The organism is Streptomyces sp. NPDC001137 (genome assembly GCF_040298885.1).
Classification (GTDB): Bacteria; Actinomycetota; Actinomycetes; order Streptomycetales; family Streptomycetaceae; genus Streptomyces.
The window spans coordinates 1-114265 of record NZ_JBEPBA010000020.1; the positions used below are offsets into that span (position 1 = coordinate 1).

Annotated in this window: 100 protein-coding genes (1 of these 100 cut by a window edge); 44 read left to right on the plus strand and 56 right to left on the minus strand. The window is 70.7% G+C overall.

Annotated features, from left to right (window positions below; translation table 11 throughout):
* Window positions 1-1248: 1248 nt before the first annotated feature.
* Complete coding sequence (locus ABT254_RS32145) at window positions 1249-1602, minus strand: hypothetical protein (protein ID WP_351477770.1); 354 nt, start codon at window positions 1600-1602, stop codon at window positions 1249-1251.
* 62 nt (window positions 1603-1664) lie between these two features.
* Window positions 1665-2126 (minus strand): ATP-binding protein, encoded by a 462-nt coding sequence (locus ABT254_RS32150; protein WP_351477773.1) that lies wholly within the window; start codon window positions 2124-2126, stop codon window positions 1665-1667.
* 202 nt (window positions 2127-2328) lie between these two features.
* Between ABT254_RS32150 and ABT254_RS32155 the strand changes: the two genes are divergently transcribed.
* From ABT254_RS32155 to ABT254_RS32170, 4 genes are all read left to right on the plus strand, one after another.
* Complete coding sequence (locus ABT254_RS32155) at window positions 2329-3171, plus strand: helix-turn-helix domain-containing protein (protein ID WP_351477775.1); 843 nt, start codon at window positions 2329-2331, stop codon at window positions 3169-3171.
* Between the two features lie 3 nt (window positions 3172-3174).
* Window positions 3175-3354 carry a DUF397 domain-containing protein gene (locus tag ABT254_RS32160; protein WP_351477777.1) on the plus strand — a complete coding sequence of 60 codons (180 nt, stop codon included), beginning with the start codon at window positions 3175-3177 and terminating at the stop codon, window positions 3352-3354.
* Window positions 3355-3510: 156 nt separating this feature from the next.
* A complete protein-coding gene (locus ABT254_RS32165) occupies window positions 3511-6432 on the plus strand; it encodes a M36 family metallopeptidase (protein WP_351477779.1) in 2922 nt (973 codons plus the stop codon).
* A 190-nt stretch (window positions 6433-6622) separates the two neighbouring features.
* Complete coding sequence (locus ABT254_RS32170) at window positions 6623-7429, plus strand: slipin family protein (RefSeq protein WP_351477781.1); 807 nt, start codon at window positions 6623-6625, stop codon at window positions 7427-7429.
* A 66-nt stretch (window positions 7430-7495) separates the two neighbouring features.
* Here the strand turns inward: ABT254_RS32170 and ABT254_RS32175 are convergent, their stop codons facing one another.
* The 4 genes from ABT254_RS32175 to ABT254_RS32190 are packed head-to-tail and all read right to left on the minus strand — an operon-like array spanning window position 7496 to window position 13389.
* Entirely contained in the window at window positions 7496-8842 is a 1347-nt protein-coding gene (locus ABT254_RS32175; RefSeq protein ID WP_351477784.1) for a DUF4407 domain-containing protein, read from the minus strand.
* Window positions 8832-10349 (minus strand): hypothetical protein, encoded by a 1518-nt coding sequence (locus tag ABT254_RS32180; protein WP_351477786.1) that lies wholly within the window; start codon window positions 10347-10349, stop codon window positions 8832-8834. Before ABT254_RS32180 ends, ABT254_RS32175 begins: the two co-directional genes overlap by 11 nt.
* Before the next feature lie 5 nt (window positions 10350-10354).
* Entirely contained in the window at window positions 10355-12574 is a 2220-nt protein-coding gene (locus tag ABT254_RS32185) for an nSTAND3 domain-containing NTPase (RefSeq protein WP_351477789.1), read from the minus strand.
* A 20-nt stretch (window positions 12575-12594) separates the two neighbouring features.
* On the minus strand, window positions 12595-13389 hold the full coding sequence (locus ABT254_RS32190) for a hypothetical protein (RefSeq protein ID WP_351477791.1): 795 nt from the start codon (window positions 13387-13389) through the stop codon (window positions 12595-12597).
* A gap of 285 nt (window positions 13390-13674) precedes the next feature.
* Between ABT254_RS32190 and ABT254_RS32195 the strand changes: the two genes are divergently transcribed.
* Window positions 13675-14199 (plus strand): Pycsar system effector family protein, encoded by a 525-nt coding sequence (locus ABT254_RS32195; protein ID WP_351477794.1) that lies wholly within the window; start codon window positions 13675-13677, stop codon window positions 14197-14199.
* 25 nt (window positions 14200-14224) lie between these two features.
* Here the strand turns inward: ABT254_RS32195 and ABT254_RS32200 are convergent, their stop codons facing one another.
* Together ABT254_RS32200 and ABT254_RS32205 are read right to left on the minus strand one after the other, a co-directional pair.
* Window positions 14225-14932: a Crp/Fnr family transcriptional regulator gene (locus ABT254_RS32200; protein ID WP_351477797.1), complete on the minus strand. Its 708-nt coding sequence runs from the start codon at window positions 14930-14932 to the stop codon at window positions 14225-14227.
* Between the two features lie 61 nt (window positions 14933-14993).
* Window positions 14994-16202, minus strand: a complete 1209-nt coding sequence (locus tag ABT254_RS32205) for an MFS transporter (protein ID WP_351477800.1) — start codon at window positions 16200-16202, stop codon at window positions 14994-14996.
* A gap of 73 nt (window positions 16203-16275) precedes the next feature.
* Between ABT254_RS32205 and ABT254_RS32210 the strand changes: the two genes are divergently transcribed.
* The 3 genes from ABT254_RS32210 (at window position 16276) to ABT254_RS32220 (ending at window position 18740) form a co-directional block, all read left to right on the plus strand.
* Window positions 16276-17271, plus strand: a complete 996-nt coding sequence (locus tag ABT254_RS32210) for an ArsR/SmtB family transcription factor (RefSeq protein WP_351477803.1) — start codon at window positions 16276-16278, stop codon at window positions 17269-17271.
* A 9-nt stretch (window positions 17272-17280) separates the two neighbouring features.
* Window positions 17281-17790 (plus strand): glutathione peroxidase, encoded by a 510-nt coding sequence (locus ABT254_RS32215; RefSeq protein ID WP_351477806.1) that lies wholly within the window; start codon window positions 17281-17283, stop codon window positions 17788-17790.
* A gap of 101 nt (window positions 17791-17891) precedes the next feature.
* Entirely contained in the window at window positions 17892-18740 is an 849-nt protein-coding gene (locus ABT254_RS32220; RefSeq protein ID WP_351477809.1) for a MerR family transcriptional regulator, read from the plus strand.
* A gap of 124 nt (window positions 18741-18864) precedes the next feature.
* Here the strand turns inward: ABT254_RS32220 and ABT254_RS32225 are convergent, their stop codons facing one another.
* Window positions 18865-20760 carry a DUF8823 domain-containing protein gene (locus ABT254_RS32225; protein ID WP_351477812.1) on the minus strand — a complete coding sequence of 632 codons (1896 nt, stop codon included), beginning with the start codon at window positions 20758-20760 and terminating at the stop codon, window positions 18865-18867.
* A 201-nt stretch (window positions 20761-20961) separates the two neighbouring features.
* Complete coding sequence (locus ABT254_RS32230) at window positions 20962-23940, minus strand: D-alanyl-D-alanine carboxypeptidase (RefSeq protein ID WP_351477815.1); 2979 nt, start codon at window positions 23938-23940, stop codon at window positions 20962-20964.
* Between the two features lie 221 nt (window positions 23941-24161).
* On the opposite strand from ABT254_RS32230, the gene ABT254_RS32235 reads away from it, so the two are divergent.
* The 3 genes from ABT254_RS32235 to ABT254_RS32245 all read left to right on the plus strand — a co-directional run bounded on the left by ABT254_RS32235 (window position 24162) and on the right by ABT254_RS32245 (window position 26552).
* Window positions 24162-24920, plus strand: a complete 759-nt coding sequence (locus tag ABT254_RS32235) for a GOLPH3/VPS74 family protein (RefSeq protein ID WP_099929556.1) — start codon at window positions 24162-24164, stop codon at window positions 24918-24920.
* Between the two features lie 368 nt (window positions 24921-25288).
* A complete protein-coding gene (locus ABT254_RS32240; RefSeq protein ID WP_030940853.1) occupies window positions 25289-26146 on the plus strand; it encodes a helix-turn-helix domain-containing protein in 858 nt (285 codons plus the stop codon).
* Between the two features lie 214 nt (window positions 26147-26360).
* Window positions 26361-26552 carry a DUF397 domain-containing protein gene (locus ABT254_RS32245; RefSeq protein WP_078912651.1) on the plus strand — a complete coding sequence of 64 codons (192 nt, stop codon included), beginning with the start codon at window positions 26361-26363 and terminating at the stop codon, window positions 26550-26552.
* 116 nt (window positions 26553-26668) lie between these two features.
* Here ABT254_RS32245 and ABT254_RS32250 read toward each other — a convergent pair whose 3' ends face one another.
* The gene (locus ABT254_RS32250) at window positions 26669-27508 is read right to left on the minus strand and encodes a hypothetical protein (RefSeq protein WP_351477820.1); all 840 of its coding nucleotides are present in this window, start codon (window positions 27506-27508) and stop codon (window positions 26669-26671) included.
* A gap of 79 nt (window positions 27509-27587) precedes the next feature.
* Here ABT254_RS32250 and ABT254_RS32255 point away from each other — a divergent pair, with 79 nt between their 5' ends.
* Both ABT254_RS32255 and ABT254_RS32260 read left to right on the plus strand, forming a co-directional pair.
* The gene (locus ABT254_RS32255) at window positions 27588-28373 is read left to right on the plus strand and encodes an SDR family oxidoreductase (RefSeq protein WP_351477823.1); all 786 of its coding nucleotides are present in this window, start codon (window positions 27588-27590) and stop codon (window positions 28371-28373) included.
* Between the two features lie 149 nt (window positions 28374-28522).
* Window positions 28523-30097 (plus strand): sodium:solute symporter family protein, encoded by a 1575-nt coding sequence (locus tag ABT254_RS32260; protein WP_351477826.1) that lies wholly within the window; start codon window positions 28523-28525, stop codon window positions 30095-30097.
* 58 nt (window positions 30098-30155) lie between these two features.
* Here ABT254_RS32260 and ABT254_RS32265 read toward each other — a convergent pair whose 3' ends face one another.
* Entirely contained in the window at window positions 30156-31271 is a 1116-nt protein-coding gene (locus ABT254_RS32265; RefSeq protein ID WP_351477829.1) for an ADP-ribosylglycohydrolase family protein, read from the minus strand.
* 206 nt (window positions 31272-31477) lie between these two features.
* Here ABT254_RS32265 and ABT254_RS32270 point away from each other — a divergent pair, with 206 nt between their 5' ends.
* On the plus strand, window positions 31478-31984 hold the full coding sequence (locus ABT254_RS32270; RefSeq protein WP_351477832.1) for a DUF2165 domain-containing protein: 507 nt from the start codon (window positions 31478-31480) through the stop codon (window positions 31982-31984).
* A 15-nt stretch (window positions 31985-31999) separates the two neighbouring features.
* Here the strand turns inward: ABT254_RS32270 and ABT254_RS32275 are convergent, their stop codons facing one another.
* Genes ABT254_RS32275 through ABT254_RS32285 form a run of 3 tightly spaced genes read right to left on the minus strand, consistent with a single transcriptional unit; the run spans window position 32000 to window position 36090 of the window.
* The gene (locus ABT254_RS32275; RefSeq protein ID WP_351477835.1) at window positions 32000-32566 is read right to left on the minus strand and encodes a hypothetical protein; all 567 of its coding nucleotides are present in this window, start codon (window positions 32564-32566) and stop codon (window positions 32000-32002) included.
* A 54-nt stretch (window positions 32567-32620) separates the two neighbouring features.
* Complete coding sequence (locus tag ABT254_RS32280; RefSeq protein ID WP_351477838.1) at window positions 32621-35203, minus strand: bifunctional FO biosynthesis protein CofGH; 2583 nt, start codon at window positions 35201-35203, stop codon at window positions 32621-32623.
* A gap of 38 nt (window positions 35204-35241) precedes the next feature.
* On the minus strand, window positions 35242-36090 hold the full coding sequence (locus tag ABT254_RS32285; RefSeq protein ID WP_351477841.1) for an LLM class F420-dependent oxidoreductase: 849 nt from the start codon (window positions 36088-36090) through the stop codon (window positions 35242-35244).
* 186 nt (window positions 36091-36276) lie between these two features.
* On the opposite strand from ABT254_RS32285, the gene ABT254_RS32290 reads away from it, so the two are divergent.
* Entirely contained in the window at window positions 36277-37659 is a 1383-nt protein-coding gene (locus ABT254_RS32290) for a CehA/McbA family metallohydrolase (RefSeq protein WP_351478226.1), read from the plus strand.
* A 71-nt stretch (window positions 37660-37730) separates the two neighbouring features.
* Here the strand turns inward: ABT254_RS32290 and ABT254_RS32295 are convergent, their stop codons facing one another.
* The 7 genes from ABT254_RS32295 to ABT254_RS32325 form a co-directional block, all read right to left on the minus strand.
* Complete coding sequence (locus ABT254_RS32295) at window positions 37731-38345, minus strand: hypothetical protein (RefSeq protein ID WP_351477844.1); 615 nt, start codon at window positions 38343-38345, stop codon at window positions 37731-37733.
* Window positions 38342-38929 (minus strand): RNA polymerase sigma factor, encoded by a 588-nt coding sequence (locus ABT254_RS32300; protein WP_351477847.1) that lies wholly within the window; start codon window positions 38927-38929, stop codon window positions 38342-38344. The genes ABT254_RS32295 and ABT254_RS32300 overlap by 4 nt, the downstream gene beginning before the upstream one ends.
* Before the next feature lie 255 nt (window positions 38930-39184).
* Window positions 39185-39700, minus strand: coding sequence for a hypothetical protein (locus tag ABT254_RS32305; RefSeq protein ID WP_351477850.1), 516 nt, complete (start codon window positions 39698-39700; stop codon window positions 39185-39187).
* 14 nt (window positions 39701-39714) lie between these two features.
* Window positions 39715-40401 carry a peptidase inhibitor family I36 protein gene (locus ABT254_RS32310; RefSeq protein ID WP_351477853.1) on the minus strand — a complete coding sequence of 229 codons (687 nt, stop codon included), beginning with the start codon at window positions 40399-40401 and terminating at the stop codon, window positions 39715-39717.
* 193 nt (window positions 40402-40594) lie between these two features.
* A complete protein-coding gene (locus ABT254_RS32315; RefSeq protein ID WP_351477856.1) occupies window positions 40595-41323 on the minus strand; it encodes a hypothetical protein in 729 nt (242 codons plus the stop codon).
* A gap of 21 nt (window positions 41324-41344) precedes the next feature.
* The gene (locus tag ABT254_RS32320) at window positions 41345-41692 is read right to left on the minus strand and encodes a hypothetical protein (protein WP_351477859.1); all 348 of its coding nucleotides are present in this window, start codon (window positions 41690-41692) and stop codon (window positions 41345-41347) included.
* Window positions 41692-43947 carry a glycoside hydrolase domain-containing protein gene (locus ABT254_RS32325; protein ID WP_351478229.1) on the minus strand — a complete coding sequence of 752 codons (2256 nt, stop codon included), beginning with the start codon at window positions 43945-43947 and terminating at the stop codon, window positions 41692-41694. The genes ABT254_RS32320 and ABT254_RS32325 overlap by 1 nt, the downstream gene beginning before the upstream one ends.
* Window positions 43948-44425: 478 nt before the next feature.
* Here ABT254_RS32325 and ABT254_RS32330 point away from each other — a divergent pair, with 478 nt between their 5' ends.
* Complete coding sequence (locus ABT254_RS32330) at window positions 44426-44824, plus strand: nitroreductase/quinone reductase family protein (RefSeq protein ID WP_351477862.1); 399 nt, start codon at window positions 44426-44428, stop codon at window positions 44822-44824.
* A gap of 301 nt (window positions 44825-45125) precedes the next feature.
* Here the strand turns inward: ABT254_RS32330 and ABT254_RS32335 are convergent, their stop codons facing one another.
* The 6 genes from ABT254_RS32335 to ABT254_RS32360 all read right to left on the minus strand — a co-directional run bounded on the left by ABT254_RS32335 (window position 45126) and on the right by ABT254_RS32360 (window position 52560).
* Window positions 45126-46586, minus strand: a complete 1461-nt coding sequence (locus tag ABT254_RS32335) for an aldehyde dehydrogenase family protein (RefSeq protein WP_351477865.1) — start codon at window positions 46584-46586, stop codon at window positions 45126-45128.
* Window positions 46583-48313, minus strand: coding sequence for an N-acyl-D-amino-acid deacylase family protein (locus ABT254_RS32340; protein ID WP_351477868.1), 1731 nt, complete (start codon window positions 48311-48313; stop codon window positions 46583-46585). Before ABT254_RS32340 ends, ABT254_RS32335 begins: the two co-directional genes overlap by 4 nt.
* Window positions 48314-48409: 96 nt before the next feature.
* Window positions 48410-49528, minus strand: coding sequence for an LLM class flavin-dependent oxidoreductase (locus ABT254_RS32345; RefSeq protein ID WP_351477871.1), 1119 nt, complete (start codon window positions 49526-49528; stop codon window positions 48410-48412).
* A 97-nt stretch (window positions 49529-49625) separates the two neighbouring features.
* Window positions 49626-50396 (minus strand): SDR family NAD(P)-dependent oxidoreductase, encoded by a 771-nt coding sequence (locus ABT254_RS32350; protein WP_351477874.1) that lies wholly within the window; start codon window positions 50394-50396, stop codon window positions 49626-49628.
* A gap of 11 nt (window positions 50397-50407) precedes the next feature.
* The gene (locus ABT254_RS32355; protein WP_351478232.1) at window positions 50408-51310 is read right to left on the minus strand and encodes an LLM class F420-dependent oxidoreductase; all 903 of its coding nucleotides are present in this window, start codon (window positions 51308-51310) and stop codon (window positions 50408-50410) included.
* 17 nt (window positions 51311-51327) lie between these two features.
* Window positions 51328-52560 carry an amidohydrolase family protein gene (locus ABT254_RS32360; protein ID WP_351477877.1) on the minus strand — a complete coding sequence of 411 codons (1233 nt, stop codon included), beginning with the start codon at window positions 52558-52560 and terminating at the stop codon, window positions 51328-51330.
* 195 nt (window positions 52561-52755) lie between these two features.
* Between ABT254_RS32360 and afsR the strand changes: the two genes are divergently transcribed.
* Window positions 52756-55707: an SARP-family global regulator AfsR gene (afsR, locus tag ABT254_RS32365; RefSeq protein WP_351477880.1), complete on the plus strand. Its 2952-nt coding sequence runs from the start codon at window positions 52756-52758 to the stop codon at window positions 55705-55707.
* Window positions 55708-55932: 225 nt separating this feature from the next.
* Complete coding sequence (locus ABT254_RS32370; RefSeq protein ID WP_351477883.1) at window positions 55933-56115, plus strand: hypothetical protein; 183 nt, start codon at window positions 55933-55935, stop codon at window positions 56113-56115.
* Between the two features lie 73 nt (window positions 56116-56188).
* Here ABT254_RS32370 and ABT254_RS32375 read toward each other — a convergent pair whose 3' ends face one another.
* Window positions 56189-57751, minus strand: a complete 1563-nt coding sequence (locus ABT254_RS32375; RefSeq protein ID WP_351477886.1) for a FadD3 family acyl-CoA ligase — start codon at window positions 57749-57751, stop codon at window positions 56189-56191.
* A gap of 92 nt (window positions 57752-57843) precedes the next feature.
* Between ABT254_RS32375 and ABT254_RS32380 the strand changes: the two genes are divergently transcribed.
* The 3 genes from ABT254_RS32380 to ABT254_RS32390 are packed head-to-tail and all read left to right on the plus strand — an operon-like array spanning window position 57844 to window position 60178.
* On the plus strand, window positions 57844-58992 hold the full coding sequence (locus ABT254_RS32380; RefSeq protein ID WP_351477889.1) for a lipid-transfer protein: 1149 nt from the start codon (window positions 57844-57846) through the stop codon (window positions 58990-58992).
* Between the two features lie 2 nt (window positions 58993-58994).
* Window positions 58995-59411: a Zn-ribbon domain-containing OB-fold protein gene (locus ABT254_RS32385; protein ID WP_351477892.1), complete on the plus strand. Its 417-nt coding sequence runs from the start codon at window positions 58995-58997 to the stop codon at window positions 59409-59411.
* Window positions 59408-60178, plus strand: coding sequence for an enoyl-CoA hydratase/isomerase family protein (locus tag ABT254_RS32390; protein WP_351477895.1), 771 nt, complete (start codon window positions 59408-59410; stop codon window positions 60176-60178). Before ABT254_RS32385 ends, ABT254_RS32390 begins: the two co-directional genes overlap by 4 nt.
* Before the next feature lie 328 nt (window positions 60179-60506).
* Here the strand turns inward: ABT254_RS32390 and afsK are convergent, their stop codons facing one another.
* Window positions 60507-62855 (minus strand): protein serine/threonine kinase AfsK, encoded by a 2349-nt coding sequence (gene afsK, locus ABT254_RS32395; RefSeq protein ID WP_351477898.1) that lies wholly within the window; start codon window positions 62853-62855, stop codon window positions 60507-60509.
* A gap of 210 nt (window positions 62856-63065) precedes the next feature.
* Complete coding sequence (kbpA, locus tag ABT254_RS32400) at window positions 63066-63812, minus strand: AfsK-binding protein KbpA (RefSeq protein ID WP_351477901.1); 747 nt, start codon at window positions 63810-63812, stop codon at window positions 63066-63068.
* A gap of 135 nt (window positions 63813-63947) precedes the next feature.
* On the opposite strand from kbpA, the gene ABT254_RS32405 reads away from it, so the two are divergent.
* Window positions 63948-64583, plus strand: a complete 636-nt coding sequence (locus ABT254_RS32405) for a TetR family transcriptional regulator (protein ID WP_123970478.1) — start codon at window positions 63948-63950, stop codon at window positions 64581-64583.
* A 75-nt stretch (window positions 64584-64658) separates the two neighbouring features.
* Here the strand turns inward: ABT254_RS32405 and ABT254_RS32410 are convergent, their stop codons facing one another.
* Window positions 64659-65111 carry an Lrp/AsnC family transcriptional regulator gene (locus tag ABT254_RS32410; protein ID WP_266956483.1) on the minus strand — a complete coding sequence of 151 codons (453 nt, stop codon included), beginning with the start codon at window positions 65109-65111 and terminating at the stop codon, window positions 64659-64661.
* A gap of 82 nt (window positions 65112-65193) precedes the next feature.
* Between ABT254_RS32410 and ABT254_RS32415 the strand changes: the two genes are divergently transcribed.
* Window positions 65194-65805, plus strand: coding sequence for a LysE family translocator (locus ABT254_RS32415; protein ID WP_351477905.1), 612 nt, complete (start codon window positions 65194-65196; stop codon window positions 65803-65805).
* A gap of 67 nt (window positions 65806-65872) precedes the next feature.
* The gene (locus tag ABT254_RS32420) at window positions 65873-66142 is read left to right on the plus strand and encodes a hypothetical protein (RefSeq protein ID WP_351477907.1); all 270 of its coding nucleotides are present in this window, start codon (window positions 65873-65875) and stop codon (window positions 66140-66142) included.
* A 6-nt stretch (window positions 66143-66148) separates the two neighbouring features.
* Here ABT254_RS32420 and ABT254_RS32425 read toward each other — a convergent pair whose 3' ends face one another.
* Window positions 66149-66613, minus strand: coding sequence for a nitroreductase family deazaflavin-dependent oxidoreductase (locus ABT254_RS32425; protein WP_351477910.1), 465 nt, complete (start codon window positions 66611-66613; stop codon window positions 66149-66151).
* Window positions 66610-67854 carry an acyl-CoA dehydrogenase family protein gene (locus ABT254_RS32430; protein WP_351477913.1) on the minus strand — a complete coding sequence of 415 codons (1245 nt, stop codon included), beginning with the start codon at window positions 67852-67854 and terminating at the stop codon, window positions 66610-66612. The genes ABT254_RS32425 and ABT254_RS32430 overlap by 4 nt, the downstream gene beginning before the upstream one ends.
* An 88-nt stretch (window positions 67855-67942) precedes the next feature.
* Between ABT254_RS32430 and ABT254_RS32435 the strand changes: the two genes are divergently transcribed.
* Window positions 67943-69136: a thiolase C-terminal domain-containing protein gene (locus ABT254_RS32435; RefSeq protein WP_351477916.1), complete on the plus strand. Its 1194-nt coding sequence runs from the start codon at window positions 67943-67945 to the stop codon at window positions 69134-69136.
* 13 nt (window positions 69137-69149) lie between these two features.
* Here ABT254_RS32435 and ABT254_RS32440 read toward each other — a convergent pair whose 3' ends face one another.
* Window positions 69150-69497, minus strand: a complete 348-nt coding sequence (locus ABT254_RS32440; protein ID WP_351477919.1) for a DUF1330 domain-containing protein — start codon at window positions 69495-69497, stop codon at window positions 69150-69152.
* A gap of 252 nt (window positions 69498-69749) precedes the next feature.
* Here ABT254_RS32440 and ABT254_RS32445 point away from each other — a divergent pair, with 252 nt between their 5' ends.
* The 5 genes from ABT254_RS32445 to ABT254_RS32465 all read left to right on the plus strand — a co-directional run bounded on the left by ABT254_RS32445 (window position 69750) and on the right by ABT254_RS32465 (window position 76200).
* Entirely contained in the window at window positions 69750-70082 is a 333-nt protein-coding gene (locus tag ABT254_RS32445) for a WXG100 family type VII secretion target (protein WP_351477922.1), read from the plus strand.
* On the plus strand, window positions 70079-71212 hold the full coding sequence (locus ABT254_RS32450; RefSeq protein ID WP_351477925.1) for a WXG100 family type VII secretion target: 1134 nt from the start codon (window positions 70079-70081) through the stop codon (window positions 71210-71212). The genes ABT254_RS32445 and ABT254_RS32450 overlap by 4 nt, the downstream gene beginning before the upstream one ends.
* Window positions 71213-71656: 444 nt before the next feature.
* Window positions 71657-74848, plus strand: coding sequence for an FG-GAP-like repeat-containing protein (locus tag ABT254_RS32455; protein WP_351477928.1), 3192 nt, complete (start codon window positions 71657-71659; stop codon window positions 74846-74848).
* Window positions 74849-75044: 196 nt separating this feature from the next.
* Entirely contained in the window at window positions 75045-75377 is a 333-nt protein-coding gene (locus tag ABT254_RS32460) for a hypothetical protein (protein WP_351477931.1), read from the plus strand.
* Window positions 75378-75534: 157 nt separating this feature from the next.
* A complete protein-coding gene (locus ABT254_RS32465; protein WP_351477934.1) occupies window positions 75535-76200 on the plus strand; it encodes a pyridoxine/pyridoxamine 5'-phosphate oxidase in 666 nt (221 codons plus the stop codon).
* Between the two features lie 21 nt (window positions 76201-76221).
* Here the strand turns inward: ABT254_RS32465 and ABT254_RS32470 are convergent, their stop codons facing one another.
* From ABT254_RS32470 to ABT254_RS32490, 5 genes are all read right to left on the minus strand, one after another.
* A complete protein-coding gene (locus ABT254_RS32470; RefSeq protein WP_351477937.1) occupies window positions 76222-76536 on the minus strand; it encodes a PIN domain-containing protein in 315 nt (104 codons plus the stop codon).
* Window positions 76537-76655: 119 nt separating this feature from the next.
* On the minus strand, window positions 76656-77516 hold the full coding sequence (locus ABT254_RS32475; RefSeq protein WP_351477940.1) for a GNAT family N-acetyltransferase: 861 nt from the start codon (window positions 77514-77516) through the stop codon (window positions 76656-76658).
* Window positions 77517-77555: 39 nt separating this feature from the next.
* Complete coding sequence (locus ABT254_RS32480) at window positions 77556-78200, minus strand: GNAT family N-acetyltransferase (RefSeq protein WP_351477943.1); 645 nt, start codon at window positions 78198-78200, stop codon at window positions 77556-77558.
* Window positions 78201-78223: 23 nt separating this feature from the next.
* Window positions 78224-78664 (minus strand): Zn-ribbon domain-containing OB-fold protein, encoded by a 441-nt coding sequence (locus ABT254_RS32485; RefSeq protein WP_351477946.1) that lies wholly within the window; start codon window positions 78662-78664, stop codon window positions 78224-78226.
* Window positions 78664-79113: a DoxX family protein gene (locus tag ABT254_RS32490; protein ID WP_351477949.1), complete on the minus strand. Its 450-nt coding sequence runs from the start codon at window positions 79111-79113 to the stop codon at window positions 78664-78666. The genes ABT254_RS32485 and ABT254_RS32490 overlap by 1 nt, the downstream gene beginning before the upstream one ends.
* Window positions 79114-79315: 202 nt before the next feature.
* On the opposite strand from ABT254_RS32490, the gene ABT254_RS32495 reads away from it, so the two are divergent.
* The 5 genes from ABT254_RS32495 (at window position 79316) to ABT254_RS32515 (ending at window position 86005) form a co-directional block, all read left to right on the plus strand.
* Window positions 79316-80509 (plus strand): flavin-containing monooxygenase, encoded by a 1194-nt coding sequence (locus tag ABT254_RS32495; RefSeq protein ID WP_351477952.1) that lies wholly within the window; start codon window positions 79316-79318, stop codon window positions 80507-80509.
* A gap of 177 nt (window positions 80510-80686) precedes the next feature.
* On the plus strand, window positions 80687-82192 hold the full coding sequence (locus tag ABT254_RS32500) for a flavin monoamine oxidase family protein (RefSeq protein ID WP_351477955.1): 1506 nt from the start codon (window positions 80687-80689) through the stop codon (window positions 82190-82192).
* Between the two features lie 156 nt (window positions 82193-82348).
* Window positions 82349-84574: an acetate--CoA ligase family protein gene (locus ABT254_RS32505; RefSeq protein WP_351477958.1), complete on the plus strand. Its 2226-nt coding sequence runs from the start codon at window positions 82349-82351 to the stop codon at window positions 84572-84574.
* Complete coding sequence (locus ABT254_RS32510; protein ID WP_351477961.1) at window positions 84565-85356, plus strand: enoyl-CoA hydratase/isomerase family protein; 792 nt, start codon at window positions 84565-84567, stop codon at window positions 85354-85356. Before ABT254_RS32505 ends, ABT254_RS32510 begins: the two co-directional genes overlap by 10 nt.
* 40 nt (window positions 85357-85396) lie before the next feature.
* Window positions 85397-86005 carry a flavin reductase family protein gene (locus ABT254_RS32515; protein ID WP_351477964.1) on the plus strand — a complete coding sequence of 203 codons (609 nt, stop codon included), beginning with the start codon at window positions 85397-85399 and terminating at the stop codon, window positions 86003-86005.
* Window positions 86006-86058: 53 nt separating this feature from the next.
* On the opposite strand, the gene ABT254_RS32520 is transcribed toward ABT254_RS32515, so the two are convergent.
* On the minus strand, window positions 86059-87384 hold the full coding sequence (locus ABT254_RS32520) for an MFS transporter (protein ID WP_450748425.1): 1326 nt from the start codon (window positions 87382-87384) through the stop codon (window positions 86059-86061).
* A gap of 59 nt (window positions 87385-87443) precedes the next feature.
* Between ABT254_RS32520 and ABT254_RS32525 the strand changes: the two genes are divergently transcribed.
* A complete protein-coding gene (locus tag ABT254_RS32525; protein ID WP_351477970.1) occupies window positions 87444-88508 on the plus strand; it encodes a GlxA family transcriptional regulator in 1065 nt (354 codons plus the stop codon).
* Here ABT254_RS32525 and ABT254_RS32530 read toward each other — a convergent pair.
* The 3 genes from ABT254_RS32530 to ABT254_RS32540 all read right to left on the minus strand — a co-directional run bounded on the left by ABT254_RS32530 (window position 88505) and on the right by ABT254_RS32540 (window position 91726).
* The gene (locus tag ABT254_RS32530; protein WP_351477973.1) at window positions 88505-89554 is read right to left on the minus strand and encodes a Zn-dependent alcohol dehydrogenase; all 1050 of its coding nucleotides are present in this window, start codon (window positions 89552-89554) and stop codon (window positions 88505-88507) included. The two genes, ABT254_RS32525 and ABT254_RS32530, sit on opposite strands and share 4 nt — an antisense overlap.
* Complete coding sequence (locus ABT254_RS32535; RefSeq protein WP_351477976.1) at window positions 89554-90702, minus strand: acyl-CoA dehydrogenase family protein; 1149 nt, start codon at window positions 90700-90702, stop codon at window positions 89554-89556. Before ABT254_RS32535 ends, ABT254_RS32530 begins: the two co-directional genes overlap by 1 nt.
* Before the next feature lie 112 nt (window positions 90703-90814).
* Window positions 90815-91726: an SDR family NAD(P)-dependent oxidoreductase gene (locus ABT254_RS32540; RefSeq protein ID WP_351477979.1), complete on the minus strand. Its 912-nt coding sequence runs from the start codon at window positions 91724-91726 to the stop codon at window positions 90815-90817.
* A gap of 84 nt (window positions 91727-91810) precedes the next feature.
* On the opposite strand from ABT254_RS32540, the gene ABT254_RS32545 reads away from it, so the two are divergent.
* Window positions 91811-92737: a cyclase family protein gene (locus tag ABT254_RS32545; RefSeq protein WP_351477982.1), complete on the plus strand. Its 927-nt coding sequence runs from the start codon at window positions 91811-91813 to the stop codon at window positions 92735-92737.
* A 401-nt stretch (window positions 92738-93138) separates the two neighbouring features.
* Here the strand turns inward: ABT254_RS32545 and ABT254_RS32550 are convergent, their stop codons facing one another.
* The 4 genes from ABT254_RS32550 to ABT254_RS32565 form a co-directional block, all read right to left on the minus strand.
* Window positions 93139-93600 carry an ATP-binding protein gene (locus ABT254_RS32550; RefSeq protein ID WP_351477985.1) on the minus strand — a complete coding sequence of 154 codons (462 nt, stop codon included), beginning with the start codon at window positions 93598-93600 and terminating at the stop codon, window positions 93139-93141.
* A gap of 487 nt (window positions 93601-94087) precedes the next feature.
* The gene (locus tag ABT254_RS32555) at window positions 94088-95038 is read right to left on the minus strand and encodes an acyl-CoA dehydrogenase family protein (RefSeq protein ID WP_351477988.1); all 951 of its coding nucleotides are present in this window, start codon (window positions 95036-95038) and stop codon (window positions 94088-94090) included.
* Window positions 95039-95041: 3 nt separating this feature from the next.
* On the minus strand, window positions 95042-96175 hold the full coding sequence (locus ABT254_RS32560) for an acyl-CoA dehydrogenase family protein (protein WP_351477991.1): 1134 nt from the start codon (window positions 96173-96175) through the stop codon (window positions 95042-95044).
* Window positions 96175-97368: an amidohydrolase family protein gene (locus tag ABT254_RS32565; RefSeq protein ID WP_351477994.1), complete on the minus strand. Its 1194-nt coding sequence runs from the start codon at window positions 97366-97368 to the stop codon at window positions 96175-96177. Before ABT254_RS32565 ends, ABT254_RS32560 begins: the two co-directional genes overlap by 1 nt.
* Window positions 97369-97538: 170 nt before the next feature.
* Here ABT254_RS32565 and ABT254_RS32570 point away from each other — a divergent pair, with 170 nt between their 5' ends.
* Complete coding sequence (locus ABT254_RS32570; RefSeq protein WP_351477996.1) at window positions 97539-99056, plus strand: class I adenylate-forming enzyme family protein; 1518 nt, start codon at window positions 97539-97541, stop codon at window positions 99054-99056.
* Here ABT254_RS32570 and ABT254_RS32575 read toward each other — a convergent pair.
* Window positions 99035-99547: an EF-hand domain-containing protein gene (locus tag ABT254_RS32575; protein WP_351477999.1), complete on the minus strand. Its 513-nt coding sequence runs from the start codon at window positions 99545-99547 to the stop codon at window positions 99035-99037. The two genes, ABT254_RS32570 and ABT254_RS32575, sit on opposite strands and share 22 nt — an antisense overlap.
* Window positions 99548-99716: 169 nt before the next feature.
* Window positions 99717-100097, minus strand: coding sequence for an STAS domain-containing protein (locus ABT254_RS32580; protein ID WP_030940995.1), 381 nt, complete (start codon window positions 100095-100097; stop codon window positions 99717-99719).
* 305 nt (window positions 100098-100402) lie between these two features.
* On the opposite strand from ABT254_RS32580, the gene ABT254_RS32585 reads away from it, so the two are divergent.
* Both ABT254_RS32585 and ABT254_RS32590 read left to right on the plus strand, forming a co-directional pair.
* Window positions 100403-100975: a sigma-70 family RNA polymerase sigma factor gene (locus ABT254_RS32585; RefSeq protein WP_351478002.1), complete on the plus strand. Its 573-nt coding sequence runs from the start codon at window positions 100403-100405 to the stop codon at window positions 100973-100975.
* A complete protein-coding gene (locus tag ABT254_RS32590; protein ID WP_450748423.1) occupies window positions 100972-102465 on the plus strand; it encodes a zf-HC2 domain-containing protein in 1494 nt (497 codons plus the stop codon). Before ABT254_RS32585 ends, ABT254_RS32590 begins: the two co-directional genes overlap by 4 nt.
* Before the next feature lie 132 nt (window positions 102466-102597).
* On the opposite strand, the gene purU is transcribed toward ABT254_RS32590, so the two are convergent.
* Together purU and ABT254_RS32600 are read right to left on the minus strand one after the other, a co-directional pair.
* The gene (gene purU / locus ABT254_RS32595) at window positions 102598-103479 is read right to left on the minus strand and encodes a formyltetrahydrofolate deformylase (protein WP_351478005.1); all 882 of its coding nucleotides are present in this window, start codon (window positions 103477-103479) and stop codon (window positions 102598-102600) included.
* A gap of 46 nt (window positions 103480-103525) precedes the next feature.
* On the minus strand, window positions 103526-104026 hold the full coding sequence (locus tag ABT254_RS32600; protein WP_351478008.1) for an SCO4402 family protein: 501 nt from the start codon (window positions 104024-104026) through the stop codon (window positions 103526-103528).
* A 117-nt stretch (window positions 104027-104143) separates the two neighbouring features.
* On the opposite strand from ABT254_RS32600, the gene ABT254_RS32605 reads away from it, so the two are divergent.
* Window positions 104144-105451, plus strand: a complete 1308-nt coding sequence (locus ABT254_RS32605) for an ABC transporter substrate-binding protein (protein ID WP_351478011.1) — start codon at window positions 104144-104146, stop codon at window positions 105449-105451.
* Window positions 105452-105473: 22 nt separating this feature from the next.
* Here ABT254_RS32605 and ABT254_RS32610 read toward each other — a convergent pair whose 3' ends face one another.
* Window positions 105474-107108: a hypothetical protein gene (locus ABT254_RS32610; protein WP_351478013.1), complete on the minus strand. Its 1635-nt coding sequence runs from the start codon at window positions 107106-107108 to the stop codon at window positions 105474-105476.
* 190 nt (window positions 107109-107298) lie between these two features.
* Window positions 107299-108684 (minus strand): NsdA family TPR-like regulatory protein, encoded by a 1386-nt coding sequence (locus ABT254_RS32615; RefSeq protein WP_351478016.1) that lies wholly within the window; start codon window positions 108682-108684, stop codon window positions 107299-107301.
* 266 nt (window positions 108685-108950) lie between these two features.
* On the opposite strand from ABT254_RS32615, the gene ABT254_RS32620 reads away from it, so the two are divergent.
* The 3 genes from ABT254_RS32620 to ABT254_RS32630 all read left to right on the plus strand — a co-directional run bounded on the left by ABT254_RS32620 (window position 108951) and on the right by ABT254_RS32630 (window position 112051).
* Window positions 108951-109604, plus strand: a complete 654-nt coding sequence (locus tag ABT254_RS32620) for a bifunctional DNA primase/polymerase (RefSeq protein ID WP_351478019.1) — start codon at window positions 108951-108953, stop codon at window positions 109602-109604.
* Between the two features lie 81 nt (window positions 109605-109685).
* On the plus strand, window positions 109686-110459 hold the full coding sequence (locus ABT254_RS32625) for an ABC transporter ATP-binding protein (RefSeq protein ID WP_351478022.1): 774 nt from the start codon (window positions 109686-109688) through the stop codon (window positions 110457-110459).
* Window positions 110456-112051 (plus strand): transporter, encoded by a 1596-nt coding sequence (locus ABT254_RS32630; RefSeq protein WP_351478024.1) that lies wholly within the window; start codon window positions 110456-110458, stop codon window positions 112049-112051. The genes ABT254_RS32625 and ABT254_RS32630 overlap by 4 nt, the downstream gene beginning before the upstream one ends.
* 149 nt (window positions 112052-112200) lie before the next feature.
* Here ABT254_RS32630 and ABT254_RS32635 read toward each other — a convergent pair whose 3' ends face one another.
* Both ABT254_RS32635 and ABT254_RS32640 read right to left on the minus strand, forming a co-directional pair.
* Window positions 112201-113073 (minus strand): alpha/beta fold hydrolase, encoded by an 873-nt coding sequence (locus tag ABT254_RS32635; RefSeq protein WP_351478027.1) that lies wholly within the window; start codon window positions 113071-113073, stop codon window positions 112201-112203.
* A 587-nt stretch (window positions 113074-113660) separates the two neighbouring features.
* Window positions 113661-114265, minus strand: the 3' portion of a protein-coding gene (locus ABT254_RS32640) for an iron-dependent transcriptional repressor DtxR (RefSeq protein WP_030941023.1). Its footprint extends 88 nt past the window's final position; 605 of the gene's 693 nt are visible here — the last part of the coding sequence; the start codon falls outside the window, past its right edge — the gene reads right to left on this strand; the stop codon is at window positions 113661-113663.

Sequence of the window (114265 nt, forward strand, 5' to 3'; positions counted from 1 at the left end):
AACTCTTCCGGATAAGGCTTGGGCACAGCGACATCCTTCCCACCCGCCCCACAGGGCAAGCCAGTTCAGATGTCACCCGATCGTGCAGCAGACCCGAGCTCCATAAGTCTGACTTACAGCGCTCAGCCGATCCCAGTCCTTCTGGGACGGAGCTACTTTTTCGAGAGCTAGTGGCGTCAGGAAGATCAGTATCAGAAGACCGATGGCCACTATGCACCACAACAACCACTGTGCTCGTTGCGATTTCATACCCGCTCCCCCTACGTCTCTAATGCTCCGCATGCAGGATCGGTGAGCCTCACTTATCCAGCAAGGACGCATCACAACCGCCTCCCACCACTCACCCAGGTCCCATCCCGTCCGCCGTCGACCCACACACCGTGGAGCGGGCGTGGTTCATGGCGTCCAGGTGGAGCGCGCCACTGTACGAACGACCTGGACGCCATGGGCCGCGTCTGCTCGGCTCTGCCTGGGTCGACGGTGGACGGGATGGGAGCTCCCCACGCACGCCACTACGGACCCGCGGTCGGGAACGGCGCCCCCTCCATCCCGGTGCCGGCCGATCCCCCGCCGGAGGCATGTTCTTGATCGGGCCGCGCTATGCGGTGATCGACTCATGGCCACCGGCCCTATCCACATGTGGGCGCGCGTCGGCGTCGGCCGCGCCGAGCGGGCCGAAGGCAGGAGCACGGGCGCGGCCATAGCCGGGAAGCGCGCCCGGCGGAGCGGAGCGCAGCCGGGGCTTGAACCCGTAGAGAAAGTTGTAACGCAGTTGGACGCGTGGGACTTGTCCGATCCCGGTAGATGCTTGACAGTTCGGTCCCAGCTGATGTTTGACAGTGGCCATGATCGGCCCACCCTTGGAACTCAGTTCAGCGACCAAGCCGGACCTTCCCTGCACGTCATGCATGGCCTCCGACGGCCCCAGGGCAGCAACAAACCCTTGTTCACGGAAATGCCGCAGGCAGGGGACGCGGTCGATACGGCCTGGATCCGGCCGCGCCTCAGCCGAACCAGCTCACCTGCACGAGCACGATGCGTTCACCACGGACATCGGTCAGGTAGGTGAGCATGAGGAGGCCACGGCTCTCGGTCCGCACGCCGGGCCCCGGTCCTGTGTAGGCGGCTCCCTCCAGGAAGACCATCGACTCACGTACGGCGATCTCGTTGGCCAGCCGTTCGGTCTCGGCACGTGCCGCATCCGGGAGCCCGTCCAGCAGGCCGTCCTGGAACAGCTCCCAGCGCCAGTCAGCTACCGGCGACCTCGCGGTGTGCGGCTCGTACGATCTCTCCGGCCTCGCGGATGGCGCGTTCGCGTACGTCCGGGTTCGAGCTGTTGATGGCCTGCTCGGCGGCGTGCAGTCGACGGGCCGTCTCCGGGTGCCGCTCGATCTCCACCACGACGCCCCACTGCCGGTAGAACATGCGGATCGGTACGACGCTGTCCTCGTCCCCGGCGCGGACGAACGCCTTTTGCAGGTCCTCGAAGAACTCGGGCAGGCGGGAGGGGGCCACCGTCGCCACGGCCTGTCGCAGAGCCGGCAGTGTCAGCTCGGGCCTGGGAATGAGCGGGCCGTTTCCGTCCGCGTACGGCGTGGTCATGGGCTGCCCCTTCCGCTCGTCCAGCGCCCTTCCGGCACGGGCCCACGCTAGCGCCATTCCCCTCACTCCCGCGTGCGCGCGAGCGGATCGCCGCCGCAGAGGGTGAGGCCGAGGCCCCATTCCGCCCAGACCGTCTTGCCCACACCCACCCGTGGTGCGACACCCCAGCCGTCCGCCAGCGCTCCGACCAGCAACAGTCCTCGCCCGAACTGATCCTCGTCGGCTACCTCACGCCGACACGGCAGCCGTTCACCGCGAGGGTCGCTGACCTCGACGCGAAGCGTTGCGGTCGTAGTGGTGATCCGCAGCCGGATGAGCCGGTCACGCAGGCTGCCGTGCAGCAGGGCGTTGGTCATCAGCTCGCTGGCGACGAGGGCGACGTCTCCGGCGAGGTGCGTATGACCCCAGTCGGTGACGAGGCGTGCGGTGCGGCGGCGGGCGAGGGCGACGCTTCGAGGGACGGGGGTGTAGTCGAGCTGGTCTTCGTGGCGGAGGGGTTCGGGGATGGGGTTGGCGTCGGGCATGGACGCGCGCCTCCTTGTGGGGGTGGAAGCCGCCGAGTGAGCGGTTGAATACTGACCGTAGCGAGACGTTCGCCTCGGAGGCAATCAGCTCGGGGAAGTTCTTCCCCAAAGAGGGAAAGTTGTCGACGCGGTGACTAATCAGGGACAGACTGTGACCGTGAAGCGATCAACCCAACCTGCAGGCAACCGGGCGTCAACTGTCTTGGGACGCAGGCTCGGTGCCGAGCTGTTGCGTCTGCGCGACATGGCGGGGAAGACCCAGCAGCAGGCCGCCGAGTCCATCAACGCGACCGGTACAAAGATCGTGAAGATGGAACGCGGCTGGGTGCCGATGCGAGATCCGGACATCCGGGTGCTGTGCGAGTTCTACGGCTTGGAGGACCCCAGCACCCTGACACGGTTGCTGAACCTGGCCCGGCTGGACCGCGAGCGCCGCAAGGCGAAGGGGTGGTGGCAGGACTCACCCCACCCCGGCACGCTCTCCGAGTACATCGCGCTGGAGGATGCTGCCAGTCGCGTACGAACGTGGGAACTCTCGCTGATTCCCGGCCTGTTCCAGACTGCCGAGTACGCTCGTTCGCTTGCGGTGAGCGAAGGCGTGGGGGTGTGGGAGGACCCCGATGAGATCGAGCGCCTCGTCGAGATCCGTATGCGCCGCCAGGCACGCCTGTACGACGAGCACCCGCTTGAGGTGTACGCCATCGTCTGGGAAGCGGCACTGAGGCAGCTGATCGGCGGCCCCGGCACTATGCGCGCTCAGTTGGAGCACCTGCTGAAGGTGGCCGAACTCCCGAACGTCCGCCTCCAAGTGCTGCCGTTCCGTGCGGGCGGGCACCCCAGCATCACAGGCCCGTTCACCATCATCTCGTTCGCGGAGAGCGAGGCCGTGGACGTGGTCCATGCGGACACCATCATGTCTACTGTGTGGGCAGAGAACGAGGCCGAGAGCGCGGCGTACAGCGCCTTCTTCGACCGTACGGCTCGGCTCAGCCTCGCCCAGCAGGACTCGGCCCTGCTGATCGACACCATTCGCCAGGAGTTCTGACCCATGCCCAAGTTCGACTTCGTGAAGTCCAGCTACAGCAACACCGGCGGTCAATGCGTCGAAGTCGCCCGCAACATCCCCGCCGTCGTGGCCATACGCGACTCCAAGGACCCCGACGGCCCGATACTCCACCTGCCCCCCAAGGCATGGACGGACTTCACGGCGTCGTTGTCCGCCAACTGATCCGGACAGCCTTCGCTGTCTGACGTCTGTGTGACTTCTGTGACACCTGATCTTTGAGGTCTTCTGTCGTGCAGGTCGTCTTGAAAGGGTACGAGGCGTACAACTCGGCCGCCGACCACGGCCGTTGGATCCCTCACCCCCCACGAGGCGTTGAACATGACGAGAGCCTCCTCGCGCGCAAGACGCGCGACCATACTCACCGCGACGGCCGGCCTCACGCTGGCCGTCGCTTTTCTGCCCGGCGCGGCGAACGCCGTCCCGGGTGACCCGGCGGCCGACGGCCCGTCGCCCACGCCGTCCGCCACGCAGCCCGTACCGTCGCAGCAGACGCTGGTGCGCCGCGACGCCCGGCTCGCGAAGGCCGAAAAACGGCCGGGTGTACGTCAGTTGCGCGAACAGCTCGGGGTTCAGGGCGTGCTCGAGCTGGACCCGGCCACCGGCACGGCGCGGCAGGTGGCCAAGCTGGACGGGTATCTGACGCCCCGCAGCGACAAGGGCCCGCAGGACATCGTCCGGCAGTATCTGCGGGACCATCCCGATGTCTTCGGTCTCTCCGCCGGGCAGGTCCGTGACCTGACCCTGCGCAAGGAGTACACCGACGTCGCCGGGGTCCGTCATCTGTCGTTCGTCCAGTCGGTCGACGGCGTCCCGGTGTTCGGCAACGGCGTCAAGGCGAACGTCTCCCGGGACGGGCGGCTGATCAGTGTGCTCGGCTCCCCGGTGCCGAAACTGCCCGCCCAGCTGGCCCCCGGCCGTGTCACCTCGACGCAGGCGAGGCACACCGCGGTGCGTGACATCGCCGGAGCCGAGGCCGACAGCGCCGGCAAGCAGGACACCGCCAAGCAGGTCGTCTACACGGGGCCGAAAGGCACCGCCCGGCGCGCGTGGCAGACGGTCACCGTGCCCGACGGCCACGGCATGTGGCTGCACGTCGTCGACGCGGCGACCGGCAGGGTGCTGTACCGGCAGAACCTCTCCTCCGACCTGTCCGCGGCGGCCGGGACGGCACCCTCCTCCGGGCGGCCCCTGCCCCCCTCGCCGGCCAGGCTGCTGCGGGGCGGCAAGGTCCTCGTCTGGGACCGCTACCCCGGCGCCCCCGCAGGCGGCAAGCAGCACACCCGCCACCTCACGGCCCGGGGCTGGCTGCCCGTCGGCGCCAAGACCCTCGACGGCCGTATCGCGCACGTCTTCAGCGACGTCGACGACAACAACAAGGTCGACGCGGGCGAGGAGATCACCCCGGCGGCCGACGGGACGTTCTCCTTCCCGTTCAAGCCCGTCACCGGTCCCGGCTGCGACGTACCGCTGCCTTGCTCCTGGGACCAGAAGACGCCGTACTCCTGGAAGACCAACCGTGAGCAGAACGCCGCGCAGGTCTACTACTACCTCGGCACCTACCACGACCACCTGGAGGCCGGCCCGATCGGCTTCACCCGGGCCGCGGGCAACTTCGACGGCCGGGACGGGGATGCCGTGGACGCGCAGACCGACGACGGCGCCGCGGTCGACCACGGGCTGCCGGACGAGAACCACCTGAACAACGCCAACATGGGGACACCGCCGGACGGCCAGGCGCCCACGATGCAGATGTACCTGACCGGGTCCGGGCCCGGCTACACGGTGCTGCAGGGCAACTGGGGCGACGACGCCGCCACCGTCTACCACGAGTACACGCACGGTCTGTCCAACCGGCTCGTCGTCGGCGCCGACGGGGTCTCGGCCCTCACCGGCCAGCAGGGCGGGGCGATGGGCGAGGCGTGGAGCGACTGGTACGCGCTGGACTTCCTCAACGACCAGGGACTGCTCAAGGACAGCCGGCACAGGGACGGCGAGGTGGCCCTCGACCCGCCGCACTGGACCGACGAACTGCCTTCCCGCTCCCAGCCGTTGGACTGCCCGGTCGGCTCCACCTCCGCGAAGTGCCCCGGCACGTCGGCGGCGGGCAAGGGCGGGTACACCTACGGCGACTACGGCAAGATCTCGCGCCGCGGCCCCGAGGTGCACGCCGACGGCGAGATCTGGAGCGAGACGCTCTGGGACCTGCGCAACCGGCTCGGCAGCAGGCTCACCGAATCGCTGCTGACCCGCGCGATGGAGCTGTCGCCCGCCAACCCCACCTTCCTCGACCAGCGCAACGCCGTCCTGCAGGCCGACACCGTGGTCAACCGCGGCCGGGCCCACGACCGCATCTGGAAGGTGTTCGCGCACCGCGGCATGGGCTACTTCGCCGCCGCGCTCACCGCCGACGACACCAAGCCCGACGAGGACTTCTCGCTGCCGCCCGGCCCGCACACCCCGATGGCCACCCTCACCGGCAAGGTCACCGACGACGCGTCCGGCGCCCCCGTCGCCGGGGTCGGCGTCAGCATCAGCGGCCATGCCTCCGGCTTCCCCGGCGCCGACTTCTCCGCCGTGACCAGGTCGGACGGCACGTACACGATCCACAACGTCCCCAAGGGCACGTACCGGAAGGTGTACGCGAGCGGCAACGGCTACGAACCGCAGATCCGCACGGTCTCCGTCGGCTCCGGGAGCAGCGCCGACTGGGCACTGCGCCGCGACTGGGCCGCCGCTTCCGGCGGTGCCACGGTCACGGAGTTCACCGGGCCCGACAACACCGACTTCGGCTGCGGACCGAACGGCCTGATCGACATGTCGGGCACCGTCTGGGGCTCGGACGCCAAGGGCGGCAGCGACGGCACCGGGGTCGACCCGGTGCACAACACCGTCAAGCTGCCCTCGGCCGTCGACGTCACCGAACTGCGCATCGACCCGACGTCGGGCTGCGGGGACGATCTGACGGCGTCCCTCGGCGACTACCGGGTCGAGACCTCGACGGACGGCACCACCTGGGTCACCGCCGCCGAGGGCCACTTCAGGCCCGCCGACACCGGCCGGGAGAACGCCGTGTCCCTCAAGGCCGGCACCGGGCAGAACGTGCGGTACGTCCGCCTGACCATGCTCGGCAACCAGGCCGCCGACAACGGCGCCAAGTGCGCGACGGACCCGAGCCCCTCGGGTTGCAGCTACATGGACGTGACCGAGCTCCTGGTCCACGGCTCCGCGCACCGGAGCTGACAGGACTGACACTCTGACAACCGAGGGCGGCGCACCGGAGACGGGACGCCGCCCTCGGGCGTCAGGACCGAGTGCGGGATCGTTTTCTTGACGATCTCCTGACGCGAGCGGGCGCATCCGGCCGACCCCGTCCGGTGTCTACTTCCTTGTCTCAATCCTTACGGGGAATCCTTTCGAGGAATGGAGTGCGATGGAAGGCACTGTGGTCGCGGTCGTGCTGGTGGCCGTGGCGGTCCTGCTCGTGCTGCGCAGCGGTATGCGGGTGGTCAACCAGGTCGAGCGCGGGGTCGTGTTCCGGATGGGCAAGGCGCTGCCGTCGTACCGGCAGCCTGGTGTGACGTTCCTGATCCCGTTCGTCGACCGGATGCGGAAGGTGAACACGCAGGTGGTCACCATGCCGGTGCCGACCCAGGAGGGCATCACCAAGGACAACGTCTCGGTGAAGGTCGACGCGGTCGTCTACTTCCGGGTGACCGATCCGCTCCGGGCCGCCATCGAGGTCCAGGACTACGTCTTCGCCGTCGGCCAGGTCGCCCAGTCCAGCTTGCGTTCCATCATCGGCAAGAGCGACCTGGACGACCTGCTCTCCGACCGTGAGCGGCTGCACGAGGGGCTAGCCCTGATGATCGACAGCCCGGCCGCGGGCTGGGGCGTCCACATCGACCGCGTGGAGATCAAGGACGTACAGCTGCCGGAGTCGCTCAAGCGGTCCATGTCCCGCCAGGCCGAGGCCGAGCGCGAGCGGCGGGCCCGGGTCATCACCGCGGACGGCGAGTTCCAGGCCGCCCAGCAGCTCGCCAACGCCTCCCGCATCATGTCCGACACCCCCGAGGCGATGCAGCTGCGTCTCCTCCAGACGGTCGTGGAGGTCGCGGCCGAGAAGAACTCGACGCTGGTGATGCCGTTCCCGGTGGAGCTGCTCAGGTACTTCGACAAGGCGGCGCAGAACATGGCGCCCGCCAGTCCCGCTCCCGTGCCGGAGACCCGTCAGTCGTGACCTCGGCTCCGGCGGCGGTCCGCCCCTCCCCGGGCGGGACCGTCGCCGGTCCGTCGGCCGTCCCGCTCAGGCCTTCCTCGCCCGAAGGATCCGGCCCATCCGCTCCTCCAGCTCGGCCCGTTCCTCCGCGGCCCGCTCCGCCTGGGCCCGTTGGAAGTCGTGCTCCACGCGCCGCATACGGTCGGCCGTGTCCTGTGCCACGCCGTGGCGCTGCACCTCGTGCTCCATCCGTGCGCACTCCTGCTGCACCTGGAGTTCCTCGGTGTACGTCCGGCTGCTCGCCGTGAAGCGGGCGCCGAGCATGCGGTCGTACATCGTGGCGCCGCTCATCAGCTTGGCCAGCACGGGCATGGCGTCCAGGCAGATCAGCAGCAGATGCAGCACGAGGGTGATGAAGAGCGCGAAGCCGTCGGACTCCGCGACCTTCCTGAGCCCGTGGGCCCGGGTGAGGATGCCGTCTGCGTCCAGGTCTGCGGCCCGTGCCCGCGTCTTGGCGTCGATGGCCCGCTGCAGCAGCGGCTGGTAGGCGTCGGCGGCGGTGTCCTTCTTCGCGGCCAGGGTGCGGCTCTTGGCGACCAGCGCCGAGAGCTCCTTCTCGTAGGTGTCGACCTTGCTGGTCCTGCGGTACTCGCTGGAGTCCTTCCGGGCCCTGTCGCAGGTGATGGTGACGTCCCGCACCCCGTTCCGCCAGATCCAGTTGGCCTTGCCGCACAGGCGCTGCTCGGCGGACATCTTGTCGTCGAGCGTCTTGTTGATCGCGTCGACCTGGGTCTGCAGGGCCTTGGTGCGGGCGGTGTTGCTCTTGATCTGCTCGGCCAGCTCGGCCGGGGAGCCCGCCACCTTCAGCTGGTAGCTCAGGCATTCGGGGCGGTCCGCGGTGGTCGCGCCGTCGGTGGGGTTGCAGGAGACGAGCATGCCGCGGTAGTCGGCGGTCTGCTGCTCGTTGCCGACGGCTATCTCCTGGCGTATCTCCTTGTCGAAGATCTGGAAGAGGATCGGCTCGGCGATGAACAGGCCGAGGAGCACGGAGAGAATGAAGCGGAGGAGAAGTGACCACTTCTTGACCATCGTGCCGTGGGTGCTGGACACCAGCCAGCTGTCCATCGCGAGAACCACCCAGAACCAGACCGCGGCCACCCCGATCACGGCGGCGAGGGGCAGGTCGGAGCGGAAGCTGCTCAGCGCCAACGTCATCGAGAGGGCGCCCACCAGGGCCGTGTTGACGACCAGGGCGCCGTACCAGGTGTAGCGGGTGCGTTCCTCCGGCACCCAGGCCAGCAGCCCCTCGTCGATGCCGATCAGCCCGCGCAGCCGGACCGCCGGGCCGCCTGCCCGCGGCACCGGACGGGCCGCGCCCGGGTCGTCGCCGAAGGAGGCGCTGTCGGCGTGGCGCAGCGGTGTGTCAGTGGCCAAGGCTGCCCTCCGAGTCGGTGCCGCCGAGGTCGGGTTCGGCGTCGCCCTCTTGGGCGGCGCCGCCGTCCTGGCTCTTCTGGACGATGCTCATGCGCGGGGTGTTCGTCACCGCGCTCGGGGCGGTGCCGTCCGGCGCGGCGCCCCGCTCGAAGGAGAAGTCGCCCACCCGGTTGATCTGCGCGCCCGGGTCGCTGAGCTGCCCGTCGAACAGGCCCCGGTCGAAGGCCTGCTTGGTCAGCTCGGTCCAGGCGCCCAGCTGCTGCCTGGCCCAGGTGTGCTGGTCCTGCAGCAACTGCTTCTTGTCCTGCCGGTCCTCGTCGCGTTGGCGCACCTCTTCCGCGTGCTCCACGTCCCAGCGACGGGCCTCCTCCCTGGCCTTGGCCGTCTCGCGTTGGAGGTTGTCCGCGCGGGTCGACGCTTCCAGCTGGTTCTTCTGTTCGACCTTCCAGCGCTCCTCCTGCCGGTCCAGCTCGGCCCGCTTCTCCTGGAACTCGCGCTCCAGCCGGGCTCGTTCGACCTGCAGCTCGTCGTAACCCCGTACGCGCTTGGAGTACTCGTCGGCCGTGATGTCGCCGTGGTGGCGGGCGCTGAGGTCCGCGGCGAGCGGATTGGCGAGAAGCTTCATGTCCTCCTGGACCTGATCGCGGACGAAACGGTTGAACTCGGCCCGCTGCGTGAGGTCGTGCTTCTGCTGCTCGGCCCCCGCCTCGCGGTCGAACCCGCCGCGCAGGGTCTCGAAGTCCTGCCGGCCCAGCTCCTTGTCCACCGCCTCCTGCTGCCGGTTGCGCTCCCTGCGCTGCTCCCGCACGAAGCGGATCTGCTCCCGCTTCAGCTCCAGCTCGGCCTCCCGCTCGGCCCGGTCCAGGGCCAGCTGCTGCTCCCGCTCCTCCCGCCGCTGCTGCTGTTGCTGCTCCCACCGCTCCTTCTCCAACTGGGCGATGTGCTGGGCGAGTTCGGCAGGAGTGAGCACCTCGACCAGACCGTGCCGGGCGCGCAGGCCGGACAGTACCGTCGGGCGCATCTCGTGGTACGCGGTCAGCCGTGCGTCGATGCGTTCCCGCACGGCGGCGGAGTTCATGATCGGCTGGTCGCTGCCGTCCTCGGTGAGCCCCGGCACCTCCCGCAGATGGCTCAGCAGCAGCGCCTCCACGTCCGTGATGCCGTCGCGCACGACCGCCTTCGCGTCCGTGACGGTGCAGTAGAACGTCGCCCGTACGGTGAAGTCGCCCGCCTCGGCGGAGGGGATCCTCGTCTCCACGACGACCGGCACCTCGATCCGGCGGTCGACCACCGTGACGGAGCTGGCACCGATCACCACCGGGTCCTCGGCGTGCAGCTGCCCGTGGTCCTCGACGTACTCCGCGCCGACCCGGAAGACCCGTACGTGGTGCGGGGCGAGCCGGGGCAGTTCGCCCTCGTCCCGCATCACGCGCTTCTTGATCAGGCCGCCGCGCTTCTCGGGCCGCCCGTACTCCCGCTGCTCCACGAGCGGGTAATTGGCATTCATGCCTGTCAGTCCTCCGTGCTCAGTACAGCCTCGAGAAAGATGTCGATCAGAGGGGCCGCAGCCTTGTCGAAACGCCCCACGACCTGCCGCAAGGACGGCCCCAGCCGCGGGCGTTCGTCCGGCGGCAGTGCCGCGCCCAGGGAGCGGCCCAGCCGCTCGGCCGTCTGCTCCGGCTCGTCCGTCGCGGCGGACAGGTCGCGCAGGGTGAGGTGGAGACACAGCAGCACACGGCGCCGGTACGGCCGGTTCGCCAGCAGCCCCGCCCACAACTCGCCGATCGGGTCGGCCTGCCGTGGGTCGCGGGCCGGCAGCACGGCGCAGACCATCCGGCCCGTACGCGTGTGCCGCGCCACGACGGTCAGTGCGGCGTCGAGGGTGCGGTCCTTCTGATGTGCGGTGAGCTTTCCGCCCTTGTCCTTCAGCCGGTAGGCGAGCGGACGCAGCACGGCACCCGCGTCCTGCTCGCACTCCATGAGGACGACGACGAGACCGGCGAGGGCGACCATCGCCTCCCATGCCTGATCGTCGAACCGGCCGAGGGTGCGGTGCAGCAGCGCCTTGACCGCGTCCGTGGGGAAGCACACCCCGAGCGCCCCGCTGAACGCCGCGGTCGCCGTCGACGAGAGCTCCGGGTCGGGCGAGCGGACCCAGCCGCGGGCGACGGACAGCGCGGTCGCGGCAAGGCCCTCGTCCAGACACATGCAGTGCAGCACCAGGGTGGCCGTGGACTGACCGGCCGGGCCCGCCGCGCCGGCCGCCCAGGGGTGCAGATAGTTCTCCGCGACCTCGTCGAAGGCGGGCCGCGTGAGCAGGGCGAGGCCGGAGGCGACGGACAACTGGAGCCCCAGGCCGGGCTGGGTGGCCACGAGTTCGGTCAGCCAGTCCCGTACGCCGTCCCAGTACGCCGTCGAGCGCTTGCTCCACAGCTCCTCCAGCACCCACCGCCGGTACTGGGAGTGCGGGAAGACCAGGGCGGACCGGGTCAGCGCGCCGTCCTTGCGCTCCTCGACCGCGACCAGGCTGTTGCGGGACAGCGACAGCCTGCGGTCGGCGTCGCGCCGGGTGGCCTCGGCCGTCTCCTCGTCGTTGGCGAGCTCCGGGAAGGTGGCCGCCACATGCTCCTCCAGACGCTCCTGGCAGGTCTCGAAGTCGCGGTAGCCGAGGCCGGTGACGAAGGCCAGTGCGGTGACCTCGGTCCACTCCTGCGGCGAGCGCGTCTTGTCGAACCAGTCGCGCACGGGCTGGGCCGCGGCGGCGCCGTACTCCTGCCAGACCCCGGCGGGGTCCGCACCGTCCGCGATCCTGGCGGCCGCCGCGGCCACCTCCGCGATCCGGCATCCGGCCGGCATCAGGGAGGCGGCCTTCTCCACGGTGTCCTGCCCGCAGCCCGCCCGCACCAGCCGCAGCCGCAGGACTGCCGTGAGGTCCGGGGGCTGCCAGGGCATATGGCGTACGGATCCGGGGGCGTCGCCCTCGCCCTGGTACACGGTGGTGACCACGAGGTGCGCCCCCTGCTCGCGCACGGTGTCGCGCACCCGCCGCCAGTCGAAGTCCGCGGTCCCGCCGGCGGCTTCGTTCATACGGTCGATGAGCACATAGCCGACGCCCTTCTCGAACACCGGGCGCCCGCCCGCCAGGTCCTCCAGGCTGCGGCCGGGCGAGAGCACCACGTACTCCGTGCCCTCCGCGACCTTGGCGACGAGGGCCACCGCCGCGGACCGTTTGCCCGTGCCGGGCGGCCCGACGAGCACGACCACACCGTCCTGCTGGAGGGCGCGTACGGCTTCCTCGAAGCAGTCGGGTTCGACGTAGGGTGCCAGGATCGCGTCGGCCTCACCTGCGTCCAGACGGCCGACGGCGCGGCGCCGGGCATTGGCGGAATCCGCGGTGCCGATGCCGAAGATGGCGCCGGGGGCGTCGAGGGCGCCGTAAAAGTACTGGTTGACGTTGTTCTGTGCCTGGGCCGTCTCGTCGGCCCGCTTCGCCCGGTCGGGCCTGGCGGGTTGTTCGGCCTCGTCGGGCTGTTCCGTTGCCCGGGGTGTGTCGGCGTTGTCGGCCGGCCGGTCGCCGCGGGGCTTCGGGTCGTCCTCGGGGGGCTCCTGCGGGGCAGCCGCCTCAGGTGAGTCACCCGGGTCCCGGGGTGTGTCCTGGGCTTCCGATCCGCTGTCGGCGTCCGGCGGTTCCGGGGTGCCCTGGGGTCTCTTCGCGCGCTCTTCCTCGTCCATTCTCAGCCGTCACTCGGAGGTCACTTGGAGATGCCGAAGACGGCGCCCGGGGCATGGACGGTTCCGGGGAACACCTGAACTACCGTGTCGCCAGGAGCAGTTGGCGCACTCGGGGGGCGCGCGTCGGGCGCTTCACCACCCCCGCTTGCGCCGCCATCCGCCCCACCACCATCCGCGCCGCTCCCGGCCGCCGCGCCGTGGGACGGCGCCTCCGCCGCCCCGCCCAGGTCGAGCGCATGCACGTCGTACCCGGGCACCCGGATCCACGCCCGCCCCGCGTACTCCTTCTCCGCGATCCGCACCTCGCGGAACTCCTGCGCCCGGATCGTCGTGTACGCCTCGCGGATCACGTCGTTGAAGACCGTCGAGGAGACCGCGAGGGCCAGACAGGCATCGGGAGCGGCCGCCAGGGCCGACTTCAGGACCGCGCTGTCCAGCATGCGGCCGATCTCGACCGGGGCCCGGCCCTCGAAGCCGTTGGCGGCCGGAGACGCCGTGCCGAAGTGCACGGCTGCCCGCAGCCGCAGCCGGGCCTCGGGCAGCCGGCCGTGGTTGAAGGCGCGCAGGCCGGCGTCCAGGTGCCGCATGAAGGTGTCGACGAGGTCGGGCTCGGAGGCACCCTCGGGCAGCACGGCGAACACCGAGTCCCCGCCCACCTGCGTCTCCCACCGCTCCCGGGCCAGGCCGGCCGCGGCGGCCGACTCTCCCAGGAGCAGCTGGATGGCCTCCTGCAACTGGCGCTGCGTCAGCACGTCGACGCGGCCGTAACCCTTCGCATCGACCGCCAGCAGCAGTCTGCGACCGAACGTTCCCATAGTCGAACTCCCCGCTCCCTGAATGGAACACACCGGCGTCCGCTCCCCCCATCACGCGGACGCCGGTAGGCCAGTGGTACACGCCCGGGCCGCCGTGAACCCCGTCGAAGTACGGGTTGCGGAAAGGAGCAAGAAAATACCGGGATCGACCCAAGTCGTAGGCGTATTCGGCTAATTGGTGTGGATGGGGTTCTTGGGCCGATCCCGGATAAATGCAGGATTGGGTCGGCGGGACGGGTGTGTGCTGGAAGCGACGCATCGCCCGTCGACCGCAGGAGGAGCCGTATGCCGCCCAGTGCCGCCCAGCCGGACAGCCGTCCCGCGCAGTACATGTTCACCGCCCTGCAGACCACCCACCAGCACGCCGACACCAAGGCCGGGATCCTGGCCGCCGCGCAGGCCGCGCTGGTCGGCACGGCCGGCGTCTGGAGCGGGCGGGCCCTGCACGCCGCCGACCGCGGTGGTGCGGCCGGTGTGCTCGCCGGCACCCTGCTCGCCCTGTTCCTGTGCGGGCTGTTCGGTGGCGCCGGATTCCTGGCGGCCACACTGCGGCCCCGTGTGCTGCGACCGGACGGGACCAACCGCTACAGCTTCGTCCACCTCGCCTCCGGCCCCGACATCCTGTCGGCCGCCGGGGAGCCGGATGCCGCCGACGTCGCCCTGGAACGCCGCGAGTTGTCGCAGACGGTCCGGTTCCTGGCCCAGGTGGCCGTGCGCAAGTACCGCTGCCTGACCGCGGCCGTGGTGTGCACGGCCGTCATGGGTGTCAGCGCCGGACTGCTGGTGGTGCTGCGGCCGGTGCTGACCTGAGCCCCTGCACCGACGGCAGATGGACTCACACCTCGGGGCCCTCGGGCGCCAGGTCCGCCAGTCGCCGGAGCCGGGGCAGGTCACGGATCACCGTGGAGCCGTATCCGGTCTCCAGCAGGCCTTCCTGGCGCAACTCGCGCAGGCCCTTGTGGATCGTCGTCTCGGCGGCCCCGGTGAGCGCGGCGAGCTCCGGCTGAGTGAGTCGGCAGCCGAGGACTACGCCGCCCTCGACCGGGTGACCGTAGGACGTGGCGAGTTCCACCAGCAGCCGGGCGAGCCGCACCTTGGCCGGATATCCGCGGAAGTCCAGTCGCCGGCGGTTGGCCCAGCGCAGCCGCTGGGCGATGATCCCCGTCAGGATCAGGTGCACGTCCGGTCTCCGCGCCAACAGTGAGTGCACCTCGACGGGTTTCCATATCCGTGCGGTCACCAGGCCGCATGCCGTCACCGTGGCGGAGCGCGGTGCCCCGTCCAGCGCCGCCATCTCTCCGACGGTGTCGCCGCCCACGCGGACCGCGAGCAGGGACTCCTCACCGTTCTCCACCCGGGCGGTCACCTTGGCGAAGCCCGAGAGCAGCAACAGCACATGCCGGTCGGACCCGCCCTCCCGCAACAGCACGTCACCCGCTTCGAACCGCGTCTCCACCCCCAGCGCGAGCAACTCCTGCCGCGCCTGCGGGGACACCGCCCCCAGCAGACCGCGCGCGGGCCACTTCACGGAGTCGTACGACATGGGCGCTCTCCCCCGGACGTCTCGACGAACGCACCCCTGAATGCTGCCTGTTGCCGGGGCCTCAGGGACCGGAAACGGCCGTACGCCGTGCTGCCCGGGCACCGGCCGGCGACCCGGTGCGGCGACCCGCCCATGCCAGCGTCGACGTCACGACGGCCGACGCGGCCGCCATGGCCGTCATCGCGGCGGCGGGCGAGGTGAGCTGGGCCACCGAACCCGCCAGGGTCGCCGCGACCCCCTGCATGGTGAGCATTCCCGCCGAGTGCAAGCCCAGGGCGTGGCCGCTCAGTTCGTCCGGGGTGAGGGCCATCAGGCGTTCCTGCTGGACGAGACTCGCGCCGAAGCCGACGGAGGCGATCACGGCGAGCACCGCCGACCAGGGCAGCGCGGGGTGCAGGGCGAACAGCAGGTACGGCGTGGCCAGCAGGAGGAGCAGCGGGGTGGCCAGCCGGGGGCGCAGCGCGGTCGGTACGAGGCGGCCGACGGTCACGTCCCCGGCGAGCATGCCCAGCGCCCCGCAGGCGAACAGCGCGCCGGCCGCATGCGGGTCGTAGGAGACGTAGAGGGATTCGCAGCCCACGACCAGGCCGTTGGGGAGCCAGAGGCCGACGTAGGTGAGGCGGCGGGGGCGCGAGGACCACAGGAGGGCGTTCGTGCGCCAGGTCGCCGCGGCGGACGGTCGGCCCGAGGAACGCGGCGGGCGGGCGGTCAGGCCCAGCCGGGTGCCGAGGGCGGCGGTGGCGTAGAGCGCCGCCGAGATGAGCAGGCAGGCCCGCGGGGACAGGACCGTCAGCAGGGCGCCGCCGGTCGCGAACCCGGTGATCTGCATCAGCCCGGAGAGCATGTTGAACACCGAACGCCCCAGCAGATAGCCGTCCTTGGAGAGGATCTCGTTCAGCAGCCCCCAGCGCACTCCCCCGCCCAACGAGGCGATCAGGCCCTGGACGAGGACGACACCGAAGACGGCCCCGACCGGCAGCCCCGGCAGGGCGAGCACGGCCGTACCGGCCGCGAAGGCGAGACCGATGCCGGCCAGCGTCGACCTCGGCGGCAGCCGGTCGGCGCCCGAGAGGAGGAAGGTGGCGCCGAGCACCTGCGCCAGCTGCGGGCCGAACATGCTCACCGCCGACAGCAGCGGCGAGTCGGTCATCCGGTAGACCAGCGTGCCGAGCGCCAGGGCGCCGATCGTCTGGGCCGCGGTGTGGGCGGCGGAGGCGAGGAAGAGCGGGGTGAACTCCGGGGTGCGGAAGAGGTCTCGGTAGCTGCGCATGAACGGAGTCTCGGGACGTCCGGACCGCGCGCGTTATTGTTTCGCGCTGACGCGAAAGGTCGTGGGGGGCTCCATGGGCCGGTGGCAGATCAACGCCGACACCCTCGCGGGCAGCCGGTTCGTGCTGTCGCCGATGGCCGAAACCCTCGCTTCCCTGAAGCTGCTGCACGCGGGCGAGGCCGCGCACCCCGGCGAGCGGGCCTGGCTGGACCGGCATCTGCCCGGCTACCGGGACCTGCTGGCCGCCGATCCCGTCACCGCGCTGCTCCTGCGCGCCGGGCTCGGACGGGTGTGGACCGCCGACTTCCTCGCCCCCACCCCGGGCGACGGAGAGAGCTTCGAGGAAGGCGTCGCACGGGTGCGGGCCACCGCCGCCGACCGGGCCCGCTCCGACCTCGTCGTCTCCCTCGCCGGCGGCCCGCTGCCCGCCGCCCTCGACCGCGACGACCTGCCCGAGCTTGCCGCCGACCTCTTCCGCTACGTCTGGGACGAGGCCGTACGGCCGGACTGGGACCGGCGCCGGCGCATCCTGGAGGCCGATGTCGTGGCCCGTACCGCGCAGGTCAGCCAGGGCGGCTGGGCGACCGTGCTGGACGCCCTGCGCCCCGGGCGGACGCGCTGGCTCGGCGAGAACCGGCTGCAGGTGAACCTGCACGAGTACCCGCCGCGCGAAATCTCCGGCGCCGAACTCGTCTTCGTCCCGGTGACCCCGCAGCGCCAGGGCGGCTGGGTCTCCTGGGAGGACACCAGGCAGCGGTACGCGATCGTCTACCCCTGCACCGGCGCCCTGGCCGGCGACCGTCCGTCCGCCGTCCCGGCGAGTCTGGCCGCCCTCGTCGGAACCGCGCGCGCCGAAGTCCTGGTCCTCCTCGCCTCGCCCATGAGCACGAGCCAGCTCACGGCGGTGACCGGCCAGGGACTCGGCTCGGTCGGCCGGCATCTGAGGGTGCTGCTGGATGCGGGGCTGGTGGAGCGGCGGCGGGCGGGACGCTCGGTGCTGTATTCGCGGACGGCGGCCGGTGGGGTTCTGGTGGAGGCCCAGAACCGGGACGACACGTACCGGAGTTAGCATCCGCTTATGACGACTGCAGACAGCAACGGCGCCGCCCCCCTCGACGTGGAGATCGGCGCCCTCAAGGGCGGCTCCGCCGACCTCTCCCAGTACACCGGCAAGGCCGTCCTCATTGTCAACGTGGCCTCCAAGTGCGGGCTGACCCCGCAGTACACCGGGCTCGAGCGCCTCCACGAGCGCTACGCCGAGCAGGGCTTCACCGTCCTCGGCGTGCCCTGCAACCAGTTCCTCGGGCAGGAGCCGGGCAGCGCCGAGGAGATCGCCGAGTTCTGCTCGGCGACGTACGGCGTGACCTTCCCGCTGACCGAGAAGGTCGAGGTGAACGGCGAGAACCGGCACCCCCTCTACGACCGTCTGACCGGCTTCGCCGACGCCGAGGGCCACAGCGGCGACATCCGCTGGAACTTCGAGAAGTTCCTGATCGGCCGGGACGGAAAGGTCGTGGCCCGCTTCTCCCCGCAGACCGAGCCGGAGGCGGCGGAGGTCGTGGCGGCGGTGGAGAGCGCCCTCTCGTAGCGGGCGTTGACCTTGCCCCTGGGGCAAGGACGAGCGTTCCCGTCACCGGGCGGAAAGGACCCGTCCGGTGACGGAGGGCCGACGGAAAAGGAGCCGCTCAGGTGGACGGGGAACTGCTCACCATCGGCGCGTTCGCGACCCGGGCGCGCCTGTCGGCCAAGGCACTACGGCTCTACGACCGCCTCGGCCTGCTCGCGCCCGCGCATGTCGACGAGCTCAACGGCTACCGCTACTACCGCGCCGACCAGGTGGAACGCGCCCGCCTTGTGGCGCTGCTGCGGCAGCTCGACATGCCGCTCGCCCGGATCGCCCAGGTGGTGGAGGCGGACGGCGCCGAGGCCGCCGACCGGCTCGCCGCCTACTGGGCGGACGTCGAGGCGCGCATCGCGGGGCAGCGGACGCTCGTCGAGTACCTCCGTGGACGGCTGTCGGGGAGGAGCTCCGAGATGTACGGAAAGTTCGTGGTCGAGACGGTGGACGTGCCCGAGCAGGTGGTGATCACCCAGTCCCGGCACACACTGCAGGACGAGTTGCCGGCGTGGATCGGGGCGTCTCTGGACCGCCTCGAGGAGGCGGCGGGCGCCGCCGGAGGTGTCGTGGGAGCGCCCTTCGTCGTCTACCACTCGGAGGTGTCCATGGAGAGCGACGGGCCGGCCGAGTCCTGTGTGCCGGTCGCGGACGAGGCGGCTGCCCGGGTGTGGGCCGAGCAGCACGGGCGGGCCTGGGAGACCCGGGTGCGCGTCGAGCCGGCGGCTCGGCTGGCGTACACCCGGATCACGAAGGCGCAGGTGGCTGCGCCGCAGATCGGTGCGGCCTTCGAGGCGGTGGAGCAGTGGATCGCGGCGCAGGGGCTTCAGCAGGCGGGGCCGTGCCGGGAGATCTACTTCGCGGACTGGGAGGCGGCGGGGCCGGAGGACGCGGTGTGTGATGTGGCGTTTCCGGTGAAGTGAGCGGCATGGGGGTCGGCGTGGGGTTTCCTCGCCCCCGCCGCCCCTTCCCTTCCCGTCCCTGGGGGCTGCGCCCCCAGACCCCTGCTTCGGCCTGAACGGCCTCGTCCTCAAACGCCGGACGGGCTTATTTCAGCTCGTCGGGGCAGGGGGTGCCGCGCGGTAGCTGGTACGGCGCTCCCAAGCGGTAGGTGCCCGCCTTCGGGGCCAGCAGGATCGTCCACTTGTCGCCCTTGTCGTCCTCCTGCGTCTGCATCAGACAGCCGTTGACGTTGTCGTACGACTTGGGCGTGCCGTCCGCGCGGTGCTTGGAGGCGTACGTCTCCTGCGGGGGCTCGACCCCCTTGCCCTTGGTGTCGACCAGGCCGAGCCACGGGGAGTAGGGGACGCGGATCAGGACGCGGCCGGGCTTCTTGACCTCGATGGTCAGCTCGCCCTGGGCCGCGCGGTCGACGGTGGCGGGCGGGTCGGCGAGCGGGGTGGGGTCGGTGACGCGGAACAGCTGCCAGTTGGCGTCGCCCCAGATCTGCTTCAGATACGGCATGCCCCGCTGCACGAGCTCCCGCTCGCGCTCCCCGCCGTCGCCGTCCGGTTCGCCCTTCGGCAGGACGACGAAGTGGACGGCCCAGCGCTGCAGCCACTCGTGGTAGTTCGCCGAGTTGAGGGTGTCGTCGTAGAAGAGGGGGTTGCGCTCCATGTCGGCCTGGCGGTTCCAGCCGCGGGCCAGGTTGACGTAGGGGGCGAGGGCGGAGGCCTCGCGGTGGGAGCGGGCGGGGACGACCTCGACGCGGCCCTTCTCGGCGCCGACGCCCTGGAGCTCGTTCACCAGGGGGGCCAGTTCGCGCGCCCAGGACGCGGCGGGCGAGGTGTGGATGATGTCGTCGACCGACTTGAAGCCGATCCAGACGACGAAGCCGGCGAAGGCGAGCACGGTGACGTACCACTTGCGCGAGCGCGGGACCGTGAAGGGGAGCGCCGCGACCAGGGTCACGCCGGCGAACAGCATCGCCAGCCGGGTGATGTTGGAGCCGATCTGCGAGCTGACCAGCCAGACCGCGAGGACCGAGAGGCCGTACACCGCGGACGTCAGCCGGACCGTCGTCCACTTCTTCGGGACCAGCACGAAGGCGAGGACGGCGTACAGGAACGGCAGGATCACCGACCAGATCGTCATCGGCTGGGTGCCGGAGAAGGGGAACAGCCAGGCCGACACCGCCACGACCGCGGCCGGGGTGAGCCCCAGCGCCCAGGCGCCGGGACGGCGTTTCTGCAGGAACAGGGCGACGGCGACCAGCCCCACGAACAGGCCGGCGACCGGTGAGGACATCGTGGCCAGCGCGGCCAGCGGGGCCGTGCACAGGGCCTTCGCCCACCGCTTGTAGCGCCACTTGTACGGCCAGCAGAAGACGGTGGCGACCGCGCCCAGCGCGAACATCGTGCCCAGGCCGAAGGTCACCCGGCCCGAGACCGCGTTGCACACGAACGCGAAAAGTCCCGCCAGCGACGCCCACAGCGGGTTCTTCACGCTCCGGCTGCGGATCAGGATCATCGTCAGCAGACCGGCCGAGACCGTCCCCGCGATCATCATCGTCGTACGGACACCGAGCACCGACATCAGATACGGCGAGACCACGCTGTACGACACCGGGTGCATCCCGCCGTACCAGGCGAGGTTGTACGCCGAGTCCGGGTGCCGGCCGACGAACTCGGCCCATGCGTCCTGCGCCGCGAGATCGCCGCCACTGTTCGCGAAGGTGAAGAACCAGACGATGTGAAGGACGCCGGACAGGGCGGTGAGGGAGAGCACCGGGTGGCGCAGCAGCCGCTCGCGCAGGGCGAGGAAGGCGGCCTGCGCGCGTGCTGTCCCGTCGCTCCGCGCCCGCTCGCCCGGCTGCGCGCGGGCGGTGTCACTTCCGTACATGCCGCGCATGTCCTCCGTGCGCGGAGCGGGCACGCGTATTCGCGGGCCGTTTCCCGGGCCCGGATCGGCGTCGTCGGCGCGTGTCGGCTCCGCAGTGGCCACCTGAAGGCACTCCCCGTGGTGTCCCGTCTTCTGTTCTGGGACGCGTCCCGTTGTCCGCTGGTTCGCGGCCGCGTCCCCGGGGATTTCCCGGTCGCGTCCCGTGAGCGGCGGCCTGCCCCGTTTCGTGACGCTAGCACGCACCCCGCCGGAGGGCTCCCTGGTGGGCCCGCCGACGGGGTGCGAGGGTGTCCGCGGCCGCTGTCAGCCGAGGCGCTTGAGCTTTGCCGTGAAGCCGGGTTCCGTGAGGTCCTTCTGCAGCGCCACCGGGACCTTGACCGCGCCGCTCGTGCCGTCGCCCACGGTGAGGGTGCCCACCGTGGTGCCGGCCTTCGCGGTGTGCGGTACGTCGTCGGCGTCGAAGGACAGCTTCACCTTCAGGCCCGCCCAGCCGACGGCGGCGACGTCCTTGGTGAGCACGATCGGCGTGTGGCCTCCGAGCTGGTCGTCCACATACCCGACGACGTCGCCCTTCTTCAGTATCTTCGTCGAGGTCAGCGCGTCCCGGGCGGCGAGCATCGCCGTCCTGCTGACGTTGTTGACGGTGTCGATGATCGGCGCCGTCTGCTGGTCGAGGATCGCGCCGACCACGGTGACCGTCTCGCCGCCGACCTCCTTGGTGGCGGCGAAGAGGAGATTGCCGCCGGCCTTGGTGGTCGTGCCCGTCTTGATGCCGATGGCGCCGTTGAAGGGGACCAGGGCGTTGTAGTTCTTCCACTTCTTGCCGGACGGGTCGAACCAGTAGGGCAGCTTCGTGATGTCCATCAGCGCCGGGATCTTCACGAGCTCGTTGCCGAGCTTCACCTGGTCCTCGGCCGTGGAGACGGTGGACTCCTTGAGACCGGAGGCATCGGTGTAGGTCGTGTTCTTCATGCCGAGTTCCTTGGCGGTGTCGTTCATCTTCTTGATGAACGCCGCCTCGGAGCCCATGTCCCAACGGGCCAGCAGGCGCGCGATGTTGTTGGCCGAGGGGATCATGATGGCCGACAGCGCCTGCTTCTCGGTGAGGACATCGCCCTTCTTCACGGTGTTGAGGGTGGACTCGTGCTGCTTGTCGTAGCCGCCCTCCTTCTCCGCCAGCGCGTCGACCGTGATCTTCTTGCCCTCCTCACCCTGCTTGAGCGGGTGATCCTTGAGGACGATGTACGCGGTCATGGCCTTGGCGACGGAGCCGATCGGGACGGCGGTCTGCTTGCCGAAGCTGTCCATCGCGCCGATGCCGTTGACGTCCATCCAGCCCTGGCCCTCGTTCGGCCAGGGGAGGCCGGCCTTGTTGCCGTCGAAGGTGTACGAGTCGTCGGCGGTGAGCGCGAGGGTGGGGGTGGGCAGCGGGCGCACGGACTGCACGATCGCAAAGATGATCGCGAGGAGCAGGACCAGCGGGGTCCAGATCTTGACCCTGCGGATGATCGTGCGGACCGGGGTCTGCGGCGGTGGCGGGGTGTTGGTCAGCTCGGCCAGCAGGTCCAGCGGCGGCTTCGGGGGCAGCGGCTGCTGGGCCGTGCGCTCGGGGCCGACCTGCGGGACCGGGGCGGTCGCGTCCGCGGGCCTGCGGGGCGTGCGGGGTTCGTCCAGGGGCTTGAGCGCGACGAACTTGCTGGTGCGCTCGGCCTCGGACGGCTCCGGGGTCTTGGCGCCGCCCAGCTTGAGCATGGTGGTGGGCTGGTCGACCTGCGGCTTGGGGCGCTTGAAGATGGCGGTCGGCTGGTCGACGGGCTTGTCCTCGACCTCGGCTTCGCCTTCGGTCTCGGTGCTCCCACCGGCACCACCCGTACCACTCTCGTCGTCGGCCGCGGATGGCCCCTTCGGTGCACCCTCGCCATCGGCGACTGCGGGCCCACGGGCCGCAACGGGGTCACCATCGGCCTCGGCTGCACCGGCGGTCCCGGGTTCACCACCGGCTTCGGATGCACCGCCGGTCCCGGGCTCGCCGCGGGTCTCGGAGGCGCCCCCCTTCGGTTCGGCGCCCGTCTCGGAGCCGTCGCCCGTCTTGGGTTCGGCACCCGTCCCGGATGCGCCACCCGTCTCGAGACCAGCGCTCGTCCCGGATGCCCCAGCCGTCCCGGAGGCGCCGCGCGTCTCGGAGGCGCCGCGCGTCTTGGGTTCGCCGCCCGTCCCGGATGCAGCCCCGGGCTCGTCGCCCGTCGCAGCGTCGGCGGCCGTTTGGGCATCACCGTCCGGTTCAGCGGCGGTGCCCCTTCCGGCGCGGGCGTCCGCGGCGGAGGCGGTGTCCGCCTCGGGCTCGGGGGCAGCGTCCTGCGGTCCCTCCTCCGCCTCGTCGGAGTCGGCAGCAGCCCCGGCCTCGACATCGCTGTCGGCGTCGGCGCCCGCCTCCGGCTCCGCGGCACCGTCCTCGTCGGCCTCAGCGGTGCTCTCCGCGCTCTCGGGCTCCTCGGAGTCCTGGGAGCCCTTGGAGTCCCCGGAGCGGACCCAGGCCGCCACAGCGGCCCGGAGCCGGGCGTCACCGCCCTCGTCGCCGGCGGTCGCAGCGGCGTCGTCGGCCGCCGAATCCTCGTCCTCGGCCACAGCGTCGGCACCGACAGCCGCCGCACCCTCGGCCTCGGAGTCCTCACCCTCGCCGCCTGTCGCCCCCGCAGCCCCGGGCTCCTCGGCCGCGCTCTCCCCGGCTCGAGGCTCCTCAGCCGCACTCTCCTCGGCCTCTCGCCGCTCGGCCGCGGTCTCCCCCCTCACGGGGCCCTCAGCCTCAGGCTCCTCGGCCGCGCTCTCCCCGGCGGCCTCGGACCGCTCGGCCACCGTCTCCCCCGTCGCGACCCCCTCAGCCTCAGGCCGCTCGGCTTCGGTCTCCTCAGCCGCGCTCTCCCCGGCTTCAGCCCGCTCGGCCGCCGTCTCCCCCGTCACGGCGCCCTCAGCCTCGGGCTTCTCGGCCTCCGGCCGCTCGGCCGCCGTCTCCTCAGCCTCCGGACGCTCCCCCGAAGTCCCCCCGGCCTCCTCGACCGCCTTCTTCAGATCCCGTACCGAGAAAACCCGTGTCGCCGTGTCCACGCCGCCGCGCGTCTCTGACGTGTCGGTCTCGCGGGCCACCGAGAGACGGGGATCGCGGGCCGGGCGATCCTGGGGGGCGGGCTCGGGAACCGGGCCCTTGGTCCCCGACGTCGGTTCTGCCGACGACTCGCGCTGCTTCGACCTGTCGGGGGACTCGCCCGCCACCGATGCCTCCTCCATGCCGCACGCCCTCCGTGCGACCTACCGAACCGTGAACCGCCGCCCGAAACACCGCTCAAACGCGCTGTCCGAACCATGTACCAGTGTCCTGTGTGTGGGCTTAACCCCTGCGGTAGACGAGAACGACATACCTACTGGTTCCCTCACAAACAGGTCACGCACCCTCGACAGACCAATGTGAGAGGGGTCACCCTGTCTTTCATCCACGCGGGGAGGCATGGATGGGCAGGAGCCGCAGAACACTTCCGGAGGAGCTTCTGCTGCTGGCGTTGGACCCGGCCACGGGTACCACTGCACAGCCGCAGTCGCTCGACCTCGGTCTGGCCGGAGCACAGCTAGTGGAGCTGGCGCTGGCCGGACGGATAGCCCCAGACGGGGATCGTATCGCCGTGGTAGCCCCACGGCCGACTGGAGATCCAACATTGGACTGTGCGTTGGAGTTGCTGCGAAGGCGTGGCGCTCCCGTACGTGCAGTGAACTGGATTGGCGGGCCGCGTCTCGGGCTGCGCCAGACCTATCTCTCGCATCTGGAGCGGTGCGGCATGGTGCATGCCGTGGCGGGCCAGATGTGCGGAGTGCTCCCGACGACGCGCTACCAGGCGACGGACACCGAGATCAGCCGGGAGATCAGGGCCCGGCTCGACTCCGCGATCCGCACCGGCGTGCCGCCGGACCCGCGGACCGCCGCACTCGCCGCACTGGCGCACGCGGTCGGCCTCGGCAAGCACCTGTACCCGGGGAACGAGGGGCGGTCCTCTCGGTCCCGGTTGCGGGATCTCATCAGGCACGACCCCATGGGCGGTCTCGTCGCGCACGCCGTGATGGACGTCCAGAACGGCGTGGGCGCACAACCACGCCGCAACCCGGCTCCGGCCGGCCGTCAGGCCGCCGCCGGACCGGCCAGGTCGGCACCGGAACCCGCTCGTGGCGTTCCGATGCAGCCGCGCCGCGGTTCCATGGCGCGCGTCGTGGCCCACTGAGCCGCAGTTCCACGACGAGCCGCACGAACCGCACCACCGGCACGACATTGCACCGCAATGCACCGCAGCACCACGCACCGCCGAGCGCCGCACCGAGCCTGCGAAGGCGCAGTCCCCGAGACCCGGTACGGGAGCCGCTGGTCCGCGCGGGGCAGCGGGGCCGTACGCCATCCGTCCCTACGGGTGCCGTAACGGTTCCGCTGCCCCGCGCGGCCGTTTTTCCATGAAACCGGGAACTGTCGCCCGCGCAGCGCATATACGCCGTTTCCCAGCGGTACCAAGTCCCTTGGTGGCAGTCTGCTCAACAGCAGATACGCAAAGTGGCAAAGTACAGCTAGTGCAGGCACGCAGCCGGAGGTGCACGTCTCGTGGCGTCCAATGTCAATCCCACCGTCAGGCGACGCCGGCTGGGCCAGGAGCTGCGCCGGCTCCGCGAGCTCAAGGGCATGACGGCCGAAGAGGTCGCCGAGCGGCTGCTGGTGTCGCAGTCGAAGATCAGCCGGCTGGAGAACGGGCGGCGCAGCATCAGCCAGCGCGACGTCCGCGACCTGTGCGGGGTGTACGAGGTGGAGGACCACCGGATCGTCGACTCGCTGATGCAGATGGCCAAGGACAGCCGCCAGCAAGGATGGTGGCATTCCTTCGGGGACATTCCGTACAGCGTCTACATCGGCCTGGAGACGGATGCGGCGAGTCTGCGGGTGTACGACCCCCAGGTCGTCCCCGGGCTGTTGCAGACCCGGCAGTACGCGGAGGCGCTGATCGCGGGTGCGCTGCCGGAGACGGCCGCCACCGACGTCGAGAAGCGCGTACAGGTGCGGCTGCGCCGGCAGGAACGAATCACCGCCCCGGAGAACCCGCTCCGGCTGTGGACGGTGATGGACGAGGCGGCCGTGCGCCGGGTGGTGGGCAATCGTTCCCTCATGCGCGACCAGCTGGAGTACCTCGTCGAGCAGTCCCAACTGCCGCACGTCACCGTGCAGGTGATCCCCTTCGACATGGGGGCCCACCCCGGGCTGAACGGCCAGTACGCGATCCTCGAGTTCCCCGACGCGGCGGACTCCAGCGTGGTCTACATCGAGGGCGTCACCAGCGACCTGTACCTGGAGAAGGCCAACGACGTGCAGAAATACAGCGTGATGTACGAGCACCTGCGCGCCCAGGCCCTGAATCCGGACCAGTCACGGCAGTTCATCGCGGACATCGCGAAGGAGTACGCGCGCTGAAGCGCCGTAAGGTACACCTTCCCCGGGTCGGACTGGAAGACCCATCTGGAATATGCCACCCGGTCGAGTGAATGGTCACTTCGTACGTCGAGGTTGGCGAGTAGCGTCGATCACGCCACCACACACCAAGGGTTGGCGCAAACCGCGCTGTGGGTTCGGAGTCGGATCCGTCGTGCGGTGACAGCAACTCAACAACTGGCATTCCGGAGCAAAAATGGCAATTCGTCAGGGCGCCACGGACACGTGGACCAAGTCCTCGTACTCGACGGGCAACGGCGCGTGCGTCGAGATCAAGTCCCCGGTCCGCGCGGCCATGGCCGTCCGGGACTCCAAGGTCCCCGAGGGTCCCGTACTGGCCTTCCCGGCCGACGCGTGGAACACCTTCGTCGGCTCGATCAAGGCGTAGGGGGGAGGATCTGCTGATCCTCGACCGCGTTCGCCTTCCACAATTTCACAAGCAGCACGTGAAGAGCCCTCTCGTCCAGCCCGCCGTCCTTGCCGAGGGGGCTCGGCGTGTGTCCATCACCTGAGCCTGTCGACGTACTTGTCCGTGCCCGGCACCGTGGGGACGAACGGCGCCACCAGTTCCACCCTCCCCAGCCCCGCCTCCCGCACCGGCGCCTCCAGATCCGCGAAGTACGCCTCCCAGCACTCCCGGGGATCCGCCTCCAGGAACCACAGCAGGGTCAGCCGGGTCTCCACGCCCTCGACCTGCTTGACGTACGTCATGCGGTCGCCGGGCAGGGGCGTCGGGCAGAAGACGGTCACCATCGCGGCCGGTGAGCCCGCCACCCGCTTGGGCAGATGACGGGAGCGCAGCCACTCCAGCAACTCGGCCCGCTGCCCGGCCGATTCGGTGTCGATCACCTCGACGACCAGGCCCGCGTACGGGTGGTCGAGGGCGTGGAAGTCGCGGGGCCCGGCGGCCCCGTCCCGGTAGACCGTCGCCTCGTGGTCCTGGAACGCCGTGAAGACATGCGTACGGTCCTGGTAGACCCGGGCATCGCGGTTGAGGCGCTTGTTGATCGCGACGGTCCAGCGCATGTGGTCGTCGTAGCGGCCGTCCGTGATCCAGTACGTCGAGATGTAGCAGCCGGCGGTGACCGGCTGGGCGATCGCCGACTTCTCGGGGTAGCGCAGGAGTTGGAGGTCGCGGGTCGCCACCCAGCGGCGCCCGGCGTACATCCAGGGCATGGCCATCGCGCCCGCGTAGTAGTGGTCGTCCTCGTACCAGCGGTTGTACGCGTACTCGTGGCCGGGGTGGGGCTCGACCATGGTGATGAGGGCATGGCCGGGCCGGACCCCGTACGGCCCCACGGCGGCCAGCTCGGCGTACACGTCGCTGCGGGTTTCCTCGCTCATGTCGCTCCCCTTCCGTCCTCCGCCGGTCGCCCATACTCTGACGCCCCGTCAGATAAACCGCCATACCCGGGAGGCTCCGATGTCACTGCTCACGGGCAAGACCGTCGTCGTGTCGGGGGTCGGCGCCGGGCTCGGTCATCAGGTCGCGGCGGCGGTCGTGCGCGACGGCGGCAACGCGGTGCTCGGGGCGCGTACGGAGGCCAACCTCGCCAAGAGCGCCGGCGAGATCGATCCGGACGGGGCGCACACGGCGTACCGGGCGACCGACATCAGGGACGAAGCGCAGTGCGAGACGCTGGCGGCGCTCGCGCGGGAGCGGTTCGGACGGATCGACGCGGTCGTCCATGTGGCCGCGATGGACGGCTACTTCGGCGGCCTTCAGGACGCGGACTTCGTGAGCTGGCAGCAGGTGATCGACGTGAACCTGCTGGGCTCGCTGCGGATGACCCGGGCCTGTCTGCCGGCACTGAAGGCGTGCGGGGGCTCGGTGGTGTTCATCGGGACGCAGTCTTCGGTGGCGGCGCCCACCCAGGTGAAGCAGGCGGCGTACGCGGCCTCCAAGGGGGCGCTGACGAGCGCGATGTACTCGCTGGCCCGGGAGCTCGGGCCGCATCGCATCCGGGTCAACACCGTGCTGCCGGGCTGGATGTGGGGGCCGCCGGTGCAGGCGTACGTCCAGTTCACCGCGCAGACGGAGGGGGTGCCCGAGGCCGACGTACTGGAGCGGCTGACCGGGCGGATGGCGCTGCCGGAGCTGGCGACGGACGGGGATGTGGCGGACGCGGCGGTGTTCCTGGCCTCGGACCGGGCGCGGGCCATCACGGGGCAGTCGCTGCTGGTCAACGCGGGGGAGCTGATGCGCTGACCACCTCGAGAGACGGTTCATGTGCATGAACGCAGGTCAACACAAGGAACATTTTTGCCGTCCTTTGACCTGACGCTTGCTTGTCGTGCCCATGTGGGCGCGCCCACGATGAGCGAGCCGTTCACAAGGCGGACCCTGGGAGGGCGCACATGAACAGTCTCGACTGGGCCGTGCTCATCGGCTACTTCGGTGTGATGGTCGCGATCGGCGTCTGGTCGCACAAGCGCGTGGACGACGTCAGCGACTTCTTCACGGCCGGCGGGAAGATGCCGTGGTGGCTGTCCGGCATCTCGCACCACATGTCGGGCTACAGCGCGGTGATGTTCACGGGCTACGCGGGCATCGCCTACACCTACGGCGTGACCTCCTTCGTCACCTGGTCCTTCCCGATCGCGCTGGGCATCGCCATCGGCTCGAAACTGTTCGCGCCGCGCATCAACCGGCTGCGCTCACGGCTCCATGTGGCCTCCCCGCTGGAGTACCTGAAGAACCGTTACGACCTGAAGACCCAGCAGGCGCTGGCCTGGTCGGGCATGCTGCTGAAGATCGTGGACGTGGGCGCCAAGTGGGCGGCGATCGCGACGCTGCTGTCCGTCTTCACCGGCATCACGCTCAACCAGGGCATCCTCATCACCGGCGCGATCACGGCCGTCTACTGCACCATCGGCGGTCTGTGGGCGGACGCGCTGACCGAACTCGGCCAGTTCGTCATCCAGTTGCTGGCGGGCATCTCGATGTTCGTCGCCGTCGTACTGAAGCTGAACGACAAGGGCATCGGCTTCTTCGGCGCCTGGGACGAGCCGGCCCTGCACGGCCACGGGAAGCCACTGGTCGGCCCGTACGGAACGGTGTTCCTGCTGGCGTTCCTCTTCATCAAGCTCTTCGAGTACAACGGCGGCATGCTCAACCAGGCCCAGCGCTACATGGCCACGACCAGCCCGCAGGCGGCCGAGCGCTCGGCGCGGCTGTCGGCGGCGCTGTGGCTGGTCTGGCCGGTGGTCCTCTTCTTCCCCATGTGGATGTCGCCGCTCCTGGTCCACGCCCAGAAGCCGGACGGCTCCGACTCCTACGGCCTGATGACCGAACAGCTGCTGCCGCACGGTCTGTTGGGCCTGGTCATCGTCGGCTTCTTCTCCCACACCATGGCCATGTGCTCCTCGGACGCGAACGCGATCGCGGCCGTCTTCACCCGGGACGCGGCGCCGGTGCTGTCCAGGCGGGCCCGGGAGTGGGGTCAGCGCTCGGGCCTGATCGCGGCGCGAGTGACCACAGTCGTCTTCCTGGCCCTGTCGATGGCGGTGGCGACGCAGGTCAACTCCCCCACGTTCAAGGACATCATCACGGTGGTCATCAAGTGGGTCGCCGGGCTGATGGGTCCGATCGCCATCCCGATGATGCTGGGCCTGCTCCGCCTGTTCCGCCGCTCCGGCCCCACGGCGGCGCTGACCAGCTGGTCCATGGGCCTGCTCGCCTTCTGGCTGGTCAACTACCCCATCAACTGGAACGTCGACGGCGGTGTCCCGCTCCAGTACCAGGTCTCGATCCCGCTGGCGGTCTCCCTGGTCCTCTACATCCTCATCGGCTACCTCAGGCCCGAGGACACCCCGGAGCGCCTCGCCGTCATCGAACGCATCAACACGGACGACGACGGCACGGCCGCCGCGGCGATCCCTGCTCCCGCGGGTCCGGCGGAGGACGCCGTGGGGACGGCGGCGAAGGAGTAGCGCCGGCGGTGCTTGTGCTGACGGGGTTGCGGCCGGGGGGCTGTCCCCGTCATGAGCCCTAGGCCCTCGGATAGCGGGCGAGCCACCCGGGGGACGACCCCGCCGGGCCGTGCAGTGCGGGCCCCTGGGTCATCTCCATGGCGAAGTCGTCGGCCAGCTCCAGAAGCGTCGGACGGCCTTCCAGTTCGGCCAGCCAGGCCGGCGGGAGGGCCGTTTCGCCGTGCAGGGCGCCGAGGAGGCCGCCGGTCAGGGCGGCCGTCGCGCCCGAGGGGCCGTCCTGGTTCACGGCGAGGCACAGCCCGTGCCGGAAGTCCTCCCCCACCAGCGCGCAGTACACGGCGGCTGCCAGCACGCCCTCCGCCGACCCGTCCCCGGCCAGCTCCTCGACCCGCACGGGCGTGGGCATGCCCTGCCGCACCGCGCCCAGCGCATGCTGAAGGGCGTCCGACACCGGCTCGTGCCCCGGCCGCGCGGCGAGCAGCGCGAGCGTCCGCTGCACGGCCCCGTCGAGGGACTCGCCACGGGCCAGGCCGTGCACGATCACGGCGTACGCGCCGGCCGACAGATAGGCCACCGGATGCCCGTGGGTCTGCGCCGCGCACTCCACCGCCAGCTGGGCCACCAGCTGCGGCTCCCAGCCGACGAGCAACCCGAAGGGCGCGGACCGCGCCGTCGCCTCCGGCCCGGTCTCAGCGGGGCTCTTGGGCGCGTCCAGGGTCCCCATGTGCTCGTCCCCGAACCCGAGCAGCAGCGAGCGCGCCGGGTCCCGCCGGGCGTACAGCCACTCCTCCCGCGCCAGCCAGCCGTCGTCCTTACGGCGCTCGTCCGGCCCCCAGTCGCGCTGGGTGGCCGCCCAGCGCAGATACGCCCGGTGCAGATCGGTCGGCGGATGCCAGGCACCGGTGTCACGGCGCACCTGCGCACGGATCAGCCCGTCGACGGTGAACAGGGTGAGCTGTGTGATGTGGGTGACGGCACCGCGCCTGCCGTACGCAAAGGCGAAGTCCGCGACGCCCTCGGCCCCGTACGCCTCCCGGATCCCGTCGAGATCCAGCCCGTCGACGGGCGCCCCGAGCGCGTCTCCCACGGCGGCCCCGAGCAGCGTCCCCCGCACCCGGCTCCGAAAATCCTGCTGCTCGACACGGCCCCATATGGCCCCGGCCGGCACACTCACCAAGACCTCCCCGATGGCTCCGTCCGACGCATGACAGTTCAGCACTGTAATCGAACGGGAACGGTCGGTTTAGTGGGCGTAGTGGTATGCGAGACATGACAGGAGTGGTCCTGAGTCACCCTGAGTGCTCAGTTATCGGCTGATGCGGTGTGCGGCACTGATGCCCTGATCTCGAACTCGCCGCCCCGTGAGGGAAGATGGCCGTCATGGCATCGACACCCCCACGAAGCGCACTCCACCTCACCGCCACCCTGCTCACCGCGAGTGTCGCCCTCTACATCGCCCTCGTGGCCTTCGGCAACATCACCGACTTCGGCACCAATCAGGCGTTCGTGCAGCATGTGCTGGCCATGGACACGACGTTCAAGGACGACGACCTGATGTGGAGAGCCATCACCAGCAAGGGACTTCAGAACACGGCGTACGTCGCCATCATTGTCTGGGAGACCCTTGCCGCACTCGTCCTCATATACGGCACCTGGCTCTGGGCCCGGCGTGACTACGCCCGCGCCCGCAGCATCTCCACCTACGGCCTGCTGATGCTCCTGCTGCTCTTCGGCGCCGGCTTCATCGCGATCGGCGGTGAGTGGTTCTCCATGTGGCAGTCGAAGACCTGGAACGGGCTGGAGGCGGCGACCCGTGTGATCGTGTTCACCGGGGTCGCGCTGCTGGTCGTGCAGCTGACCGACCGGCGGACCGACTCGGCCGCCTGACCAGGACCGCCCCGGCTACCTGACCACCGTTACCTTCGTCCCCGCCGAAGCGAACGTCCACAGCGCCGTCCCGTCCGCCGCCCGCATCCGGATACCGCCGGTCTGGGTGCCGGACGTGGTCGGCGGTGGGGAAGAGCCGTCGACGGCGTTGGAGAAGGCTATGTTCACGCCGGATTTGACCGAGAAGTACACGATGTGTTCGATCTTCACGCCATCGGAGCCGGTGATGGCGCCCCGGGTGCGGGCGCCCACCGTGTAGGTGCCCGGTTCCGGGCTCACCGTCCCCGGCCACACCGCGAACGTACGGCGGGCCGCATCGCTCGCGTCGACCAGCCACACCGTCTTCTTCCCGAGGGAGTAGACGACGCGCCGCCCGGCGCCGGAGCCGTCCGGCACCTTGGCCGGTGCTGCGGACTTCGTCGGCGCGGGATGCGCGCCCGCCGACGCCGACGCGCTCGGCCGGGCGGCGACCGCGTGGGGCTTCGGCCCCTTGTCGGCCTGTACGGCCAGGACGACGACAGCGGCGATCGCTCCCACCGTCAGACCGGTCACCCAGACCTTCGGGGCTGGCACGGCACGCATCTCCTCAGCTCCACATCCCCATGTCCTCGTGGAACAGGGGTCGGATCATCGTACTCAGTCCAGGACCGGCAAAAGTTCCGGCAAGTGTCCGTCGGACACCGCCGCCGCCCGCTGCCGTTCCTCCGGCACCTCCCCGTACAGCGTCGTACGCGGCTTCGCCGGGCGGCCGGCCGCGTCCGCCACCGCGATCAGGTCCTTGACCGACTTGTACGAGCCGTAGGAGGAGCCCGCCATACGGGAGATCGTCTCCTCCATGAGGGTGCCGCCCAGGTCGTTGGCGCCGGAGCGGAGCATCTCGGCCGCACCCTCCGTGCCCAGCTTCACCCAGCTGGTCTGGATGTTCGGGATGTGGGGGTGGAGCAGCAGCCTCGCCATCGCCGTCACCGCGCGGTTGTCCCTGGTCGTCGGGCCGGGGCGGGCGATGCCCGCCAGGTACACCGGTGCGTTGGTGTGGATGAAGGGGAGCGTCACGAACTCTGTGAAGCCGCCGGTCTGCTGCTGGATGCGGGACAGCGTCCGCAGGTGGCCGAGCCAGTGGCGCGGCTGGTCCACATGCCCGTACATCATCGTCGACGAGGACCGGATGCCCAGTTCGTGCGCCGTCGTGACGACCTCGATCCAGGTCGCCGTCGGCAGCTTGCCCTTGGTCAGGACCCAGCGGACCTCGTCGTCGAGGATCTCGGCTGCCGTGCCGGGGATGGTGTCCAGACCGGCTTCCTTGGCGGCCGTGAGCCACTCGCGGATGGACATCCCCGTGCGCGTCGCGCCGTTCACGACCTCCATGGGCGAGAAGGCGTGGACGTGCATTCCGGGGACACGGGACTTCACCGCCTTCGCGATGTCGAAGTACGCCGTACCCGGCAGGTCGGGGTGGATGCCGCCCTGCATGCAGACCTCCACCGCGCCCACGTCCCAGGCCTGCTGGGCGCGGTCCGCGACCTGCTCCAGGGAGAGCGTGTAGGCGTCCGCGTCCGTCCTGCGCTGCGCGAACGCGCAGAAGCGGCAGCCCGTGTAGCAGACGTTGGTGAAGTTGATGTTGCGGGTGACGATGTACGTGACGTCGTCGCCGACGGCCGACCTCCGTACGTCGTCCGCGATGCGCGTGAGGGCGTCCAGTGCGGGGCCGTCGGCGTGCAGCAGGGCGAGGGCCTCCGCGTCCGTGAGGCGCGTCGGGTCGTCCGCCGCCGTCGCCAGCGCCGCGCGTACGTCCGTGTCGATGCGCTCCGGCAGCATGCCGGGGGCGGCCGCCTCGCGCAGGGCCGCCCAGTCGCCGTACACCTCGTCGAAGTCGTCACGGCGGTCGGACGTACGGCCCTCGGTGTCGATGGAGGAGTGAAGGTCGGTGCGGCCTGAGGCGACGAACGCCTCCTCGGGCTCCTGCCACGGGTGGCCCTCGACGGTCGCGTCCGGTCGCGCGAGGCCGGTCTCCGGGTCGGCGAGGGCGCGGACGTGCGGGCGCAGCCGCGGGTCGAGCCAGGGCTCGCCGCGCTGGACGAACTCCGGGTAGACGCAGAGGCGTTCACGCAGTTCGAAGCCGGCGGCGCGGGAGCGCTCGGTGAGTTCCTCGATCTGCGGCCAGGGGCGTTCCGGGTTCACATGGTCGATGGTCAGGGGGGACACCCCGCCCCAGTCGTCGATGCCCGCGCCTATCAACCGCTCGTACTCGGAGTCGACGAGGTTGGGCGGGGCCTGGAGGTTGGCGGACGGGCCCATGATGTGCCGGGCCACGGCCACCGTGGCGACCAGTTCGTCCAGCTCCGCGTCCGGCATGCCGCGCATCGCGGTGTCGGGCTTGGCGCGGAAGTTCTGGATGATCAGTTCCTGGATGGAGTGGTAGGCGCGGGAGATCCTGCGGAGCGCGAAGAGGGACTCCGCGCGCTCCTCGTAGGTCTCTCCGATGCCGATCAGGAGGCCGGACGTGAAGGGGACCGAGGAGCGGCCCGCGTCCTCGAGCACCCGCAGCCGTACGGCGGGTTCCTTGTCCGGGGAGCCGTAGTGCGGCCCGCCCGGTTCCGACCACAGGCGGGTGGCCGTGGTCTCCAGCATCATGCCCATGCTGGGCGCGACGGGCTTGAGCCGCTGGAAGTCGGTCCAGGACATCACGCCGGGGTTGAGGTGGGGCAGCAGGCCCGTCTCCTCCAGGATGCGGATGGAGATGGCGCGGACGTAGGCGATGGTGTCGTCGTAGCCGTGCGCGTCGAGCCACTCGCGCGCCTCGGGCCAGCGGTCCTCGGGCTTGTCGCCCAGGGTGATGAGGGCTTCCTTGCAGCCGAGCGCCGCGCCCTTGCGGGCGATGTCGAGGACCTCGTCCGGGGACATGAACATCCCGTGGCCGGCGCGGCGCAGCTTGCCGGGGACGGTGACGAAGGTGCAGTAGTGGCACTTGTCCCGGCACAGCCGGGTGAGGGGGATGAAGACGCTCTTCGAGTACGTGATGACACCGGGCCGGCCGGCCGCGTCGAGGCCGGCGTCGCGGACGCGGGCGGCGGACGCGGCGAGGTCGGTGAGGGCCTCGCCGCGGGCCTGGAGGAGGACGGCGGTCTCGGTGACGTCCAGGGCGACGCCGTCACGGGCGCGTTTGAGGGCGCGACGCATGGAGTTGTCGGTGGGGCCGGTTCCGGTCGCGGAAGTCGTCATCCTTCGAGCATACGGTCGAGCTGATCAGTGCCCAGGGGTCAGCCCAGCAGGGCCCCGTACTGGTCCAGCACCCGCAGCACCTCCGCCTCCCCCGCCGGCGGCAGCTGTACGACGACCTCCTCGATGCCGAGGTCCGCGTAGTGCGCCAGCTTGCCGGGGGTGGGGAACACCGCGTACGGGACCACCTGCAGCGCCGCCGGGTCGCGGCCCGCGTCCGCCCATGCGGCGCGCAGCACCGGCAGCGACTCGGTCAGCCCGCGCCCGCCGATCGGCAGCCAGCCGTCGGCGTACTCGCAGATGTGGGAGAAGAGCTTGGGACCGGCGGCTCCGCCGACGAGGGTGCGCGGGCCGACGACCGGTCCGCGCGGCTTCTGGGCAGGCTTCGGGTGGGCGTACGAGGCCCGCACGCCGCCGAACTCCCCCTCGTACGGGACGGGTTCGTCACTCCACAGCGCACGCATCAGCGCCATCCGGTCCCGCACCAGCTCCCGCCGCGTACGCCACTCCACCCCGTGGTCGGCGGCTTCCTCGACGTTCCAGCCGAAGCCGAGGCCGAGGGTGAAGCGGCCGCCGGAGAGGTGGTCGAGGGTCGCGATCTGCTTGGCGAGGTCGATCGGATCGTGCTGGGCCACCAGGGTGATGCCGGTGCCGAGGCCGAGCCGCTCGGTCACCGCGGCCGCCTGTCCGAGCGCGACGAAGGGGTCGAGGGTGCGGCCGTACTCGGGCGGCAGCTCACCGCCCGCGGGGTACGGGGTCACACGCTCCACCGGGATGTGCGTGTGCTCGGGGAGGTACAGGCCGGCGAAGCCGCGCGCTTCCAGCTCCCGCGCGAGCCGGGTGGGGGTGACGGTCTCGTCGGTGAGGAAGATGGTCACGGCGATTCGCATGGGTCATCTGTACCGGGGCGAGGGCGAGATGTCCATACCGACTGGTCGGTTGTTCGCGGTTCGTGGGGCTGGTCGATCGTTGTCGGCGCGTGCGGGTGAGTGGGGGCTGGTCGCGCCCCGCGGCGGAGCCGCACATTGATACTGTCTCGCGCCCCTTGTGGGGGCTACGGTGAGGTCGTGGTGACAATGCGCGGGACGCTGCCCCCGGGCTCCCCGGACTACGTATACGTACCGTTCGAAGTCCCGCCTGGCGTAAGCGAGTTGAAGGTCTCCTACACCTACGACCGCCCCTCCGTCCCGCCCGGCGTCCCCGGCAACGCGCTCGACATCGGCCTCTTCGACGAGCGCGGCACCGAGCTGGGCGGGGAGGGGTTTCGGGGGTGGTCGGGCGGGGCGCGTACGGAGTTCTTCGTACGGGCGGACGACGCGACGCCCGGCTATCTCCCCGGTCCCCTCCGCCCCGGCACCTGGCACATCGTGCTGGGCCCGTACACGGTGGCGCCGCAGGGCCTGTCGTACGAGCTCACGGTCACGCTCACGCAGGGGGAGCCGGGTGAGACGCCCGAGCCGGTGTATCCACCGACGCGGGCGAAGGGCCGGGGCCGCGCCTGGTACCGCGGCGACTGCCACCTCCACACCTGGTACTCCGACGGCCGCCGCACCCCGGCCGAGGTCGCGGCGCTCGCGCGGGCGGCCGGTCTGGACTTCATCAACTCCTCGGACCACAACACCCACTCCTCGCACCCGCACTGGGCCCCGGAGGCGGGCGAGGACCTGCTGATCATGCTCGGCGAGGAGGTGACGACGAGGAACGGCCACGTCCTCGCCCTCGGCACCGATCCCGGCACCTTCGTCGACTGGCGCTACCGGGCCCGGGACCGCCGCTTCGGCCGCTTCGCCCACCGGATCCGCGAGGCGGGCGGCCTGGTGGTCCCCGCCCACCCGCACGGCACCTGCGTCGGCTGCAACTGGAAGTTCGGCTTCGGCGAGGCGGACGCGGTCGAGGTGTGGAACGGGCCGTGGACACCGGACGACGAGGTGACGCTCGCGGAGTGGGACAACCAGCTGATCGCGTCCGTGCGCGAGGGGCGCGGGTGGCTTCCGGCCATGGGCAACAGCGACGCGCACCGCGATCCGGACACGGTGGGACTGCCGCAGACGGTCGTCCTCGCCGAGGATCTGACCCGGGAGGCGATCCAGGAGGGCATCCGGGCGGGGCGGTCGTACGTCGCCGAGTCGAAGAACGTGTCCGTGTCCTTCACGGCGAGCGGGGACAAGGGTCAGCACGCCGGCATCGGCGAGCGGCTGGAAGCGGACGCCGACACCCCGGTCACCGTCCGCGCCGAGGTCTCGGGCGCCGCACGCTGCACGGTCCGGTTCGTCACCGACCAGGGGGTGCTGTTCACGAGCGCCCCGCTGCCGGTGTCGGGTTCCGGCACGGTGGAATGGCGTACGAGACCGGCCTACGCGGCCTATGTACGCGCCGAGTTGCGGCACGAGACGGCGGTGGGGCCGGTACCGGGGGTGATGGCCGCGTTCACCAACCCGATCTTCCTTGGGGCGCTGTAGCGGTGTCGGCCATGTGTGGCCTCCGCCGACCGTTTCAAGAACGACCTGCGTCAGCCGGTCTCCAGTCGATCTCAACCGCCTGCCACGGGCCTGGATCCGATGGCTGCGCAGGCCGCCTTGTCGGTGGAGTAGCCGTCCGCCGGGTAGATGACCGGCCCGCCGAGTGCCCCATCGCCGTCGGTGGCCGAGGAGTCGCCGCTGTCGGGCTGCGCGTTGGGGAAATAGCAGGCAGCAAACCGGGTCGGCTTGGGCGTCCGGGGCACTGCGCCCTGTGCGGGTTGGTTCCACATCCGGTCCCAGGACGCCGCGCAGGAACGCGTCGCGTCCTGAGGATCGAAATCCTTCATGGCTTTGAGCGGCAGCTGACTCAGATCCGCCTCGGGCGACAGAGTGCGAGCGCACATGACATTGCGTCCGCCCTCGTCCCATGGCCCCAATGTGGCCACGGCAGCCGTGGTGGCGCCCCCGAGGAGGGCAGCCGTGACCGCGCCCACCATGAGCAGGTGCCGGCGTCTCCCGGATCCGGCCCTGGCACGCGGCTGCTCGGTACGCAGCAGGATCTCCCGCAGGACGGCCTGGCCGTCCTCGGAAGCCGCCCAGCCGTCGGTGCCGTCGTGGGTGGGGCGCAGGGCGCGGACGGCGGCGAGGTCGGGCGCTTGGCTGTGCTTGGTAACGGTCTGCTTCACGCCGTCTCCCGTGGGGTGAAGTGGGGGTGGGCAATCGCGTGGTGGACCGGCTGTGCATGGCCCGCAGAGGGCAGTGCTGCCCTGAACCGTTTGCGCGCCCGGTGCAGACGCACAGCGAAGGCAGTGGCCGTGCAGCCCGTGACCACGGCCCCTTGCTTGGCTGTCAGGCCGTACCAGGCGCTCAGTACGAGTACCTCCCGGTCCTGCTCGGAAAGCCCGGACAGCGCGGCGGCCACCTCGGCACGCGTCTCTATCGCGTCCCCGATCTCCACGGCCCGCGTCCGGTCGGCCATCACCGCCAAGCGGTCGGTCAGTGCACGGTGCCGCCGGTCGGACCGCACGCGGTTGGCGAGCAGCCGCCGGGCCGAGGCGAGCAGCCACGGCAGGGCATCGTCGGGTACGGACCCGGACTTGCGCCAGGCCAGCACGAAGGTCTCCGACAGGATGTCCTGTGCTGTCTCCCGGTCCGTACGGTGCAGCAGGTACGCCAACACCCGATCAGCGTGAGCCGTATAGAGGGCCTCCAAGGCCCGGTGCCCGGCCGGGTCATCGTGCTCCCCGGTGGTTGTTCGTCGTCGTCTCACGACACCTCCGTGTTCCGTCCGTCAACAGCCGTCAACGGCCGTCAACCGGGAGATGTACGGCCGGGCCGAATCTCTTACAACCTCTGGCGGATTGTCTGCGCGGCATCCACGCCGGGACGCTGCACCGCTGGGTCTCGCGGGCCCAGCACGGAGGAATGGCGAGGCCGTGGACGGGAGCGGGCCCAGTTCCATGCCGTCCGGGTTCGGGCTGAGGGAGGGGCGCGGTGCGCGCTGTCCGCGCCCCTCCGCTTTCCGTCAGCCGTGGATGAGGGGTGACCCCAGGAGTTGCTTGGTAATCGGTCCCTGACCATCACCCTCGATGTCGTAGACGACAGTCGAGTCCGACGACCACCACAGGTCACCGTCATAAAGCGCCGACGGCACAGTGCACGTGCTGGCCGGTTCGTCCAGGAACCACGTGTAGTGGTCGTTGACCAGCTTGGTCAGATCACACGTCTTGGTCGCCTCGATCGCGTCGGGGTTGTCCTTGCCCGGACGGGTCTCGAGGCGCGTGGTGATCTCGAAGCGGGTGAACCGTTTGCTGAGGTCCACCACTTGGTCATCGAGAATCTGCCAGCTCACATGGGACTTCGCGGTGATTTTCCCGGAGGCCTGCTTGGCCTCGTTCGCAATGTAGTAGGTGGTTGCCGGCCTCTTGTCGGGGAAGGTGACCGTGAAGTCGCTGGTGTTCGTGGCAGCCGAAGCCGGCCCCGCGAGCGTGAGTATGCCGGTCGCTGCCAGGCATACCGCGGTGATGAGTGTCTTACGCATGGAAAGGGCCTCTCTCAGGCGCGATTGATCTCGAAAACGTCGACCTTGTCGTTCCAGTTGCCACCGCCCGGGTACGCCAGGTCCTGGAGGTTGGGCCATCCCTTGGGCGGATTCAAGTCGCGCTGCCGGTCATCCAGCGGCCAGGACCGGGAGTCCCAGATCGTGGCGTTCCCGTAGTTGATCGACCATCGCCCGACCCAGTAGAAGACCGAGCTGAGCTTGTCGCGGAATCCGTAGTCGCCCAGGTTCTTCTTGCCGTCGCTGGAGAACTGCAGCCGCCTGCCCTTGTAGTTGGCGTCCTGGTACAGGCACCAGTAGTCGGCGGCGCAGTTGTCGTGCGGGTCGGAAGCCCGAAGCGCGGATGTCCTCGGGGATTTCGCACGGGCCTGGGCAGGAAGTGCGGGGTCTGCCGAGGCTTCCTGCTCCGTGGCGTAGCAGTGGACTTCGCCGCTGGGGAGTTCGGTGCAGATGTTTGCGCCCTCCCACGACTCGGCAAGGTTGATCTTGCGTCCCTCATACTCGGCGATCACCGGATGCACCGGGTCTGCCGCCGGGTCCGTGCCTTCTTCGGTCGCGGCCTGTCCGGCCGTGACCGGCGCGTGTGCGGTGTGTTCCGCCGCGTGCGCCAACGGACCAGTGCCTACGAGGAGGGCACCCGTGGAGGCGGTCAGGAGGATGGAGGCAAGGGGTCTGCGTATCAAGTGTTGTTCTCCACTGTGGTGTCGTAGTGGCGTGCCGTCAGATCAATGTCGCTACCGGCCGGGGACGCGCCGGTGGTCGGCGGGCCGCCAACAGTGGCCGGATCGCTCTTCGACGGGGGTCTCTGTGCTGCATCCCGACAGCGACGTCGAGCCCGGCTTGTCCTTGAACCCGCCCGTGGAACTGGAACCGACGTCACGCTTGTAGACGTGCCAGCCGCTCCGCGGCCCGGCGCCTCGCCGGCTCGAAGGGGTCGGTGGACGCGCCGGCGCCCTCCCCGGGGGTCGAGGCCCATCCGCGGAGCTTGTCCGCGACCTTGAGCAGGTGTCCGTTCCCCGGCTTGACGTCGATGTAGAACAGGGCTTCGTCGGGCTTCTTGTCGTCGCCGCCCCACCGCACGACGCCTTCCAGGTCGGCGAGGATGTCACGGACGATCACGAGCTGGTTCGGGAAATATCCGCCTCGCTGCCCGGACGGGTAGAAGCCGGGGCGGATGTGGACCGCCGTCCCCGATGCGAGGTTGGACTCCGCCAGCCCCTTGCGGACCTTCCCGGGGTGTCGCCAGCCCACGACATCACCGCGGCGCAGGCTGTCGATCTCGTAGTGGAACCGCTGGATGACGTGGACGAGAACGGTTTCGGCATCCCCCATACGGACTTGCACGCCGTCGAGGGGGGTGCCGAGAACGGGACGGGTCCAGATACTGCCGCCGCCGTCCGCCGCCTTCTCCATCTCCCAGCCGTTCAAGGACGGCTGACCGGTCGTCACCTCGTCCGGCGCCGGGCTGTCAGCCGCAGACGGCGGAGTGGCCGCCTGGGCCGAAGGAGCCGACAGCGTGCTTCCGGCGAGCGAGGCCAGGGCGGTTCCCCCTGTGACAGCGGCGGTGCGGGAGAGCAGGGTACGGCGCGATATGTCAGCACTCACGGTGCGTCACTCCAGATGTGGCTACAGGACCGTGGAGACGGCCTGAAAGACGAGGAAGGGGACGATGACGACGGGGATGGCCTTCAGCCACGGCCCCAAGGGCCGGTCACGGTGCAGCGGCACGAGAACGTCCGTCACGACCAGCAGCAGCACCACCAGCAACCCGGTTACGGTCGCGGTCCACATGGCCAGCCCGGTCCGGTCGCAGTCGGCTCCGCACACTTCGACGATCGTGCTGGCGCGGTCGATGACGGATCCACCCCATCGTCGTTCGGACAGCCACCACAGGCTGTACAGGGGAACCATGGCCGGGATCCCGACGAGGAGGTTGACCAGCAGCGCCGGCCACAGTGGCCGCAGGCCTTTCATCAGGCGTGTTCGCGTATCGGCGCGTAGTACTTCTCGAAGACGCGGTACAGGCCCATGCGCTTCTTTCCCTCTGTCGTCGCGTCGTCAGTGGTGCCCTGATAGCGGATCAGCACCTTCTCGATGTCTGCTTCCGTGGAGTCGACGGTCGGCCCCGTCACACCGATGAGAGAGGCGTGGTACATGTGGACGAACGGCACGGTCGCGATGGTGAACGAGTTGTTCGTCCGCAGCTTGGTCCAGATTTCGAACAGGTCGGCGTCGTTGTCCGGGTTACGTCGGGACGTCGCGGACAGCAGCCCGCGATCGACTGCCAGGTTCCTCGCCTTGATCGCGGTGACTCCGAAGATCTGCGCCAGCCCGGTGGAGGAATCCCGCATCGAGTCCGTGATCTTGTCCGGCCACCAATCGGGAAGTTGGCCGGTGTGGTACTCGTAGACGGCCGCGTCGGAATAGCGGTCGTCAACCTTGAGGACGCCGCTGACGTTGTAGTGGCGCATCTCCCACAGCACGGGAATCTGGATCAGCGCCTTGCGCATCCTGTACCGGCGGGCCAGATCGGTGAACACGTTGTCCCAGCTGAGCACGAAGTCGATGGCTTCGGTGGTGGTCCACTTGGTGTACCAGTTCGACTCCGGTACGCCGACCGACTCCATGTAGGCCCGGATGTCCGCGCGCAGAGCATCCCAGAAGGTGTTGTTGAACTCGACGTCGAGGCCGGAACCGGTGGACGGCGACGGATCGAACGAGTTCTGCCCGATGTCCCTGCCTTGTGCGATGTTGATGTCGACGTTGATGCTGCCGTCTCCCGAACCGACCGTCTTGGTGACGATCTGGTCGAAGGCCCAGTTGTTCGGCATGGGATAGCCGAAGTTGCCGGAGAACGCATATGACATGTCGGACACGAAGCTCGCGTCGGCCAGCTTGAGTTCGGACACCCGTGAGCAGACGTTCCTGGGTCCGTAAACACCCACCAGGTACTTGCTGCCGGTGGACTCGATGCCGTCGTTGATGCCCTGGAAATGCGGGATGACGTTGCTGGTGACCTCGTCGTCGACGGCGTCGAAGTCGACAGCGAAGTAGATACGGGTGCCGGGCTTGAAGCCGTGCCGCTCGGCGTGCATGACGGCGGAGACGGCATCCGCCGTGCCCTGCGGCGCACTGAACGAGTCCTTGCCGCGCCCGTAGGTCTGGTAGATGGGGAAACAGCGCAGTCCATTGGCGGCGATGGTCTCCAACTCGCCGGGCTGGATCTCCTTCTCCTTGGTGCTGCCGCTCGGAACGGCCGCCGGGTTGTACAGGTAGCGGCCCACGTATTTGACGCCCTCCGCCTTCAACGCAGCAGCACGCGCCGGGGTGATCTTGGTGACACAGTCACAGGCCTCACCCTTGCGGGACTGATCACCGAACGAGACCAGCAGGGAGGCCCACGTGGAGAAGTCACCCAGGCCGGTGACCGGCAGTTTCACGAAGGACTGGAACGCACGGACCTCGTCGGCCAGACCGGCAGTGAAGGTCCCTTCGAAGGACACCCCGTACCGTCTGTTGAAGATCATGGCAGCGGTGAAGAGGAGCACCCAGGTGCCCTTCGCGCCGACCGAGACGGTGTGCTGCTTCAAACCATCCTGGGTGCCGGGGCCGAAGTTGCCGTTGGCGGTACCATCGGCCATACCTATTTCGTACTGCACGGCGTAGATCATGGCTTTCGCCACATCGCGCGAATAGATGCCGTCGCAGGGGACGATGAAGAAATCCTGTCGGCCGACGTAGCGTCCGTTGAGCCACTGCTGGATGTTCCGAACGGTGTCGGTGCCGTTGCCGACGGTGACGTAGGCGTCCATGTTCAGCAAGCCTTTGAACACCTTCGGCACCAGATCGCTGCCCGGATACACCTGGTCGACGCCCATACGCTGCTTGAGCAGCGTGATCGAGGAGGCGACGCGGTCGCTGAACTTGCCGTCGATGCCGCCGCCGTCGTAGCCCTTGCAGTAGAGAGCCGACTGGACGATCCGGATGAAGTCAGCCGAAGGTGCCGTGGAAGCGTTGATCTTCGGGTGCTTCGACTGAAGGGCCGACAGTGTTCCTGGTCCGAAGCTGTTGGACACAGGGCTGATACCCAGCTCCCACTGCAGTGCGCGAGTGAGGGCGTACATCGTGTTCCAGCCGGTCTGCCCATCCTCCTTGACGGTCATGCCGGTCCGGCTGCCGTACGTCGCGTTGACGAATTTCTGCGCCTGCAACACCATCTGGTCGGCCATCAGCGCCCCTCCGTTTTCGGCAGGGAGCGTCCATACGATGACGCAAAGCGGCTCCCCCCGTCGCCGTTCTGATACCCGCCCCTTGTTCGAGCGGTGGTCAGCCGCGTTCGAGGCGAGTGGGACGACCGTAGCCAGGCTGACAAGAGGGAAACAAGAGGCGATCAACAGTTTGGCGTGAAAGATCAACACCTCGGTCCAGTCGTCCAATCGTCAAGATTCCGCGCGGTTGCTGCAACGATTCGGCGAAGAAACGACTGTGGACGGAGTACGGATTCAAGCGTGGTGGCCGAAAGTGGGCCATCGGCAGTGACCTGGTGGCCGAAGGCCTGGAGTCGGTGCCGGTCGCCCCTGATCACCGACGAGAACGGCGGCGCCGACCAGAACCGCACGCGCATCGGCCGCCCCGCTGTCAGTCCACGGGGCAAGGTGGGGGACATTGAGAACGCCGTCACCGCCGAAGAACAGGAGCCCCGTGGCCATGGCCCGTCCGCACCACTCGGAGACCAAGTACCGCGTCGCCACAGCGTTCCAGCGCCGCTTCAACCCCGTCCTGCGTCGGCTTCCGCTCCAGACCGTCCTGGAGACGACGGGCCGTACCTCCGGCCTGCCCCGCCGGACTCCGGTCGGCGGCCGGCGGATCGGGGATTCCTTCTGGCTGGTCTCCGAGTTCGGGGAGCGGTCCCAGTACGTCCGCAACATCAAGGCCGACCCGCGGGTGCGGGTCCGCATCCGGGGCCGCTGGCACACCGGCACGGCCCACCTCCTGCCGGACGACGACCCGATCGCCCGCCTGCGGAAGCTGCGCTCGCTGAACAGCTTGGCGGTGCGGGCGATCGGGGCGGGGCTGCTGACGGTGCGGGTCGATCTGCGGGACTGACGCTCCATCAAACTGGCGATCCCTCAAACGGCTGGTGACAGCGGGGGATGTGGGCGGTGGCCGCCATCTCCTTGTTGCAGCGGACGACTTGGGGCTGGTCCCGCTCGCCGAGCGATCGCCGGCCTGCGAGTACGACACCGTCGGCGCGGGAGACCTGCCGTACCTCGGGGCGTCGTACCGGATCACCCGCGACACCCCGCGCCCAGCCCCGGCAGTACCGGATTCCAGACCGCGCCGACGTCCACCTGCACCGTGGCTTCATGGGGCGAGCGCGCCCTGCCGGCCGCCCAGGCGGTGGGAGTCACCCCGGCCAGACGATCGCCTGCACCTCGCTGTACGCGTGCAGGGCGTACACACCGACGTCCCGCCCCACCCCGCTCTTCTTGAACCCCCCGAAGGGCGCCTCCATGTTGCGGCCCACGGTGTTCACGCCGACGCCTCCGGCCCTCAGCCGCCGGGCCACACGGAAGGCCCGTGCCACGTCCCCCGACCACACGTAGTCGATGAGCCCGTAGTCGCTGTCGTTCGCCAGCGCGATGCCCTCTTCCTCCTCCTCGAAGGGGATGACTGACACCACCGGGCCGAAGATCTCCTCCCGAGCCACGCGCATGTCGTTCGTGCAGTCCGCGAGGAGGGTCGGCGCCACGTAGAAGCCCTGGTCGGACGGCGGGCGTTCGCCGCCCGTCACGACCACCGCGCCCTCCTTCCGGCCCAGTTCGACGTACGACTCCACCCGGTCCCGATGGGCGGCCGAGATCACCGGTCCGACCACCGTTTTCGGGGCACGGGGGTCGCCGACCGTCAACCGGACGGCGTACGCGGCCAGTTGCTCGACCAGACGGTCGTACACGCCCCGCTGTGCCAGCACCCGTGTCGGTGCCGTGCAGATCTGGCCGCTGTAGAAGGAGAAGGTGGTGCCGATCCCCGCCACCGCCGAGCCGAGGTCCGCGTCGTCGAAGACGAGCGCGGCGCCCTTCCCGCCCAGCTCCATCAGCTGCCGTTTCATGGAACGGCCGCAGACCTCACCGATGCGCTGCCCTACCGCCGTCGACCCGGTGAAGCTCACCATGTCGACGTCGGGTGACGCGACGGCCGCCTCCCCGACCTCCACCGACCGGCCGGACACGACGTTCACCACACCCGGCGGCGCTCCCGCCGCCTCCAGTGCCTCCGCCATCCGGTAGACCGACAACGGATCCTGCGGGGCGGGCTTCACCACCACCGTGTTGCCCATGGCCAGCGCGGGGGCGATCTTGCCGGCCGGGTTGGCCCACGGGTTGTTGTACGAGGTGACGCAGGTGACGACGCCGACCGGCTGGCGGACGGCCAGCGCGCCCATGACGCCCGCCTTGCCCATCGGCCCTGCCTCGTTGATCTGCGGCGGGACCGCCCACTCCGCGGGCTCCACGCGCGCGTACCGCCGGAAACGAGCCACGCCCACTCCGACCTGCATCGCCCGCGCCGTCCCCGTGGTCGCACCGGTCTCCGCCTGCGCCAGCTCGGCGTACGGCAGGAACCGGCTCGCGATGATGTCCGCCGCGCGGCCGAGCACCGCCGCCCTTTCCTCCGGCGCCGTACGAGACCACGGCCCGAAGGCCTCGCGGGCCGCGGCACAGGCCGCGTGCACCTGATCCCGCGAGGCCTCCGGAGCCCACCCGACGGTCTCCTCGGTGGCCGGGTCGACGACCTCGTAGCGGCCGCCGTCCGGCTCGACCCACCGGCCGCCGACGAACAGCCGCTGCCCGTCCGCCCCTTGGTTCACCTGGTGCTCACCGTCCGGGTGTCCCGCCCCGACCGCAGCACCTTCCCGGGCACGGCGCCGCTCACCACGTCGTCCCGGATCGCCTCGACCCCGTTGACCCACACGGCGCGCACCCCGATCGCCTTGGCGTCCAGCCGCGGACTGTCACCCGGCAGGTCGTGCACCAGGGTGGCCGTACCCGCGTCGATCCGCTCCGGGTCGAAGAGGACCAGATCCGCATGGAAGCCCTCCTCCACCCGCCCCCGCTCGCGCAGCCCGAACAGCCGCGCCGGGTCGTCGGTCAGCATCTTCACCGCCTGCTCCAGACCGACCAGCTTCCGCCGGCGCAGACAGTCGCCCAGGAAGCGAGTCGTGTACGGGGCCCCGCACATGCGGTCCAGGTGCGCACCGGCGTCGGATCCGCCGAGCAGCACGTCCTCGTGCTGCCAGGTCTCGGCGCGCAGCGCCCAGGACGCGGGATCGTTGTCGGTGGGCATGGGCCACAGGACGGTACGCAGCTCGTCGGCCACACAGATCTCGACGAGGCACTGGAACGGGTCCTGTCCCCGCTCCTGCGCGATCTCCTCGACGACCCTGCCCGTCAGCCCCTCGTTCGCCTCGCTGTACGTGTCCCCGATGACGTACCGCCCGAAGTTCGTGAGCCGCCGGAAGACACCGGCCTCCTTGGACGTGGCGTGCTCCAGCAGCTGCGCGCGTACGTCCGGGTCGCGCAGCCGGGCGATCCGCTCCGGCACCGGCAGCCCGAGGACCGGGCCCCAGCCCGGTATCAGGTTCAGCGCACAGAAGGTGCCCAGGGACATGTTCATCGGCGTCAGGATCGGCATGGTCAGCGCGACCACGCGGCCGCCCGCCTTCCGCGCCTGCTCACTCGCGTACAGCTGCCGGGGCACGCGCTCCGGCACGGAGGCGTCGATGGTGAGGACGTTCCAGTTCAGGGGGCGTCCGGCCGTCGCGCTCATCTCCGCGAACAGATCGATCTCCGCGTCGCTGAACTGGTCGAGGCAGCCGGCGACGATCGCCTCGATCTGCGTGCCCTCGTGCTCCCCGACGGCACGCGAGAGCGCCAGCAGCTCGGCCGGCTTCGCGTGCCGGGAGGCGACCGGCTTCCCGTCGCCGTCCGAGTGGGTGGACGACTGGGTGGTCGAGAACCCCCAGGCCCCGGCATCCATGGCCTCGTGCAGCAACCGCACGATCTCCGCCAGCTGCTCCTCGGTGGGCTGCCCGCCGACCGCGTCCGGCCCCATCACATACCGGCGAAGCGCGCAGTGCCCGACCATGAACCCCGCGTTGACGGCGATCCGCCCTTCGAGGGCGTCCAGATAGTCACCGAAGGAGTGCCAGCTCCAGGGCGCCCCCTCCTCCAGCGCAACCAGCGACATGCCCTCGACCTTGGACATCATGCGCCGCGTGTAGTCGGCGTCCTCGGGCCGGGAGGGGTTCAAAGGCGCGAGCGTGAAACCACAGTTCCCGGCCGCGACGGTCGTCACCCCGTGGTTGAGGGACGGGGTCGCATACGGGTCCCAGAACAACTGGGCGTCGTAGTGCGTGTGCGGGTCGACGAAGCCGGGCGCGAGGACGAGCCCGGAGGCGTCCTCACTGCTCCGGGCCTCCTCGGTGACAAGACCGATGACGGCAATACGCCCGTCGCGGATCCCGACGTCGGCGACGAAGGCGGGCGCCCCGGTCCCGTCGACGACGGTCGCTCCCTTGATGACATGATCAAGCATGGAGTCTCCTTCTCAACTCCGGCGAGGGAATGCGCCCCAAAGGGGCGCGGGGAACTGCGCGACCAGCCCCCACGGACCCGCACCCCGCAACGGCGATCAAGCAGCAGCCCGGAACCGGGAAGTCCGATGCACAGGATCGGTATCGATCTTCGGAATCACGTGCTCCCCGATCAATCGAATCGTCTGCAGCGTCTCCTCCTTCGGCACCCCCACCGGCAGCCCGAAGCTCAGCTGGTCCGCCCCCGCCTGCTCCCACCGCTTGCACTGCGTGAGCACCTCGTCCGGGTCACCGCAGATCAGCAGCTCCTCCTCGATGAGGACTTCGACGAACTCGGGCGTGTACTCCGGCAGCGTCTCCGGCCACACCGGGAAGCCCTCGGGCCGCGGGAAGGTGTCGTGGTACCGGAACACCAGCGACGGCAGGTAGTGCAGCCCGCCGTTGGTGGCGATCCGTATCGCCTCGTCGTGCGTCGGCGCGCAGATGGCCGTCGTCGTGACCATCACGTTGTCGTTGACGAAGTCCCCGACCGGCTCGGCGTTCACGATCGCCGTCTTGTACTGCTCCAGCACCCACTCCATGTCGGAGACCTTCTGGATGCTGAACCCGAGCACACCGAGGCCCTTACGGGCGGCCATGGCGTACGAGGGCGGCGACCCGGCGGCGTACCACATCGCCGGATGCGACTTCCCGTACGGCTTCGGCAGGATCTTGCGCGGTGGCAGCTGCCAGTGCTTGCCCTGGAAGCCGGCGTACTCGTCCTGGAGCCACATCTTCGGGAACTCGGCGATCGTCTCCTCCCAGATCTCCTTGGTGTAGTTCATGTCGGTCACACCAGGGATGAAGCCGAGGATCTCGTGCGACCCGGCTCCGCGCCCGCTGCCGAACTCGAACCGGTTCCCGGTCAGGTGGTCGAGCATCGCGACCTTCTCGGCCACCTTCACCGGGTGGTTGACCTGGGCGAGGGGGTTGAAGATCCCCGACCCCAGATGAATCCGCTCCGTGGCGTGCGCCAGATACCCCAGGAACACATCGTTGGCGGAGAGGTGCGAGTACTCCTCCAGGAAGTGGTGCTCGGACGCCCACGCGTACTTGAAGCCCGACTTGTCCGCCTGGATGACGTACTCGGTCTCCTCCATCAGCGCCTTGTGCTCCGCGAGCGGATCGGTCTCGGCGCGTTTGCCCACGTATCCCTGTACAAAGAGCCCGAATTCCAAGGCGGTTCACCGTCCCCGGTTCCGAAGTTTCTGACACACCGTCAGTTTTGATGCACTGTGGCACCACCCACAGGGAGGGTCAATACCTGATGGGCAGTCAGATGACGCTGACCCCGGCCAGCCAGCCCCCGTCGATCACGAACGGCTGCCCGGTGATGTACGAGGAGTCGTCGGAGGTCAGGAACAGGGCCAGCCGCGCGACCTCCTCCGGCTTCCCGATCCGGCCGAGCGGCACCAGCTTGCGGTACAGCTCGTCCAGCGCCCGGCCGGTCTCCGCCGCGTCCGCCGTCGGATCCAGCCGGGCCGGGTTGGACATGGCGGTGTCGATGGCGCCGGGGCACATGGCGTTGACGCGGATGCGCCGGCCCGCGAGTTCCAGGGCGGCGACACGGGTGAGGCCGAGGACGGCGTGCTTGGTGGCGGCGTACGTGCCGACGGCCGCCATGCCGGTCACGGCCGTGTAGGAGGCGGTGTTGACGATCGTGCCGCCGTCCTCCATCACCGGCGCGACGGTCTTGATGCCGAGGAAGCAACCGACCTGGTTGACCTGTACGACCTGCATGAACTCGTCGAGGGGGGTGTCCAGCAGGGAGTTGAAGCGCAGGATGCCGGCGTTGTTGACCAGGCCGTCCACCCGCCCGAGGGAGTCCTTCACGGCGCTGACGGCCGACCGCCACTGGTCCTCCTGGCTCACGTCCAGGTGGACGTAGCGCGCGCCCAGTTCCTCCGCGAGGGCGCCGCCCTGGTCGTCGAGAACGTCGGCGATCACGACCTCGGCCCCCTCCGCTCTGAACAGGCGGGCCTCCTGCTCCCCCTGTCCGCGCGCCGCCCCGGTGACGATCACGACGCGTCCGTCCAGCTTGCCCATGCCATGACTCCTCAGAGAAGGGGCGCCACTTCGGCGCCGAAGGCCGCCATCTGGTCGGTGAGTTCGGTACGGCTGCGGCTGCGGAACCGCACCTGGATCTGGTGCACGCCCATCGCGCGGTACGCCCGCAGGGACTCGGCGAGCGCGTCCGGGGGGCCGGTGAGGGTGCGGCGGCCGACGTCCCAGGTGGGCGTGCCGAGATGGAGCGGCTCGGTGATGGCGCCGACGGTGAACGGCCCGTCGAGGCCCGCCTCGTCCCGCAGCCGCCGTATCCGCTCGATCTGCGCGGGCAGCCGGTCCCGCGGGTCGCCCTGCGGCAGCCAGCCGTCGCTCCTGAGGGCGGCCCGGCGTACGGCGGCGGGGGACGATCCGCCGACCCACAGCGGCACGCGCTCCTGGGCCGGCCTCGGCCGCTGCCCGAGCCCCTCGAAGTCGTAGAGCTTGCCGTGGTGTTCGGGGAACTCGTCCGGGCCGAGGGCGGCGCGCAGGGCGTCGATCGACTCGTCGAGCACGGCCCCGCGCCGGTCGAAGTCGACGCCGAGCACCTCGAACTCCTCCCGGACGTGCCCGGCGCCGACGCCCAGGATCAGGCGGCCGCCCGACAGATGGTCGAGGGTGGCGTACTGCTTGGCCGTCAGCAGCGGATGCCGCAGGCCCACGACGGCGACATGGCTGAGCAGCCGCACCCGCTCGGTCACGCCCGCCAGGAAGCCGAGGGTGGCCACGGGGTCGTACCAGACCGTGCTCATGGCGGGGGCCAGGCGGCGCGGGATCGCGACGTGGTCGCAGCTCGCGAGGTAGCCGAAGCCGGCGCGGTCGGCGCTGCGGGCGATCTCCAGCAGGTCCTCGGGGCCGGCACCGGCCTCCCAGCCCTCGGCGTAGATCGTGCTCTGGGACTGGACGGGAAGCTGCATCCCGTACGAGAAGGTGCTCACCGCCACAGTCCCTCAGGGGTGAGGCCCAGCAGCTCGATGGCGTTCCCGCGCACGATCCGCTCCACCACCTCCGGGTCCAGGTGGCCCATCTGCGCCTCGCCGACCTGCCGGGACTTCGGCCAGGTGGAGTCGGAGTGGGGGTAGTCGGTCTCGTAGAGGACGTTGCCGACGCCGATCGCGTCGAGGTTTTTCAGCCCGAAGGCGTCGTCGAAGAAGCAGCCGTAGATGTGCTCGGCGAACAGTTCGGACGGCGGGCGGTGGACCTTGTCGGCGACACCGCCCCAGCCGCGGTTCTCCTCCCAGACGACGTCGGCGCGCTCCAGGATGTACGGGATCCAGCCGATCTGGCCCTCCGCGTACATGATCCTGAGGTTCGGGAAGCGTTCGAACTTGCCGCTCATCAGCCAGTCGACCATCGAGAAGCAGCAGTTGGCGAAGGTGATGGTGGAACCCACGGCGGGCGGGGCGTCCTTGGAGGTCGAGGGCATACGGCTGCTGGAGCCGATGTGCATGGCGATGACCGTGCCGGTCTCGTCGCAGGCGGCGAGGAAGGGGTCCCAGTCCTCGGAGTGGATGGACGGGAGGCCCAGGTGCGGGGGTATCTCGGAGAAGGCGACGGCACGGACACCGCGCGCGGCGTTGCGCCGGACCTCCGCCGCCGCGAGTTCGGCGTCCCAGAGGGGGATGAGGGTGAGGGGTATGAGCCGGCCCCGGGCCTGCGGCCCGCACCACTCCTCCACCATCCAGTCGTTGTAGGCCTGGACGCAGAGCAGGGCCAGCTCCTTGTCCTCGGCCTCGGTGAAGGTCTGGCCGCAGAAGCGCGGGAAGCTGGGGAAGCAGACGGAGGACTGGACGTGGTTGACGTCCATGTCGGCGAGGCGCTGCGGGACGTCGTACGAGCCCGGGCGCATCTGCTCGTAGGTGATGATCTCCAGCTTGATCTCGTCCCTGCTGTAGCCGACGGCGGTGTCCAGGCGGGTGAGGGGCCGCTGGAGGCCCTCGTACAGCCACCAGTCGCCGAGGGGGCCGTCGTCGCCGGGGGCGCCCATCACCGGGCGGAAGCGGCCGCCGAGGAAGGAGATCTCCTTCAGCGGCGCGCGGACTATGCGGGGGCCGGTGTCGAGGTACTTCTTCGGCAGGCGGCTCTGCCAGACGTCGGCGGGCTCCACGGTGTGGTCGTCGACGGAGATGATCAGCGGGAAGTCCGGGAAGTCCTTCGTGGTCTCCATGGCGGCCACGGTAGCGCTCATCTGACGGCCCGTCAGCTATGGGAACCGTCAACGGTTCCACAGCGGGTGCGAAGAGCGGGTGAGGACCTTGTGATATCCCGCGCGTCTGCCCGTACAAGCGCTCTCCACAGCTGACGCATCCGCCATGAACAAGGCAAACTGACGTGGTTGCCCACTGTGTCTAGGGAGACGGCGATGGACGGTGTACCGCGAGTGCCGGAACAGAGGCGGGCCGGCTCCTGCGCGGAGCCTGCCCCGCTGAGCTTCGGCGTGCTCGGTCCGGTACGAGCCCGGCGCGGACCGGAGCAGCTGAGCACCGGTTCCCCGCAGCAACGTGCCCTGCTCGCCGCCCTGCTGCTGCGCGAGGGCCGTACGGCCACCGCGGGCGAGCTGATCGACGCCGTGTGGGGCGAGGAGCCGCCCTCGCAGGCCCTCGCGGCACTGCGGACGTACGCCTCCCGGCTGCGGAAGGTGCTGGGCCCCGGGGTCCTGGTGAGCGAGTCCGGCGGGTACGCGGTGCGCGTGCCGGCGGAGGGCGCCCTCGACCTGGCCGTGGCGCAGGACCTGGCCGCCGAGGCGGAGAAGGCGAAGAGCGCCGGGGACCTGTGCCACGCCCGTGAGCTGCTCGGCCGCGCGCTGGCGCTGTGGGACGGGGAGGTGCTGGCCGGCGTACCCGGCCCGTACGCGGAGGCACAGCGGGTCCGCCTGGAGGAATGGCGGCTGCAACTCCTGGAGTCCCGCCTCGACATGGACCTGGAACAGGGCTGCCACGCGGAGGCGGTGTCGGAGCTGACCGCCCTCACCGCCGCCCACCCGCTGCGCGAGCGGCTGCGTGAACTGCTGATGCTGGCCCTGTACCGCAGCGGCCGGCAGGCGGAGGCGCTGGCGGTGTACGCGGACACCCGGCGGCTGCTGGCGGACGAGCTGGGGGTGGACCCGCGGCCGGGGTTGCGTGAGCTCCAGCAGCGGATCCTTCAGGCGGATCCGGGGCTCGCGGAGCCTGCGTCCCCGCAGGCCGAGCCGGCCGCCACCCCGGTCCGCCCGGCCCAACTGCCCGCCACTGTCCCGGACTTCACGGGCCGTGCGGCCTTCGTCCAGGAGCTCGGCGAGGTGCTGTCCTCGGCCGAGGGCCGGGTGATGGCGGTGTCGGCGGTGGCCGGCATCGGCGGCGTCGGCAAGACCACGCTGGCCGTGCACGTCGCCCACCAGGCGCGGACGGCCTTCCCGGACGGCCAGTTGTACGTCGACCTTCAGGGCGCGGGGGCCCGCGCGGCGGAACCGGAGACCGTCCTGGGGTCCTTCCTGCGGGCCCTGGGCACCGCGGACTCGGCGATCCCGGACTCGCTGGAGGAGCGGGCGGCGCTGTACCGGTCCGTCCTGGACGGCCGCCGGGTGCTGGTCCTGCTCGACAACGCACGGGACGCGGCGCAGGTACGGCCCCTGCTGCCCGGCACGGAGGGCTGCGCGGCGCTGGTGACCTCCCGGGTGCGGATGGTCGACCTCGCCGGGGCCCATCTGGTGGACCTGGACGTGATGTCCCCCGACGAGGCGCTGTCGCTGTTCACGAAGATCGTGGGCGAGGAACGGGTGGCGAGCGAGCGCGAGGCCGCCCTGGACGTGGTGGCGGCCTGCGGTTTCCTGCCGCTGGCGATCCGTATCGCGGCCTCCCGGCTGGCGGCCCGCCGCACCTGGACGGTCTCGGTGCTGGCCGCGAAGCTGGCGGACGAGCGCAGGCGCCTGGACGAGCTGCAGGCCGGCGACCTGGCGGTCAAGGCCACCTTCGAACTCGGCTACGGCGCGCTGGAGCCGGCCCAGGCACGGGCGTTCAGGCTGCTGGGCCTCGCGGACGGCCCGGACATCTCGCTGGCGGCGGCCGCGGCGGTCCTCGACCTGCCGGCGGAGGAGACGGAGGACCTGCTGGAGGCCCTCGTCGACACCTCACTGCTGGAATCGGCGGCCCCCGGCCGCTACCGGTACCACGATCTCGTACGCCTCTACGCGCGTGCATGCGCGGAGCGGGACGAGTGGCCGCCGAGCGAGCGCGATGCGGCGATGTCGCGGTTGCTGGACTTCTATCTGGCCACCGCGGCGGGCGTCTATCTGATCGAGCGGCCCGGGGACCGGCTGGTCGACCACCTGGCTGCTCCGGAGTACCCGGGGCTGGCCTTCGCCGACCGGCACCAGGCGCAGGACTGGCTGTACTCGGAGGCGGTCTGCCTGCTGGCCTGCGTGCGCCAGTCCGCCGGCTCCGGCTTCCTGCGGCGGGCGGTCGACCTGCTGTGGGCCGCCGTGGACCTCGCGGAGTCCGGTACCAACTCCAAGGCATACGAAGGGGTCGCCTCGGCCCTGCGCGAGGCCGCGCGGGAGGCCGGGGACACCCAGGCGGAGGCGAGGGCGCTGATCACGCTGGGGTACGCGCACAGCGTGACGGGCCGCTTCGACCTGGCGGACGAGGAGGCGGCCCTGGCCCACGAGCTGATCCGCGCCGCGCCCGATCCGCTGGCCGGCTGCTGGGCGTCCAACATCCTCGGCGTGATCGCGCTCTACCAGAGCCGCCACGAGGACGGCGAGACCCACATCAACCGCGCCATCGAGGGCTTCCGCGCCTGCGACGACCAGGCGGGCGAGGCGGCCGTGCTGTGCAACCTCTCCCGGATCCACCTGGCCACCGGGCGGACCGACAGCGCGGTGTCCCTGGCCCGGCAGGGCATGGAGATGTACGACGCCATGGGGCATGCGCTCAAGGGCGCCAACGGCCGTTACGCGCTGGGGCTCGCGCTCACCGAGCACGGCGAGCTGCCCGAGGCGGCCGCCCGCCTCCAGGAGGCCCTGACCGTGTTCCGGGACAGCCGGCAGCGGCTGTGGGAGGGCATGTCCCTGTTCCGGCTGGCCGAGGTCGACCTGGCCGCCGGGCGCCCGGCGCAGGCCGCGGCCAACGCCGAGAGCGCCCTCACCGTGCTGCGCGGCATCGGCGGCGACTGGCGCCGGGCGGGCGTCCTGGTCACCCTCGGCCACGGGCTGCGCGGCATCGGCCAGTCGGGGCGCGCGCAGGTCTGCTGGCGCGAGGCCCTGGAGCTGTTCGAGGCGCTCGGTGCCCCGGAGGCCGAGACGGTCCGCGCGCTCCTCACTCCGCTGACGCTCGCCTGAGCCCTCCGCTGATGCGACGGTCGGGGGCGGCTGCGGGCGTTCATCGTTCGTTTATCGCCGACCGGCACTCTCGTCCTGTCGTTCCGTCGCGTCGGGGGGCAGACGGGTCGACCTGGACCGTTGCACTACGGTGAGCGGTCACGAAGCCGGCCCGGCGGTCCTCGGGGGAGTCGCCGGGCCGGTCGCCACATCAAGAGACCCGAACTGCCAGGGGAGGCAATCGTCATGAGCGACGAGAACACCACGGACAACCTGCACGCCACGGACGTCGAGGACGGCACCGAGGTGAGCCCGGACAACCTGCACGCGACGAGCGAACCGCTCACCGGGGTGAACCCGCTCAAGGCGGACAGCGGCACCGCCACCGTCACGCCGGACAACCTGCACGCCACGGACCAGAAAGCCTGACGCCCAAAGTCCTTCCTCCCCGCGGGGATCGGCCGCGGCAGCCCGGAGGGGAGCTGCCGCGGCCGAGGCGTTTTCAGGATCTGCGCAACTCCCCCTTCACCACCTTCCCGCTCGCGTTCCGCGGCAGCTCCGCCACGAACTCCACCCGCCTCGGCACCTTGTAGTTGGCCATCTCCCGCCGGGCCCAGGCGATCAGGTCGTCCGCGGTCATCGGGGAATCCGGACGGCGCACGACATACGCCTTGCCGACCTCGCCCAGCCGCGGATCCGGTACACCGATCACCGCGACGTCGGCCACATCCGGGTGGAGGCCCAGGAGTTGCTCTATCTCCGCCGGGTAGGCGTTGAAGCCGCCGACGATGAACATGTCCTTGATCCGGTCGGTGATCCGCAGGTTCCCGTCGGCGTCGAGGACGCCCACGTCTCCGGTGCGCAGCCAGCCGTCCTCCGTCAGGACCTCCGCCGTGCCCGCCGCGTCCTCGTAGTAGCCGCGCATGACGTTGAAGCCGCGGACCAGCACCTCGCCGGGCTCGCCGACCGTCGCCTCGACCCGTACCTCCGTGCCGGGGATCGCGCGTCCTGACGTCGAGGCGATCACCGTGGGGTCGTCGCCGCGCCGGCACATCGTCACGATGCCGCTGGCCTCCGAGAGGCCGTAGGCCGTCAGGACCGTCTCCACGCCCAGTTCCCCGCGCAGCCGCTCCACGAGTCGCAGCGGCACCACCGCCGCGCCCGTCACCACCAGCCGCAGCGCCGAGAGGTCGTGGGCGTCGCGGGCCGGGTGGTCCAGCAGGGACTGGTGGAGGGTCGGCGGGCCCGGCAGTACCGACACCCGTTCCGCCGCGATGTTCGCGAGGGCCGTGTCGATGTTGAACACCGGCTGGGGGATCATCGTCGCGCCACGCATCAGACAGGCCAGGACCCCGGCCTTGTAACCGAAGGTGTGGAAGAACGGGTTCACGATCAGATAGCGGTCGCCCTGCCTCAACCCCGCGAGATCGCACCAGATCTCGTACGCCCGCAGCGTCTGCGCATGCGTGATCACCGCGCCCTTGGGACGGCCCGTCGTACCGGACGTGAAGACGATGTCCGACGGCCAGGATCCGTCCACCGCCCCGGAGCGCGCCCGCACCTCGGCCGGTTCGACCCCGTCCCCGCCCGCGAGGAAGTCCTTCCAGGTGCGGAAGTCCTCGGGCGCGTCGTCCGACAGCACCACCACCTGGTCGAGTTCCGGCAGCGCGGGCCCCCGGTCGACCGCCCGCCGCAGCGAGGCCACGTACGACGTGCCCAGGAACGTGCCCGTGATGAACAGCAGCCGCGCCCCGCTCCTGCGCAGGACGTCCGCCGCCTCCGCCCCCTTGAAGCGCGTGTTGACCGGCACGAGCACCGCCCCGGCCGACACCGCGCCCAGCGCCGCCACGATCCAGTCCAGTGAGTTCGGAGCCCAGATCGCGACCCGGTCGCCCGGTGAGACGCCCGCCGCCATACAAGCCGCCGTCGACCGTTCGACGCGGGCGCCCAGTTCGGCGTACGAGATCCGGGTACGGCCCTCCACCACCGCCTCGGCGTCCGCGTACCGTTCGGCCGCCGACCGGACGAGTCCCGGAATGCTGCCCCACTCCACGTCACCGCGCACAACAGCCCCCTACTACTAGCTGACTACCCGTCAGATTAGCTGTAGCCTGACGCCCTGTCAGCTGAGGGGACAGCATGCGGAGGTGCACCAGCATGGCCGGAATCAAGGACGCCACCGCGATCGTCGGCATCGGACAGACCCCCTTCGCCAAACGCCTCGAAGAGGACGAGCGGACCCTCGCCTGCCGTGCCGTCCTCGCCGCCCTGGACGACGCGGGCATCGCACCCGGCGAGGTCGACGCGCTCGCCTCCTACACCATGGAGGAGACCGACGAGGTGGAGCTGGCGAAGGCCGTCGGCTTCGGTGACCTCACCTTCTTCAGCAAGGTCGGGTACGGGGGCGGCGGTTCCTGCGCCACCGTCGCCCATCTCGCCGCCGCCATCGCCTCCGGCCAGGCCACCGTCGGTGTCGCCTGGCGGTCCCGCAAGCGCGGCAGCGGCCCCCGCCCCTGGAAGAACACCACCGTCCAGCTGCCCACCCCCGCCCAGTGGACCCGCCCCTTCGGCCTCCTGCGCCCCGCCGACGAGATCGCCATGCTGACCCGCCGCTACATGCACGAGTACGGCGCGACCCGCGACCACCTCTTCAACGTCGCCCTCGCCTGCCGGAACAGGGCCAACCAGAACCCGGCGGCCGTGATGTACGACCGTCCCCTGACCCGCGAGATGTACATGACCTCCCGCTGGATCAGCGAGCCGCTCTGCCTCTTCGACAACTGCCTGGAGACAGACGGCGCGTTGGCGTGCGTGGTCGTGTCGGCCGAGCGGGCGCGCGACTGCAGACGACAGCCCGTCTACGTCCACTCCGCCGCCCAGGGCCTGCCCGCCCAGCACCACGGCATGGTCAACTACTGGAACGACGACCCCCTCACCGGCCCCGCCTGGACCGCCGCCCGGCACCTGTGGAAACACGCCGACTTCACGCCCCAGGACGTCGATGTCGCCCAGATCTACGACGCGTTCACCGCGCTCATACCGCTCTCCCTGGAGGGCTACGGCTTCTGCGGCCGTGGCGAGGGCGGTGCCTTCACCGAGCAGGGCGCCCTGGAGATCGGCGGGCGGCTGCCCCTCAACACCGGCGGCGGCGGGCTCAGCGAGGCCTACGTCCACGGGTTCAACCTCATCACCGAAGGCGTACGGCAGCTCCGCGGCACCAGCACCGCCCAGGTCCCGGACGCCGCCACCTGCCTCGTCACGGCAGGGGAAGGCGTCCCCACCTCCGCTCTCCTCCTGAGGAGCTGACCATGCTCGATCCCGTCATCGACTCCGAGGGCGCCCCCTTCTGGGGCTACGCCCGCCAGGGCGAACTCCGCGTCCAGGCCTGCGCCGACTGCTCGGAGCCCCGCTTCCCGCCCCGGCCCTGCTGCCCGCACTGCCAGTCCTTCGCCGGCGAATGGCGGGCGGTCGCCGGACACGGCCGTATCTGGTCGTACGTCGTGCCCCACCCGCCACTCCTGCCCGACTACGCGGACCAGGCCCCGTACAACGTGATCGTCGTCGAGCTCACCGACGCCCCCCGCATCCGTCTCGTCGGCAACCTCGTCGCCGAGGCCGGTGCGCGCCTCGACTCGGTTCCGGCCGAGCGCATCCGGATCGGCGCCAGGGTGCAGGTGGTGTTCACCGGCGAGGGTCTTCCGCAGTGGGTTCTGGAGCGCCCATGAACGTGAAGGTGCTGACCGACGAGGACACCGGCGTCGCGGTCGTCACCCTCGACCGGCCCGAGCGGCTCAACGCCGTCGACCTGGCCATGCGGGACGAACTTCAGGCGGTCTGGCGGGGGTTGAGGTTCGACGACTCGGTACGCGCGGTCGTCCTCACCGGCGCCGGTGAGCGCGCCTTCTGCACGGGCCTCGACCGGAGCGCCGTCGTCCCGCAGCCCCACTCCCCCTACATGGCCGACGATCCGCTCCTGCGCGTCGGCCCCAAGGCGAACGACCTGTGGAAGCCGGTCGTCGCCGCCGTGCAGGGCATGGCCTGCGGGGGCGCCTTCTATCTGCTCGGGGAGTCGGACTTCGTCGTCGCCGACACCACCGCCGCCTTCTTCGACCCGCACACCACGTACGGCATGGTCAGCGCCTACGAGTCCGTGCTCATGGCACAGCGGATGCCGTACGGGGAGGTCGCGCGGATGATGCTGATGGGGACGGCGGAGCGGATCGGGGCCCGACGGGCGTACGACATCGGGCTCGTCTCCGAACTCACCGAGCCCGGTGGGGCGTTGGCGGCCGCGACGGAGTGCGCCACGGTGATCGCCGGGTATCCGGCGGAGGGCGTCCAGGGGACGGTGCGGGCCCTGTGGGCGGCGAGGGAGGGCGCCGTCGCCGCCGGGTTCGCGCAGGCGGCCCACCTGGTCGCGCTCGGGAACCTGCCGGAGGAACGGCAGGCGGATCTGTTCGCCGAGCGCAGGAGGTCGTTCCGAACACGGTGATTTCGCCCCCGCCGCCCCTTCCCGTCCCGACCCGGGGGCCAGCCCCCGGACCCCCGCTCCTCAAACGCCGGAGGGGCTGGATTTTGCCGGGAGCGGCTGACTTTCGCCCGCCGGGGCTTGATCTTTCAGCCCGTCCGGCGTTTGAGGACGAGGCCGTTCAGGCCGAAGGGGGGTTTGGGGGCGCAGCCCCCAGGGGACGGGAATGGGTAGGGGCGGCGGGGGCGAAATCAGCGCGTGGCGACCCCCGTGCACCCGGCGTAGCGTCTAGGTGGGACGGCCGCCGTCCACACCCTTCCGTGACACCGGTACGACGGCCGTCACCCGCGGCTCAGGCGGGCCGGGCCGTCCCCGTCCCCTTCTCCGCGTCCAGCGCGTACACACAGCGGTCCTTGCTGCACGCGTACACCACCCCGTCCTTCACGACCGGGGAGCCGGTGATCTCACCGCCGGTCGCGAGTTTCCAGCGCAGCCGGCCGTCGTCGGCCTTCAGGGTGTAGAGCAGATGGTCCGTGGAGCCGAAGTGGATGCGGCCCTCCGCCACCGCGGGGGCACCCACGATGTCGCCGCCCGCCTGGAAGCGCCACTTGGGTGTGCCGGTGACCGCGTCCAGCGTGTACAGGCCCTTGCCGCTGCCCACGTGCACATGCCCGGCCGCCACCAGAACGGGGTCGATCGAGGCCCGGGACTCGGTGGCGATGCGCCAGCGGTCGCGGCCGTCGGTGGCGTCGAGGGCGTAGACCGTGCCGAGGTAGTCGACCAGGTAGATGCCGCCGCCGGTGACCGCGGGTCCGGGCGCGAAGGTGGGCGGGCAGAGGAAGACCGCGGGGGCCTCGAAGTGCCACCTCACATGGCCGCTCGCCACGTCGACCGCCAGGACCCGGGTGCCGGCGGAGACGTACACGTATCCGTCCGGGGCGTGCGTCACCCGTACTGGTACGCCGCCGCAGGAGGCCGCGTCGCCGATCGGGTAGGACCAGCGCTCCTTGCCGGTGCGGGCGTCCAGGGCGCGCAGCCGGGCGTCCTGCCAGACGTAGGCCGTGCCCTCGTGGACGGTGGGCCCGGCTTCGGGGGACTCGAAGTCGGTCTGCGCCCCCGTGAGTTCCCACAGTTTCTGGCCGTTGGACGCGTCCCAGGCCTGGACGCCGCCGCCGCGCGTGCCGGTGACGACCGTGCCCCGGTCGGCCTTCAGGGAGTACACCCAGGCGTCCGTGGACAGCCGCCACAGGTCGGCGCCCTCACGGCAGTCCAGGGCGAACAGCGTCGGCCCGTCGGAGGCGTGGATACGGCCGTCGGCGACCGCCATCGACCAGGCCACGTCCCGCGTCTTGAAGCGCCGGCGGCCGGTCGCCACGTCCAGGGCGTGCACCTCGAAGGAGGTGACGTAGACGAGGTCGCCGGAGACCGACGGGGTGCCCCACACATCGTTCGACATGCGGAAGCGCCAGGGACGCCAGCCCGCCGCGGCCTCCGGGGGCGCGGGCAGCGACGTGGGTACGACAGGATCCGCGCCGTTGACTCCGGGGCGCGGCTTGGACCAGGAGGCGGCCAGGGCGGCCTCCGGGGGAGGTGCCTTCACGGCGGCGGCGCGGACGTCGGAGACCCGCGGCCCCGGCCCGATGGGCACCTGGGCGCCGGCCAGCCGGACGGGGCCGGTGTCGGGGGCGCCGACGGGCACGGGGGACGGCGGTACGACGGGGTCGTGCGCCGGCGGGGGCGGCACGGGGGCGGGGCGCGCGCCTCCGCCGCTGCGGCCGCCGCCCTGGCCCGGCTTGGCCGCCGGACGGCCGTTGCGGCGCGCCTCGATCAGGCTCACCGCCCGCTCGGGCAGCCAGGCCGAGGCCGTACCGCTGTCGTCGGTGCCGGAGCCGAAGAGGTGCGGGGCCAGCTGGGCCTGGAGGTCGGCCGGGTTGGGGCGGGCGGTGGCCTCCATCTGCATACAGGACTCGATGAGCGGGCGCAGCTCGTCCGGGAGCCCCTCCAGGTCCGGGCCCTCCCGCAGCAGCATGAAGACCGTCTCGACCGGGTTGGCGCCATGGAAGGGCGGGTGCCCGGTGGCCGCGAAGACGAGCATGGAGCCGAGCGAGAAGACGTCGCTCGCACCGGTCACGGACCGCGAGTCCTTCGCCTGCTCGGGCGACATGTAGGCGGGGGTGCCCACCGCCACGTTCGTCATCGTCAAACGGGTGTTCGAGACTCCGGAGGCGATACCGAAGTCGATCACCCGGGGGCCGTCCTCGACGACGAGGACGTTCGAGGGCTTCAGGTCCCGGTGCACCAGACCGGCGCCGTGGATCGACTGGAGCGCCTCGGCCACACCCGCCGCCAGCCAGCGCACCGCCTGGGCCGGGAGCGGCCCGCACTCATTCACTATCTCCTCGAGGGAGGGCGCGGGCACGTACGCGGTGGCCAGCCACGGCACGGCGGCGCGCGCGTCGGCGTCGACCACGGCCGCCGTGTAGAAGCCGGAGACCGCCCGGGCGGCCTCCACCTCGCGCGAGAAGCGGACGCGGAACAGCTGGTCCTCGGCGAGCTCCGTACGGACCGTCTTGATCGCCACACGCCGGCCGGACGCCGAGCGCGCGAGATAGACCAGCCCCATGCCGCCGGCACCGAGCCGTCCCAGCACCTCGAACGGACCGATACGCCGCGGATCGTGCTGTGTCAGCTGATCCACCACTTGCCTGCCACCTCCCCGTACGGGCCGCGCCGGCCACATCTGTGCGCGACCCCGTGCAGCGTCTCACCACCGCACCGCCATGGCGGCACGCACCCTGATTCTTCCTGTCCCGGGCACTGGTTGCGAACCCGGGAGCGAGTCGGGATGCCTCACCCCAAAACGGTATGTTTCACCGCACGATCTGTTTCAGTCGGTCTATTTCAGCAGTTTTCAGTCGGTCTGCTTCCGTCGTTCCAGCACCGCGAACGACGCCCCCTGATTGTCGGTGACGACGGCCGCCCTTCCGTACGACGTCTCGGATACTGGCGCCCAGATCCGACCCCCGAGACGGCTCACCGTCCCGAGTGCGGCGTCACAGTCCTCCACGCCGAAGTGGACCAGGAAGTGGGGCGGCATCTCGGCCGGGAAGACCTCCGAGACGGCCGCCCGCCCGAAGTCGGGCCGGGCCTCGGGCCCGAACAGGGCGTCGTGGAAGAGATCGCCGTAGAAGGTGTTGGCGACCTCCACGTCCCGGGCGTACAGCTCGGCCCATGCGAAGGTGCCGGGCTCGTGCCGCCGGCCGAAGCCGGGGTGGCTGCCCGGCTCCCAGAGCCCGAAGACGGCACCCTCGGGGTCGGTGACCAGGGCGGACGTGCCCAGCTCCGCGACCGGCGTGGGCGCCGTGACGACCTGCCCGCCGGCCGCCCAGATCCGGTCGGCCAGCGCCTCGGCGTCCGGCGTCGCGAAGTACACGGTCCACACGGTGGGCAGCCGCCCGTCCGTCTTGCGTGCGAGCGCGGCGACCGGCTCCCCCTCCTTACGGGCCCATACGAAGCCGCCGGGCAGCTCAGGCCGGTCCTCGAAGGTCCACCCGAAGAGCTCGCCGTAGAACCGCTTGCCCGCCTCCACATCGGGAAGCTGCGCGTCCACCCAGCACGGGACGCCCTCTCCGTACGCGGATGCCCTGTTTTCGGCCATACCGCCAAACTAACGGCGACTCACGCACCCCGCAGGACCAGGCACACCAGCCTCCGCCCTCTCGTGCACCCCATTTGCAGTCGGCCGAATCGCGCTCCCATCACCCCTCGGTAAGCTGACGACATGACAGGACAAGTGCGTACCGTCGACGGCCGCGTGGCCGGCCGGCGTGGGCAGGCGACCCGGCAGAAGCTGCTCGACTGCCTCAGCGAGATGCTCAGCTCCTCCCCTTACCGGGACGTCAAAGTCATCGATGTCGCCCGGAAAGCGGGGACTTCGCCCGCGACCTTCTACCAGTACTTCCCGGACGTCGAGGGCGCCGTCCTGGAGATCGCCGAGCAAATGGCCACCGAGGGCGGTCAGTTGACCGCGCTCCTCGAGGGCCGCTCCTGGGTCGGCAAGGCCGGCTGGCAGACCGCGCAGGAACTCGTGGACGGGTTCCTCGAGTTCTGGCGCAAGAACGACGCGATCCTGCGCGTCGTCGACCTCGGTGCGGCCGAGGGCGACAAACGGTTCTACAAGATCCGTATGAAGATCCTGAACTCGGTGAACAACTCCCTCACCGACTCGATCACCGAACTCCAGTCGAAGGGAAGGGTCGACAAGGACGTGAACCCGGCGGCGGTCGCCGGTTCACTGGTCGCGATGCTCGCGGCGGTCGCCTCGCACCAGAAGGGATTCCAGACGTGGGGCGTCAAGCAGGCTGAACTCAAGCCGAATCTGGCGCTGTTGGTGCACCTGGGCGTGACCGGCAAGAAGCCGACGAAATAGAGCTCCCCTTTTTCCAGGCCCAAGTCCTGTCTGGCAGGCGGTGGTTCACCCGACGGTGAGCCACCGCCTGCTGCGCTATGCGGGCAGCGGACGGTCCCGCACCACGTGCTTCATCACCAGTGTCGAGGTCAACCGCTGCACGCCCGGCAGCGTCGCCAGCCGCTCGTCGTACAGCCGCTGGAAGGCGGCGAGGTCGGCGGTGGCCACCCGGAGCAGATAGTCGGGCTCCCCGAAGAGCCGCTGCGCATCCAGGACATGGGGGATGTCCGCGAGGGCCCGCTCGAACTCGGCGACCGTGTCCCGGTCCTCCTGCCGCATGGACACGAAGACCAGCGCCTCGAAGGTCAGCCCCACCGCGGCCGGGTCCACCACCGCCCGGTACCCGCTGATCGCCCCCGACCGTTCCAGCTCCCGCAGCCGCCGATGGCAGGGCGAGACACTCAGCCGCACCCGCCCGGCCAGCTCGGTCACGGTCAGCCGCCCGTCCTGTTGCAGCTCGGCAAGGATTTTGCGATCCACGTCGTCCATGGGGCAGATCTTTCCACAGACTACCCGGTATCGAGCAAAATCCAGAAACACATTCGACCCAATCGCGCCTAATGTCGCTCGCATGGACACCCGACTGCTGCTTTCCTTCCTCGCCCTCGATCTTCTGCTGGTGTGCGTGCCGGGTGCCGACTGGGCGTACGCGATCTCGGCCGGCCTGCGCGGCCGTTCCGTCGGGTGGGCGGTGGGCGGTCTGGTCGCCGGGTACGCGGTGCACACGGTGCTGGCGGTGGCGGGACTCGCGGTGCTGGTGGCGGGCGAGCCGCGGCTGCTGACCGTCGCGGGGGCCGGATATCTGGTGTGGCTGGGGTGGGGGGTGCTGCGCAGCCCCGGGGCGCCGGGGACGGCGGACGAACTGGCGGACACCTCCCGCGCCCGAGTCTTCCTGCGCGGCGCGACGATCAGCGGCCTGAACCCGAAGGGCCTGCTGCTGTACCTGTCGGTCCTGCCGCAGTTCCTGACCCCCCACGGAAACCTGCCGATCCCCGCCCAGACCGCCACCCTCGGCCTGCTCCACATGGCGTGCTGCGCCGCCGTCTACCTCACGGTGGGGCTGGGCGCCCGAGCGGTCCTGGCCACCCGCCCGTCAGCCGCCCGCGCGGTGACGCGCACATCGGGGGCGGCGATGCTGGGGATCGGGGCGTTTTTGCTGGTGCAGCGGTTGGCGACGTTGTAGCGCATTGAACACTTAGCGACCGGTTTACGTACGTATGGGCAGGTACTCCGCGAAAGGAGAGGCGATCATGAACCTCCTGAAGCGTGCGGCCGTCGGTGTGGCCTCGGTGGCTCTGATGGCCGGTGGCGCGGGCATCGCCTTCGCGGCCCAGCCCGGCGCGTCCTGCGAGGAGACCCCCAACCCTCCGGGGAACTCGGTCAGTGCGCCCGGCTCCGCCTTCAACCCCGACGGCAACGCCGGCACCCACTACGCCGGCGAGCAGCCGCAGAACTCCAAGAACGCACACTCGGTCTCCCAGTACGACGTGGCCTGCACCCATAACCAGTCGTCCCGCTGACACCGACTACCTCCGCACAACCCTGAACACCCGTATCTCCCGCTCCACCCGAGCCTGATACGTCGCATACGGCGGCCAGAAGGCCAACAACGCCTTCCAGGCCGCCGTCCTCTCCTCTCCCTCCAGCAGCCGGGCCGTGACCGGGATGTCCTGGCCCTTCCAGCTGATCTCGGCGTCGGAACGGGCGAGGAGGTTGTGGGTCCAGGCGGGGTGGTCGGTGCGGCCGAAGTTGGAGCCGATGAGGAGCCAGCCACCCTCCTCGGGCATGCAGGCGAGGGGCGTACGACGGGGGAGGCCGCTGCGCGCACCCGTGCTCGTCAGGATCACTCCGGGCAGCATCTGCGCACTGAGCAGGTACTTTCCGCGCGTCAGCCGGTGTACGGCCCTGTCGAGCCTCGGCACCACGTGTGGCGCCACCTTCGCGAAGCCCCTCGTCGAGGACACCTTCTGCACCAGCCGTTCGCCGATCACACCGCCACCTCCCGGCCGAGTTCGAAAAGGTGCGCCCCGTCGGCGGCGTGCGCCCGCAGCCGGTGCACCGGCCCGAACAGCAGTTCGTCGCCCGCGGCGCGCTTGAAGTACAGATGCGCCTCGTGCTCCCAGGTGAAACCGATGCCGCCGTGCAACTGGATCCCCTCGGCCGCGGCGGCGCGCAGCGCCTCAAGGGCCTGCGCGAGGGCGAGCCCGCCCACCTGCCCACCCGTCTCCGGCCCCCGCCCTTCCAACGAGGCGCTCCGCGCCACACCTCCTGATTCGTGGGCGGTGGCCCAGGCGGCGTAGTAGGCGGCCGAGCGCGCCGCCTGGACCTGGACGTACACGTCGGCCAGCCGGTGTTTCACCGCCTGGAAGGAGCCGATCGCCCTGCCGAACTGCTCGCGCTGTTTCACGTATTCCACGGTCCGTTCCAGCGCGTGGTCGGCGGCCCCGACGGCTTCGCAGGCCAGCACGGCGGCGGCCGTGTCACCCACCGCGGAGAGGGCCGCGAGAACCTCGCCCCCGTCTTCCGTGCCCAGCAACTCGGCTTCCGTGTCCCGTAATTGGACCCGCGCCTGCGGGCGGGTCGCGTCGAGCGCGGTCTGCCGTACACGTACGAGCCCGGCCGCGTCCCCCGCCACGAGGAAGAGGAGGGTGCGCGAGCGGGCGAAGCCGCCGGTGTGGGCGGCGACCACCAGGAGCCGCGCGCTGTGGCCGTCCAGCACCTGGTCGACCTGTCCGTACAGCCGCCAGCCGTCACCGGCCCACCTGGCCTGCACGCCTCCCGCGCGGCCCCCGCCGGCCCAGTCGCCGTCGCCCGTGCCGGTGAGGGCGAGGGCGGTGGCGAGGGCGGCGCCCGGGACGGCGAGGGCTGCCGTCAGGGTGCCGTCGGCGATGCGGGGCAGCAGGGCGGCGCGCTGGGTGTCGGTGCCGAGGGCGAGGATCAGGGGTGCGGCGAGCACACACGTCGCGAGGAGCGGGGAGGGGGCGAGGGCCCTGCCCGGCTCCTCTGCCGCGAGGGCGAGTTCGGCCGCCGAACAGCCGATGCCGCCGTACGCCTCCGGGAGGGCGAGTCCGGGCAGGCCGAGCCGGTCGGCGAGCGCGGTCCACAGGGCCGGGTCGTGTCCGGCGGGGGTGTCGAGGGCGGCGCGCAGCTCCTCGGGGCCGCAGCGTTTGCGGAGCAGTTCGCGCAGGGCGCGGCGGATCCCGTCCTGCTCGGCCGTGAAGCCGGCGTCCATGGCTCTCCCCCACTCTCTTCCCTCAGTATCTGACGGTCCGTCATATTAGGAGCGGCGCAGCGATATGCACAGAGGCAGGAGGCCGCTCATGACTCCCCCGACGACACACCGGTCGACGCCCCGGAGCCGGAAGGTCGCCGTGGTCGGCGTCGCCCTCTCGGACTGCGGCCGCGTGGACGACGCGACCCCGTACACCCTGCACGCCCAGGCGGCCCGCCGCGCACTGGCCGACGCGGGGCTGGCCCGTGGGGTGGTGGACGGCTTCGCCTCGGCGGGCACGGGCACGCTCGCTCCCGTCGAGGTGGCCGAGTACCTGGGCCTGCGCCCCACCTGGGTCGACTCCACGGCGGTCGGGGGTTCGACCTGGGAGGTGATGGCGGCCCATGCGGCGGACGCGATCGCGGCGGGGCACGCGAACGCGGTCCTGCTGGCGTACGGCTCGACGGCCCGCGCGGACATCAGGGCGGGCCGCCGCACCGGCAACCTCTCCTTCGGCGCGCGGGGCCCGCTCCAGTTCGAGGTGCCGTACGGCCACACGCTGATCGCCAAGTACGCGATGGCGGCCCGCCGCCACATGATCGAACACGGCACGACCATCGAGCAGCTGGCGTCCGTCGCCGTACAGGCGAGGGCGAACGCCGCGCTCAACCCGGAGGCCATGTTCCGCACCCCGGTCACCGTGGACGAGGTGCTGTCCGGCCCGATGATCGCGGATCCCTTCACCAAGCTGCACTGCTGCATACGTTCCGACGGCGGGGCGGCGGTGCTGCTGGCCGCCGAGGAGTACGTACGCGACTGCCGTACCGCTCCGGTCTGGGTGCTCGGCACCGGGGAGCACGTCTCGCACGCCACCATGTCCGAGTGGCCCGACTTCACGGTGTCGCCGGCGGCGGTGAGCGGGCGGCTGGCGTTCGAGCGGGCCGGGGTCGGGCCTTCGGAAATGGACTTCGCGCAGATCTACGACGCGTTCACCTACATGACGCTGGTGACGCTCGAGGACCTCGGGTTCTGCGGGAAGGGGGAGGGCGGGGCGTTCGTGGAGAAGGGGCGGCTGAGGGTCGAGGGCGGGGAGCTGCCGGTGAACACGGACGGCGGCGGGCTGTCGGCCCAACACCCCGGGATGCGGGGGTTGTTCCTCCTGGTGGAGGCGGTACGGCAACTGCGGGGAGAGGCGGGCGCGAGGCAAGTACGGGCGGCCGACGGGGAGTTGCCGCGGCTGGGGGTGGCCTCGGGCACCGGGGGCTGGTTCTGCTCCTCCGGGACGGTGGTCCTCGGCAGGTGATCAGCCGAGCGGGCTACTCGGCAGGCAGGGCCTCCCGTATCGCACGTGCGGTGGAGGCCGGGTCGTAGTCCACGGGAACGCCGTCGACCAGGATGATGTCGCCGTCGATGTGCCGCGAGCGCAACGGCGCGATCTCCTGGTACGCGGGCGAGTCCCACCAGGCCCGCGCCTCGGCGATCCCGGGAAAACCGATCACCACGACATGCCCGGGCCAGCCGCCCTCCTTCACCTCGTGCTGCGTGGCGTGCACCAGGAAACGGCCGCCGTACGGCTCGAAGGTGCCGGAGATCCGCTCGATGTACTCGGCGATCTCCGGGTGCGGGGCGGCTTCCTGGAGGTGGGCTATGGCGTAGGCGGTCATGACGTGTCGCCGTCCTTCCGGTCGGTCGGGGTCCGTGTGCGGACGATCGTGGCAGGACGAGATCTCGGGGTCGATGACCTCACAGGTAAGCGGCCTGGCTGCGCCCTGGAGGAAGCCGGCCAAAGGGCGCGTCATCGTCGCGTCTTGATCCTGCAAACAGTCCTTTTGAACCCGCAAACAGCTCTTCCCGGCGGATCACCGCCTCCGGTACTGCTGGTCTCTGCTCATGTACTCAACAACGGGGGAGCGAGAATGAGCCAGTTCGGTGTCGACCCGGACACGCTGGACCAGCTTGCCGGGAAGTTCGACAGAGAAGCGAAGGACCTGGCGAAGCCGATCGACGCCTTCGCGGCGACCGCGTCCCAGATCGGAGAGGCCTTCGGCCTGCTCGGCGCCTGCGACGGTGCGGCGCAGAAGTACCAGACGCTGCTGACCGGCACCCTCAAGGCGCTCGGGCAACTGCCCGCCGTTTTCACCAGCGACGGCGACCGGCTGCGTCTCAACGCCACCAACTACAAGAACTCGGACCAGACCGCCATCGACCACCTCCGCGCCGCGACCCGGCCCACGGGAGGCCCGGCATGAGCATCAACAGCTGGATCGACGGCAAGGTGCTGGACATCCTGCAGGCCTGCGGGGTGGAACTCCCCGGCGGCAACGGCGACACGCTCCGCACGATCGCCGGTGCCTGGGACACCATGGGCAACGAGCTGACCGAGGTCGCACACGCCCTCGACGTGCAGATCCAGGGCGTCGACAGGCAGGGCTGGCACGGCGAGGCCCACGACGCCTTCGAGAAGCACTGGGCGGAGCAGAAGCGCGTCATCGACGACGTCGCGCACAACTTCCACCAGGTGGCCGACGGGCTGCGGGCGTACGCCGACGAGATCGACAAGATCAACGAGGAGATCATCGACATCTGCGTCGAGATCGCCGAGATGGAGATCGCGGGCGCGGCGCTCTCCTTCTTCACCGGCTTCCTCTCCGACCTCGTCGCGAACACGGCCGTGGCCACCCGGGTCGCCAAGATCGTCGACCTGGTGAAGCTGTTCACGTCGGCTGCGGAGAAGGTGGCGGCGCTGCTGGAGCGGTTCGGCAAGCTCAGCGAGGAAGGGGCGGTGAAGCTGGCGGAGGTGCTCACCAAGGTGGCCGAGTTCAGTGCGAAGTTCCTCACGAAGGGCGCGGAGAGCTTCGTCACGAACTTCGTCGCCGACTCCGCCAGCACGATGCTCAACCAGGCTGTCCACGGTCAGCCCGTGACCGTCGGAGACGATCTCGTCAACGGCACCCGGGCCGCCGCCGGAACGGCTGTATTCACCGGCGGTGGTGCGGCGGTCGCGGAGACGGCGGGACTCACCGGGGTGGCCGGCACCATCCTCAGGGGAGACGGCCTGCTCGGCACCACCGTCAACGGCGCGGCCGGCAATGTGGCCGGTGGGCTCACGGCCGACGTCATCAGCGGTCAGGACGCCTCGACGATGGGCCAGAACGCTCTCACGAACGCCGCAACCGGTGCCTTCGGAAACGCCCAGAACCACGGCGTCAACCATGCCTTGGAGCAGCATGGGAGTCTCGGCGGCGAGAACCTCAGCGACCGGGGCAAGCTCGCTGACGGCGCGTTCAAGAACACCGTGGGGACCACCTTGAACACGGGCGTCTACGCCGCCGGCTCCGGCATCGAGTCGGATGTCCAGGATCTGACCAAGGACGAGTGAGAGCGATCGGCGGCGTGAGACTTGCGGCTGTCTGGACCCCGAACCCCCATCACCCGTTCACCTGGGGACATTTCTTCGGGTTCCTCGTCGTGGCCGGTGGAGGCGCGCTCATCCTTGCGGGAGTGCTCGCGGCTGTCAGCACCTGGCGCAGTTCCGAACAGCCACGTTACCGGGGGCTGTGGCGTGTGCTCCTTGCCACGACGGGGTGCTTCGGGGTCGTGGGCCTCGCGATCATCGCCTTGGGCGTGTGGCTGTACTGAGCCGCACACCCGAGGCCCGTGCCTGGGACGGCAGACGACGGTCTGACCCCGACCGGCTGGCACCTTGCCATGCCCATGCTGTTAGTCTCCCCCCACTCGCGTGGGGGGAGCGGCCGGGGGGCCGGGAGGCGACCAGGGTGTCGCCGTAGTCCCGCCATGCTTCTTCTTGCCTTCCGGAGGAACCGTGGCCCAACCTGGCCGACACAGACCCTCTGCCCGTACGGCGGTCGTCCTGGCGGCGGCGCTGACGCTGAGCCTCCCGCTCGCCGCGCTGCCGTCACCGTCCGTCGCCGCCACGGCCGGGGAGATCGTCGTACCGGCCGCCGCACGGGCCGTGCCCCGGGCCACGCAGATCCTCAACGCGGGGACCAGCGGGTTCCTCTGGACGCAGGAGGGCGACGACCGGTTCCTGTGGACGGACTACGCCTCCGGCACCACCACGGCACTGGAGCAGCGGCTGGATGTGCCGGTCCAGTACAACATCGACGACGGCTCCTACCTGTCGTACCCGTCCTTCCAGACCGGCTACTACGGGCGCGGTTCCGACACCGTGGCCCTCTACTCCGACGAGAACGACCAGGTCACCCTCCTCAAGGGCGGCAGCTCGACGGTCGTACCGGTGTCGGAGTACGACGACTACCGGGGCACGTTCGGAGACACGGTCCTCACCGCGAGCAAGAGCACCGGTGCGTTGCGATTGATGCGCGCCCAGGACGGTGGCGGGGTCGCCGAGACCCCGGTGACCGGACTGCCGGAGGGAGAACGGAACTTCTCGGTCGAGGACGGTGACGCGCGGTCCGTCGTCCTCCGCTACGAGACGGACGGCGACGAAGGAACCCAGCGGCACTGGGGCATCGTCGACCTCACCACGGGCGTGTTCACCGCGCTGCCCGACCGGGTGAACGACACCGACCACTGGGAAGTGACCGGCTTCCAGCTGTCGAAGGACTCGGTGCTGCGGCTCCGCCCCGGGCGCGGCATGGCCGACCTGTACGACCGTGACGACCTGTCGGCCGCGCCACGGACCTTCGACACGGCTTCCATGACCTCCGACGCGTCGTACGGCGTCGTCGGCGACAAGCTGATCGGCCGGGAACCGACCGCCCCCGGCGACAACAAGTACCGGGGCCAGCCGCTGTTCGCCCTCAGCACCGACGGCACGGCCACCGACATGGCCAAGGTCATGGAGCCGTCCGCGCACAACATGGTCCAGGCGCCCGACGGTTCCCTCCTCGTGGCGGGCGCCGCGCAGTACGTCGAACGCGGCGACCTCGACTGGGGCATCTACCGCATCGCGCAGGACGACACCGGCTCTCTCACCCGCACCCGCGTGACTTCCGTGGACCCGATGCCCGCGCAGATCCACGGCCTCTCCCTCGGCAGCGGCATCCTCACCACAGCCGACAACAGCACGCTGTACGAGCCGGACACGATCCTCGGCGCCTACCGCAGCACGTGGCTCACCGGCAGCGGGATCGCCAAGTCCACGGTGGACGGCCTGATCAGCGGATGGGACGGCGACTGCTCCCTGTACCGCCCCCACTGCATCCAGATGTTCGCCGACGGCACCGGCTTCCACGGCCGTGTGGACTCCACCGAGTCCGGCCTGACCATGCTGCGCGCCAACGGCGCCACCGGCTGGGGCCCGAGCGTCGGCACCGGCGACAGCACCCCGCAGCTGAAGGACCTCTCCGGGCGGTACGGCGTCGTCGACGGTGCCTCCTCGGGCAAGCAGTACGTCGTCGACTTCACCGGCACGGGCAAGGTGCTCCTCAAGCGCGACCGGGTCGCCGCGGCCGTCTGGGGCGACACCCTGTGGAGCGGCGCGGCCACCGGCGGCAAGGTCACCGCCACCCGACTCCCCTCCGGCACCGCCGGGGAGATCTTCACCACCCGCAACGGCTGCACGCCGTCCGACCTCCAGGCCGTGGGCCGCTTTGTGTACTGGGTGTGCGAGGACTCCTGGGGTGACGTCCAGGGCTCGGGCGTCTACGACCGTACGACCAAGAAGACGGCCACCGCCCCGGAGGGCCGGGTCCTGCTCGGCGACGGCTACCTCGTCGAAGCCCTCGCCGGCACAGACTCGGACAGCGGGCTGACCCTCTTCGACCTCCACAACGGCCTTCCGGCGAGCGGGAACCACGCCGATCTGCCGCACCACAAGCTCGCCGGCTGGACCGACCTCGGCCGGGACAACGTCGGGGCGCGCACGAGTTGGACCGTGGACCGCTTCGGTGGCCAGGTCGCCTACGCCGACCGGGAGCAGCGCGTCCACATCGTCCCGCCTGGCGTCCCCACCTCCGCGCTCACCGCGATCGACGCGACCGTCACCCCCAAGCCGGCGGGCTGGTCCGGAACTTGGTGGCTCTCCAAGCCTGCCGCCGGCTGGCAGGTGACGATCCGCTCGGCGTCCGGCGCCACGGTCCGCACCCTGTCCGGCTCCGCCGCTCGCGGCCTCCTGACGGCCACCTGGGACGGCAAGGACTCCACCGGCCGCCTCGTCCCGAACGGCACTTACACCTGGACCCTCACCGCCGCCCCCGCCGACGGCACCGGCGCGCCCCTCACCCGCTCCGGCACCACCAAGGTGACGGACGGCTCGGCGGCGCTCCGCGACCACGCCGGCAACGACGGCATCGGCGACCTGCTCACCCTCGACTCCTCCGGCGGACTCACCGTCCAACGGGGCACCGGCATGGGGACCTTCTCCGGCAAGGTCACCGGCAGCGGCTGGCCGACGAGCGCGAAGTTCGTGTCCTACGGCGATCTGAACGGCGACCGCTGCAACGACGTGCTGGTGCGGCTGAGCTCCGGAGCGCTGCGGCGGTACACGCCGGGCTGCGGCAAGGCGGTCACCCCGTCGACGCCGTACACGACCCTCGGCACCAGCGGCTGGACGCAGTACGACGTCCTGACCTCGCCCGGTGACGTGACCAAGGACGGCCGCCCGGACCTGCTCGCCCGCAACGCCTCCACCGGCGCCGTGTACCTCTACAAGGGGACCAGCACGGGCAAGCTGTCGGCGCGGGTGAAGCTCTACGACAACTGGAAGACGTACAAGAAGGTCGTCGGCACCGGTGACCTCAACGGCGACGGCGTCGGGGATGTGCTCGTCCAGGACAAGTCGAACAATCTCTACCGCTACGACGGCAAGGGCGACGGCACCTTCAAGGCGCCGGTGAAGCTCTTCACCGACTGGGGCGGCTCGTACAACGTGATCGTCGGCGTCGGGGACATCACCGGTGACGGCAAGGCCGACCTCGTGTCCAGGGACACCAGCGGCACCCTGTGGCGCAACAACGGAAACGGCACGGGCTCCTTCGGCGGACGCACGAAGATCGCCACCGGGTGGGGCGGATACAAGTCGGTGCTCTGAGCCAGGAGTTCTACGCCGCATGCATGGGCGAAGAACTCCGCGGCCGACCCTTAGGAGTAAGGGTCGGCCGCGGTCGTTTCGATGGACGGCTGGGTCAGCCGACGGTGTAGGTGTACGGGATTCCGGTGATCTCGGAGCCGTTCCCGCCACCCATCGCCGTGTCGTTGTCCACCTGAAAGAAGGTGCACCTGCCGTCATGAACACGGAGTTCATCATCAGCGAGCTGCTGGAGGAAGCGCAGGACGACTGGGTGCCCGTCGACCGCCTGATCGGGCTCGCACAGGAGACGGCCGAACAGTCCGGCCGCGATTTCCGGGCCGTGGCCGCGGAAGCGCTCACCGAGTTGCTGTGCGGCCGGCTGATGGCCGTGGGAGACCTTGGCGTCAACGGTTTCGAGGCGTGGAGCGGCAGTCCCGAGGCTCTGGTGCGTCGGGTGGTCGCCATGCTCGACCGGTTCGACTGGCGCCCCCAGGGCGGTGCCTGCTGGCTCGCCGACACCGGACACGGCACCAGCGAGGGGTCCCGCTAGCGCGTGGAAGTACCCCGCCAACTCGCCCCGGCGGGACCTCCCCACGAACCGTTGTCGAGCTTGGCCCCCTCCTCACCGTCTCCCGCGACAGCTGGCAGGCCTTCATCCGGCAGTTCGGCTAGACGTGTGCGCGGATCCGGCAGGTGATACTCGACCCATGGGAACGGATCTTCATGAACTGCTGAGGTCGCTGCGGGTCTGGGACCCGGAGGTCACGGAGCTGCGCCCCTTCGACCCGGCGAACGCCCCCGCCGAACCGCTGCCCCTCTTCACGGCGTGGTTCGCGGAGGCGGTGGCGGCCGGGCAGAAGGAGCCGCACACCATGTCGCTGGCCACGGCGGACGCGGACGGAAACCCGGACGTACGGATCGTGATGCTGCACGGCGCCGACGCGGACGGCTGGGCCTTCGCGACGCACTCGACGAGTCGCAAGGGCGGCCAGCTGGCGGCACGGCCGTATGCGGCCCTCGGTTTCTACTGGCCGGCGCTGGGCCGCCAGGTGCGGGTACGAGGGCCGGTCACCGCCGCCCCGGCCCAGGACTCCCAGGGCGACCTGCACGCCCGCTCGACCGGCGCCCTCGCCGCCGCCCTCACCGGACGTCAGAGTGAAGTCCTGGGTTCCGTGGAGGAGTTGGCGCGCGCTTCCGAGGCCGCCTGGGAACGGGCCCAGCAGGAGCCCGACGCTCCGGTGCCCACCTGGACCCTGTACCGGCTTCGGCCTGACGAGGTGGAGTTCTTCCAGGGGGACGAGCGTCGGCAGCATGTACGGCTGAACTACCGCCGGAAGAACGGGGCTTGGGCCAAGGAACTGCTGTGGCCGTAAAGCCGGAGCAAGGCGTCCGGGTCAGACGGGGACAATGAGGACCGCGCTCTCAAGCCCCTTGAAGTCCCCGGCATTCCGGGTGAAGAGCGGCAAGCCTCTCGCCGAGGCGATCGCAGCGATCATCAGGTCCATGCGGCGAGGGTCCCTGTTCGCCGCGATGGTCAGCGCCACCAAGGTGCCGTACCTGGCAGCGGCATCCCCGTCGAAGGGCAGCGGCTCGAAGTCGGCGACCGCGGCTCCCAGTTTTTCCATTCGCGCCGCCCGCACCGCGGGATCCTTGGCCATGGCCACCCCCTGCTGCAACTCCGCGAACGTCACGGCGGTCAGTTCCGGCATGAGGGGGAGACTCTGCGGGCTGAGCACATCGAGATCGATGTAGGTGCAGGTGCCCAGGACACCCCCTTGGTGCCGCTCAGCCACGCTTGCGCTCCCATGGATCCTGGCTCGGTCGCGGCTCAGGCCGTGAAGTCGTACGCCGCGAAGTCCGCCACCGGCCGGTACCCGATCCGCTGGTACAGCGCGTTGCTGGTCGGGTTGGCGAGGTCCGTGAACAGCAGCACCTCGTCCGCGCCCGCCGCGAGGGCCGCCCGGCTGACCTCCGCCGTGACCGCCCCGGCGTATCCGCGGCCGCGCAGGTGGGCCGGGGTGTAGACGTGGGCGACCCGGATCTGACCGGCAACCATCGGTGTCACCGCCGCCATGGCCACGGGGGTCCCGTCAGCACCCTCCCAGAACGTCGCCCCGCCGTCGGAGATGCGCAAGTCGGCCCAGCCCTCCGCCCGCTCCGCGCCGCTCTCACCGATGGCGTCCATGAACTCGCCGTACCACCGCACCAGTTGCTCCCGGTCCGCCGCGCCGGCGATCCTCGGCCGCCCCTCCGGTATCGGCTGCGGGACGGTCAGCGTGTCCAGCCGGTACAGCCGTTGCCGCTGCCGCAGCGTCGCCGTCGCCCCGGTGCGGCCCTCCCAGGACTTCGCCAGGGCTTCGACTGTGGAGCGCTCACCCAGGACTCCGGGGACCGTGCGGCCCAGACCGGCCAGGTGGGCGGCGAGGGAGTCGGCCTCTTCGGCGGTGAGGGGCGTGACGTTCAGCGGATAGGGCGGGGTGCGGAAGTAGGCAGCGCGGACCTCGCCCTCCGACTCCAGTACGCCGAAGTAGGGTCGCTCGGCGCCGTAGTACTGCAAGCCGCGCGTCCGCAGTCCCTCGGTCACCGTCAGCGGGACGGTGTGCAGGGCCGGGCGCGAGCGGAGGAAACCCCCGGCGCGCGTCAGGAAGGTGTCCAGGTCGTCGGTGAGGTGCCAGTCATCGGGACGCATGCCCCATGATCCCGCGCACCGCCGCCCGACGCCTTCGAATTACGGCAGCTGTGGCTCCGGGTCCGTGGCGATCCGCCCGTGCAGATGCACGTCCCGGAACGCGTCCCGCCTCTCCGCCTCCCACATCGCGCCGCGCAACGTCCCCTCGTAGCGGAACCCGCACCGCTCGGCGATATGGCACGAGGCCTCATGGCCGAGGGCATGGCCGAGCTCCAGCCGGTGTATCCCCAGGTCGGTCAGCGCCCAGTGGGAGGCCAAGGCCAGAGCGCGGGTGGCGACGCCTTTTCCCCGGGCCTCGGGCAGCACCCAGTACCCGACCCGGGCAACGCTCAGGACGAGGTCGATCGCGTTGACCCCGATGTGCCCCAGCACCGCACCGCTCGCCGCGTCGGTCACGCAGTACGACGCCCCCGAACCGTCCGTCGAGGCCAGCACCTTGCCCCGCAGCGACTCGCGCGCCCCGGCGAGGTCGTCGACCTGCTTGAGCGGTGTGTTCCAGCGCCGGAACTCCGGGTCCGTGAGCCCGCGCAGCCAGGCCTCGACATCGGTGTCCGAGTCCGCGTCCCACAGGCGCAGGCGGATGCCATGACCGTACAGATCGGGAAAGGAGGCGGAGGAGGAAGGGGAGGGCGAAGAACGGGAGGACGAATGCGGGTCTATGTGCTGTGCGTCCACAGAGGTCATCAGCCCATTCAAACCCGTACGCCTCACTCACGCCGCCGGAATACCGGGGTGCCTTCCCTGAACGCCACCTCCAGCTCGGCCCCCGCCCGGAGTTCACCGGCCCCGCACTCCACCAGCTCCGTCATCATCCGCGGCCCCTCCGCCAGGTCGACGACCGCGGCCACGTAGGGCGTCCGCTCCCCGAAGGGCGGCAGGTCGTTCCGGTGGACGACGGACCAGGTGTAGAGCACCGCCCGGCCGCTCGCCCGCTCCCACTGCACGTCCTCGCTCCAGCAGTGGGGACAGAACTCGCGCGGGTAGTGGTGGGCGCGTCCGCACTCCCCGCAGCGGCGGATCAGCAGCCTGCCCTCGGCGGCCGCGTCCCAGTAGGTCCGCGTGAAGGCGTCGGCCTCCGGCACGTCGAACCGTGGACCGCCCCCGCCGGAACCGGTCGCGCCGGGACGACCCGCACCACGTCCGGCCATCAGAACAGCCCCAGCGCGCTGTCCAGCGACCACGTCTGCCACGACATCCCGAACAGCGCGACCACCGACATCAGGGCCATCATCGAGTTCTGCCCCTGCTCGGCCACGTCGTGGATCATGAGGGTGAAGTAGAGGACGTTCAGCAGCAGTGCCCCGAGCAGCGCGACGGGGCTCAGGAACCCGGCGACCAGTCCCAGTCCGATCGCCAGCTCCGCGTACACCACGACGTACGCCATCGTCCGCGGGCGCGGCGCCACCATGACCTCGAAGCCGGACCGGACCGCGTTCCAGCGGTGCTTCGCCGCGATGCCCGCCGCCCACGCGATCCCGGTCCCGCGCTCGAACCAGGCCTTGCGGTCCTTGTGCCGCCAGCTCTCCAGCCACCACAGCCCGAGTCCTATGCGCAGCACGGCCAGCCATTCCGCGCCCGTGAGCCAGATCGCATCCATGAATCTGACGGTACGTCAGATGGCGCGATCCGGGAAGCGTCGTGAACCGCCGGCGAACGGGAGGCCGTACTCGCCGAATGATCACAACCGAGTGGCCTACGTCACCAGTCCCACCCACCCCTCCTGCAGGCGTGATCAATCCGCAACCAATTCCGGGCTTGACCGAGACCCATCAACCCGGCACGTGATTACGCTCGCGCTCATGGCCGACTCCTCTCCGTCCGCAAGCGCACCGGACCGCCGGCGCCCCGTCTACGTCATCGGCGGCGGCCCGGCCGGGCTCTCCGTCGCGTACGCGCTGCGGGCCCGGGGGATACGCGCCGTGGTCCTGGAGAAGTCCGGTCAGGTGGGTGCGGCCTGGAGGCGGCACTACGACCGGCTCCACCTGCACACCACCCGCCGCCTCTCGGCCCTCCCGGGGCTGCCGATACCGCGGCGGTTCGGGCGGTGGGTGGCCCGGGACGACGTGGTGCGGTACCTGGAGAAGTACGCCGAGGTGCACGCACTGGAGATCGTCACCGGCGTCGAGGTCTCCCGCGTCGAACGCGCAGCCGACGGCGAGGGCTGGCTGCTGCACGCCACCGGCGGCCGCGAACTGACCGGCGCCGCGGTCGTCGTCGCCACCGGCTACAACCACACGCCGTACGTCCCCGACTGGGCCGGCCTGGACACCTACACCGGCGAGTTCCTGCACGCCGGTGAGTACCGCAGCCCCGCGCCGTACGCCGGCCGTGACGTCCTCGTCGTCGGCGTCGGCAACACCGGCGCCGAGATCGCCGTGGACCTGGTGGAGGGCGGCGCCTCACGGGTGCGGCTGTCGGTGCGGACGGCCCCGCACATCGTGCGGCGCTCGACCGCCGGATGGGCCGCCCAGTACACGGGCGTGCTGGTACGGCGGCTGCCGACCGGGCTCGTCGACCGGCTCGCGCGGCCGATGGCGAAGCTGAGCGTCCCCGACCTCTCCGCGCAGGGGCTGCCCCGCCCCGACACCGGGCTGTACAGCCGGGTCAAGGAGGGCGCCATCCCGGTGCAGGACGTCGGTCTCATCGACGCCGTCCGCAAGGGGCGGGTCGAGGTCGTCGCCGCCGTCGACGGCTTCGAGGACGGCAAGGTCGCCCTCGCCGACGGCACCCGCCTCTCCCCGGAGGCCGTCGTCGCCGCCACCGGATACGTCCGCGCCCTGGAAGGCCTGGTCGGCCATCTCGACGTGCTCGACGCGCGGGGCAGACCCGTGGCGCACGGCGCCCGCGCCCCGCAGCACGCCCCCGGCCTGTACTTCACCGGCTTCACCACCCCCATCAGCGGCACGCTCCGCGAGGTGGCGATGGACTCCGAGAAGATCGCGAGGACCATCGTGAAGAACGGCGGGGACGCGCTGTCCCGTCTGCCCGGATGACGTAGAAGCCCGCAACCCCTTCCAAAGGCCTCAACTCCCTTCCCAGGAACTCTTGTTACGTCTGAGTCAGATGTGACGGGAGCGTTGAAGCGTGCCGCCGTGCGGGGCCAGAATGTGAACGCTGCTCACTTTCTGGCTCCACACTCTCCCCACACTCTCTCCATACGGAGGACGCACGTGGCACGCGAAAGACAGCACCACCCGCAAGCTCTCTCCCGACGCTCCCTGCTCGGCGGCGCCGCCGCCGCTGCCGGAGCCGTCACCCTCACCACCACCGCCGCCGGTACGGCGTCCGCCGCGACCACGCGGGACGTGGACGTCGCCGTCGTCGGCGGCGGTCTCGCCGGCCTCACCGCGGCCCGCGACCTGGTGGCCGGCGGCAAGACGGTCGCCGTCCTGGAGGCCCGCGACCGCGTGGGCGGCCGGGTCGTCAACCTGTCGCTGGCGAACGGCGGTTCCACCGAGGGCGGCGGCGAGTTCATCGGCCCCACCCAGGACCGCATCAAGGCCCTCGCCGACTCCCTGGGCGTGGCGACCTTCACCACCTACAACACCGGCAAGAACCTTCTCTACAAGGACGGCACCCGGACCCCGTACGCCACCGACGGCATCCTCGGGTCCGTCCCGCCCGTCGACGCGGCCGGGCTCGCCAACGCCGCGATCGTGCAGGCCTCACTGGACGACATGGCCAAGAAGGTCCCGGTCGACGCGCCCTGGACGGCCGCGAAGGCCGCCGAGTGGGACAAGCAGACCTTCGAGAGCTGGCTGAACGCCAACGCGGTCATCCCGTCCGCCAAGTTCCTGCTGGACGTGGCCTGCACCTCGATCTTCTCGGCCCAGCCCCGGGAACTCTCCCTCCTCTTCGTGCTCTTCTACATCGCCGCCGCCGGCAACGAGTCCAGTGCCGGCACCCTGGAACGCCTCACCGACACCGCGAACGGCGCCCAGGAGTCCCGCTTCGTCGGCGGCTCCCAGCAGGTGCCGATCAAGCTGGCCGCCACGCTCGGCGACCGGGTGGTGCTGAGCGCGCCGGTGCGCTCGGTCGTGCAGTCGGGCGGCAAGTACGTGGTGACCGCGGACGGGGTGACGGTGACGGCGAAGAAGGTCGTCGTCGCCGTACCGCCGCCGCTGGCCGCGCGCATCACCTTCGACCCCCTGCTCCCTGCCTCGCGCGACCAGCTAAGCCAGCGGCTGCCGATGGGCTCGATCGGCAAGGCGATCGCCGTCTACGACACCCCCTTCTGGCGGGCCGACGGCCTCAACGGCCAGGTCGTCAGCGACTCCGGCGTGGTCCGCTCGACCTTCGACAACTCACCGCCCGACGCGTCCTACGGCGCTCTGATGGGCTTCATCGAGGCCGACGAGATGCGGGCGTACGACGGGTCGAGCGTCGCCGAGGTCAAGGCCGCCGTGCTCAAGGACTACGTCAACTACTTCGGCGACAAGGCCAAGTCCCCCACCTCTTTCGTACTTCAGCGCTGGGACAACGAGGGCTTCTCCCGCGGCGGACCGGTCGCCTACGCCCCGCCCGGCGTCCTGACCGCGTACGGGGCCGCCCTGCGCAAGCCGGTCGGCGGCATCCACTGGGCGGGCACCGAGACCTCCACCTACTGGAACGGGTACATGGACGGGGCCGTGCGGTCGGGGGAACGGGTGGCCAAGGAGGTCCTCGCGGAGCTGTGAGGAGCCCCGCCGGGAAGGACCGGCTTCCCCTTCGGCCTTGAGTGCCCGTTCAACTTTGCGTGCACGCCCGTTCCTGACATGGCGTCAGTTCAGTAATCTGACAGAGCGTCAGTTATTGGCGCTCTCATGAGCTGTCTCAGAGGAGCGGGCGGACCGATGCTTGGATCAACCCACGGCACCCTCACCACCGACTCCCGCCGGGCCCGGGTCATCGCCTGTGGCGAGCAACCCGGGCCCGCCGTCCACGGCAGGCCCGCGGAAGTCGACGACCTCGACGTCAGCGGCCTGCCCCTGTACGCCGACGTACCCGATCTGGACCGGTTCTTCCGGCCCGAGACCGTCGCCGTGATCGGCGCCTCGGACACCGAGGGGCGTCCCAACACCGGTATCACCCAGCAGCTGGTGGCCTGGGCCGGACGGGTCGGGGCACGGCTGCACCCCGTCCACCCGAGCCGCCCGTCCGTCTTCGGCATACCCTGCTCCCCTTCCGTCGCCGACCTGCCCGAGCAGGTCGATCTCGCCGTACTGCTGATCGCCGATCCCCTTCCGGTGCTCGAGGAGCTGGCCGAGGCCAAGGTGAAGTTCGCGGTCGTCTTCGCCTCCGGGTTCGCGGAGACCGGCGCGGAGGGCGCGGCCGCGCAGGAGCGTCTGGCGGGGGCCGTACGGCGCTCCGGGATGCGGCTGCTCGGCCCCAACACCAACCTCAACGCCTTCGAGCGGTTCCGGGACGACCTCGACGGACCGGCCATCGCGCTCATCACCCAGTCCGGCCACCAGGGCCGGCCCGTCTTCTCCCTCCAGGACCTGGGCATCCGGCTCTCCCACTGGGCGCCCACCGGCAACGAGGCCGACCTCGAGACCGCCGACTTCATCTCCTACTTCGCCGAGCAGCCCGAGGTCGGTGCCATCGCCTGCTACGTCGAGGGGCTGAAGGACGGCCGGGCCTTCCTGCTCGCCGCCGACCGGGCGGCCCGGCGCGGGGTGCCGGTCGTCGCCGTCAAGGTGGGCCGCACCGAGACGGGCGCCCGCACGGCCGCCTCCCACACCGGCAAGCTGACCGGCGCGGACACGGTGGTGGACGCGGCGATGCGGCAGTTCGGCGTGATCCGGGTGGACGGGCTCGACGAACTCCAGGACACCGCGGCCCTGTTGGCGCGCGCCCGGCCGCCGCGCGCGGAGGGAGTCGTCGTGTATTCGATCTCGGGCGGCACGGGCGCGCACTTCGCCGACCTGGCGACCGAGGCGGGGCTGCGGCTGCCGGTTCTCTCCCAGGCCAAGCAGGCCGAGCTGCACCAGTGGATACCGGACTATCTGAGCGTGGCCAACCCGGTCGACAACGGCGGGCATCCGGTCGGCGACTGGCGTGGCCGGAAGATCATCGACGCGATCCTGGAGGACCCCTCCGTCGGCGTCCTGATCTGCCCGATCACCGGCCCCTTCCCTCCCCTCAGCGACAGGCTGGTCCAGGATCTGGTGGACGCGGCCGAGCGGACGGACAAGCTGGTCTGCGTGGTCTGGGGGTCCCCGGTCGGCACCGAACCGGCCTACCGCGACGTCCTGTTGGGCTCCTCGCGGGTGGCCACCTTCCGCACCGTCGCGAACTGCATCACCGCGGTCCGCGCCTACCTCGACCACCACCGCTTCACCACCGGCTACCGCTCCCCCTTCGACGAGGCCCCCCGCGCCACCTCGCCCTCCTTCCGCAAGGCGCAGGCGCTGATGCGCCCGGGCAAGCAGCTCAGCGAGCACGCGGCGAAGCAGCTGCTGCGGGCGTACGGGATCCGCGTACCGCGCGAGCAGCTGGTGACCAGCGCGGCAGCGGCCGTACGCGCGGCGGGCCTGGTGGGCTACCCGGTGGTGATGAAGGCGTCCGGCGCGCAGATCGCCCACAAGACCGAACTGGGGCTGGTCAAGGTCGGGCTGACCTCCGCCAGCCAGGTCCGGGACGCCTACCGGGAGTTGACCGACATCGCGCGCTACGAGGGCGTGTCCCTGGACGGCGTCCTGGTGTGCCAGATGGTCGAGCGGGGCGTGGAGATGGTCGTCGGCGTCACGCACGACGAGCTGTTCGGCCCGACCGTGACCGTCGGGCTCGGCGGGGTGCTGGTCGAGGTGCTGCACGACGTCGCCGTACGCGTGCCACCCTTCGGTGAGGAGCAGGCCCGGGACATGCTCTGCGACCTGCGCGGGAGGGCTCTGCTCGACGGGGTCCGTGGGCGTCCCCCGGCCGACCTCGACGCGCTCGTCGAAGTCGTCCTGCGGGTGCAGCGCATGGCGCTGGAACTCGGGCACGAGCTCGCGGAGCTCGACATCAACCCGCTGATGGTGCTGCCCGCGGGGCAGGGAGCCGTGGCGCTGGACGCGCTGGCGGTGTGCCGGTGACCGAGATCCTGCAGACGACGGACGGCCAGGTCCGCCACCTCACCCTCAACCGGCCGGAGGCCCTCAACGCCCTCACCCCCGGTCAACGCGACCGGATCATCGACCTGCTGGCCGAGGCCTCGGCGGATCCGGACGTACGGGCGGTGGTCCTCACAGGCACGGGCCGGGGCTTCTGCGCCGGGGCGGACCTCCGCGGAGCCGGCGCCGGCGGGGAGCGGATCCCCGGGGACGTGGCCCGCGTCCTGCGGCTGGGCGCCCAGCGTCTGATCGCCGCCGTCCTGGACTGCGAGAAGCCGGTGATCGCGGCGGTGAACGGCACGGCGGCCGGCCTCGGCGCCCATCTCGCGCTCGCCTGCGACCTCCTACTGGCCGCGGAGTCTGCCAGGTTCATCGAGGTGTTCGTACGGCGGGGACTGGTCCCGGACGGCGGCGGGGCGTATCTCCTGCCCCGTCTGATCGGCCCGCAGCGCGCCAAGGAGCTGATGTTCTTCGGCGACGCACTGTCCGCGACCGAGGCCGAACGCCTGGGTCTGGTCAACCGGGTCGTCCCGGACGCCGAGCTGGACAAGACGGCCCGTGAATGGGCGGCCCGCCTGGCCGCGGGTCCGACCCGCGCCCTCGCCCTGACCAAACAGCTGGTCAACGCCTCCCTGGACGCCGACCGGGCGACGGCCTTCGCCGCCGAGGCGGCCGCACAGGAGATCAACATGACGACCGGGGACGCGCAGGAAGGCGTACGGAGCTTCGTGGAGCGCAGAAGCCCCGAGTTCAAGGGCCGCTGACCTTCCCATCTGACGAACCGTCAGCTTCAATGGAGGGGTGATGGGACACGCAGGGGCGGCCGCGGCCGCCGTCCGCTACCTCAGGTCGGCCGGGACCCCGGCCCCCGTAGAAGCGCTGCCGCGCCCGGAGCTGCGCTGCGTCGGCGCGGACGAACGGGCGCCGGTCGACCCGACCGAGTTCCGCCGCGTCCTCGGCACCTTCGCGACGGGCGTCACCGTCGTCACCGCCCCCGCCACCGACGGCGAGTCCACTCCCGCCGGCTTCGCCTGCCAGTCCTTCTCGTCCCTCTCCCTCGACCCGCCGCTGGTCGCCTTCATGGTCGGCCGTACGTCGACGACCTGGCCGCGCATCGCCCGCACGGGCGTCTTCTGCGTCAACGTGCTGGGCGCCCACCAGGGCGATCTGTGCCGCGCCTTCGCGGTGAGCGGCGCGGACAAGTTCACGGGGGTCGCATACGACGCGGCACCGGTCTCGGGCTCACCGCGGCTTACGGGCGCAGCCGCCTGGATCGACTGCACGATCCACGCCGTGCATACCGGGGGCGACCACCTGATCGTCGTGGGCCGCGTCGAGGCCCTCGGCACCGGAGCCGCCTCCGACGAACCTCTGATCTTCCATCGGGGGCGGTTCGGGCGACTGGAGGGGTGAGGGGTCGACCACCGGCTTCGAACCCCTCGACCGCGCGAGCCGAGGCACGGCGCTCAGGCTGCCGCCGGCACCGGAACCGCCGGCCTGCGCCGGATGACCAACGCCATCAGGGCCGCCATCGCGCACAGTGCCCCGGACGCGTACCAGACCATGTCGTACGAGCCGAAGACGTCCCGCGCGACGCCCCCGAGGAAGGCCACGAGTGCGGCGCCGACCTGGTGGGAGGCGAGGACCCAGCCGAAGACGATGGCACTGTCGTCGCCGTACTGCTCCCGGCACAGGGCGACGGTCGGCGGGACGGTGGCGACCCAGTCGAGGCCGTAGAAGACGATGAAGAACAGCATCGGGGGGTGGACCGACGGGGCCAGGAGCATCGGCAGGAAGAGCAGGCTGATGCCGCGCAGGGCGTAGTAGACCGCCAGCAGTCGGCGCGGTTCGAAGCGGTCGGTGAACCAGCCGGAGGCGATCGTGCCGACCACGTCGAACACGCCGATGACCGCGAGCAGCGAGGCCGCCGCCGTGACGGGCATGCCGTGGTCGTGGGCGGCGGGCACGAAGTGGGTCTGGATGAGCCCGTTGGTGGAGGCGCCGCAGATCGCGAAGGTGCCGGCCAGCAGCCAGAAGGTGCCGGTGCGGGACGCCGAGAACAGCACTCTCACGGCTCGGCGGGCGGCCCCGACCGCGGGCTCTGGCTTCGGCACGAACTCCGTGGCGCCGTACGGCTTCAGGCCCACGTCCGCCGGGTGGTCGCGCAGCAGCAGCCAGACGAAGGGGACGACCGCGAGGGCGGCGAGGGCCACCGTGACTGCCGCCGGGCGCCAGTCGTGCTTCTCGACGATCCAGGACAGCAGCGGCAGGAAGATCAGCTGGCCGGAGGCCGAGGCCGCGGTGAGGATGCCGGTGACCAGGCCGCGGCGCTCGGTGAACCAGCGGTTGGTCACGGTCGCGGCGAAGGCCAGCGCCATCGAGCCGGACCCCAGACCGACCAGCAGACCCCAGCACAGCAGCAGCTGCCAGGCGGCCGTCATCCACACCGTCAGGCCCGAGCCGAGTGCGATCACGGTCAATGCGACGGCCACGACCTTGCGGATGCCGAAGCGGTCCATCAGCGCCGCCGCGAACGGGGCGGTGAGGCCGTACAGCGCGAGGTTGACGGAGACCGCGGCCCCGATCGTGCCGCGCGACCAGCCGAAATCCTGGTGCAGCGGGTCGATGAGCAGGCCGGGAAGTGAGCGGAAGGCGGCCGCGCCGATGATCGTCACGAAGGTGACGGCGGCGACGAACCACGCCCGGTGGACACGGATGCGGGGGGATCGCCCGGGCTCGGGGGCCGTTTCGACTGCTGCTGGTTCGGTTGTCTGGGTCACGACATAGAGCATCCAGGCCGGAACCGGGCGCAGCCACTGGCCCGAAGGACAGCATTCGCTAGGATCGGGCCATGAGCAGTGAGCCGGCTGACCCGGAGTTCCGCCCGCACCGCGTGGTCGTCCTCGCCCTGGACGGCCTGCTCCCCTTCGAGCTGGGCATCCCGCACCGCATCTTCGGGCGTCCCAAGGACGCCCGGGGACGGCATCTGTACGAGGTCGTGACCTGCTCGATCCGGCCACCGGGCCCGGTCGAGACCGACGCGGACTTCGCCATCCAGATCGAGAACGGCCCGGAGGCCCTGGCCACCGCCGACACGGTCATCGTCCCGGCGTCGTACGAGCTCGGCCCGGTCTTCGAGGAGGGCGTCCTCACCGAGGAGCTGGCCGCGGCCCTCGCCCACATCCGCCCCGGCACCCGGCTCGCCTCCATCTGCACCGGTGTGTTCGTGCTCGCCGCGGCCGGCTACCTCGACGGCCGCCCCGCCACCACGCACTGGGCGGAGACCGACCAGCTGCAACGCCTCTTCCCGAAGATCGAGGTGGATCCGAACGTGCTGTTCATCGACGACGGCGACATCCTGACCTCGGCCGGCGTCGCGGCCGGCATCGACCTGTGCCTGCACATGGTGCGCCGCGACCACGGCACCGCCGTCGCCAACGAGATCGCCCGCCGCACCGTCGTCCCCCCGCACCGCGACGGCGGCCAGGCGCAGTACATCCAACGCCCGCTCCCCGAGCCCCAGTTGGCGACCACGAGGGGCGCCCGCGCCTGGGCCCTGGGCCGGCTGCACGAGCCGATCCAGCTCCGCGACATGGCCGCGCAGGAGTCCATGTCGGTACGCACCTTCACCCGCCGCTTCCGCGAGGAGGTCGGCGTCAGCCCCGGCCAGTGGCTCACCCAGCAGCGCGTGGAGCGCGCCCGATACCTGCTGGAGTCGACGGACCTGTCCGTCGACCAGGTGGCCCAGGAGGCGGGCTTCGGTACGGCACAGTCGATGCGACAGCACCTGCAGACGGTCCTCGGCGTCACGCCCACCGCGTATCGCCGTACTTTCCGTGCCGGGGCGCTGACCGGCGAGAAGGTGAGCAGCCAGAACCCGGAGGTGAGCCCCCAGAGGCAGAAGGTGAGCAGCTAGAAGGTGAGCACTCCCCTGGCCACCCGCCCCGCCTCCGCATCCGCCTTCGCCTTCTCGAAGTCCTCGATCGGGTAGGTCTCGGTCACCAGCTCGTCCAGCAGCAGCCGTCCTTCGCGGTACAGGTCGGCGTAGAGCGCGATGTCCCGCTGGGGCCGCGAAGAGCCGTACCGGCAGCCCAGGATGGACTTGTCGAGGTACATGGAGGAGACGCGGAAGGAGGCCTCCGCGGTCGCCGCGGGCACGCCCAGCAGCACCGCCTGGCCATGCCGGTCGAGCAGGTCGATGGCCTGCCGGATCAGTTCCACCCGCCCGACGCACTCGAAGGCGTGGTCGGCGCCCGTGGGCAGGATCTCCTTCACGCCGTCCGTCGACGTCAGGAAGTGCGTCGCCCCGAACTGCCGGGCCACCGCCTCCTTCGCCGGGTTCGCGTCGACGGCGACGATTCGCGGGGCACCCGCGATCCGCGCGCCCTGGATGACGTTGAGCCCGATGCCGCCGGTGCCGATGACCAGGACGCTGTCCCCGCGGTCCACTCTCGCCCGGTTGAGCACGGCGCCCACCCCGGTCAGCACCCCGCACCCGATCAGCGCGGCGGCCGGCAGGGGAATGTCCTCGGGAATCCGGACCGCCTGCACCGCCTTCACCACGGTCCGCTCCGCGAACGCCGAGTTGGAGGCGAACTGGTACACCGGCCGGCCGCCCTGCACGAACGGCTGCCCGGGACGCCCGATCGCCTGCCGGCACATCGTCGGCCGCCCCCGGTCGCACTCCGCGCACGTACCGCAGTTGGCCAGCGTGGACAGTGCGACATGATCACCCACCCGCACATGCGTGACCCCGGCGCCGACGGCCTCCACCACCCCCGCCCCTTCATGCCCGAGCACCACGGGAACGGGGAACGGTATGGTCCCGTCCACCACGGACAGATCGCTGTGGCACAACCCGGCTGCCGAGATGGCGACCTGCACCTCCCCCGGCCCCGGGTCCCGCACCTCCAGGTCGTCCACGACCTCGAGCCGCTTGCCGTCGAACACCACACCGCGCATCAGAAGACCCCCTTGGGCTCCCTGGGCAGGCCGAGCACCCGCTCGGCGATGATCGTGCGCTGGACCTGGTCCGAACCGCCGTAGATCGTGTCGGCCCGGGAGAACAGGAACAGCTGCTGCAACGAGTCGAGCTCGTACGGCGCCGTCGGCGACCAGTCCACCGGCCCGACCCCCGCCACGGCCCCGCGCACCAGCATCGCCAGCTCCCCGAGCCGCTGATGCCAGCCGCCCCACAACAGCTTGGCCACGCTGGACGCCCCGGCGTCTTGGGAACCCCCCAGCGTCCGCAGGGCGTTCCACCGCATGGTCCGCAGCTCGGCCCACTGCCGCACCAACCGTTCCCGTACGACGGGATCGGCGGCCGCCCCCGTCTCCACGGCGGCCCGCACCACCCGCCCCAACTCCTCGGCGAACCCGATCTGCTGGGCCAGCGTGGAAACCCCCCGCTCGAACCCGAGCAGACTCATCGCGACCTTCCACCCGCCCCCTTCGTCCCCGACGACGTGCTCCACGCGCGCGCGTGCCCCGTCGAAGAAGACCTCGTTGAAGTCGCTGGTCCCGGTCAGCTGCCGAATGGGCCGCACCTCGATCCGCCCCGGCTGGTCCATGGGGACGAGGAGAAACGTCAGCCCATGGTGCCGACGGGACCCGGGTTCGGTCCGGGCCAGCACAAAGCACCAGTCGGCCTCGTGCGCCAGCGAGGTCCAGATCTTCTGCCCGGTGATCCGATAGCCCGCCCCCTCACGTACGGCCGCCGTCCGAACCCCGGCCAGATCGGACCCGGCACCGGGTTCGCTGTACCCCTGACACCACAGCTCGTCACCGGCGGCGATCGCCGGAAGAAACCGGCTCTTCTGATCCGCCGTTCCGTGCGCGAGCAGGGTGGGCGCCAGCAGCTTCTCCCCGATGTGCCCCGACCGCGGCGGCGCCCCCGACCGCGCGTACTCCTCGGCCCAGACAACTTGTTGGGTGAGCGTGGCAGTCCGATTGCCGTACCCGCCTTCCGACCACCCGAGCCCGATCCAGCCCGCCTTGCCGAGGGTGCGTTCCCAGATGCGACGATCCTGCCCGACCTCGACGTGCTCGCAGAGCCACGCTCGCGCTCCTGCCCGGAACTCCTCGTCCTCAGCACCGAATCCAAAGTCCACCGGGTCTCCTCTCAACGCCGGTCACAGCAACGGCCTTTAAGGGGCGCGGGGAACTGCGCGACCAGCCACAACGAGCCCGCACTCGCCAAACAAACCGCACGCCCCGAGGCGATTAGGCGTTCGGCCGATCACCCCTGGCAGCGGCCTTCTCCATCGCCGCCAACCGCTCAAGCATCGGCATCGGATCCACCCCCACCGCCCCCGGCAAAACCTCCGCAACCCGCTCAGGCGTCCAAGCCCCCTCGGCAAAAGCAGAACGAAGCTCCCGCGGCTGCGCCCAAACCGCCAGCTTCGGCCCCGCGATGGTGTACACCTGCCCGGTGATGCCCTGCTCCTTCGCCCGGTCGGACAGCAGATACACCACCAGGGCGGCCACATCCTCCGGCTCCCCGATCTCCGTCAGCTCCATGGGAACGTTCGCCGACATCCGCGTACGGGCCACGGGCGCCACCGCATTGGCACTCACCCCGTACTTGTGCAGGCCCAGCGCAGCGCTCCGCACCAGCGAGATGATCCCGCCCTTCGCGGCGCTGTAATTGGCCTGCGAGACCGACCCCTGATGGTTCCCGCTGGTGAACCCGATCAAGGTCCCCGCCCGCTGCTGCCGCATCACCGCGGAAGCCGCCCGAAACACGGTGAACGTGCCCTTCAAGTGAGTGGCGACCACCGGGTCCCACTCCTCCTCGGACATGTTGAACAGCATCCGCTCACGCAGGATCCCGGCGACGCACACCACACCGTCGAGCCGCCCGTACGACGAGAGAGCGACGTCGACCACCCGCTGACCGCCGGCCATCGTGGACACGTCGTCGGCCACCGCGACGGCCTCTCCACCCGCCGCCTCGACCTCCTTGACGACGCTCTCGGCGACCTCGCTGGTGGGCGAGGCCCCGTCGACGGCGACCCCGTAGTCGTTGACGACGACCTTCGCCCCCTCGGCCGCCGCGGCCAGCGCCACCGCACGGCCGATGCCCCGTCCGGCGCCCGTCACGGCGACGACCTTGCCTGCCAAGAAGTTCCCCACGTCCGGCCCCTTCCCGCGGTTTCTGACGGACCGTTAGATTTTATGTCCCGTCAGATACCTGGAGACAAGCCCCGGGGAGAGCCGATGTCGATGCCCGCGGAGTTCACCGAGATCGCAGGGCGCGTCAACAACTGGGGCCGTTGGGGCGCCGACGACGAGATCGGCACCCTCAACCTGATCACCGACGAGGTCGTCCGCGAGGCCGCCGCGACCGTCCGCACGGGCCGCCGCGTTCCCCTCGCGCTGCCCTTGCAGCAGGACGGCGTGCAGACCGGGATGATCCCGGGGCGGGTGAATCCGCTGCACGCGATGGTGCAGATCAACCAGGAGCTGTTCGGCCCGGGGTCGGTGGCGTGCAGCGACGACGCCGTGACCATGGGGCTGCAGGCCGCCACCCACTGGGACGCGCTGCCCCATGTCTCGCACTCGGGCCGGCTCTACAACGGCCGACCGGCCGGCACCGTCACCGCGCACGGCGGCGCCGAGTTCAGCGGCATCGACAAGGCGCGGCACGTCGTCTCGCGCGGGGTGCTGCTGGACGTGGCACGCGCGCGTGGCGTCGAACGGCTGGAGGGCGGACACGCGGTCACCCCGGAAGACCTGGAGGCCGCCGAGGAGATGGCCGGTACGCGCGTGCGTGCCGGCGACATAGTGCTCGTACGCACCGGGCAGATCCAGGTCTGTCTCGCCGGGGACAGACACGCGTACGGCTATCCCTCGCCGGGTCTGTCGATCCGCACCCCGGAGTGGTTCCACGCGCGCGACGTGGCCGCCGTCGCGAACGACACCCTCACGTTCGAGATCTTCCCGCCCGAGATCGAGGACCTGTGGCTGCCCGTGCACGCGCTCGACCTGGTGGAGATGGGGATGCTCCAGGGCCAGAACTGGAATCTCGAAGAGTTGTCCACAGCCTGTGGAGAAGAGGGCAGGTACACGTTCCTGCTCTCGGCGATGCCCGAGCCCTTCGTGGGCGCGACCGGGACCCCGGTGGCGCCCGTCGCCGTCCTGTGAGGTTCGTCGACCGGCGGCGCGGTGCTCCCGCCCCGAGCACGGCACCACGCGCCGCCGACCGACTCGGCGCACCCTCCCCGACTCTCGACTTCGCTCGAGCGGGGGGACCCCCATCGACTCCCTGGGCCCTGACGGAGCCAACGCCGAATCACGATCCGCACTCGTCGAGGGCTCCCGTCACCGAAGCCCTCGTCGTCCCCTCACGGCGAATCGCTGACCACAAGCGTGATCAAACGGACACGATGCGTCAACACCCGTACGGGGATTTATTACTTAAGCCCAATTTGTCGCGGGCGCGCACAGAAGCACATCCCGGCGCATCGCCTCAGCCGGGCAGGGCGTGAGAGCGTTTTCTGCGACCGTGCACCGCAGCTGACGGGTCTTCGGTGCGCGTGCGCCGGTCACACCGCCTCGAACGCCAGGCCCTCGTACGCCGTCGCGCCGGCCACACAGGCCTGTGCGGTCTGCCGGGTCTGTGCGCAGCGGTCGAGTTCACACCAGATGCGCTTGCCCGCGCCCTCGGGGCTCCAGCCCCAGCGGTCGGCGAGACCGTCGACGAGGGCGAGGCCGCGGCCGCCGGTCGCGTCACCGTCGGCGCACCGGGGCACGGGGGCCCGGTCGCTGGTGTCGGCCACCTCGAGGCGGACGGTGGCCGACTCGGCGGCCACACCGGGCAGGGAGAGCCGCAGCACGGCCGGACAGCCGGTGTGCACAATGGCGTTGGTGACCAGTTCGGAGACGAGCAGGATCAGCGTCTCGGCGAGCGGCTCGTCGGCCTCTATCCCGGACCCGGCGAGGCGGGAACGCGCCCACCGCCGGGCTCGCCCCACCTCAGCAGGGTCGGGCCGGACTTCCAGCTGCACCTGAAGCACCTGCACCGCTCACACCATCCGAACCGGCGGACACATGACCTCGCGCCACGCGCGCGCCGCAACGAGGGCCACGATCGTAGCCATTTTCTGCATGACCAGAACAATGGCCAGTGCAGAGCCCAGAGCAAGGGTCACGGAACGTGAATCCCTTAAGAGACAGCATGGTTGACGTACAGTCACGCCAACAAGCGCTTCGGGCATATTCCAGCGCGAAGGAGTACCCGTGCGGCATACTGTGCGACGCTCACTGCGGGGACTCGAACAGGCCAGTTCCGGCATCACCCCGGGGGCAACACCGGTACGGCTCATGCTCGCGGCCTCTCGCATCCCACAGAAGGTACCGGAGCGGGACGCCGACTCCAGGACGTGACGGGTCACGCATAGGACACAACCCGATATCAACGCTCCGTAATTCCGGTATGCCACAATCCGCGACAACGGCGGGGGCGGCTTCCCTGACATCCCAGGCCGGGGCCGTTCAGGCCACCAGATCGGCCGCGAGCAGCTCCTCACTCTCCGTGACGCCGCCACCACGCTGCGCCCGCACCCACGCCCGCTTCAGATGCAGATGCACCTCGGAGTCCCAGGTGAAGCCCATGCCGCCGTGCACCTGGAGGCAGTCCCGGGCGCCGCGCACGGCGGCCTCGTCGGCGAGCAGCCGGGCCGCGGCGATGTCGGTGCGGTCGGCGGTGACGGCGGCCCCGTAGACCGCGGCGCGTGCCACTTCGGCGCGCACCAGCATCTGCGCACACAGGTGCTTCACCGCCTGGAAGGCCCCGATCGGCTGCCCGAACTGCTCGCGAGTCCGGGCGTGTTGCACGGCCAGCTCGCACACCCGCGTGGCGGTGCCGAGCTGCTCGGCGGCGGTGAGGAGGTCTGCGACGGGATCGGAGGGGGCCGGCGCGGGCACCCGGTGCAGGGGGGTCAGCGGGTCCACCGACCGCATGGGTACGGCCCCCTCGGCCCCGCGCCGCACGACGTCCGCCTCGTCCAGCCACTCCACGATCCTGCCGTCCGCGGCGGCCACGACAACCTCCCCCGTGGCGGCTCCGGGCACTTCCCCGGCCGCGAGATGCGTGGCGACCAGCGGTCCGGGCACCAACGCCCGCCCGGCTTCCTCGAACGCCAACACAGCCTCGGGCAACCCGAGTCCGGCCCCACCGTCGGCCTCGGACAAGCGCAGCGAGAAGAGCCCGAGCTCCCCGAGCGCCTGCCAAAACGCACGGTCGAGACAAGGCGGGGAATTATCCGCCCTCGACTGAAGGGCGCCGGGTTCGGCGGCGCCCTGAAGGGGCGCGGGGCTGTATACATCAGCGGCTCCGCCGCGGGGCGCGACCAGCCCCCACGGACCCGCGGACGGCCCCCGACCGATCACACCCCGCACGGCATCCCGCAAAGCCCGCTGCTCAACAGTCAGTTGAAACCGCACCGCTCACCTCCCCTTCGGCAACCCGAGAATCCGCTCGGCCACGATGTTCTGCTGAATCTGCGAGGTACCGGCCGCGATGGTGTACGCCAGCGACGACAACCGGTCCAGCACCCACGGCCGCCCGAGATCGAGTGCGTCCTCCCCGAGGACGTCGGCGGCGGCGTCGTACAACTCCTGCCGCGCATGCGAATACCGCAGCTTGAAAACCGATCCCCCCACCCCCGGCACACCCCCGGAGGCCTCCGCCTCGCTCACGTTCCACTGGATCAGCCGCCACAGCCCCCGGAACTCCGCATTCAGCCTCCCGAGGCGGCGCCGGAGTGCCGGATCGTCCCAGCGGCCGCGCCGGCGTGCCTCGGCGGCGAGTTCGCCCAGCACCCGCCGGCAGGCCACCACCTCGCCCACGAACGCCGTACCGCGCTCGAACGACAGCGTCACCATGGTCACGCGCCAGCCGTCGTTCTCCTCCCCGACCCGGTTCGCCACCGGCACCCGCACGTCGTCGAGGAACACCTCCGCGAACTCGGCCGACCCGGCAAGCGTCCGCAGCGGCCGTACGGTGACGCCCGGCAAGGACATGGGCATGGCCAGCCAGGTGATCCCGCGATGCTTCGGCGCCGCCGGGTCCGTACGGACCAACAGCTCGCACCAGTCGGCCACTTCGGCGTGCGAGGTCCAGATCTTGGACCCGCTCACCACGTACTCGTCGCCGTCCCTGCGCGCGCGCGTGCGCAGTGCCGCGAGGTCGGAGCCGGCGTCCGGTTCGCTGAAGCCCTGGCACCAGACCTCCTCGCCGCGCAGGATCGGCGGCAGCCAGCGGGCCCGCTGCCCGGGCGTCCCCTCGGCGGCGATCGTCGGCCCGGCGTGCAGCAGTCCGACGAAGTTCGCGCCCACATAGGGCGCGCCCGCCCTCTCGGTCTCCTCCAGGAAGATCAGCCGGGTGGTCGGGGAGGCGTCCCAGTGGACGTCGGCGTATCCCGCGTCGTACAGCATCCGCTGCCACCCGAGGTCGTACGCCCTGCGTCCGGGCCAGTCCTCCGGGGAGGGCTTCGCCGGCAGCGTCGGCAGCACCTTGCCGAGCCACTCCCGCAGCCGCGCCCGGAACTCCTCCTCCTCGGGCGTGTACGACAGGTCCATCAGCGGTCGAGGTCCAGGTCGAGCATGCGGATCGCGTTGCCGCGCATCAGCTTGTACACCGTCTCGTCGTCGAGGCCCTTCACATGGTCGAGGGCGACCTCCTTGGTGTGCGGGAAGGTCGAGTCGACGTGCGGGTAGTCGGTCTCGAAGGTGGCGTTGTCCCGGCCCACCACGTCCAGCGAGGCCACCCCGTGCTTGTCGCGGAAGAAGCAGCAGAACATCTGCCGGTAGTAGTACGTCGACGGGGGCTCCGGGATCAGGTCGCGCACCCCGCCCCAGGCGCGGTGTTCCTCCCAGACGTCGTCGGCGCGTTCCAGGGCGTACGGGATCCAGCCCATCTGGCCCTCGGAGTAGGCGAGTTTGAGGGTCGGGAACTTCACCAGCACCCCGCTGAACAGGTAGTCCATCATCGAGGCCATGGCGTTGTTGAAGCTCAGCGAGGCCTGCACGGCGGGGGGCGCGTCGGGGGAGGCGGCAGGCATCTGGGAGCTGCTGCCGATGTGCATGTTGACGACCGTCCCGGTCTCCTGGCAGACCGCGAAGAAGGGGTCCCAGTAGCCGGAGTGGATGGAGGGCAGGCCGAGGTAGGTGGGGATCTCGGAGAAGGTCACCGCCTTCACCCCGCGCGCGGCGTTGCGCCGGATCTCCGCGACCGCGAGGTCGACGTCCCACAGCGGGATCAGGCAGAGCGGGATGAGCCGGCCGCCGCTGTCGCCGCACCACTCCTCGACCATCCAGTCGTTGTAGGCGCGCACACAGGCCAGCGCGACCTCCTTGTCGTGCGCCTCGGCGAAGGTCTGCCCGCAGAAGCGCGGGAAGGAGGGGAAGCAGAGGCTGGCCTCGACGTGGTTGAGGTCCATGTCCTCGAGGCGGGCCTTGGGATCCCAGCAGCCGCGCCGCATCTCCTCCCGGGTGATGCCCTCCAGGGTCATCTCGTCGCGGTCGAAGCCGACGGCGGCGATATTGCGCTTGTACGGGAACTTCAGGTCCTCGTAGATCCACCAGTCGGTCGGCTGGCCCTCCGGGTCCATCGTGATCCGGTACTTCCCGCCGACGTAGGCGAGCTCGCCGATCCCGGCGGTCAGGGGCTGCGGGCCCCGGTCGCGGTACCTCTGCGGCAGCCAGGTCTCGAAGAGGTGTGCGGGCTCGATCACATGGTCGTCGACGCTGATGATGCGGGGCAGTTCGGTCATGGATCCCCCACTGGGCACTCAGGTATCTGATGGACCGTCAGATTTGCTTCATTCAGCAGGCTAGTCGCGCGCCTCTGGACCGACAAGGCGCCGAGCCCTACGCTCTGCGCACGATCTGACTGTCCGTCAGTTCGCTATCAGCTCCGTGTCCGCTCCACGAGGGGGCCGCCGTGAACGACACCGCCCACGCACTGAGCGCAGCCCGCACCCTCTGGGACCTGGTCGCCCGCCGCGCCGACCTCACCCCCGACCGGCCCGTCCTCCTCCAGGACGACCGCTCGCTGAGTTTCGGCGAGCTGCGCGCGCGTGCCGAGCGCGTCGCGGCCGGTCTGTACGACATGGGCGTACGTCCCGGCACGGTGGTCGCCTGGCAGCTGCCCACCCGGATCGAGACCGCCCTGCTGTCCTTCGCGCTGGCCCGCCTGGGCGCCGTACAGACTCCGGTGATCCCGTTCTACCGGGACCGCGAGGTCGGCTTCGCGCTGCGGGAGTCGAAGGCCGAGTTCTTCGCCGTACCCGGTGAGTGGCGGGGCTTCGACCACACCGGGATGGCGCGGCGACTCGGCGCGAAGGGCGTCTTCGAGGCGTACGACGTGCTGCCCGACGGTGATCCGGGGGTGCTGCCCCCGCCGCCCTCCGAGGGCACCTCCGTGCGCTGGATCTACTGGACCTCGGGGACGACCTCCGACCCGAAGGGCGTGCTGCACACGGACCGTTCGCTGATCGCGGGCGGCTCGTGTCTCGCGCACGCGCTGCGGCTGTCGGCGGACGACGTGGGCTCGATGGCCTTCCCGTACGCCCATATCGCCGGACCCGACTACACGGTGATGCTGCTGCTGTACGGCTTCCCGGCGGTGATGTTCGAGCAGTTCGCGCTGCCGGACGCGCTGGAGGGGTACCGCAAGCACGGGGTGACGGTGGCGGGCGGGTCGACGGCGTTCTACTCGATGTTCCTCGCGCAGCAGCGCAAGCAGCCCGGGCGGAAGGTCATTCCCTCGCTCCGGCTGCTCGCGGGCGGTGGGGCGCCGAAGCCACCGGAGGTGTACCACGCCGTCGTACGGGAGATGGGGGTGCAGCTCACCCACGGGTACGGCATGACCGAGGTGCCGATGATCACCATGGGGGCGCCGGACGACACCGTGGAGAACCTGGCGACGACCGAGGGACGGCCACCGGAGGGGATGGAGATACGGATCGTGGACGGGGAGGTGCGGCTGCGCGGGGAGGCCGTCTGCCAGGGCTACCTGGATCCGGCGCAGACGGCGGAGGCCTTCGACGAGGAGGGGTTTCTGCGCACCGGCGACCTGGGGTTCGTCAAGGACAGCGGGCATCTCGTCCTCACCGGGCGGCTCAAGGACGTGATCATACGCAAGGGGGAGAACATCTCGGCGAAGGAGATCGAGGACCTGCTGGCCGCCCATCCCGCCGTCGGGGACGTAGCGGTGATCGGGCTGCCGGACGCCGAGCGCGGGGAGCGGGTGTGCGCGGTGATCGAGGTGGGGGCACAGCCGCAAGGCGCCGGGGAGTTGACCCTGGACGCGGTCACCTCGTACCTGCGCGCGGAAGGGCTGTCGGTGCACAAGCTGCCGGAGCAGCTGGAGGTGGTGGACGCCCTTCCCCGTAACGAGACGCTGCGGAAGGTGCTCAAGTACAAGCTGCGGGAGCGCTACTCGGGGACGGTGAAGTAGCGGGCGAACGCCGGGACGATCTCCGCCTCGCCGACCTTGCCGTCGCCGTCGGTGTCGAGCGCCGCGGCGGCGGTCCGGGCGAGGTCCTCGTCCACGCCCAGAATGCGCAGCACGCGCGCGGTGTCCTCGACGGTGGCGGCCCCGTCGCCGTCGGTGTCGGCGAGGTCGAGGGCCGCGTGCAGGAAGGGGCGGGCGATCTCCGCGAACCGCTCGGGGTTGTCACGCAGGCGCTTGACCGCGCCGTTCACGAACTCCTCGCGGTCGATGCGCTGGTCGCCGTCCCGGTCCGCTATGCCGGCCATGCCCTGCCAGAACGCCTCGGCTCCGCCGTACAGTGCCTGGCCCTTGTCGGAGCGGGCCGCCACGGCGAACTCGGTGAGCAGCGCCTTGGCCGCCGAGCTGAAGTCCTCGCGGTCGATGTAGCCGTTGCCGTCCTGGTCGAAGGTGGCGAACCGGGCGGCGATCCTGCGCTCGTACTCGCTGCTGACCATGTCTTTCGGGCCGCCTTACGTCATCTCGGGTGCGTCTCGTCGGAGCGTACGACGCGGGAGACCGTCCGGGCGCGGGAAAGCGGCGCTTGTGCCAAGACCGGGGGAATTTCGGGACAACTGTGTGGCACACGGAGGTGAGCCGTGACCGCTTGCACAGCTTCCGCCCAGGTCAGGCCGAAAGCGGATCGGCCTCTTCCGCGACCGCCGACGCCACGTCGGCGTACACGTCGAACAGCCGGCGTACGCCCAGCGCGCCCAGGACGCGGTTGACGTGTGAGCCCTCGACCGCACCCTGCGCCGGGAGTATCAGGCGCAGCGTGCCCTGGCAGGAGCGGATGAGACGGCGGGCGGCGATGAGCACGCCGACGCCGCTGGAGTCGCAGAAGAAGACCTCGGAGAGGTCGAGGACGAGTCCGTGGCGGCCGTCGGCCACCACGTCGTGCACCCGCTGACGCAGCACCGGCGACGTCACCAGGTCCAGCTCGCCCGACACACGGAGCACGGTCCAGTCGCCCTGCTCGCCGCCGGTCACATAGAACGCCACCACCATGCCCTTCGCTCGCCGGAGTCCCCGCAAAACGGAAGCCATCACTACGCTTCCTTGCAGCGCGGCTGCCCAGCGGCCGTTCCCTGAAACACGAGGCAAGAAACGGAAACTGATCGGAAGAGGCTTGTTTTAATCGGCTTCGATCCTGTTCGATCAGGTCTGATCGAGGGTCGGGCGGGTAGGCAGGCACAGAACGCAGGCTGCACACATTGCGACAAAGCGACGTGCACTGTCGTAGGTGCCGACTACATTCGAGGAGACGATGGACGCAGGCCGGGCCGACGGACAGGCAGGGGCGAGGGGGCCGTATGACGAAGAAGGACGCACCGCCCCGCTGGGACCGCAAGATGCAGCAGCGACTCGCACGCGGTGAGGCGGCCGCCCTCGGCGAGCTCTACGACCGGTTCGCCTCCCTCGTGCACGGCCTGGCCCACCGCGTCCTCGGGGACGAGCGCGCGGCCGACGGCATCACGCGGGACGTCTTCGCCCATGTCTGGGAACACCCCGAGGCGTACGACCCCAAGCAGGGCCCCCTGCGCACCTGGGTCGCCGCGCTGACCCACCGCCTCGCCGTGCAGCGGCTGCGCGCCACCGAGACCGCCGCGCTGGCCCAGGGCTCCGGCGGCTCCGCCGAGGAGCTGGAGCGCAAGGTGCGCCGCGCCTCGGTCGCCGCCCGCGCCGACTACATCGTCACGTCCATGCCCGCCCCGCTGCGCGCCGCCCTGGACCTGGCCTACTTCCAGCGCCGCGACTACCGCCAGACCGCCGCCGACCTGGGCGTCACCGAGGACGAGGCCCGCCGCCGGCTCCGCCTGGGCCTTCAGCTCCTGTCCACCGCCCACGACGCCGGCGCACCACCCGGTTACGGGGGTGCCGTGTGAACGACGCAGGCAGCGCGGACCGCTTCGACCACGAGGGATTCGACGGCGAGGACGACCGCAGCGGCAAGGGCAGCCCTGCGGGCGAGGGCGGCTTCGACGACAAGAGCCGCTTCGACGACAAGAGCCGCTTCGGCGACAAGAGCGACCAGCACGACGAGCAGGACGGGCAGGACGGGCAGGACGGGCAGGACAAGGACGAGCGGCAGGAGGGGTACGGCATCCCGGGCGGACCCGCGCACGACAACGGCGACGACGGCCCCCAGGGCCCCGACCAGCCGCCCCGCATTCCGATGCCCCGCGCCTCCGTGGAGGACGGCGGGCGGCCGCTGCCCGCCCTGGCGGACCTGGGCGAGGCCGCCCCACGATCCGCTCCGCTGGTCCTGGAGCACCGCGTCCTGAAGTCGCTCCTCGGTGCCTGGGCACTGGCCGCCTGCTCGCCGGAGGAGACGGCGGCCGTCGAGGAGCACCTGGGCGACTGCGGCTCGTGCGCCGACGAGGCGCGGCGGCTGCGTGAGGCGGTCGGTCTGCTGCACCAGCCGGAGAGCCTCGACCTGGACCCGGGCCTGCGCACCCGCGTCCTGGACGGCTGCCTCGACCGGCGGCCTCCCCGCATCCCGGTGCCCGGGTGGGCGGCTCCGTACGACGCGGAGGCCGCCCGGCTCGACGCCCTGCTGCAGGACATCGGGGACGCCGAGTGGCACAGGCCCGTGCGGCTGCGCTGGTTCGAGGCAGAGGGCCCGATGACCCGTCGTACGACGGTCGCGGGGGTCATCGCCCATCTGCTGTCGGTCGACGGACTGGTCGCGGTCGCCCTCGGCCTCGACGACCCGCTGGGCGACATCGCCGCGGCGGGCCCCACACCCCGGGCCCGCACCGAGGCGTACTGGCGCACCTCGCACTTCCCGCCGGGCCGTTCCGTACGGGCCCCCTGGCGCGAGCAGACCCACGACCTCGTCCGCACGGTGTCCTTCGCCCACGACTCGGGGCCGGCCCGCCCGGCCGTCTCCTACGGCGACTTCGAGCTGCCGCTGCGGGACGCGATGCTGGACCGGGCCTTCGAGTGCTGGGTGCACGCCGAGGACATCGCCGAGGCCGTCGACTACCCGTACGAGCCGCCCGCCCCACGCCATATGCACCGCATGATCGACCTCGCGGCGCGCGTCCTGCCGGACGTACTCGCGACCCGCCGCCGGGCCGGCCTGGCCTCGCCTCCCCACCACCGGCACCTGGTCCCGGCGGGCGAGCCGGGCCGCAGCCTGCGGCTGGAGATCGAGGGGATGGGCGGCGGCGAGTGGCTGATCCCCCTCGACTCCCCCGCGGCGGTCGGCTCCGCCGCGCACGAGGTGGCCCATGTGGCCCTGGACGGCGCGGAGTTCTGCCGCCTGGCAGCGGGGCATGTGCCTCCGGCGGAGGCGGCGGTGGGGCAGGTCGGTGACCGGGAGGCGATCAGGGATGTGCTGTTCGCTGCGGCCAGCTTGAGCCGGATGTAGGGGTGGGTTGCGGTTCGTCGGCGGGTGGGGGTCGGTGGGGGTTGGTCGCGCAGTTCCCCGCGCCCCTGAAAAGCCGTGGGTGCACCGCGACGACGCACCCGCACCCGCCCGACAACCAGCAGCCCCGAGCTGCTAGGCGAACACGACCGTCCGGCGCCCGTTGAGCAGAATGCGCCGCTCGGCATGCCACTTCACCGCCCGCGCCAGCGCCTGGCACTCCACATCCCGCCCGACGGCGACGAGCTGGTCCGGCGTGACGTCATGCCCCACCCGCTCGACCTCCTGCTCGATGATCGGACCCTCGTCGAGATCGGCGGTGACGTAGTGCGCCGTCGCACCGATCAGCTTCACGCCCCGGGCATGCGCCTGGTGATACGGCTTCGCACCCTTGAAGCTCGGCAGGAAGGAATGGTGGATATTGATGATCCGCCCGCTGAGCTGCTTGCACAGATCGTCGGAGAGGACCTGCATATAGCGGGCGAGCACCACCAGCTCGACCCCTTCCTCACGGACGATCTCCAGCAGCCGGGACTCGGCGTCCGCCTTGGTGTCCTTCGTGACCGGAATGTGGTGGAAGGGAATGTTGTACGAGCCGACCAGCTCGGCGAACTCGGTGTGGTTGGACACCACCGCCGCGATCTCCACCGGCAGCGCACCGATCCGCGCCCGGAACAGCAGGTCGTTCAGGCAGTGCCCGAACTTGCTGACCATGAGGACGATGCGCATCTTCTCGTCGGCCCGGTTGATCTGCCAGTCCATCTGGAAGGAGTCACCGACCGCCGCGAAGCTGGCCCGCAGCTTGTCCACCGTCACCGGTGCCTCGGCGGAGAAGTGGACGCGCATGAAGAACAGACCCGTGTCGTGGTCGCCGAACTGCTGGCTGTCCTCGATGTTGCAGCCGGTCATGAAGAGATAGCTCGACACGGCGTGCACGATGCCCCGCTTGTCGGGGCAGGAGAGCGTGAGGACGTACTGGTCGTCGAGCGCCACGGCTCGGGTGGACTGCGCGTTCATGCAGGACAGGGTCCCACAAGTGGCCCCCGGTCCGGACCGGAGTCCGCTACGCGGACCTCGTCATGATCCGCAGCACCTCCAGTGTGCGCGGCGGCGCGTCCGGGTCCTCCCCGTCGGCAGCCGCCATCCGCACGTGCGCGTCCCGGGCCGCCCGGACCGCCTCCGGCCAGGCCTGGTTCTCGACGTACGCGGAGACCGGGGCGTCGGGCCCGACCTGGTGCATGATCCGCAGCACCCGGAGCACCGCGGTGTCGACGAGGGCCGCCTCCTGGGAGTCCCGGAATATCGTGCCCACGTACTTCTCGGCGGACCAGTTGTCCAGCCAGGTGTCCTCGACCAGCCGGTACACGGCGTCGGTCACGTCCCCGTATCCGTCGACGCCGGCCAGCCAGACGTTCTGCTGGAACGCCGGGTCGGAGAGCATGTGCAGCGCGGAGCGCACATTGCTGCGCCAGCGCCACCACGGCATGTCGTTCAGTGGCATGCCGCCCATGGTGGAGGAGCGACGGCCGCGACGGGAAGAGTTCTCCGAACCTTGCACGGTCATCGATCGTACGTTCTCCCCCTCGGGCGCCCCACCGACCCCCGCAATTCACCTTTACGTCACTGTTCGATAACTGAAGGTCACCCCCGGGTTGGCGATGTGGCGGAAGCGTGTGTGCCCATGACCGGCAGGCGACGCAATCGCAGCACCTTCCTCCCCACACGCACCCGGCCTCGCAGAGCCACCGCCCTCTCGGCGGGGGCACTGGTCGCATGTGCCTCGCTCGCCGCCGGTTGCGGGGTCATCCCCGGTACCACGGGGGGTTCCGGGGATGCCCCGATCACCGTCATGACCTGGGCACCTTCGGACACCAACGCGACCAACAAGCCCGGCATGCCGGCCTTCGCGCAGGCCTACGCCCGCTGGATCAACGCCCAGGGCGGCATCAACGGCCGCAAGCTGAAGGTCCTGACCTGCAACGAGCACAACGACAGCGTGGCCGCCGCGAAGTGCGCCCGCCTCGCCGTCAAGGAGAACGTCGTCGCGGTCGTCGGCTCCTACAGCCAGTACGGCGACTCCTACCTCCCCGAGCTGGAGGGCGCCGGCATCCCCTACATCGGCGGCTACGGCGTCACGACCGCCGAGTTCACCAGTCCCATGTCCTACCCGGTCAACGGCGGCCAGCCCGCCCTGCTGGCCGGCCTCGGCAAGGAGCTCGCCGGCGGCTGCGGCCCGGTGGCGCTCGTGCGGCCCGACAGCATCGCGGGCGACGAACTGCACGCCATGCTCGACTCCGGCCTGAAGGCGGGCGGGCACCGTCCCGCGATCGACCAGCGGGCGGCGGACGACACCACCGAGTACTCGGGGCCCTCACGGCAGGCGCTGACGGCCACGACCGGCAACCCGGCGAAGCGGGGATGCGTGATCCCCGCGCTCGGGGACCGCACCGACACCTTCATGGACTCCTTCCGGCGCGACCGCGAGGCCTACCCCGCGGTGAAGACCGCCGCCACGCTCGACAGCGTCGACCAGACGGTGATCAACGAGTCCGGCGGGCGGTCGGGTCCGTACGAGGGCTCGTACGTCACCGGCTGGTACCCGGTGTCGAGCGATGCGCGCTGGGACGCCATGAAGAAGGTGATCCAGGAGCAGGCCTTCGGCGACAACCGCATCGACGCCTCGGACACCGGGGTGCAGACGACATGGATCGCGTACACGGTGTTCAGGGCCGTCGTGGCGTCGCTGGGCAGCGGCGATGTGTCGGCCGACACGGTGCGCAAGGCCCTCGACGACGGGGTGAAGGTCGACACGGGCGGACTGACGCCGACCCTGCAGTGGTCCTCCGAGGGCCCGCTGGCCACCATCGGCTTCTCCCGCATGGTCAACGCCGACGTGACCCTGCAGGTCGTGCGTCAGGGCCAACTCGTCGCGGCGGACAAGCGGTTCGTGGACGTCACGAAGACGCTGCAGAGCGCGGACGTGAACTGAGGCTCACGTCCGCGCGTTCACGTCACAGCTGGGTCGGCTGGCGCGTGGTCAGGCCGTACGTCTTAGCGATGGCGTTCCACAGCTGGGCCGCCTTGACCTTCTGCTGGCTGGCGGTGCCGCTCTCACGGTTGCCGGCCGCGGTCTGGCCGGTGGGGCGGGCCTGGCCCTTCTTGCAGCCCTTCTTGCCGCCGACCTGGTCGGCCCAGGCCGCGTAGTGGTTGTCGGCCGCCGCGGACGCCTGCCAGGCCCTGGTGAGCGCGGCGGTCAGCGCGGCGTGGCCCTGGAGCTTGTCGACGGACAGGCCGGACAGCCGGGTGACCAGCTCGGTGCGCTGCTTGGCCGCGTCGCGCAGGTCGGAGGCGGCCTGGCCGAGGTCCTGGCACCCCTTCACACTGGCCACCGCCCGGATCACCGAGGCCCGGCTGTCACCGCTGTCGGCGAGCAGTTTGTCCAGGGCGACGGCCTGCTGCTTCGCCGGATCGGCGGCCGACGAGGCGGAACCGCCGGTGGCCGGGGCCGTGGCGGAGACGGTCTGGTTCTTGTCCTTGCCGCTGCCGCTCCCGCCGTTGAGCAGCGCGCCGGCGCCGATGCCGAGCACGACGATGCCGACACCGATCGCGGCGATGAGCGGCACCCGTGAGCGGCTGCGGCCGCCGCTGCCGCCGTCGCCGGGCGGGGTGTACGCGGCCTGCGGGGGCGGGGGCGGCTGCTGGAAGCGTGGCATCTGCTGCGTGGCCTGAGCGGGGCTCTCGCTGCCCGGCCCACTGCGGAAGAGGCTGTCGAACTCGGCCGGCGGCTGCCGGTCCCCGCCCTGCGGCATGCCGTACGGCGCCTGCCCGGTCACGGGCGGTATGTACTGGGTGGCCTGGGAGTCGGGCCCGGCCGCGTGCGGCACATGCCCCAGGAACTGGGTCGCCTCGGAGACCGGTCCACCACCCACCTCGGGCGGCAACGCCCCCGGCGCGACGGGCGGAATGTACTGCGTCGCCCCTTCACTGTCGGAAACAGCAGCGACGGGCGGTATGTACTGAGTGGCCCCCTCGTCCACAGCGGGCGGAAGAGGCGCACCACCGGGGACAGCGGGAGGCAGCGGCGCAGCCGGTCCTCCCTGAGCGGCGGGCGGCAGCGGGGCGTTCACCGGGGGCTGCGAGGTCGCGGGCTGCCCGCCGTACGACGGGGCCGGGGCGCCCTGCGGGGGCAGCGCTCCGGACGCGGGCGCACCCCACTGGTCGGGGGGCGGCGACTGCTGCTGGTCGGGCGCTCCCCAGGTCTGGGCCGGTGCCGCCGGCCAGCCCTGGCCCGGCGCCGGGGCCGGGGCCGGGCTCTGCTGCTGATCGGGACCCCACGGCGTGCCCCAGGCCCGGCCGCCGGGCGGGGCCGGGGCCTGCGGGGCGCCGTACGGGCCGGTCTGCGGGCCGCCGTAGGTGCCGGGCTGCTGGGCGCCGTACGAGCCCGTCTGCGGGCCGTTGTACGGGCCTGGGTGCTGCCCGGCGGGGTTGCCGGCAGGCGGTCCGCCGTAGGGGCCGGGCTGCGGGCCGGTCGGGGCCTGGGCGCCCAGCATGCCCGGCAGCAGGGGCTCGCCGCCGTCGGAGGGCAGCACGATGCCTTCGCGCGCTTCGCGCGGCGAGGGCTCCTCGCCCTGTCCACTCTGCGTCACCGGGACTCCTACGAATGGGGGACCTTCGGAATCGTCGGCTCACGCTACCGGGTCCCCCGAGCCGGGTGCCACGCAGCTCAGGACGCAACCTCCTTCCCTGTGACAGCAGTAACAAAACCGCTCCACAGACCGCTGTATCTGCCAACCATTCCGACCGCCCCCGCACGGCCACCGGCTGTTTGCCGCGGGTTCACGCGGCCGCCTGCAGATCGAGTCGCGCCCCGAACTCCCGTACCACCGGCTCGTCCCGGTACGGCTCCAGCCGCTGCTGGAAGTCCTCCAGGTACTCGGCACCCCGGTTGGAGCGCAGGGACTCCAGGAGCTCCACGGCCTTCAGTCCCGTGCTGCAGGCCTGCTCGATCTCCCGCTGCTGCACCTGCGCGGTGGCCAGCAGCACGTATCCGATGGCCCGCCTGCGCGCCTTGCTCTCGGGGAGCCCGGCCAGGGACTCCTGCGCGCGCCGCGCCGCCGCCTCGGCCTGCCCGAGGTCCCGGTGGCAGTGCGCCAACTCGTCGGCCAGATACGCCTCGTCGAAGTGCGTGATCCACGCCGGGTCGTCCCCGGACGCGGAATCGGCGGACTCCAGCGCCGTGACCGCCCGCCCGGACGCCACCTGGGCCGCCCGCGCGTCGCCCATCAGCGCGTGCCCGCGCGCCTCCGCCGCGTAGAACATCGCCTCCGCGCGCGGGGTCACGCGCCCACGCGCCCCCTCCTGCGCCGCCCGCGCCAACTGCGCGATCTCACGCGGGTTTCCGAGCTGCGCGGCGAGGTGGCTCATGGAGGCGGCGAGGACGTACCCGCCGTAGCCGCGGTCCCCGGCGGCCTGTGCGAGCCGCAGCGCCTGGATGTAGTACCGCTGGGCCAGGCCCGGTTGGCCGGTGTCGACGGCCATGTACCCCGCGAGCTCGGTCAGCCGGGCCACCGCGGCGAACAGGTCACGGCCGACGGCCTCCCGGTACGACCCCGCCAGCAGCCCCGAGACGACGCTGTTGAGGTAGTGCACGACCACCGGGCGCACATGCCCGCTGCCGTACTGATGGTCCAGATCCACCAGCGCCTGTGTCATCGCGCGCACGGCCGCCACGTCGGACTGTCCCACCCGCGGGCCCGCCGAGCGCGACACCTGCGAGTCGGGCGAGGAGATCAGCCAGTCCCGGCTCGGCTCGACCAGCGCGGACGCGGCGACGGACGAGCCGGACAGGAAGTCCCGGCGCCCCACGTCGCTGCGCCACAGCTCGCAGACCTGCTCGATGGCTCCCAGTACCGTCGGCGAGAACTGGAGCCCGACACCCGAGGCGAGGTTCTTGCCGTTGGCCATGCCGATCTCGTCGATCGTGACCGTACGGCCCAGCTTGCGGCCGAGCGCCTCCGCGATGATCGCCGGGGCACGCCCGCGCGGCTGCTGCCCGCGCAGCCAGCGGGCCACGGACGTCTTGTCGTAGCGCAGGTCGAGGCCGTGCTCGGCGCCGCACATGTTGACCCGACGGGCGAGCCCGGCGTTCGAGCACCCCGCCTCCTGGATGAGCGCCTGCAACCGTTCGTTCGGCTGTCGCGCGACGAGAGGCCTTGCGGCCATGGCGTACCCCCTGGGAACAATTCCCTGAAGCGAAAAGATCCGGCCGTGAAGATCAATGCCCCGCCGACAGACCTAAAATGCGAGGCTTGCGCGGATTGCCGGGGTAAATACGGAACCCAACCCCACCGGTGGCTACCCAGCTCACGCCGAGGTTCCTCCCGCGCGCCCCCACACATGCATCCATGCGCCCCAGATACGGAATCAATGCTCCTCCCCCGCGCGCGCTACCCCCGTAACTCCAGGTGGATGCGGGAGTTGAGTTCACCGTGGAAGAGACGATCGCCGGCCCCGAAGCCGCTCAGATTCCGAAGCAGCGCGGGGAATCGCTGCAGGAGACCGCCGTCCGCTACGCCGAGGAGCGCCACTGGGACGTCTTTCCCGGCACCTGGCTGGAAGCCGTCGACGGGGTGTGGCACTGCTCCTGCGGCGACACCGCGTGCGCCGCGCGCGGCGCACATCCGGCGGACGACGACTGGGAGGCGCTGGCGACGGGCAGTGCGACCGTCGCCCGCCGGATGTGGCAGAAGCATCCGACGGCGTCGATCCTGCTGCCGACGGGCCGGACGTTCGACGCGATCGAGGTCGCCGAGACCGCGGGCTTCCTCGCGCTGGCGCGCATGGAGCGCATGGAGTTGACGCTCGGTCCCGTGACGTTGACGCCGGATCGCCGGATGCACTTCTTCGTGCTGCCCGGGGCGGCGGTGAAGATGCCCGAACTGGTGCGGAAGTTGGGCTGGTCGCCCTCTTCTCTGGATCTCGTTGCCCTCGGGGAGGGGGCGTATGTGGCTGCGCCGCCCACGCGGTACGGGGCGCGGGGGGCCGTCCAGTGGGCCTGTCGGCCCACGCCTGCCAATCGGTGGTTGCCGGACGCGGAGGAATTGATCTCTCCGCTTGCCTATGCGTGTGGGCGGGATCGGTAGATTCGCGGCTGCGGTTCGTGGTGGTTGCTCGCGCAGTTCCCCGCGCCCCTGCGGGGCACTACACACCCGTAGGGTTCTTGCATGACGTCAGCCGCCGTGCGCGTACAGGGACTGTGGAAGCGGTTCGGGCAGCAAGTTGCCGTTGCCGGGATTGATCTGGAGTTGCCCGCGGGGAAGTTCATCGGGCTCGTCGGGCCGAACGGAGCGGGGAAGACCACGACCCTCTCCATGGTGACCGGGTTGCTGCGGCCCGATCAGGGGAGCGTCGAGGTCGTCGGGCACGACGTGTGGCGGGATCCGGTGGCGGTGAAGGCGCGGATCGGGGTGCTGCCGGAGGGGCTGCGGCTCTTCGAGCGGCTGTCGGGGCGTGAACTGCTCGCGTACAGCGGGCGGTTGCGCGGCCTGCCCGGGGCCGAGGTCGACAAGCGGGCCACGCAGCTTCTCGACGTGCTCGACCTGGCCGGCGCCCAGCACAAACTCGTCGTCGACTACTCGACCGGCATGCGCAAGAAGATCGGCCTCGCGGCCGCGCTGCTCCACAACCCCGAAGTGCTCTTCCTCGACGAGCCGTTCGAGGGCGTCGACCCGGTTTCCGCCCAGACCATCCGCGGGGTCCTGGAGCGGTACACGGCGTCGGGCGCCACCGTCGTCTTCTCCTCCCACGTCATGGAGCTCGTCGAGTCCCTGTGCGACTGGGTGGCCGTGATGGCCGCCGGCCGTATCCGCGCGCACGGCACGCTCGCCGAGGTGCGCGGGGAGGCCTCCTCGCTGCAGCAGGCGTTCCTCGAACTGGTCGGCGCGGGCGGCCGCGACACCGGGTCGAACCTGGACTGGCTGGGCGGCGGCGCACGATGACGGGCGAGGCCAACCTCACTGCCGTCTTCGTACGGCTGAAGCTGTCACTGCTGCGCAACGGGCTCAGGCAGTCCGGCGGACGGCGGGCCGCCTATGTCGTCTCGGCCGTCGTCGTGGTGCTGTTCGGAGCGCTGCAACTGCTCGGACTGATCGCACTGCACGGGAACTCCCACGCCCTGTCCGTGGTCGCGCTAGTGGTGTCCGTGCTGGCGCTCGGCTGGGCGGTGATGCCGCTGTTCTTCCCCAGCGGCGACGAGACGCTCGACCCGACGCGCCTTGTGATGCTGCCGCTGCGGCCACGGCCGCTGGTGCGGGCGCTGCTGGCGGCCTCGCTGGTGGGCATCGGGCCGCTGTTCACGCTGCTTCTGCTGGCCGGTTCGGTGATCGCGGTCGCACACGGCGGTGCGGCGTACGCCGTCGGTGTCCTCGCCGTCGTCCTCGGGCTGCTGGTGTGCGTGGCCCTGGCACGGGCCGTGGCGGCTGCCAACATCCGCCTGCTGACCAGCCGCAAGGGCCGCGACCTGGCGGTGCTGAGCGGCCTGGTGATCGCGGTCGGCGCGCAGCTGGTCAACTTCGGGGCGCAGCGCCTGGGTTCCTCCGGGCTCTCGCAACTCGACCCGGTGGCGGACGTCCTGAAGTGGCTGCCGCCCGCGTCGGCCATCGGCGCGGTGGACTCGGTGAGCGACGGCTCGTACGGTGTCGCCGCCCTCCAACTCGCCCTGACCCTTGCCGCGTTGACACTGCTGCTCGCCGTGTGGTCACGCCATCTGACCCGGCTGATGACCTCGCCCGACGGCTCCACCCTCCAGGCCGCCGAACCCGCCGCCCGCGAACGGACCACCGGCGGCCTCGCCCGCCTCCTGCCGGCCGGCCGCACCGGCACGGTCATGGAACGCAGCCTGCGCTACATCTGGCGCGACCCCAAGACCAAGGCGGCCTGGGTGACCTCCCTCGCCATCGGCCTGATCGTGCCCGTGTTCAACGCCCTTCAGGGCACCGGCTCGATCTACTTCGCGTGCTTCGCCGCGGGAATGCTCGGCATCCAGATGTACAACCAGTTCGGGCAGGACACCTCCGCGTTCTGGATGGTCGCCACGACCATCTCCTCCGCACATGACGCCTACGTCGAGCTGCGTGGGCGGGCCCTGGCCCTGCTGGTGATCACCCTGCCGTACGCCACCCTCGTCACCGTCCTGACCACCGCGATGCTCGGCGACTGGCCCCGCCTGCCCGAGGTGCTCGGCCTGTCCTTCGCGCTGCTCGGCGCGATGCTGGCGACCGGCGCGTGGACATCCGCCCGCTTCCCGTACTCCATCCCCCAGGAGGGCTACAAGAACGTCGCCCCCGGCCAGGCCGGCCTCGCGTGGATCTCCATCCTCGGCGGCATGGTGTCGGCGGCCCTGCTGTCCGCCCCCGTCATCGCCGCGACGATCTGGGCCAACGTGGCCAAGGACGGTGACCGGTGGAGCTGGCTACTGCTGCCGGCGGGCGCGGCATACGGAGCGGGAATCACCCTGGCGGGCCTACGCCTGGCGGCCCCACGCACAGCGGCCCGCCTCCCGGAGATCCTGACGGCGGTGAGCAAGGGCTGACGGCCCTTGCTGACCCGGCTGACGGCGCCTTCCTGACGCGGGGGCCTGCAACGCGCCCATAGGGGCGCGGGGAACTGCGCGACAAGCCCCCACCAACCCGCACCCGCCAAACAACAGAACCCCCGAGCTATTAGGCGCCCGGCCCAGCCTCACGCAGTGAGCGCCGCATCCAGGAACGGTTCGATCGCCGCCCGCCAAGCCACCGGCTGGTCATAGTGCACAAGATGCCCCGCATCAGCCACCTCCGCATACTCGCCGAGAGGCAACACCCGCACCATCTCCTGCGCCTCGGCCCGCCCCAACTCCCCGTCGAGGCCGCGCACCACCAGCGCCGGGCACTGCACCTGCGCAAGCTCCTCCCAGTGCGCGTCGTACACCCAGGTCTCCCGGGAGCGGAGCATCTGCTCGTAGTCGAAGACGGGCCGCCAGCCGTCGGGCGACTCGTGCATCACCTCGGCGTAGAACTCCCCCCGCGCCGGATTCGGCCGCTCCACCCACGGATCGTCCTCGCCGAACCACTTGCGCACATCGGCGAGCGTGGCGAAGGGAACGGGCCAGGCCTTGAACCAGTCGGCCCACTCGCGCTGCGAGGCGGCCCCGAGCGCGGAGGCCCGCATATCGCAGATGATCAGGCCCCGGACCAGGTCGGGGCGCTTGGCGGCGAGCTGCCAGGCCGTCAGCGCACCCATCGCGTGGCCGATGAGAACGGCCGGGGCGAGGCCGAGCTGCTCGAGCGCGGCCTCGGCGTCCCCGACGTACGCCTCACGGGTGAAGGAGGCCTGCGGGGGCTTCTCGCTCTGACCGTGGCCGCGCTGGTCGAGGGCGACGGCGCGGTGCCGGCCGGAGAGCCAGCGGGCGGTGGACGCCCAGTGCGAGGCGCGGCCCATCAGGCCGTGCAGTAACAGCACACCGGGGATGTTCTCGGGCGCGGCTTGCGCCTGATCGGTCTTGGGAGGGTCGCCGAACTCCCAGGCCGCGAGGCGTACGCCGCCCGCCCCGGTCACGTCGATGCGTTGCGCCATCGTCCTGGCACCCCCCTAGCTCCGCTCGGACCGCCTCGCTCCCGCTCGAGCCGGCCGGTCCTGTGAACCGTGTCCTGCCGTGCCGTGCAGCTGCCTGTTCGTGTGAGCTCAGTTCCTGTGCGCTCGGTTCCTGTGCGCTCGGTGCTGGTGCGCCCACTCCTGAAGCGCACATTCCGCGTGCCGTGTCACCGCAGACTATCGAATGCGTATTCGAAAATACTGTGTCTGCGGGCAACACCCCTCGTACGAGTGACCTCGCCCGAGGAATGATCGCCGCCGCCGAGGGGAGATCTTCAGCGGGAGGCGGACCGCTCGGGGAAAACGGTCCGAAGGGGATGACCCTGAGAGCTCGGGGCTCCGGGTCAGCACAGGGGAGGACAGGCCCCGGCGCCACAGGGCGCCGGGGCCCTCCACACGTCTGCGGCACATCCTCCCCGACCCCCTCAGGTCATATGCCTCACGCGACAGCCTCGCACGCGAAACGTCCGAGCGCTGCGATTTCGACGCACCGGAACCAGACGCGGAAGAGATCGGCGACCGGCCCGCAGCACGCCTCAACCCCCCTGGAACAACGGAAGTTGACGGCTTCAGCGCTTGGCGACGAACACATGGGAGGCGACATCCGCCTCCAGCTCGGCCGCCTCACCGCCACTGCCCACCAGCACACCGCCCGCCGACTCCGTCACACTCACCACGGAACCGGGCTGCACACCCGCCCGCCGCAGCGTGTACATCAGCTGCGCGTCCGTCTGGATCGGCTCGCCGATACGGCGCACCACGACCGTCTTGCCGTCCGCGCCAGGGTCGAGATCCGCCAGCGACACCATGCCCTCGTCCAGGAACGGGTCCGCGCCGTCCTTCTCGCCCAGCTCCTCCAGCCCCGGGATCGGGTTGCCGTACGGCGACTCCGTCGGGTGCCGCAGCAGCTCCAGCACGCGCCGCTCCACGGCCTCGCTCATCACGTGCTCCCAGCGGCAGGCCTCCGCGTGCACCTGCTCCCACTCCAGGCCGATCACATCGACCAGCAGACACTCGGCGAGCCGGTGCTTGCGCATCACGCGCGTGGCGAGCCGACGGCCCTCGTCCGTGAGCTCCAGATGACGGTCCGTCGCGACGGACACCAGACCGTCCCGCTCCATCCGCGCCACCGTCTGGCTGACGGTCGGCCCGCTCTGGTCCAGCCGCTCGGCGA

Bases quoted from the DNA above. Each gene is read 5' to 3' on its own strand.
- ABT254_RS32160 (WP_351477777.1), top strand. From the start codon at position 3,175: ATGCCCAAGTTCGACTTCGTGAAGTCCAGCTACAGCAACACCGGCGGT.
- ABT254_RS32600 (WP_351478008.1), bottom strand. From the start codon at position 104,026: ATGACCGTGCAAGGTTCGGAGAACTCTTCCCGTCGCGGCCGTCGCTCC.
- ABT254_RS32630 (WP_351478024.1), top strand. From the start codon at position 110,456: ATGACGGGCGAGGCCAACCTCACTGCCGTCTTCGTACGGCTGAAGCTG.
- ABT254_RS32360 (WP_351477877.1), bottom strand. From the start codon at position 52,560: ATGGAGACCACGAAGGACTTCCCGGACTTCCCGCTGATCATCTCCGTC.
- ABT254_RS32415 (WP_351477905.1), top strand. From the start codon at position 65,194: ATGGACACCCGACTGCTGCTTTCCTTCCTCGCCCTCGATCTTCTGCTG.
- ABT254_RS32320 (WP_351477859.1), bottom strand. From the start codon at position 41,692: ATGAAAGGCCTGCGGCCACTGTGGCCGGCGCTGCTGGTCAACCTCCTC.
- ABT254_RS32200 (WP_351477797.1), bottom strand. From the start codon at position 14,932: ATGTCGTACGACTCCGTGAAGTGGCCCGCGCGCGGTCTGCTGGGGGCG.
- ABT254_RS32470 (WP_351477937.1), bottom strand. From the start codon at position 76,536: ATGCCGGAACTGACCGCCGTGACGTTCGCGGAGTTGCAGCAGGGGGTG.
- ABT254_RS32565 (WP_351477994.1), bottom strand. From the start codon at position 97,368: ATGACCGAACTGCCCCGCATCATCAGCGTCGACGACCATGTGATCGAG.
- ABT254_RS32180 (WP_351477786.1), bottom strand. From the start codon at position 10,349: ATGAATGCCAATTACCCGCTCGTGGAGCAGCGGGAGTACGGGCGGCCC.
- ABT254_RS32190 (WP_351477791.1), bottom strand. From the start codon at position 13,389: ATGGGAACGTTCGGTCGCAGACTGCTGCTGGCGGTCGATGCGAAGGGT.
- ABT254_RS32445 (WP_351477922.1), top strand. From the start codon at position 69,750: ATGAGCCAGTTCGGTGTCGACCCGGACACGCTGGACCAGCTTGCCGGG.
- ABT254_RS32615 (WP_351478016.1), bottom strand. From the start codon at position 108,684: ATGGCCGCAAGGCCTCTCGTCGCGCGACAGCCGAACGAACGGTTGCAG.
- ABT254_RS32290 (WP_351478226.1), top strand. From the start codon at position 36,277: ATGCGCGGGACGCTGCCCCCGGGCTCCCCGGACTACGTATACGTACCG.
- ABT254_RS32475 (WP_351477940.1), bottom strand. From the start codon at position 77,516: ATGCGTCCCGATGACTGGCACCTCACCGACGACCTGGACACCTTCCTG.
- ABT254_RS32465 (WP_351477934.1), top strand. From the start codon at position 75,535: ATGGGAACGGATCTTCATGAACTGCTGAGGTCGCTGCGGGTCTGGGAC.
- ABT254_RS32585 (WP_351478002.1), top strand. From the start codon at position 100,403: ATGACGAAGAAGGACGCACCGCCCCGCTGGGACCGCAAGATGCAGCAG.
- ABT254_RS32575 (WP_351477999.1), bottom strand. From the start codon at position 99,547: ATGGTCAGCAGCGAGTACGAGCGCAGGATCGCCGCCCGGTTCGCCACC.
- ABT254_RS32430 (WP_351477913.1), bottom strand. From the start codon at position 67,854: ATGGACGCCGGCTTCACGGCCGAGCAGGACGGGATCCGCCGCGCCCTG.
- ABT254_RS32635 (WP_351478027.1), bottom strand. From the start codon at position 113,073: ATGGCGCAACGCATCGACGTGACCGGGGCGGGCGGCGTACGCCTCGCG.
- ABT254_RS32250 (WP_351477820.1), bottom strand. From the start codon at position 27,508: ATGAGCGAGGAAACCCGCAGCGACGTGTACGCCGAGCTGGCCGCCGTG.
- ABT254_RS32545 (WP_351477982.1), top strand. From the start codon at position 91,811: ATGTCGATGCCCGCGGAGTTCACCGAGATCGCAGGGCGCGTCAACAAC.
- ABT254_RS32515 (WP_351477964.1), top strand. From the start codon at position 85,397: ATGGGACACGCAGGGGCGGCCGCGGCCGCCGTCCGCTACCTCAGGTCG.
- ABT254_RS32460 (WP_351477931.1), top strand. From the start codon at position 75,045: ATGAACACGGAGTTCATCATCAGCGAGCTGCTGGAGGAAGCGCAGGAC.
- kbpA (WP_351477901.1), bottom strand. From the start codon at position 63,812: ATGGCCGAAAACAGGGCATCCGCGTACGGAGAGGGCGTCCCGTGCTGG.
- ABT254_RS32235 (WP_099929556.1), top strand. From the start codon at position 24,162: ATGGGCAGGAGCCGCAGAACACTTCCGGAGGAGCTTCTGCTGCTGGCG.
- ABT254_RS32520 (WP_450748425.1), bottom strand. From the start codon at position 87,384: ATGCTCTATGTCGTGACCCAGACAACCGAACCAGCAGCAGTCGAAACG.
- ABT254_RS32305 (WP_351477850.1), bottom strand. From the start codon at position 39,700: ATGCGTAAGACACTCATCACCGCGGTATGCCTGGCAGCGACCGGCATA.
- ABT254_RS32625 (WP_351478022.1), top strand. From the start codon at position 109,686: ATGACGTCAGCCGCCGTGCGCGTACAGGGACTGTGGAAGCGGTTCGGG.
- ABT254_RS32170 (WP_351477781.1), top strand. From the start codon at position 6,623: ATGGAAGGCACTGTGGTCGCGGTCGTGCTGGTGGCCGTGGCGGTCCTG.
- ABT254_RS32485 (WP_351477946.1), bottom strand. From the start codon at position 78,664: ATGGCCGGACGTGGTGCGGGTCGTCCCGGCGCGACCGGTTCCGGCGGG.
- ABT254_RS32480 (WP_351477943.1), bottom strand. From the start codon at position 78,200: ATGACCTCTGTGGACGCACAGCACATAGACCCGCATTCGTCCTCCCGT.
- ABT254_RS32370 (WP_351477883.1), top strand. From the start codon at position 55,933: ATGAGCGACGAGAACACCACGGACAACCTGCACGCCACGGACGTCGAG.
- ABT254_RS32495 (WP_351477952.1), top strand. From the start codon at position 79,316: ATGGCCGACTCCTCTCCGTCCGCAAGCGCACCGGACCGCCGGCGCCCC.
- ABT254_RS32255 (WP_351477823.1), top strand. From the start codon at position 27,588: ATGTCACTGCTCACGGGCAAGACCGTCGTCGTGTCGGGGGTCGGCGCC.
- ABT254_RS32355 (WP_351478232.1), bottom strand. From the start codon at position 51,310: ATGCAGCTTCCCGTCCAGTCCCAGAGCACGATCTACGCCGAGGGCTGG.
- ABT254_RS32450 (WP_351477925.1), top strand. From the start codon at position 70,079: ATGAGCATCAACAGCTGGATCGACGGCAAGGTGCTGGACATCCTGCAG.
- ABT254_RS32490 (WP_351477949.1), bottom strand. From the start codon at position 79,113: ATGGATGCGATCTGGCTCACGGGCGCGGAATGGCTGGCCGTGCTGCGC.
- ABT254_RS32560 (WP_351477991.1), bottom strand. From the start codon at position 96,175: ATGGACCTGTCGTACACGCCCGAGGAGGAGGAGTTCCGGGCGCGGCTG.
- ABT254_RS32205 (WP_351477800.1), bottom strand. From the start codon at position 16,202: ATGCGCAGCTACCGAGACCTCTTCCGCACCCCGGAGTTCACCCCGCTC.
- ABT254_RS32350 (WP_351477874.1), bottom strand. From the start codon at position 50,396: ATGGGCAAGCTGGACGGACGCGTCGTGATCGTCACCGGGGCGGCGCGC.
- ABT254_RS32245 (WP_078912651.1), top strand. From the start codon at position 26,361: ATGGCAATTCGTCAGGGCGCCACGGACACGTGGACCAAGTCCTCGTAC.
- ABT254_RS32270 (WP_351477832.1), top strand. From the start codon at position 31,478: ATGGCATCGACACCCCCACGAAGCGCACTCCACCTCACCGCCACCCTG.
- ABT254_RS32380 (WP_351477889.1), top strand. From the start codon at position 57,844: ATGGCCGGAATCAAGGACGCCACCGCGATCGTCGGCATCGGACAGACC.
- ABT254_RS32195 (WP_351477794.1), top strand. From the start codon at position 13,675: ATGCCGCCCAGTGCCGCCCAGCCGGACAGCCGTCCCGCGCAGTACATG.
- ABT254_RS32525 (WP_351477970.1), top strand. From the start codon at position 87,444: ATGAGCAGTGAGCCGGCTGACCCGGAGTTCCGCCCGCACCGCGTGGTC.
- ABT254_RS32420 (WP_351477907.1), top strand. From the start codon at position 65,873: ATGAACCTCCTGAAGCGTGCGGCCGTCGGTGTGGCCTCGGTGGCTCTG.
- ABT254_RS32230 (WP_351477815.1), bottom strand. From the start codon at position 23,940: ATGGAGGAGGCATCGGTGGCGGGCGAGTCCCCCGACAGGTCGAAGCAG.
- ABT254_RS32185 (WP_351477789.1), bottom strand. From the start codon at position 12,574: ATGGACGAGGAAGAGCGCGCGAAGAGACCCCAGGGCACCCCGGAACCG.
- ABT254_RS32165 (WP_351477779.1), top strand. From the start codon at position 3,511: ATGACGAGAGCCTCCTCGCGCGCAAGACGCGCGACCATACTCACCGCG.
- ABT254_RS32605 (WP_351478011.1), top strand. From the start codon at position 104,144: ATGACCGGCAGGCGACGCAATCGCAGCACCTTCCTCCCCACACGCACC.
- ABT254_RS32215 (WP_351477806.1), top strand. From the start codon at position 17,281: ATGACGACTGCAGACAGCAACGGCGCCGCCCCCCTCGACGTGGAGATC.
- purU (WP_351478005.1), bottom strand. From the start codon at position 103,479: ATGAACGCGCAGTCCACCCGAGCCGTGGCGCTCGACGACCAGTACGTC.
- ABT254_RS32275 (WP_351477835.1), bottom strand. From the start codon at position 32,566: ATGCGTGCCGTGCCAGCCCCGAAGGTCTGGGTGACCGGTCTGACGGTG.
- ABT254_RS32330 (WP_351477862.1), top strand. From the start codon at position 44,426: ATGGCCCGTCCGCACCACTCGGAGACCAAGTACCGCGTCGCCACAGCG.
- ABT254_RS32325 (WP_351478229.1), bottom strand. From the start codon at position 43,947: ATGGCCGACCAGATGGTGTTGCAGGCGCAGAAATTCGTCAACGCGACG.
- ABT254_RS32435 (WP_351477916.1), top strand. From the start codon at position 67,943: ATGACTCCCCCGACGACACACCGGTCGACGCCCCGGAGCCGGAAGGTC.
- ABT254_RS32285 (WP_351477841.1), bottom strand. From the start codon at position 36,090: ATGCGAATCGCCGTGACCATCTTCCTCACCGACGAGACCGTCACCCCC.
- ABT254_RS32390 (WP_351477895.1), top strand. From the start codon at position 59,408: ATGAACGTGAAGGTGCTGACCGACGAGGACACCGGCGTCGCGGTCGTC.
- ABT254_RS32260 (WP_351477826.1), top strand. From the start codon at position 28,523: ATGAACAGTCTCGACTGGGCCGTGCTCATCGGCTACTTCGGTGTGATG.
- afsR (WP_351477880.1), top strand. From the start codon at position 52,756: ATGGACGGTGTACCGCGAGTGCCGGAACAGAGGCGGGCCGGCTCCTGC.
- ABT254_RS32210 (WP_351477803.1), top strand. From the start codon at position 16,276: ATGGGCCGGTGGCAGATCAACGCCGACACCCTCGCGGGCAGCCGGTTC.
- ABT254_RS32410 (WP_266956483.1), bottom strand. From the start codon at position 65,111: ATGGACGACGTGGATCGCAAAATCCTTGCCGAGCTGCAACAGGACGGG.
- ABT254_RS32505 (WP_351477958.1), top strand. From the start codon at position 82,349: ATGCTTGGATCAACCCACGGCACCCTCACCACCGACTCCCGCCGGGCC.
- ABT254_RS32580 (WP_030940995.1), bottom strand. From the start codon at position 100,097: ATGGTGGTGGCGTTCTATGTGACCGGCGGCGAGCAGGGCGACTGGACC.
- ABT254_RS32150 (WP_351477773.1), bottom strand. From the start codon at position 2,126: ATGCCCGACGCCAACCCCATCCCCGAACCCCTCCGCCACGAAGACCAG.
- ABT254_RS32385 (WP_351477892.1), top strand. From the start codon at position 58,995: ATGCTCGATCCCGTCATCGACTCCGAGGGCGCCCCCTTCTGGGGCTAC.
- ABT254_RS32530 (WP_351477973.1), bottom strand. From the start codon at position 89,554: ATGCGCGGTGTGGTGTTCGACGGCAAGCGGCTCGAGGTCGTGGACGAC.
- ABT254_RS32340 (WP_351477868.1), bottom strand. From the start codon at position 48,313: ATGCTTGATCATGTCATCAAGGGAGCGACCGTCGTCGACGGGACCGGG.
- ABT254_RS32145 (WP_351477770.1), bottom strand. From the start codon at position 1,602: ATGACCACGCCGTACGCGGACGGAAACGGCCCGCTCATTCCCAGGCCC.
- ABT254_RS32440 (WP_351477919.1), bottom strand. From the start codon at position 69,497: ATGACCGCCTACGCCATAGCCCACCTCCAGGAAGCCGCCCCGCACCCG.
- ABT254_RS32280 (WP_351477838.1), bottom strand. From the start codon at position 35,203: ATGACGACTTCCGCGACCGGAACCGGCCCCACCGACAACTCCATGCGT.